The sequence below is a fragment of the Demequina silvatica genome (assembly GCF_000971215.1).
Taxonomy (GTDB): Bacteria; Actinomycetota; Actinomycetes; order Actinomycetales; family Demequinaceae; genus Demequina; species Demequina silvatica.
Genome location: NZ_BBMA01000002.1, coordinates 1 through 113,685, shown reverse-complemented (window position 1 = coordinate 113,685; position 113,685 = coordinate 1). Strand labels below are relative to the sequence as shown.

Below are 113,685 nucleotides of genomic sequence, written 5' to 3'. Positions count from 1 at the left end.
GGATGACCTGGCCCGCGGAGACGCGCACCACGTCGCCCGGGCGCAGCTGGGAGGCGGGGACGATGCGCTCGTCACCCTCGCCGAGGAGCCTCGCGGAGAGGTCCTCCCGCAGGGCGCGCAGCGCGGCGGCCTGGGCGCGGCCGCGGCCCTCGGCGATCGCCTCGGACATCGCGGCGAGGAAGACGGTGCCCCACAGCCACAGGGTGATCGAGACGGCGAACACCGACGGGGTGACGAGGCACGCGACCGTGGTGAGCGCGGCGCCCGCCCACACGACGAGCATCACGGGGGCGTCGATGAGGGCCTTGGGGGACATCTTGCGCACGGCGAGGGGGAGCGCGTCGCGCAGCTGGGCGAGGAAGGAGGTGGTCATGCGAGGGACTCCGCGATGGGGCCCAGCGCGAGCGCCGGGGCGTAGGTGAGGAGGGCGACCACGACGGCGACGCCCACGAGAAGGACGGTGAACAGGGGGCCGTCGGTGCGCATCGTCCCCGCGCCCGCGGGCACGCGCGGCTCGCGGGCGAGCACGCCCGCCAGGGAGATCACCAGCAGCATGGGGAGGAACCGGCCGAGCAGCATGACGGCGCCCATGAGCAGCAGCTGCGGCGTGCCGGAGGAGTCGAAGCTGCCGAACGCGGAGCCGTTGTTGTTGCCGGCGCTGAGGTAGGCGTACAACGCCGAGCTCACGCCGTGCGCGCCGTCCTGGGTCACGGCAGAGTGCAGCGAAGGGATCGCCATCGTGGCCGCGAACCCGGCCAGCACCAGGACGGGCGTCGCGACCGTGTACAGCGCGACGCGGGTCATCGCGGCGGCGCGGATGCGCTTGCCGTAGATCTCGGGCGTGCGTCCCACCATGAGGCCGGCGAGGAACACCGCGAGGATCGCGATCACGAGCATGCCGTACAGGCCCGAGCCCACGCCGCCGGGCGCGATCTCCCCCAGGCCCATCGACGCGGAGGCGATGAGGCCGCCGGGTGCGGTGAGCGAGTCGTGCATCGCGTTGACGGATCCGGTGCTGGTGCCGGTGGTGGAAGCGGCGTAGAGGGCCGAGGCGGTCAGGCCGAAGCGCGTCTCCTTGCCCTCGAGCGCGGCGCCCGCGGCGGTCGGGGCCAGCCCGCCCGCGGCGTGCTCGGCCCAGATGAGCAGGCCGGCCGAGGCCACCCACAGGGTGGTCATCGCGCCGAGCACGGCGTAGCCCTGGCGGCGGTTGCCGAGGATGAGCCCGAGCGCGCGGGGGAGCGAGAACGGGATGGCGAGCATGAGCACCATCGACAGGAGGTTGGTCCACGCCGTCGGGTTCTCGAAGGGGTGGGCGGCGTTGGCGTTGAAGAAGCCGCCGCCGTTGGTGCCGAGCTGCTTGATGGCCTCCTGCGTGGCGACCGGGCCGCCGGGGAGGGTCTGGGCCGCGCCGGTGACGCCGGTGACGGTGGTGGGGTCGGCGAGGGTCTGGATGACTCCGCCCGCGATGAGCAGCACCGCGGACACCGCCGCGATCGGGAGCAGCACGCGCACGGTGATGCGGGTGATGTCCACCCAGAAGTTGCCCAGAGTCGCCGAGCGGTGCGCGGCCAGGGCGCGGACCAGGACGAACGCGACCGCGATTCCGACGGCGGCGGACAGGAAGTTCTGGACCGTGAGGCCGGCCGCTTGCGCGGTGTACCCCAGCGCGACCTCGCCGGAGTACCACTGCCAGTTGGTGTTGGTGACGAAGCTGATGGCGGTGCTGAGCGCGCCCGCGAACCCCATCCCGGCGGTGCCCTCGGAGAAGGGGAGCGCCCTGTTCATCAGCAGGATCGCGGTGAGCAGCACGACGCCCAGGGTCGAGAACGCCACCACGGCGCCCGCGTAGGAGCGGGTGGACTGCTGCGCGTCGGGGGCGACGCCCACCACGCGGTAGACGGCGCGCTCGACGCGGAGGTGGCGGGTCGAGGTGGCGGCACGCGCGAGCAGCGTGCCGAGCGGCCACTGGAGGAGGGCGAGCAGTCCGACGAGGACGGCGACGCCGATCAGGTCGGTCACGTCAGCGCCTCCCGGAGGAGATCAGGGTCCAGCCGACGTAGGCGACGGCGGCGATCGCGGCGACCACCGCGAGCATGGTGAGGAGGGGTTCCATGCCTCCATCGCATCGCGGGGAGGGGGCCGCCGTCGCGGATCCTGACGGGATCCAGACACGTCCTGACACTACCCGGACGGCCCCGGGGGCGGCCGCTCGGACGCCCACCCGACCGCCTGCCCGGGCGACGTCGCCGCGCGCCGGTCCACCGCATCGTCCCGCCGAGAGGCGACCATGGTTGCCATGCCCGCCGACTCCACCAGACCCGCGCGCCTCGACCGCCTCCGGGCGGCGCTGCCGGGCTGGGCGGGCGGCGCGCTGACCGGGCTCCAGGCCGTCGCGCTGTCCTACCTGGTGGTGCTCGCGCCCGCGCTCGCGGCGGTCGCGGGAGCCCCCAGCCTCGACGGCTCCGCCGCGGTGGACTGGGCGGGCGCGGCCACCGTCGCGACGTCCGTGTGGCTGCTGGGCCACGGCGTGCCGATCGTGTTCGGCGGGGCGACGCTGTCGCTGGTGCCGCTCGGCATGCCGCTGGTGAGCGCCGCGATCCTCATGGGCGTCGCGCGCCGCTTCGCGGTGAAGACGTGGACCAGCTGGGCGCTCGGCGTCGCGACCTTCGCGGCGGGGGCGGCGGTGATCGGGTGGCTCGGCAGCCCCGACGGCTCGCGCGAGGCCGGCGCCCTGCGCGCCGCGCTGGTGTGCGCGCTCATCGCCGCGCCCGCGGTCGCGGCGGGCATCTGGCGCGCGTACGGCGCGCGCCTGCACCTGCTCGACGTCATCCCCGACGAGGTCCGCGCCGGACTGCGCCTGGGCCTCGGCACGCTCGCGCTGGTGGTGAGCGTGGCGGCCGCGATCGGCGGCGTGTGGGCGGTGCTCGGCATGGACCGCATCGCGACCCTCGCCTCCGACCTGCGCATGGATCCCCTGGGCGCGGGCGCCCTCGCGATCGCCGAGACGCTCTACGTCCCCACCCTGGTGTGCTGGATGGTCGCGTGGCTGGTGGGCCCCGGGTTCGTGGTCGGCACCGGCTCGCTGTACGCGCCGGACACCCTCACTGTCGACGCCCTCCCGCAGCTGCCGCTCCTGGGCGCGCTGCCGTCCGGCTCGGGAGGCTGGTGGACGTGGGCGCCGGTCGCGGTCGTGGCGCTCGCGGCGCTGGCGCGGGCGTTCCTCGGCCGCCGGATCGGGCTCGACTGGGCCTCGGCGCGCTCCGCCGGGGTCGCCATCGCGGCGGTCGCGCTCGGGTTCGCCGCCTTGACCGCCGCGTCGCGCGGCGCCGCCGGCCCCGGCCGCCTGGAGCAGGTGGGCGCGGAGATCGTGCCCGTCACGCTCATCGGCACCGCGCTGGTGGCGGCGGGCTACGGCGCGGTGTGGGCCACGGTGGCCGCCTGGCGGTGGGCGCGCGGTCGCCTGCGAAGGGACGATGCGCCGGCCGGCTCGGGCGCCCCGGTGACCCCGGTCGCCCCGGCGGCTCCCGTCAGGGAGCCAGCTGGCTCGGGACGGTGAGACCCCACTCGTCGAGCAGGTCGAGGTAGGACTGCTCGTACTCGTCGAGGCACACCTGGCGCGCCGTCTCGGTGATCGCGTTCGCCTGGCAGTCGGTGAGCGCCTGGACCTGGTCGTGCAGGATCACCAGGCCGAGGCCGTAGAGCAGCGCGATCGCGGAGGCCCCGATGCCGATCGCGAGCACCACCTTGAGCCCGGGCAGGCGCACGCCGCGCAGCAGCACCAGCGCGGTGATCATGGCTGCGGCGGTGGCGGGCGCGAGGATCAGCGAGGACAGCCCCCACGTGGGTCCGAACAGCGGCACCAGCAGCATCGCGGTGAGGAGCCCGAGGCTCCACTGCACGGCTCGGCGAGCGCCGGCACCCACCTCGGGCACGGCGTCGGGGGTGGGCGGCATGGGGCTCCCTCGGTCGGTGTGACCCCCAGCATGCCGATAGGCTCGACGCTGTGACAAACGCACCCCGTCCCCGGCGTGTCGTGGTGCTCGCCTCCGGGGCAGGGTCCACGCTTCGCGCCGTGCTCGAGGCCGCGCGCGAGGCCGCCTACGGCGCCCGCGTGGTCGGCGTGGTCACGGACAAGGACGGGATCGGCGCGCTCGACATCGCGCGCGAGTCCGGCGTCCCCACGGCCGTGGTGCGGCTGGCCGACTTCGAGTCCCGCGCGCTGTGGGACCAGGCGATCGCCCGCACCGTCGCGACCTTCGACCCCGAGATCGTGCTGCTCGCGGGCTTCATGCGGCTGCTCGGTGCGCCCTCGCTCGAGCGCTTCGGCGGCCGCATCCTCAACACGCACCCCGCCCTGCTGCCCGCCTATCCCGGCGCGCACGGGGTGAGGGACGCCCTCGCCGGCGGGGCGAAGGTGACGGGCTGCACCGTCATCGTCGTCGACGCCGGCGTGGACACCGGGCCCATCGTCGCGCAGGCGGCGGTCGAGGTCCTCGACGACGACACCGAGTCCACCCTCCACGAGCGCATCAAGGAGGTGGAGCGGGTGCTGGTCACGGCCACGCTCGGCCGCCTCGCGCGCGAGGGCTGGACCGTCACCGGCCGCACCGTGCGCATCGGAGCGGCGAACCCCATCACCGAGGAGTCACCATGACCGAGCGTCAGGCCGTCCGCCGCGCCCTCATCTCCGTGTACGACAAGACCGGCATCGAGGAGCTCGCGACCGCGCTCACCCACGAGGGCGTGCAGATCGTCTCCACCGGCTCGACCGCGCAGCGCATCGCCGCCGCGGGCGTGCCCGTCACCCCGGTCGAGGAGCTCACCGGCTTCCCCGAGTGCCTAGACGGACGCGTCAAGACGCTCCACCCGAACGTGCACGCCGGCATCCTCGCGGACCGTCGCCTCGACTCGCACGTCGCGCAGCTCGCGGAGCTGGGCATCGAGGCGTTCGACCTGGTGGTGGTGAACCTCTACCCGTTCGCCGCGACCGTCGCGTCCGGCGCCTCGGACGACGAGGTGGTCGAGCAGATCGACATCGGCGGCCCCTCGATGGTGCGCGGCGCCGCGAAGAACCACGCCAGCGTCGCCGTCGTGGTGGACCCCGCGGACTACGAGCACGCGGCCAGCGCGGTGGGCCACGGCGGCTTCACCCTCGCCGAGCGCACCCAGCTCGCCGTCAAGGCGTTCCGCCACACCGCGGAGTACGACGTCCAGGTCGCCTCGTGGCTGGGCAGCACCCAGGCGCCCGACGACGAGGGGACGGGCCTGCCCGGCTGGATGGGCGCATCGTTCACCCGCACGGCCGCCCTGCGCTACGGCGAGAACCCGCACCAGAACGCCGCCCTGTACTCCGACGGCTCGGGCGCCGGCATCGCCGGTGCGCGCCAGCTGCACGGCAAGGAGATGTCCTTCAACAACTACGTCGACGCGGACGCCGCCGTGCGCGCCGCGTACGACCACGCCGGCCCGGCCGTCGCGGTGATCAAGCACGCCAACCCGTGCGGCATCGCGGTGGGGGACAGCATCGCGGAGGCGCACGCCAAGGCGCACGCGACGGACCCGGTGAGCGCGTTCGGCGGCGTGATCGCAGCCAACGGCGTGGTGACGGCCGATGCGGCGCGTCAGATCGCGGAGATCTTCACCGAGGTGGTGGTCGCCCCCGGTTACGAGGACGAGGCCGTCGAGATCCTCGCCAAGAAGAAGAACCTGCGCATCCTCGAGATCGACCCGGTGCCGCTGGTGGCCGAATGGCGTCGCGTGAGCGGCGGGCTGCTGGTGCAGCAGGCCGACGCGATCGACGCGCCCGGCGACCCGGCCTCGACGTGGCAGCACGTCGCCGGCCCCGTCGCGGACGAGGCGACGCTCGCGGAGCTCGAGTTCGCGTGGCGCGCATGCCGCGCGGTGAAGTCGAACGCGATCCTGCTCGCGAAGGACGGCGGCGCCGTGGGCATCGGCATGGGCCAGGTCAACCGCGTCGACTCGTGCCGGCTCGCTGTGAGCCGCGCAGGCGAGGAGCGGGCGGTCGGCTCCGTGGCCGCGTCCGACGCGTTCTTCCCGTTCGCGGACGGCCTCCAGGTGCTGATCGACGGCGGCGTGCGCGCCGTGGCGTCGCCCGGCGGCTCGGTGCGCGATGCTGAGGTGATCGCGGCCGCGGAGGCGGCAGGCATCACGCTGTACCACACCGGTACCAGGCACTTCTTCCACTAGGCCACCAGGAGGCGCGCATGGGTGAGAGGACCCGCACCCCGCTCGGGCTCGCGGTCCTGGTGACCGTGGCCGTGGTCGCGATCTCGCTCTCGGGGCTGATCTTCGGCGTCGACGTGGCCGTGCTCGCGCTGGCGGCGTTCGCGGCGGCGGGCGCGGTGGCGCGGATCGTCATGCCGGTCGAGCGCGCGTTCCAGGTGCGCCGCCGTGCGATCGACGTGGGCGTGCTCGTGGTGCTCGCCGCCGCGCTGCTGTTCCTGGGGCTGACCACGCCGCTGGGCTGAGAAACGCGAGACTCCCAATGACAGATGTGACGCGAGCGTTCTCGCGTGGAGGATGTGAACGCCTCAGCAGTTGACTGGCGTCACTTCCTGCACATCCGTCATTGGGAGTCGTCGGCGTACGACGAGGGTTCAGTCCTCGATGACCTCGACCACCTCGACGGTCACCAGGTCCTCCTCGGGGCCGAACGCCCGGAACAGCAGGCCGGAGATGGCCGCGCCGATCAACGGCGCCACCCAGAACAGCCACAGCTGGGCGATGTGCTCGGAGCCGGAGAACAGGATCACGCCGGTGGCGCGGGCCGGGTTGAGCGCGCCGTTGGTGAACGGGATCGCGATCAGCACCAGGAAGCCGACCGTGAGGCCGATCGACAGGGGAGCGAATCCGGGCACCGCCTTGCGGGCGGTCACGGAGAGCACCACGGCCACCAGCAGCGCGGCGATGATGATCTCCACCACGCCGGCCGCGACCCAATCGAACTGCGTGGGGGAGAAGTCCGCGTAGCCGTTCGAGGCGGTCGCCATGAACTCGGTGGGCGTGCCCAGCTGGTCGTAGATCTCGTTGGTGGAGCGCAGCGCGTAGAAGAGGCCGGCGGCGGCGGTCGCGCCCACCACCTGCGCGAGCACGTACGGCGCGACGTCGCGTGCGGGGAAGCGGCCGGCGAGCCACAGGCCCACGGTGACGGCGGGGTTGAGGTGCGCGCCCGAGATGCCGGCGAAGATCAGCGCGGCGATGATGACGCCCAGCGCGAAGCCGAACGCGACGTTGATCGCGTCGAAGCCCATGACGCCGGAGAACAGCGCGGCACCCACGCCCATGAAGACCAGGATGAAGGTGCCGGCGAGCTCCGCCAGCATGCGGGCCACCAGGCCGGGGCCGGAGGTGTCGACCGCCCAGTCCTCGTCGGTGAGCTCCTCGGAGAACTCGACCACGTCGGCCTCCACGGAGTTGGGCTCGTTCTCGAATGACGGCTGGCTCATCGTTCCTCCTGACAGGCGCACCGCGTGAGGCGCGCTCCGTCGTATGCTCGCACGCGCATCGTCCCCTGGCGAGGGGACGCGCGGGCCGTTCATCCCCGCTTATCCAGCCGTGACGAACGGCCCGGGCCGGTGGACTAGCCTGGTGCCACCATCCCCGAAGGTGTGAGGACTGACGCATGGCGAAGATCAAGGTCGAAGGCAAGGTCGTCGAGCTCGACGGCGACGAGATGACGCGGATCATCTGGCAGTTCATCAAGGACCGCCTCATCCACCCGTACCTCGACGTGGACCTCGAGTACTACGACCTCGGCATCGAGTCGCGCGACGCGACCGACGACCAGATCACCATCGACGCGGCGAACGCGATCAAGCAGCACGGCGTGGGCGTCAAGTGCGCCACCATCACGCCGGACGAGGCGCGCGTCGAGGAGTTCGGCCTCAAGCGCATGTACGTCTCGCCCAACGGCACCATCCGCAACATCCTCGGCGGCGTGGTGTTCCGCGAGCCGATCATCATCTCCAACATCCCGCGCCTGGTGCCGGGCTGGACCAAGCCGATCGTCATCGGCCGTCACGCCCACGGCGACCAGTACAAGGCGACCAACTTCAAGGTGCCCGGCGCCGGCAAGCTGACCGTGACCTTCACACCCGAGGACGGCTCCGAGCCCATCGAGCACGTGGTCGCGAACTACGGCCCCGACGGCGGCGTCGCGATGGGCATGTACAACTTCAACAAGTCCATCGAGGACTTCGCGCGCGCGTCCTTCGCGTACGGCCTGCAGCGCGGCTACCCGGTGTACCTGTCCACCAAGAACACGATCCTCAAGGCCTACGACGGCCAGTTCAAGGACATCTTCGCGGACGTGTTCGAGAAGGAGTACAAGGCGGAGTTCGACGCCGCCGGCATCACCTACGAGCACCGCCTGATCGACGACATGGTCGCCGCGGCGATGAAGTGGGAGGGCGGCTACGTCTGGGCCTGCAAGAACTACGACGGCGACGTCCAGTCCGACACCGTCGCGCAGGGCTTCGGGTCGCTGGGCCTCATGACCTCCGTGCTCATGACCCCGGACGGCAAGACCGTCGAGGCCGAGGCCGCGCACGGCACCGTCACCCGCCACTTCCGCCAGCACCAGGCCGGCAAGCCGACGTCGACCAACCCGATCGCGTCGATCTTCGCGTGGACCGGCGGACTCAAGCACCGCGGCAAGCTCGACGGCACCCCCGAGGTCACCGGCTTCGCCGAGACCCTCGAGGACGTCATCATCAAGTCCGTCGAGGGCGGCGCGATGACCAAGGACCTCGCGCTGCTCGTCGGCCCCGACCAGGAGTGGCAGACCACCGAGGAGTTCCTCGCGACCCTCGACGCCAACCTGGCGGCACGCCTGGCCTGAGCGCCACGGGACGATGCGCCGGTGACCGGCGCATCGTCCCTCCCGGGCGGCGCGGGTCGCCCGGGGCCCCGCAGATCCCCACCCCGTCCTCAACCAAGGAGTCACGACGACGTGAGCACCACCCCTGTCACCGTCACCGTCACCGGAGCGGCCGGCCAGATCGGCTACGCCCTCCTGTTCCGCATCGCGTCCGGCGCGATGCTCGGGCCGGACACCCCGGTCAAGCTGAACCTCCTCGAGATCCCCCAGGCCGTGAAGGCGGCCGAGGGCACCGCGATGGAGCTCGACGACTGCGCGTTCCCGCTGCTGGCCGGCGTGGACATCTACGACTCCGCCGAGGCGGCGTTCGACGGCGTCAACGTGGCGCTGCTGGTGGGCGCGCGCCCGCGCGGGCCGGGCATGGAGCGCGGCGACCTGCTCGCCGCGAACGGCGGGATCTTCGGACCCCAGGGCGCGGCGATCAACAAGGGCGCGGCGTCCGACGTGCGCGTCCTGGTGGTGGGCAACCCCGCCAACACGAACGCGCTGATCGCGGCCTCGCACGCGCCCGACGTCCCCGCGTCGCGCTTCACCGCGATGATGCGCCTGGACCACAACCGTGCGCTGGCGCAGCTCGCGTCGCGCGCCGGGGTCGGCGTGTCCGAGGTCTCGAACGTCACCATCTGGGGCAACCACTCCGCGAAGCAGTACCCGGACATCGCGCACGCGACCATCGCGGGGCGTCCGGCGCCTGCCGTGGTGGCGGACGACGCGTGGGTCACCGACACCTTCATCCCGACCGTCGCCAAGCGCGGCGCGGCGATCATCGACGCGCGCGGTGCCTCCTCGGCGGCGTCCGCGGCGAACGCGGCGATCGACCACGTGCGCGACTGGGCGCTGGGGACGCCTGAAGGGGCGTGGACGTCCGTGGGCATGGTCTCCGACGGGTCCTACGGCGTGCCCGAGGGCATCATCTCCGGCTTCCCGGCGACGTCGAAGGGCGGCGAGTGGGAGATCGTGCAGGGGCTGTCCATGTCCGAGGCGGCCGTGGCCGGGCTGGGCGTGTCCGTCGACGAGCTCGTGGAGGAGCGCGACGCGGTGAAGGAGCTCGGGCTGATCTGAGCCGCTTGGCTGGTGATCGGTTGAGCTGTTGAGCTGTTGATCTGTTGATCTGTGCCGGTTCGCCGGCTGCGAGGCCCCCGGGTGCTGCGGCGCCCGGGGGCTCTCGCGTTGTGGCGGGGGTGGGCGCGTTCCGTTGATCGGATCGTGCAGAGAAGTCGACGTGGATCTGCGCTATCCGATCAGGTGGCTCGGGCCGGCGCTGCAGCGCGTGGCGAGGGGATCTCTGTACTCGCTGACGTCTCCGTCGGCGTGCCCTGGTGACACATGACTGTCCGTTGCGCCCCGGTGACACGTTGGAGTCCGCACAGCCCTCGTTTGCGCGCACCAGAGTGTCACTGGAGCGCGCCGGTGCCGGCTCGACGGCGGTCATCACGTCCCGCTGATCGGATCGTGCAGAGATGTCGCCCTGGATCTGCACGATCCGATCAACTCGCTGGTCGGACCGCGGCGGGGGAGCCGGCTCCACCCCCGCGCCGTGTGAACGTCCACATCACGGACGGGTAACGATCTCGAGAAATTCACCCCCACCCCCTTGCCATTTGATTGTTAGTAACCTTTACTAACGAACATGACCCAGCAGGGGACCCGACAGGGAGCCGGACTCGCAGCGGAGCGAGTCGCGCCGCGACAGCGCCGATTCGCCTCGGTGGTGCGCGCCGGCGCACGCGTCACGCCGGAGCGTGCGCGCAGCCACAACCGCGTGCTCGTGCTGCAGGAGCTGTACCGCTCCGAGGGCCTGTCGCGCGCCGACCTCGCCCGCGCCGTGGGCCTCACCCGCGTCACCATCTCGGACCTGGTCGCGGACCTCATCGCCGACGACCTGGTGATCGAGCTCGGCATCCGCGCCGACGCCCGCCCCGGCAAGCCGGCCACGCTGCTCGACATCAACCGCGCGGGCTTCGCCATCGTCGCGCTCGACCTGTCCTACCTCAACCTGTTCCGCGGTGTGGTCACCGACCTCGACGGCACGGTGCTCCACCGCGAGCAGCTCGACGTCACCGGCGTCACGGGGACCGCGGCGGTCGATGCCGTCGCCGAGCTCCTCGCACGCCTCGTCGCCCGTGCGGACGCCCCGATCCTGGGCGTCGGCGTCGGCAGCCCCGGCATCGTGGACGACGCAGGCACGGTGCTCTCCGCTCCCAACCTCGGCTGGGCGGACGTCCCGCTCCAGGACACGCTAGCCGAGCGCACGGGCCTGCCCGTCCTCGTGGCGAATGACGCGAACGCCGCCGCGCTCGCCGAGCGCACCTTCGGCGGCGCGGAGGACGACACGCTGCTGATCCGCATCGGCCGCGGTGTCGGTTCCGGCCTCGTGATCGGCGGCCGCCTGGTGCGCGGCGCGCACTCGGCCGCCGGCGAGATCGGTCACGTGGTGGTCGGCACCGACGGCGGCGAGGTCTGCGCCTGCGGCAAGACCGGCTGCCTCGAGACCTGGCTCGCGATCCCGCGCCTGCAGGCCCGCGCCGAGGCCGCCTCCGACGCCACCGCCCGCGAGGCGGTCCTCGCGGCCGCGGGCGAGCGCCTGGGCATCTCCATCTCGCCCGTGGTGGGCGCCCTCAACCTTGGGGAGGTCGTCCTGTCCGGCCCCCTCGATCTTCTCGACGGCACGCTGCTCGACTCCGCCGCCGAGACGATCCGTTCCCGCACGATGGCCGACTCTCACGGCGGTCCCGCGGTACGGATGACCACGCTCGGGCGCGACATCGTCGTGCTCGGGGCCGCGGTCATGGTCCTCACCGGCCAGCTGGGGGTCTTCTGACCCTCGTCCCCCCGTGGCACCACCCGCCACGGAACCCACCAAGAAAAGGAACTGGAATGAAGAAGACGATGCTGGGGGTGACCGCGTTCGCGGCCGCCGGCGCCATCGCACTGGCGGGCTGCTCGTCACCCGGCGAGACCGAGCCCACCGCCGCCGCCTCCGAGTCCGCCGCCACCGCCGGCGGCGCGGAGGACATCACGCTGTGGCTCATGGGTACCGACACCCCTGAGGCCCTCATCGACTACCTCAAGACCACCTACACCGAGGAGAACGGCGGCGCGCTCACCGTCGAGCAGATCGGCTGGGGCGACGCGATCGCGTCCCTCACCACCGCCCTCCCGGACTCCGCCAACACCCCGGACGTCACCGAGGTCGGCAACACGCAGTCCGCGACGTTCACCACGGTCGGCGCGTTCCTCGACATCTCCGACATGTACGAGGAGCTGGGCGGCGACTCGCTGCTCCAGGGCTTCGTCGAGGCCGGCTCCGTGGGCGACACCAAGTACGCGCTGCCGTACTACTTCGGCTCGCGCCTCACCTGGTTCCGCAAGGACCTGTACGAGCAGGGCGGCGTCGAGGTGCCGACCACGCTCGCCGAGGTGACCGAGGTCAACGCCTCGCTCAAGGACCAGGGCATCGCCGGCATGTACGTGCCCGGCCAGGACTGGCGCGACGGCATCTCCTGGATCTTCGCCAACGGCGGCGAGATCGCCACGTTCGACGGCGAGACCTGGACCTCCGCGCTCGCCACGCCCGAGTCGGTCGAGGGCATGAGGCAGTGGCAGGAGCTCTTCGAGACCGCCTCGGTCGCGAAGGTCACGGACGACGACTCGACCGCCTACCAGGCGATCAACGACGACTTCCTCCAGGGCACCCCCGCCGCCACCACCATGGCCCCGAACTGGGCGTACTGGTCGCTCGGCGACCTCGCCGAGAACGACGAGGGCGAGCAGGTCGCGACCTGGAACGACAAGAAGTTCGGCGCGTACGTCCTGCCGGGCGTCGACGGCGGCACCGCCCCCGTGTTCGCGGGCGGCTCCAACATCGGCATCTCCGCCGCGACCGAGAACGTCGAGGGCTCCAAGACCCTCATGCGCATCATCTTCTCGGAGGAGTACCAGACGATGCTCGCGGAGAACGGCCTCGGCCCCGCGAACCTCGACTACGCCGACACCTACACCGAGGTCGCCGCGATGGGTGACCTCGCCCTCGAGGCCGCCTCGTCGGCCAAGCTCACGCCGGCCGCGCCGGGCTGGGCCGCGATCGAGGAGGCCAAGCTGATGGAGCAGTACTTCGCTGCCGTGGCTCAGGGCGGCGACATCGAGTCGCTCGCCGTCGAGTACGACGCGAAGCTCAACGATCTCATCAACGGCTGATCCACCCCCTGGAGCGGCAGCCCCCTGCCGCTCGCGCATGGGCCCGGGTGTCCCCGTGGCACCCGGGCCCATGCTGTCCCAGGGACTTGTCGAAGCACCACCGAGAGGTACACCCATGACCACCACCGCGCCGGCACCGGGCACGCTCGAGGCCCCAGCTGCGCCCGCCTCGCGCCCCAAGCGCCGCCGGTCCCCGCTGCCCTACATCCTCGCCACCCCGGCGATCATCGCCCTCCTCGCCGGCATGGGCTACCCGCTCATCTGGCAGGTGTGGAACTCGTTCCGCGAGTACGGTCTCGCGCAGCAGTTCGGCCAGGCCCCCGAGTTCGTGGGCCTCGACAACTACATCGAGCTCCTCACCGGCTCCGAGTTCTGGGGCGTCCTCGCGAAGTCCGTGGTCTTCATGGCCGTGACCGCGGGCGCCACCATGGTCCTCGGCATCGGGCTCGCCCTGCTGATGAAGCACATCGCCGGCTGGGCCCGCATCACCCTCCAGGTGGCGATGCTGCTCGCCTGGGCCATGCCAATCGTCGCCCAGATGACCGTGTGGAACTGGCTGATCGACGACCGCAACGGCGTGCTCAACTACCTGCTCAGCCTGCTCCCCGGCGTCGACATGATCGGCCACGACTGGCTCGAGAGCCCCCTCAGCTTCTTCGCTGTCGCCTCGGTGATCATCACGTGGGCATCGGTGCCCTTCGTGGCGCTCTCCGTGTACGCCGGCCTCACCCAGGTCTCGGACGACGTGGTCGAGGCCGCCCAGCTCGACGGCGCCGGCGGCTTCCAGATGCTGCGCCGCATCACCCTGCCGATCCTGCGCCCCATCCTCGTGATCCTGCTCCTGCTCCAGATGATCTGGGACCTGCGCGTGTACGCCCAGATCGAGCTTCTCCAGGGATTCGGCGCGGCCGGCACCCAGTACGACCTGCTCGGCACGTACATCTACGGCCTCGGCATCGGTCAGGGCCACTTCGGCGTCGCCGCCGCGGCCGCGATGCTCGTCATGCTCTTCACCATCGCGCTCAGCTGGTTCTACGTGCGCGAGCTCCTCAAGGAGGACGCACAGTGACCACCACCTCGCTCCCCGCCCGGCGCAAGCCGCGGCGCTCCCCGATGCGCCACATCGGCGCCGGCGTGGCCCTGGTCCTCGCCGTCGCGTGGGCATTCCCCGTGTACTGGATGGTGAACTCCTCGTTCCTGTCCGTCACCACCATCACGGCGCTCACCCCGACCTGGGTGCCGTTCGGCGGCACGCTCGCGAACTACAAGAACGTGCTCCAGGGCTCGACGGGCTTCACCGACGCGCTGCTCATGTCGCTCGGCGTCACCGGCGTCGCGCTCGTGATCTGCATCGTGTTCGCGTTCCTGGGCGCGCTCGCCATCTCCCGCTTCCGCTTCCGCGGCCGCAAGGCCCTGGTGCTCGCGATCATCCTGGTCCAGATGCTCCCGGCCGAGGCCATGTTCATCGCGCAGTACCAGATGATCTCCGGCCTGGGCCTGCTCAACACCCTCGCCGGCGTCTCGATCATCTACGTCGCGATGGTGGTGCCGTTCACCATGTGGATGCTGCGCGGGTTCGTCGCCGGCGTCCCCGCGGACCTCGAGGAGGCGGCCATGATCGACGGCTGCTCGCGGTTCGGCGCCTTCATGCGCGTCACGTTCCCGCTGCTGGCCCCCGGCCTGGTCGCGTCCGGCGTGTTCGCGTTCCTCCAGGTGTGGAACGAGTTCGCCCTCGCCTCGATCATCCTCACCTCCGAGCAGCAGGAGACCCTCCCGCTGTGGCTGCGCAACTTCGCCCAGCCGTCGAGCCTCGGCATGCTCGAGTGGGGTCAGGTCATGGCCGGCTCGACGCTGGTCGCTGTGCCGGTCATCGTCTTCTTCCTCATCGTGCAGCAGCGCATGACGCAGGGTCTCGTGGGCGGCGCGGTCAAGGGATGAGCGCCACCGTCAACCCGCTCGCCGTGCTCATGCCCGGCTTCGTCGGCTACACGCTTCCCGGCTGGCTCGAGGCGCGCCTGCGCGACGGCCTCGGCGGCGTGTGCCTGTTCGCCGCGAACGTCGAGTCGCCCGCCCAGCTGCGCGCCCTCACGGACGCGATCCACGCCGCCAACCCCCACGCGATCGTCTCGATCGACGAGGAGGGCGGCGACGTCTCCCGCCTCTACCAGGCCGTCGGCTCGCCGTTCCCCGGCAACGCGGTCCTGGGTCGCATGGACGATGCGGCGGTCACCGAGGCCGTCGCGGCCCGGGTGGGCGCGGAGCTGGCCGAGGCGGGCGTGGACCTCACGCTCGCGCCGGATGTCGACGTCAACGCCGACCCGCGCAACCCCGTGATCGGGATCCGCAGCTTCGGCACCGACCCTGCGCTCGTGTCCCGCCACTCGGCGGCGTGGGTCGCCGGCGTCCAGTCGCGCGGCGTCTCTGCGTGCGCGAAGCACTTCCCGGGCCACGGCGACACCGCCCAGGACTCGCACCACTCGCTGCCGACCGTCACCGCGGACGCCGCGACGCTGCGCGAGCGCGACCTGCCGCCCTTCGTGGCGGCGATCGAGGCAGGCAGCGCCACCGTGATGACGTCGCACATCATGCTCCCCGCGCTGGACCCCGAGCTGCCCGCGACCTTCTCGCGGCCCATCCTCGAGAACCTGCTGCGCGGCGAGCTCGGCTTCGACGGCGTGATCGTCACCGACGCGCTCGACATGCAGGGCGCGAGCGGCGGCCGCGGCATCCCCGCCGCCGCCGTCCTCGCGCTCGCCGCCGGCGCCGACCTGCTGTGCCTGGGCTCCGTCAACCCCGACGAGGAGATCGGCGAGGTCGCCGCGGCCATCGCGGCCGCCGTCGCCGACGGCAGCCTCGACGCCTCCCGCGTGACCGAGGCCGCCGCCCGGTGCGCCGCGCTCGGGGCGAGCCATGCCGCCCGCCGGACCGCCGCATCGTCCCCCGCCCCTCAGATCGTGGACGCCGCGGCCGTACGCGCCACCTTCGCGGTGGACGATGCGGCGCTCGCCCTGCTCGCCGAGGACCGGCCGCGCGCGTGGCTGCGGCTCGAGCCGGCCGCCAACATGGCCGTCGGGCCCGCGCCGTGGGGACCGTTCGCGTCGGGCGTCGCGCCCGCGGCGACGCTGGGGCCGGACGGCGACCCCGCGAGCCTCGCGGACGCCGTGCCCGCGGGTGCGCTCGCGGTGATCGTGGGCAAGGACAACCACCGCCACCCGTGGGCGCTCGCCGCGATCGACGCGGTGCGCGAGCGCGGCGACGCCGTGGTGGTAGACATGGGCTGGCCGGGGGACACCGCCGCCGACGTCGCGACGTACGGGGCGTCCCGCCTGGTAGGCGCGGCGCTGCTCGAGCTGATCGGACACTGACATGCATCTGGGGATCGACATCGGTGGAACCAAGACCGATGCCGTGGTGGTCGACGCGGCGGGCACCGTGCTCGCGCGGCGGCGGCTGCCGTCCGGCTGGGGCGGCGAGGCCGTGGTCGCCGCGGCGCTCGAGGCGTCGCGGGCCGCGTGCGCGGACGCCGGCGTCACGCCCGCGGACGTGACCGTCGGGATCGGCACGCCCGGCACCGTGGTCGACGGCGTGGTCTCCCACGCGGTCAACCTGGGCGTCGACGTGCTCGACCTCGCGGGGGCGTTCGCCGCCGGCTGGGGCGCGCGGCCCGTGGTGGACAACGACGTGAACGTCGGGGCGCTCGGCGCCTGGGCGCTCGCCGGGGACGGCGCGGACCGGTCCATGGCGTATCTCAACCTCGGGACCGGGCTCGCGGCGGGGCTGGTGCTCGGCGGCACGGTGTGGCGGGGCGCGCGCGGCGCGGCCGGCGAGATCGGCCACATCTCCGTGGACCCGGCCGGGCCGATCGGCGCGGACGGGCTCCCCGGCGGGCTCGAGACCTACGCCTCCGGGTCGGGCCTCACGCTCCAGTGGGGCGCCGACGGCGCGACGGGACGCGACGTGGTCGAGGCAGCGGCGGCCGGGGACGCGCGCGCACGCGAGATCTGCGAGCGCGCGTACTACGGGCTCGCGTCCTGCGTGCGCGTGCTGGTGCTCACGCTCGACGTCGACGAGGTCGTCATCGGCGGCGGCATGACCGCGTGGGGCGATGACCTGATCGCGGGCGCGACCCGCATCCTGGACGCATGGGCCGCGACCAGCCCGTTCCTCGCGTCCCTGGACCTGGCGCAGCGCATGCGCCTGCTCGAGATCGACATCCCCGTGGCCGCCGTGGGCGCCGCGATGCTAGGAGGTGGACGTGGCTGAGGTCATCGTCCTGGAGACGCCCGCCGAGGCGGGCGCGTTCGTCGCGGCGCACATCGCCGCCGCCGTCCGCAAGGACCCCGCGTTCACGCTCGGCGTCGCGACGGGTTCCACGCCGCTGCCGGTCTACGAGGCGCTTCGCGCCGAGGCCGCCGCGGGCACGGACTTCACCCGCATGTCCGCGTTCGCGCTCGACGAGTACGTGGGCCTGCCCGCCGGCCACCCCGAGAGCTACCGGGCCGTGGTGGACCGCGAGGTGACGGAGCCGCTCGGGCTCGACCGCGCGCGGGTGCACGTGCCTGACGGCTCCGCCGACGGCATCGAGACCGCGGGCGAGCGCTACGAGGCCGCGCTCGAGCTGCACGGGGGAGTGGACCTCCAGCTGCTCGGGATCGGGCGCACCGGCCACCTGGGGTTCAACGAGCCGGGGTCGAGCTTCGGGTCGGTCACGCGCGTGAAGACGCTCACCGAGCGCACGCGTCAGGACAACGCCCGGTTCTTCTCCTCTCTCGACGAGGTGCCCATCCACTGCGTGACCCAGGGCCTGGGCACCATCCTGCGCGCCCGGCACCTGGTGCTGCTCGCGTTCGGCGAGTCCAAGGCGGAGGCGCTGGCCGCCGCCGTCGAGGGCCCCGTGTCCGCGTCGATGCCGGGCTCCGCGATCCAGCTCCACCCGCGGGTCACCGTGGTGGTGGACCCGGGCGCGGCGTCGCAGCTGCGGTTCGCCGACTACTACCGGTGGGCCCAGGACCACAAGCCGGAGTGGCAGGGCATCTGATGTCCTACCTGGACCTTCACGGGCACGGCGGCGGCGGGCACGCGTACGGCGCCTCGGTCGAGGGGACGCTCGAGGCGTTCGCCGCGCACCGGGCGCACGGGACGTCGCGGGCGGTGCTGTCGCTCGTGTCCGCGCCGGTGTCCGTGGTGGCCGAGCAGGCCGCCGTGGTGCGCGAGGCGATGGCGCTCGAGCCGGGCATTCTCGGGATCCACCTCGAGGGGCCCTTCCTCGCGCCGGCCAGGAAGGGCGCGCACGACCCGTCGGCGCTCGTCGCCCCCACGCCCGACCTGGTGCGCGCGCTGCTCGAGGCGTGCGACGGGACGCTGCGCCAGATCACCATGGCCCCCGAGATGCCGGGCGCGCTCGACGCGATCGCGCTCCTGGTGGATCACGGGGTCGTGGTCGCGGTGGGCCACACCGAGTGCACCGCGGACCAGGCGCGCGCGGCGTTCGACCGCGGCGCCACCCTCATCACCCATGGCTTCAACGCGATGCGCGGAATCGTGGGTCGCGAGCCGGGACCGCTCGGCGCCGCGCTCGACGATCCGCGCGTCTTCATCGAGGTCATCGCCGACGGCATCCACGTCCACCCGGCGAACCTCGCGATGCTCTTCCGTGCCGCCCCGGGCCGCGTGGTCCTGGTGACGGACGCGATGGCGGCCGCCGCATCGTCCCCCGGCCGCTACGTCCTCGGAGGCCTGGACGTCGACGTGACCGTGGACGGGCGTGCCGTGCTCGCGGGCACGGACACGCTGGCGGGCTCGACGCTCACCCTGGACCGCGCCGTCGAGGTGTGCGTCGAGGCGGGCGTGCCGCGCGAGGACGCCGTCGCGGCGGCGAGCACGGTGCCGGAGCGCGTGCTGGGGCTCTCCTAGGTTCGCTCAGGTTCGCTCAGCACGGTCCGGCGGGCGACACGCGGGGCGCGACCCGCGCATCGGCCCTGATCCTCGGGGTGTCGGTGCTGAAACCGTGCGCAGCGAACCCGCGCGGGCCGGGGCTACTTGAAGACGATGGTGCGGTGGCCATCGAGCAGCACCCGGTGCTCCGCATGCCAGCGGACCGCCCGCGCCAGCGCGCGCCGTTCGACGTCCGCGCCGATCGCCGTGAGCGACTCGGGCGTGAACGTGTGGTCCACGCGCTCGACGTCCTGCTCGATGATCGGGCCCTCGTCGAGGTCGGAGGTCACGTAGTGCGCGGTGGCGCCGATGAGCTTGACGCCGCGGTCGTGCGCCTGGAAGTACGGCCGCGCGCCCTTGAAGGACGGCAGGAACGAGTGATGGATGTTGATGATCCGCCCGCGCAGCGCGTCCGAGAGCTCGGGGGAGAGGATCTGCATGTACCGCGCGAGCACCACCAGCTCCGCGTCCATCTCCTCGACCAGCGCGAGCAGCGCCGCCTCCGCGTCCGCCTTGGTGTCAGGGGTCACCGGCACGTGCACGAAGGGCTTGCCGTAGAACTCGGCCAGCGGCTTCAGGGTCGGGTGGTTGCCCACCACGGCGACGATGTCGACGGGCAGCGTCTTGGCGCGCTCGCGGAACAGCAGGTCGTTCACGCAGTGCGCGGCCTTCGACACCATGACGATGGTGCGCATCCGGCGGCCCGCGACGTCGAGGTTCCACGTCATCGAGAAGCGCCCCGCGAGGGCCTCCACCGCGGCCTCGAGCTCCGCGAGCGGCGCGGCCGAGGAGAACTCGACGCGCATGAAGAACAGCCCCGTGTCCGGGTCGCCGAACTGCTGCGACTCCGTGATGTTGCCGTCGTGGTCCGCGAGCACGCCGGAGACGGCGTGCACGATGCCGGGCCGGTCGGGGCAGGACAGGCTGAGGACCCAGGACGATGCGTCGGTCATGACGCCCAAGATTAGCGGGAACGACGCCGCGTGCCGCCGGGGCCCGCGCTCGCCGTCGCGCGGCGCGACGGCGTGGACAACCGCGCGCCGGGGACATACGGTGGCGGCGGGCGCCGCACCCCTCACCGGGCGTCGCCGCCCCCTATGTTCCGGTCACGGCCGCGGGAGGCCCTCAGCATGCAGTCATCCACGGCCCTCCGGGTCCTCCGTCGCGGTGCCGCGGTGAAGGTCGCGGCGCTCGCCTCGCTGGTGCTCGCCCTCGCGGCGAGCCCCGCCGGCGCCGCGCCCGCCGCCGCGCCCGCCGCCGCGAGCGCCACGCCCGCCGCCGCGAGCGCGTCGCCCGACGTCCCGGCCACCTTCACCGTGAAGGGCGCGGGCTACGGGCACGGCGTGGGCATGCCGCAGTACGGCGCGCAGGCGATGGCTGTCGCCGGCCGCGGCGCCGTCACGATCCTCCGCACGTACTACAAGGGCACCAACGTCGCCTGGGTCGACGCAGGCAAGGATCTCCGGGTCGGGATCTTCGGCTCGGGAACGGACGCCCGCGGATCCGTCGACCTGGTGGCGACCGGCCCCTGGCGCCTGAGGTTCGTCAACGGGTCGGGCGCCACCGCGCACACCACGTGGACGGGCACCGCCGGCGAGGTCCTCCATGTGACCCGCTCGGGCACCACCGTCAAGGTCACGCGCAACGGCGGCAGGAGCGCCGTCGCGACCGGCCGGGTGAGGTTCGACTGGGCGGGCACCCGCTACTACCGATCCGGCTTCGCCGCCGCGACGACCGTCTCCCTCCGCAAGGCGGGCAGGACGGCCTCGGCTACGCACGGCACCTACCGTCACGGCCGCCTCGTGATCTCGGTGCCGGCGGCCGGCTCCCCGCAGCGCCTCACCGTGGTCAACCAGCTGAGGCTCAACTCCGAGTACCTGTACGGCATCGCCGAGATGCCCTCGTCGTGGCACACGTCCGCGCTCCGGGCCCAGGCCATCGTGGCGCGCGGCTACGCGCTGCGCGCCTACGATGCCGGGATCAAGGCGGGCTGCGACTGCCACCTCTACGACGACACCCGCTCCCAGAACTTCACCGGCTGGCGCAAGGAGAGCGAGGGCACGGACGCGTACTACGGCAAGCGCTGGGTGGCCGCGGTCGACGGCACGCGCAGCGGCTCCAGCGGCCGCGTGGTCCGCCATCAGGGCGCGATCGCGCAGACGGTCTACTTCTCGTCGTCCGGAGGCCAGACCGAGAACAGCGAGGACATCTGGTCGGCGGAGGTGCCCTACCTGCGTGCGGTCGACGATCCGTGGTCGCTGAAGACCACCATCTCGAACCCCTGGCGCGCCTGGTCGCAGACCCTGACGCAGGCGCAGGCGAGCGCGGCCTTCGGGCTGCCCGACGTGGTGTCGATCGCGATCACCGCGCGCACCGCCGGCGGGTCGGACGCGGCGGTCACGCGGGTGAGGGCGACCTCGTCCACCGGTGCGACGGCTGTCCTCACCGGCGCCGAGACCATCCGGAGCAGGCTCGCGGCGGGCACGTCGCCCTGGATCCACCGGTTCGTCGCGAACTCCTGACGGATCGGCACCGCCGTGCGTCGCGTCGTGCGCCTCGCGTGGGGACGTCATGCCAGGATGGAGCCATGAGCGAGGGCGACCAGATCAGGATCGACGTGGTGACCACCGCGGACGCGGGCGAGCTGCTGACGCTGCGCCGGGCGGCGTTCGTGTCGGAGGCGCAGATCTTCAACGATCCCAACATCCCGGCGCTCACGCAGACGCTCGAGGAGCTGATCGTGGACCTCCAGTCGGAGGACGTCGTCACGCTCGGCGCCTGGGCGGGTCACCGTCTCATCGGGTCCATCCGCGTGGGCATCGAGGGCGGCAAGGCGACCATCGGCCGCCTCGCGGTCGCGCCCGACCAGCAGGGCCAGGGCATCGGCACGCAGCTCCTGTTCGCGGTCCTGGGCCACCTGCCCGAGGACACCAAGGAGGTCTGGGTCTTCACCGGCCAGAACTCCAAGCACAACATCTCGATGTACAACAAGGCCGGCTACGAGCACCAGTTCGACCAGGTGGCCGGCGACCTGACCTACGCCTACCTGCGCAAGGTCCTCGAGGCCGGCGCGATCGTCGACGACGAGGACGACGAGGACGAGGTGGTCCGCGGGGAGAACTAGCCGGGACGATGCGGGGGTCACCCTTCGCACGAACCCGGGCGGCGCATCGTCCCGCGTTGCTAGACTGACCGCGCCGCAACTGGCGCAGTGGGCTCACCCACGGGGAGCGGCAAGGAGATCTCTCGACTGCTGGTCGCACGCCTGGGCCACTGGTCACCGGAAGCAAGGTGCCGGCGACCCCGCCGGCGGACAGACAAGGACAGTCATGACGACAGACTCCAGCGCCACCGCAGCGGTGATGAACGCCACGCTGCAGGACTTCGACCCCGAGATCGCCCAGGTGCTCGACCGCGAGCTCGGCCGCCAGCGCGACTACCTCGAGATGATCGCGTCCGAGAACTTCGTGCCGCGCTCCGTGCTGCAGGCCCAGGGCTCGGTGCTCACGAACAAGTACGCCGAGGGTTACCCGGGCCGCCGCTACTACGGCGGCTGCGAGGAGGTCGACGTCGCCGAGTCGATCGCGATCGAGCGCGCGAAGGCGCTGTTCGGCGCCGAGTACGCGAACGTCCAGCCCCACTCGGGCGCCACCGCCAACGCCGCGGTGCTGCACGCCCTCATCAACGCCGGCGACAAGATCATGGGCCTCTCGCTCGCCCACGGCGGTCACCTCACGCACGGCATGAAGCTCAACTTCTCGGGCCGCCTGTACAACGTCGCGGCGTACGGCCTCGACGAGCAGACCCACCGCGTCGAGATGGACAAGGTGCGCGAGCAGGCCCTCGCCGAGCGTCCCGACGTCATCATCGCCGGCTGGTCGGCCTACCCCCGCCACCTCGACTTCGCCGCGTTCCGCTCGATCGCGGACGAGGTGGGCGCCAAGCTGTGGACCGACATGGCGCACTTCGCCGGCCTGGTCGCCGCGGGCCTGCACCCGAGCCCCGTGCCGCACTCCGACGTCGTGTCGAGCACCATCCACAAGACCCTCGGCGGCCCCCGCTCGGGCCTCATCGTGTCGCGCGACACCGTGCTCGCGAAGAAGCTCAACTCCGCGGTGTTCCCCGGCCAGCAGGGCGGCCCGCTCATGCACGTGATCGCAGCCAAGGCCGTCGCGCTCAAGGCGGCCGGCGAGGCCGAGTTCAAGGAGCGCATGGAGCGAGTCCTCGAGGGCGCGAAGATCATCGCGGACCGCCTCACCGCCCCCGACGCGATCGCCGCGGGCGTCAACGTGGTCACCGGCGGCACCGACGTGCACCTGGTGCTCGCGGACCTGCGCAACTCTCCGCTCGACGGCCAGCAGGCCGAGGACCTCCTCCACGAGGTCGGCATCACGGTCAACCGCAACGCCGTCCCGTTCGACCCCCGCCCGCCGATGGTCACCTCGGGCGTGCGCATCGGCACCGCGGCGCTCGCCTCGCGCGGTTTCGGCGCCGAGGAGTTCACCGAGGTCGCCGACGTCATCGCCACCGCGCTCAAGGGCGGCGCCGACATCCCCGCCCTTCGCGCCCGCGTCGCGAAGCTCGCGGCGGACTTCCCGCTGTACGAGGGCCTCGCCCAGTAATGGCGCCCCAGAAGCTCGACGGCAAGGCCACCGCGGCCGCCATCAAGTCCGAGCTCGCGTCGCGCGTCGCCTCCCTGGCGGCGCGCGGCGTGACGCCGGGACTCGGCACCCTGCTGGTCGGCTCGGACCCGGGTTCCACCTGGTACGTGGCCGGCAAGCACGCCGACTGCGCCGAGGTGGGCATCGCCTCCATCCGTGAGGACCTGCCCGAGACCGCGACGCAGGAGGACATCGAGGCCGCGGTCGCGCGCCTCAACTCCGACCCCGCGTGCACGGGCTTCATCGTCCAGCTGCCGTTGCCGGCGGGCATCGACACCAACCGCGTGCTCGAGCTCGTCGACCCGGACAAGGACGCGGACGGCCTCCACCCGACCAACCTGGGCCGCCTGGTGCTGCGCATCTCCGAGGACGTCGAGTCCAGCCTGCCGTGCACGCCCAAGGGCATCATCGAGCTGCTGGTGCGGCACGGGATCTCGCTCAAGGGCAAGGAGGTCGTGGTCGTGGGCCGCGGCACCACCGTGGGCCGCTCGATCGGGCTGCTGCTCACCCGCAAGGACGTCAACGCGACCGTGACGCTGTGCCACACCGGCACCGCCGACCTCGCCTTCCACACCCGCAAGGCGGACGTGGTGATCGCCGCGGCCGGCGTGCCCGGGATCGTCACCGGCGACATGGTCAAGGACGGCGCCGTGCTGGTGGATGTGGGCGTCTCGCGCGTCACCGACCCCGAGACCGGCAAGTCCCGGGTGGCCGGAGACATCTCGCCGGAGGCCCGCGAGAAGGCGTCCTGGTACTCGCCCAACCCCGGCGGCGTGGGTCCCATGACCCGCGCGATGCTGCTGGCCAACGTGGTCGAGTCCGCGGAGCGCGCGCTGGGCTGACCGTCGCGTCGAATCCGGGTGACCGCGCCCGCGGCCGATCCTGCATGCAGGACTGCCGGTCGAACTATTCGACATGCGAGCTGCGCCGACCCGTATGCGGGACCCATCGTAGGTTGGTCCTGCATACGGGTCGGCACCCGCGCTGTCGGCGGGACCGGGTAGCGTCGTCGCCATGAGAATCGCTTCCGTCAACGTCAACGGCGTGCGCGCCGCCGCCAAGAAGGGCATGGGCGGCTGGCTCGCCACCGCGACCCCCGACGTGGTCTGCCTCCAGGAGGTTCGCGCGCCCCTCGACATCACCGCCCCGCTGCTGGGCGAGGGCTGGCACGTGGTCGAGCAGCCATGCGAGATCAAGGGCCGCGCCGGCGTCGCGATCGCCTCGCGCACCCCGCTCACGGACGTGGTGGCGGGCGTCGACGCGCTCGGCGGCGTCACCGGCGAGCCGGTGCACACGGGCCGCTGGATCGAGGGCACCGTCGAGTCGCCCTCCGGCCCCGTCCGCGTGGTCTCCGTCTACCACCACTCCGGCACCGCAGGCACGCCCTCGATGGATGACAAGTACGCGCTGCTCGACGCCGCGACCGCCCGCATGGCGGCCCTGCGCGCCGCCTACGAGCACGTGGTGGTGATGGGCGACATCAACATCGCCCACACCGAGAACGACATCAAGAACTGGAAGGGCAACCTCAAGTCCGCCGGCTTCCTCCCAGAGGAGCGCGCCTACCTGGACCGCTGGATCGAGGCGGGGTGGGTGGACGTCCACCGCACGCTCGAGGGTCCCAAGCCCGGTCCGTACACGTGGTGGTCCATGCGCGGCCAGGCCTTCGACAACGACGCGGGCTGGCGCATCGACTACCAGCACGCCTCGCCGGCCCTCGCGGCCAAGGCGACCGCGGTGCGCGTCGACCGCCAGGCGTCCTGGGACTCCCGCTGGACCGACCACGCGCCGCTCGTGGTGGACTACGCGCTGTAGGCGACCCGCGCATCGTCCCTCCTACCGGGGACGATGCGCGGCACGTCAGACCAGCAGGTAGCGCGGGCGGGGGATGGCGTACGTGTCGAACACGGCGTCGACGGCGCGCGCGACCTGGTCGAGCTGCGTCGTGCGGACCAGCGCGACCGCGCAGCCGCCGAACCCCGCGCCCGCCAGTCGCGCGCCCAAGGCGCCCGCCTCCATCGCGGCCTCCACCGCGATGTCGAGCTCGGGCGTCGAGGCCCCGAAGTCCGAGCGCAGCGACCGGTGCGACGTGAGCATGAGGGCGCCGATCTCGGTGAAGCGGTCGTGCGCGGGGCCGAGCCCGGCGAGCTCCGCCACCGTCTCCCGCACGCGCTGGTCCTCGGTGACGATGTGCCGCGCGCGCCGGTGCACCGTCGGGTCCGCGATGTCCCGCACCCGCGCGAGCGCGCCGGGCTCGTCGGCGAGGGCGCGCAGCGACGGCACTCCGAGCGTGGCGGCGGCGAGCGACGCGTCCCTGCTGCGACGCGAGTACGCCTCGCGCCAGCCGGGGTCGCGGGCGCCCGTGTCGACGAGCAGCAGCCGTAGCCCGTAGTCGGGGAAGTACAAGGGGTAATGGGTGAGCGCGGGCGGCACCTCCGCGAAGTCGAGCAGCACGGCCTCCCCGTCCTGGCAGCGGAGCACCGTGTGGGTGTCGAGGCGTCCGCACGGGAAGCCCACGTACGAGTTCTCCGCCTCCCAGCACGCCTCCGCGAGCTCGATCGCGCCCGCCTCCGTGTCGAGCGCGAGCCCCCACGCCGCCTCGCATGCGTGCGCGACGGAGGCGGTGAGCGCGGCAGAGGAGCCCAGGCCGGCGCTCGGCGGGAGGCACGAGTCGATCGCGAGGTCCAGCCCGGTCACCGGGTAGCCGCGCTCCTCGAGCGCCCAGATGACGCCGGCGACGCGCGACGGCCAGCCGTCGTCGCCGGGCGAGAGCGCGTCGAGCGCACCCTCCCATCGCGCGCCCGGGCCGCGGACCGCGTCGCCCTGCGCGGTCACCACCCGCAGCGCCTGATCCTCGCGGCGGCGCACCGCGACGAACGTGCGGGCCGCGGTCACCGTCGCGAGGGTGAGCCCCTCGCTGTAGTCGGTGTGGTCGCCCACGATGGTGAGCCGCCCCGGCGCGGACACGATCGCGTCCGGCTCGCCCCCGAAGTGCTCCCCGAACAGCGCGCGGGCGCGGTCCGCACCCTCGTCCAGGCTCCAGGGCTCGAGCCAGCGAGGCGCCTCGTCGTCCGGGGACGCGGTCACGCCGCCATTGTGCCAGCGCGCGTGCCGGTGTGCCGGGCCATGCGCCGGGGGAGCAGCCGCGCCGCGCGTGCCGCCCGCCGCGCCGCGCGTGCCAGAATGCAAGGGACAGCCGAGGAGGAGCCATGGCCCGCGAGTCCGCACCCGAGCCGACGGGACCGGAGGAGCCCGCCGGCGCATCGTCCCTCCCGCCGGAGGCGCCGCGGCAGGAGCCGCCCTCGGTGCTGGAGCGGGTCCGCCGCAACCGCGTGGGCGCGCTCGCCGCGGGGCTCGGCGTGGCCGTGGTGGTCGCGCTGCTGCTTGCGATCCTGGTCCCCGGCGAGCCCAACCTCTACGCGAGCGCACTGCTGGGCCTGCTGGTGACCGCCGCGGTGGGCTTCACCGTGCGCTACCTGGCCGTCGACCGCGGGTGGGCGGGCCAGGGTGCGGCGTTCCTCGCGACAGTGATCGGCGTCCACCTCATGGGCGTGACCGGGACCCTCAACGGCCTCGGGTCGGGGCGCGGCGCCGGCCGCGGCATGATGGCGCAGCTGGGGTTCAGCGGGATCGGCTTCGACGACGCGCTGCTCGCCGCGCTCGCGACGCCCGCCGTGTCGACCGGCGGGGTGCTCGCGGGGCTGGTGGCCGCGGTGATCGTCGGCTGGGGCCCGCGCGACCGCGACCGCGGCTGAGCCCCTGGGCCCCCTGGGTGGTTCGGGACAACCAGTCCTCGATATTCCGTGCGGAGCCGCGTTTCGGGACACTCAGTCCCCCAGACGCCTGGAGGCACTGGGTCGCTTGGAGGCTTCTGCGCGATGCGAGGACTGAGCGTCCCGAACAAGCGCTCGGACGCGCGAACGGAGGACTGAGCGTCCCGAACCGACGTGTCAGCTAGCGCTTGACGGGCGTCACGCCCAGCGACCGGCCCGCGAGGCCGCGCTGGCGCGACGTGAGCCGGCGCGCGACCGCACGCAGCGCCTCCGCCGCGGGCGAGGTCGGGTCGGAGACCACCACGGGCGTGCCGTTGTCGCCGGCCTCGCGCGCGGTGATGTCGAGCGGGATCTGGCCCAGCAGCGGCACGTCGGTGCCCAGCACGGAGGACAGGCGCCCGGCCACGGTCTGACCGCCGCCGGACCCGAACACCTCGAGCCGCGTGCCGTCGGCCTGCTCGAGCCACGCCATGTTCTCGACCACGCCGACCACGGACTGCGAGGTCTGCGTCGCGATGGCGCCGGCCCGCTCCGCGACGCCCGCCGCGGCGGACTGCGGGGTGGTGACCACCAGGATCTCGGCGTGGGGGAGCAGCTGCGCGACGGAGATCGCGATGTCGCCGGTCCCGGGCGGCAGGTCGAGCAGCAGCACGTCCAGGTCGCCCCAGAACACGTCGGCGAGGAACTGCTCGATCGCGCGGTGCAGCATGGGGCCGCGCCACACCACGGGCTGGCCCTCGGGCACGAACATGCCGATCGAGACGGCCTTGACCTCGTGCGCGATGGGCGGCAGCAGCATGTCGTCGAGGCGGGTCGGCTGGCCCTGCACGCCCAGCATCCCGGGGATCGAGAAGCCGAAGATGTCCGCGTCGAGCACGCCCACCTTCAGCCCGTCCTGCGCCATCGCGGCCGCGAGGTTCGCGGTGACGGTGGACTTGCCCACGCCGCCCTTGCCGGACGCGATCGCGTAGATGCGCGTCATGTTGCCCGGCTGGGTGAACTGGATGACGGGCTCGGGCTTGCCGCCGCGGAGCTTGGAGCGCAGCTCGAGGCGCTGCTCCTCGCTCATCACGCCCAGCTCGATGCGGACGTCGCTCACGCCCTCGACGCCGCGCGCGGCGGCGTCCACGTCCGTGGTGATCCGCTCGCGCATGGGACAGCCCTGCGTGGTGAGGTCGATGCCGACGACGGCGACGTCCCCCTCGAGGTCGACCGAGCGGACCATGCCGATCTCGGTGATGGGGCGGCGGATCTCGGGGTCGATCACCTTCGCCAGGGCGTCGCGGATGAGCTCTGCGGTAGGCATGGGGTCAATCGTAGGCGGTCCCGGGACCGCCGCCTCCCGCGGCCCGGGTGGACGATGCGTGGGTTCAGCGGGCGCGACGGGTGGGCTTGCGGTGGTCGTCGTCCTGATCGTCGGACTCGTCCTCGGCCCGCAGCTCCTCGAGCAGCGCGCGGAGCTCCGAGCGCACGAAGTCGCGCGTCGCGGTCTCGCCGAGCGCCTGACGCAGGGCGGCGACCTCGCGGGCCAGGTACTCGGTGTCCGCGAGGGAGCGTGCGGCCTGCTGACGGTCCTGCTCGGCGGCGACGCGGTCGCGGTCGTCCTGGCGGTTCTGCGCGAGCAGGATGAGCGGCGCGGCGTACGACGCCTGGAGCGAGAGCATGAGGGTGAGCAGGGTGAAGCCCAGCGCCGCGTCGTCGAAGCGGAGGGGCTCGGGACCCCACGAGTTCCAGCCGAGCCACGCGGCGCAGAACAGCGTGAGCCACAGCAGGAAGCGCGGGGTGCCGAGGAAGCGGGCGATGCCCTCGACCACCACGCCGGCGCGGTCGGGGTTCGAGGGACGGCGTCGGAACAGGCCGCGGTCGGCGCCCTTGGGGCGGTCGAGACGGTCAGCCACGGGCGACCCCCTCCACGGCGGGCTCCTCGGTGTCGTCCTCGTCCATGTGCTCGCGCCAGTCGCTGGGCAGCAGGTGGTCGAGGACGTCGTCGATGGAGATCGCGCCCACCAGGCGGTGGTCATCGTTCACCACGGGCAGCGCGAGGATGTCGTAGGCGGCCATGCGGCGCGCCACCACGGAGAGGTGGTCGCCGGGATGCAGGGGCGCGATCGCGGGGTCGACGAAGTTCCCGATCGAGTCATGAGGGGGCTCGCGCAGCAGGCGCTGGATGTGCACGAGGCCGATGTAGCGGCCCGTCGGGGTCTCGAGCGGCGGGCGCACCACGAAGACCATCGAGGCGAGGGCCGGCGGCAGCTCGTTCTTGCGCACCAGCGCGAGGCACGTCGCCACCGAGGTCTCGGGGCCGACGATGACGGGCTCCGTGGTCATGAGGCCGCCCGCGGAGTCGTCCTCGTAGCCGAGCAGCTGCTCGACGTTGCGCGCGTCCTCCGGCTCCATGAGCTCGAGGAGGGCGGCCGCCTGCACCGCGGGCAGGTCGCCCAGGAGGTCGGCGGCGTCGTCGGGGTCCATCGCCTCGAGGACGTCGGCAGCGCGCTCGGACTGAAGCGTCGACAGGAGGACGATCTGGTCCTCCTCGGGCATCTCCTCGAGCACGTCGGCGAGGCGCTCGTCGTCGAGCGCCGCGGCGATCTCCGCGGAGCGCGACGGGCTCATCTCCATCAGGGCGGCCGCGAGGTCCGCGGGCTTGTGGTCCTCGAAGGCCTCGATGATCATCGACGCGCCCTGGTTCTTGTCGCGCGTCGACAGGCCGGTCACCTGGTCGACGTCGACCACCAGGGCCTCGCCGCGACGCGAGAACCCGAGGACGCCCTTGCGCCGCTCGGCGCGCCGGACATACAGCTTGGTGAGCCGCCACGTCTTGGTGCGGTCCTGCTCGATCGCGATGTCCTCCACGTACGCCGTGCTGCGGTCCTCCTTGAGCTTGACCGACCGCTCGAACAGCTCGGCGAGCGCGAGGGACTCGCCCGGACGCGCCTTGAAGCGGCGCAGGTTGATCACGCCGGTGCAGATCACCTGCCCGGGGTTGATCGCGGTGACACGGGTGAGGGGCATGAAGACGCGGCGGCGCCCCGGCACCTCGACCACGAGGCCCACGGCGGTGGGCGGGGTGCCGCCGGTACGGCGCACGACGACGACCACGTCCCGGACGCGGCCGACCTCGTCGCCGATGGGATCGAAGACCGGGGTGCCCGCGAGGCGCGCGATGTAGACGCGGTCGACTGCGGTGCTCATGGGCTCAGCGTAGCCCCGCGAGCGGGCCCGGTCGGGGAGGCGGCGGGGAGGACCTCAGCCCCGCACGCGTTCCCACGCGCCGAGCAGCGCGGCCGCGCTCACCTCGACGTCGTCCCTGGTGGTGGCCTGGTCGGACACGGAGATCCGCATGGCGCGGCGGCCCTTCCAGGTCGACGCACCCGCCCACATGGTGCCCTCGCGCTGGGCGGCGCCGATGACCGCGTCCGTGATCGCGGCGTCGCCGGGCGCTCCCGGCTCGCGACCGAACGCGACCAGCACCTGGTTGAGCGCCACCGGCGCGAACAGCTCGACGCCGGCGCCCGCGAGGATGCCCGCGAACGTCCGCGCGTGGCCGCACGTGCGCTCGATCAGGTCAGCGACCCCGTCGCGCCCGTTGGCCGCGAGCATCGCCCACGTCTCGATCCCGCGCGCCCGCTGCGACATCTGCAGGCCCAGCTGCATGAGCGGACGCGCGTCCTCGCTCGCGACGTAAGCCGCCTGCATCGCGGTCGCCCGCTCGAGGTCGGCACGCTCGCGCACGATCGCCACGCCCGAGTCGTAGGGCACGTTGAGCCACTTGTGGGCGTCCGTGCCCCACGAGTCCGCGAGCTCGACGCCCGCGACCTGGTGGCGCAGCTCGGGGGATGCCGCCGCCCACAGGCCGAACGCGCCGTCCACGTGGACCCAGCCCCCCGCATCGTGCACCCGCGGGATGATCGCCCCGAACGGGTCGGACGCCCCGGTGTTGACGTTGCCCGCCTGGAGGATCACCAGGGTGAGGGCGTCGATGTCGGTGGGGAGGGCGTCGGCGCGCGCGGCGCCGCGCTCGTCGGTGGGGACGGTCTCGATCCGGCCAACCCCGAGGCCGGCGAGGCGCGCGGCCTTGAGGATCGACACGTGCGCCTCCTCGCCGGCGATGACGCGCACCGGGGGCGCGCCGAAGAGCCCGCGCTCGTGGACGTCCCAGCCGGCGCGCGCGAGCAGGGCGTCGCGCGCGACCAGGATCCCGGTGAGGTTCGCGAGGGTGGCACCCGGCGTGAACGTGGCGGTCGCCGTGCGCGGCAGCCCGAGCAGGTCGACCACCCATCCGGCGGCAACCTCGTCCAGCACGGACGCGACAGGCGAGCCGACGGGGAGCGAGGGGTTCTGGTCCCACTGGCCCGCCAGCACCGCGGCGGCCGCGGCTGCGTTGTCGACGCCGCCGTTGACGAACCCGAAGAACCGGCCCTGCGCCTGCGCGACGGTGGCGGGCGAGCCGAAGGCGTCCAGCTCGGCGAGCACCTCGCGCGGGTCGATGCGGCCGTCCTGCAGGGGCCGGCGGAACACGTCGAGGGCGGCGACCGCCTCGGGCCCGGGCGCGACGGGACGATGCGCGGCGCCGGCGAGGTACGAACCCGCCCTTCGCGCGGCCTCGGTGACGAGCGCGATCCGCTCGCGAGTGGCGGCGAGCGCGCGGGGGCTGGTGAGGGCCGGGGTGAGGTCGACGGGGCTCATGACCCCAGCCTCCGACGACTGGCCCCCTGTCGGAAGGGCCGCTCGGGGTGCCACTGGCACTTGCCTGAGGGTGCCACCTCGGGGTGCAATGGCCCCATGCGCACCACGGCCGACCAGCTCAGCGGCGTGCTCGACCACTGGAAGTCGGGCACCGGACCGCTCTACCAGCAGCTCGCGGACGCGATCGTGGCGCTCGCGGAGGCCGGCTCGCTCGAGCACGGGGCGCGCATGCCGTCCGAGCGTGCGCTCGCGACGCAGCTCCACCTGTCGCGCAACACCGTGACCGCGGCCTACCAGCGGCTGCGCGACCAGGGCTGGCTCGAGGCGTCGCCGGGCGCCGCCCCCCGCCTCGGGATGCGCTCGCGCGGTGTCTCCGCGCTCACGGCGCAGGACCGCTTCTCGAGGATCCTGGTGGGCCAGGAGCCGCCGCTGGTGGCGCTCAACACCGCCTCGCCGCCGCCCGCGCCTGCGGTGTCGGAGGCCCTCGCGCGGCCCGAGGAGCTGCTCGACGGGCGGGCGGCGCTGGGCAACGGCTACGCGGCGCTGGGCGACCGCGACCTCACGCTCGCGATCACCGATCATCTGCGCGCGCAGGGCATCCCCGCGCGGCCCGACGAGATCGTGGTGACCGCGGGAGCGCAGCAGGCGCTGTGGCTCGCGGTCACGGCGCTCGCGACCTCGGCGACCCCGGTCGCGCTCGAGGCCGTGACGTACCCCGGCGTGTTCGACGCGATCGCGGCGGCGGGCTCGCGGCCCTTCGCGCTGCCCATGACCGGCGCGGGCCTCGACGTCGACGGCGCCGCCAAGCTGCTGCGCGCGGCCGCTCCCGACCTCGCGTACCTCACCACCTTCAACAACCCCACCGGCACGGCGATCGCGGCCGCGGACTCGGTGCGCCTCCTCGACGCGGCCGCCTCCGCCGGCACCACCGTGATCGACGACCGCACCCTCGCCGACCTCGCGCTGTCCGGCGAGACGCCGCGCCCGCTCGCCGCGCTGGGCACGCGCGCCTCCGTGGTGACCGTGGGCGGCCTGTCCAAGGTGTTCTGGGGCGGCCTGCGCATCGGCTGGCTCCACACCAACGCGACGCTCGCGGCGCACCTGCGCCACCGGCGCGCCGCGATGGACCTCGGCAGCCCCGCGCTGTTCCAGCGGATCGGGGCGCGGCTGCTGCGCGAGCGCTTCGAGGAGACGCGGGCGTGGCGGCTCGACACCCTGCGCGAGTCGTTGGACGCGACGCTCGCCGCGATCGCGGACGCCGGCCTCGACTGGGAGGTGGTGGTGCCCACCGGCGGGCCCTCGCTGTGGGTGCGGATGCCCGGCGTGTCCGCCGAGCGGTTCGCCGAGCGCGCCGACCGCGCCGGCGTGCCCGTGGTCGCCGGCGCCGCGTTCTCCGTGGTGCCCGGCGCGGGCGCGGACCGGTTCCGGCTGCCGTTCTACCTGCCGCCGGAGGAGATGCGGCTGGGCATCAAGACGCTCGCGGAGCGCGCCGCATAGCGGCTACGCACCCGCGCCCGCGAGCTCCACGGAGCGGATCCGCGCCTCGGGGTCGAGCGACGGGTGCACGGTGATGAGCTCGTCCGCGCGCGCCTCGGCGGCGAAGGCCTCGAGGCCCGCGCGCACCTCGTCGGGCGTGCCCACCGCGACCTTCGACATCATCGCCGCGATGCCGGCGCCCTGAGGGGTGGTGAGGAACGCGTCGATCTCCTCGTCGGAGTAGCTCACGGAGGCCGCGCCGCGGCTGATCATGGCTCGCACGCGCTGGCGACGGGCGTCGGTGAACTGGGCCCGCGCATCGTCCCCGTCCTCGGCCGCGACCACGTTGACGCCCGCGATCACGTACGGCTCCGGGTGCGCCGCGGACGGCCGGTAGGTGCCGCGGTACAGCGCGACGGCCTCCTCGAGCGCCTGCGGCGCGAAGTGCGACGCGAACGCGTAGGGAAGGCCCAGCTGCGCGGCGAGCTGCGCGCCGAACAGCGAGGATCCCAGCACGTACAGCGGGACGTGGGTGCCGGCGCCGGGGGTCGCGACCACCCCGTCGGGACGGGCCTCGCCCGCGAGCAGGCCCTGCAGCTCGACCACGTCCTGCGGGAAGCGGTCCGAGGCCTCGGGGGTGCGGCGCAGCGCCGCGAACACGGCGCGGTCTCCGCCCGGTGCGCGGCCCAGCCCCAGGTCGATGCGCCCGGGGTGAAGCTCGGCGAGCGTGCCGAACTGCTCGGCGACCACCAGCGGGGAGTGGTGCGGCAGCATGACGCCGCCGGCGCCCAGCCGGATGGTCGAGGTGTGCGCCGCGACGTGCGCGATCACCACCGCCGGCGCGGAGGACGCGATGGTCGCCATGCCGTGGTGCTCGGCGTACCAGACGCGGCCGTAGCCCGAGCGCTCCGCGGCCCGGGCCAGCTCGACCGAGTGCGCGAGGCTCTCGGCGGCGCTGCCGCCCGGACGGATGAAGGCGAGGTCGAGCACGGACAGGGCGAGGCGCATGGCGGGGTCCTTCTGAGGATGGTGCGGGGGTCCGGGGGTGCAACGCAGCGAAACGGCACCCTATGCCCGAGGTGGGCCGGGGCGGGAACGCAAGCGGCGCATCGTCCCCCCTGCGAGGGACGATGCGCCGGCCGGCTGGGACGCGGAGGGCTCAGCGCGCGAGGCGCGCCATCCAGGCCTCGACCTCGTCGGGGTCGCGGGGGAGGGCCGCGGAGAGGTTCTCGGCGCCGTCGGCGGTCACCAGGATGTCGTCCTCGATGCGGACGCCGATGCCGCGCAGCTCCTCGGGCGCGACCAGGTCGCCCTCCTGGAAGTACAGGCCCGGCTCGATGGTGAAGACCATGCCCGGCTCGAGCACGCCCTCGAGGTAGAGCTCACGCTTGGCCTCCGCGCAGTCGTGGACGTCGAGGCCCAGGTGGTGCGACGTGCCGTGCACCATCCAGCGGCGGTACAGCTTGGACTCGGGGTCCTCCTGCGCGGGCGCGATGCCCCACTCGGTGAGGCGCTGCTCGATGACCTCCATCGCGGCGAGGTGCACGTCGAGGAAGCGGGCGCCGGGCCTGGCGACCTCGAGGGCGGCGTCCGCGGCCTCGAGCACGATCTCGTAGACGCGCCGCTGGGTCGCCGTGTACTGACCGGAGATGGGGAAGGTGCGGGTGATGTCGGCGGTGTAGAGGCTCTCGACCTCGACGCCGGCGTCGAGGAGCAGCAGGTCGCCCTCGTGCACCTGGCCGGTGTTGGTGATCCAGTGCAGCGTGGTCGCGTGCGGGCCGGCGGCGGCGATGGTCTCGTAGCCCACCGCGTTGCCCTCCTCGCGGGCGTGGCCGTCGAACGTCGCCTCGATCACGCGCTCGCCGCGCTTGTGCGCGACCGCGCGAGGCAGCTCCGGGATGACGCGCTCGAAGCCCGCGATGGTCGCGTTGACGGCGTCGCGGAGCTGCTGGATCTCGTACTCGTCCTTGACGAACCGTGCCTCGGCGAGCGCCTCGCGGACGGCCTGCGCGGGCTGGTTCGTGAGCGGCAGGCCCTTGGGCAGGTCCTTGAGCGCCTCGGTGGCGATGCCGGTCATCGCGGCGAACTCCGCGAGGCCCGGGCGGCGGCCGATCCAGAACTCGCCCGCGGCCGGGTCCGAGTAGAAGCCCTCGTCGCCGGGCTGGGCCGGCGGCACCAGGTACAGCGTGACGTCGTGGCCCTCGTCGGAGCCCTCGCGCGGCTCGAACACCAGGATCGCGCCGGGCTCGTGGTCGATCCCGAGGCCCGTGAGGTACGTGAAGTCGCTCGACGGGCGGAAGCGGTAGTCGGTGTCGTTGGCGCGGGTCTTGAGGTCGCCCGCGGGCACCACGATCCGCTCGCCGGGGAAGCGCGCGCTCAGCCGCGCGCGGCGCTCGGCCGCGTACGGGGCGGCGGCGATGCGCGTCACCTCGACGTCCTCGTGCGGCGCCCAGTGCGCGCCCATGAAGTCCTTGAACTCCTGGGTCGACGGGCGGGTGGTGCGGGCCTTGTTGGTCTCGTCCTTCTCAGTCACCCGGCAATGGTCGCACGGCGTCGGCGGGACGATGCGCCGCCCGGGTTCCCGCCGCATCGTCGCCCGGGCGCGGGGCCCGGCGGGCGATACTGGGCGCGTGCGCATCGACCTCCACACCCACTCGAACGTCTCCGACGGGACGGGCACGCCCGCGCAGGTGATGCGCGAGGCCGCCGAGGCGGGTCTCGACGTGGTCGCGCTCACCGACCACGACGCGGTCGACGGCTGGGGCGAGGCCGCCGCGGAGGCGGAGCGCCTGGGACTGAGTTTCGTGCCCGGGATCGAGGTGTCCGCGAAGGACCGGTGGGTGTCGATCCACATGCTCGCGCTGTGGCCGCGCCCGGACGATGCGGCGCTCGCCGAGATCCTCGCCCTCACCCGGGAGGCGCGCGTGGGACGGGCGCGCACCATGGTCGAGCGGATCTCCGTCGACTACGCGCTCGAGTGGGAGGACGTGGTGACGCACGCGGGCGACGCGGCCACCGTCGGGCGGCCGCACATCGCGGACGCGCTGGTCGCGCGCGGCCACTTCGCGCGGCGCGACGACGTGTTCGCCGAGGTCCTCCACAACAGCTCGCCGTACTACGTCCACCACTACGCGCCCGACGTCCACGACGCGGTGCGCGCGATCCGCGCCGCCGGCGGGGTCCCGGTGTTCGCGCACCCCGCCGCGCACGCGCGCGGGCGGGTGGTGCCGGACCGGGTGATCGCGTCGCTCGCCGAGGCGGGGCTGGCGGGGCTCGAGGTGGACCATCGCGACCACGACGCCGAGGCGGTCGCGCGCCTGTCCGCGCTCGCGGAGCGGCACGGGCTCATCCGGACCGGGTCCTCGGACTATCACGGGACCGGCAAGCTCAACCGGCTGGGCGAGAACCTCACGTCGGTGGAGGCGTTCGAGGCGCTCGAGGCCCAGCGGGGGTAGCGGGGGCGCCTCGTCCTATCCTTGGGGCCATGGCTGCACGCGCTCCGCTCCACGACGTCTCGATCGCCGGCGACATGATCCGCCTCGGTCAGTTCCTCCAGCTCGCGGGCCTGGTCGACACGGGCGGCGAGGCCAAGGAGGTCATCGCGGACGGGCTCGTCACCGTGAACGGTGAGGTCGACGTGCGCCGCGGGCGGCAGCTCCATGCGGGCGACGTGGTGGCGCTCGACGGACGCGCGGCGCGCGTCGCCGGCTGACCGCACCCCGCCCGGACACGGCGAAGGCCGGGACCCCCCCCTGGGGATCCCGGCCTCCGTGATGCCTGACTACTCGCCGGCCGGCTGCGCCTGCGGCGCGGCCTCGCCGGCACCGCCGCCCGCGCCGCCGGAGCGGCGACGACGACGGTTGCGGCTGCGACGCGGCTTCGCCTCGCCGCCCTCGGTGGGGGCGGACTCGCCGGCGGGACGCTCGGCGCGCGGCTCGCGCGGGGCCGAACCCTCGCCTGCGCCCTCGCCCGAGCCGGAGCCGGAACGGCGACGGTTGCGACCGCCGCGCGAGCGGCCCTCGCCCGAGCCGGAACGCTCGCCGGAGCCGGAACGCGCGCCGCCGCGGCCGCCGTCGCGCGAGCCACCCGAGCGGCCGGAGCCGCCGGTGTGCTTGCCGGTCTCGCCCAGGTCCTCGAGCGTCTCCGCCTCGAGGCCCTCACGGGTGCGCTTGTCGCGCGGCAGGCGTCCCTTGGTGCCCGCGGGGATGTCGAGGTCCTCGAACAGGTGCGGCGACGTCGAGTACGTCTCCTGCGGCTCGGGGTAGCCCAGGTCCAGCGCCTTGTCGATGAGCGACCAGCGCGGGATGTCGTCCCAGTCCACGAAGGTCACGGCGGTGCCGGTCTTGCCCGCGCGGCCGGTGCGGCCGATGCGGTGGAGGTACGTCTTCTCGTCCTCGGGGCACTGGTAGTTGACCACGTGCGTGACGTCCTCGACGTCGATGCCGCGAGCCGCGACGTCGGTGGCGACCAGGATGTCGATCTTGCCCGAGCGGAACGCACGCAGCGCCTGCTCGCGAGCGCCCTGGCCCAGGTCGCCGTGGATGGCGCCGGCGGCGAAGCCGCGCTCGCGCAGCTCGTCCGACACCTTCGCGGCGGTGCGCTTGGTGCGCGCGAACACCACGGTGAGGCCGCGGCCGTTCGCCTGCATCATCCGGGCGAGGACCTCGACCTTGTCGAGCGCGTGCGCCCGGTAGACCACCTGCTTGATGGCCTTGACGGTGGCGCCGTCGTCGTCGGGGTCCGCGGCGCGGATGTGCGTGGGCTGGGTCATGTAGCGGCGGGCCAGCGCGACCACGGCGCCCGGCATGGTGGCCGAGAACAGCATGGTGTGGCGCGACGCCGGGGTGGCGGCGAGCAGCTTCTCGACGTCGGGCAGGAAGCCCAGGTCGAGCATCTCGTCGGCCTCGTCGAGCACCACGGTCTTGATGAAGCGCAGGTCCAGGTGGCCCTGGTTGAGCAGGTCGATCATGCGGCCGGGGGTGCCGACGATCACGTCGGCGCCCTTCTGCAGCGCCTCGATCTGCGGCTCGTACGCACGGCCGCCGTAGATCTGCACGATCCGCACGGCGCGCTTGCGCGACGCGGCCTCGAGGTCGGTCGCGACCTGGACCGCGAGCTCGCGGGTGGGGGCGACGATGAGCGCCTGGGGCTTGCCCTGCGCGTCGCCGAGGGTCTCGTAGGCGTCCTCGCCGGGGGCGGCGGTGCGCTGCAGCGCGGGGATGCCGAAGCCGAGGGTCTTGCCGGTTCCGGTCTTCGCCTGGCCGATGATGTCGTGGCCGGCGAGCGCGACCGGGAGGGTCATCGCCTGGATGGGGAACGGGGTGGTGATGCCCTTGTCGGCGAGCGCCTCGACGATGCGGTGGTCGACCGCGTAGTCGGCGAACGTCTTGTCGGGCGTCTGCACGCTGGCGTGCGTCTCTGTCATGGTGCTCCGATGATTTTCGGGGACGCGCAAGGCGCCTGTGGCGGGCAGCCGATCGCGAATCATCCTCTTCGGCGGCGCATCGCTGTCTTCAGCGGTACCGCGTGTCACATGACGACCGGTCAGCCCCGGGTCAGGACACAGTGTACCGGGATGCCGTATCCCGGCGGTAGGGAGGGACGATGCGCGGGCGGGGTGACCGGCGCATCGTCCCGTCGCGCGCCGCGCCAGAGGCCCCCGGGACATGCGGAAGGCCCCAGGGAACGCATCGTCCCTGGGGCCTCTCGCGAAGGTCGCTACGCGCCGAAGCCGACGCGGCGCTTGGTCTCCTCGCCGATGTCGACGTAGCCGATCGAGGCGCCCGGGACCACCACGCGGCGCCCCTTGGCGTCCGTGAGGTCGAGAGTGCCGCCGCCCATCGCCGCGGCCACCGCGGCGGCCACCGCGTCCGCCGTCATGTCGGTGTCGATCGCGATCTCTCGCGAGACGTTCTGCACGCCGATCCTGATCTCCACGGTCGCCTCCAATGCGCGTGTTGCCCGATGTCTGCCCTTATCCTAGGGCGATGACTCGGCGGTCCGGAGGCCTGTTCGCGGGCAGGGGAATCGCCCTTCCCGGCATCCTCGTGACCGTCGCCACGTTCGTCGCGTGCTTCGCGCTGGGGCTCGGCGCCGGCTGGGTGACGGGGCAGGTACCCGAGTGGTACCGCGCCTGGAGCGCGGACTCCGACGCGACCGCGTCGCCGTCCGCCAGCGAGTCCGCGACGCCCGAGGTGTCGCTGCCCGCGCTCGAGCCGATCACCCGAGAGCTCGACGACGCGGACGCCCTCGCGGGAGTGGTGACCACCGACGTCCCGGAGAGCGGGGCGGGCACGTTCACCACCGCGTCGGACGCCGCGGGGGCCTCCGCGTCCCCCGATGCCGCCGACGGTCCGACGCGCTCGGTGCGCGTGGACGTCGAGGACGGGGTCACGGTGGATCCCGAGGCGCTGGTGGAATTCGTGATGACCACCCTGAACGACGAGCGCGGGTGGGGATCGGCGGGACGCCTGCAGTTCGTGCTCACCGACGGCGCCGCGGACGTCACCGTGGTGCTCGCGACGCCCACCACCGTCGCCACGCGCTGCCCCGACGTGCACGCCGGGACCGACGCGGAGGCCGCTCGGGGCGCGTCGCCCAGCCCGGACGCGTCGGAGGCGGTGACGTGCGTCGCGCAGGGGGTGGTGCCGGTGTCGCTCTACGACTGGACGGCCGGCCTGGACCGCTACGGCGCCAAGCGCACCGCCGCGCGGGCGTACCTGCTCAACCACGGCGTGGGCCACGTCCTGGGCGAGGAGGCGGCCACCTGCAAGTCCGGCGAGGCGTCCGTGATGGTCGACCAGACGTCGATGCCCAAGGCGTGCACGGTCAACCCGTGGCCGTTCCCCGACGCGTAAGCCCAAGGCGGACGGCCGGGTGTCGGACCCTTCTGGTGGGATGAGCGCATGACCGATCTGCGCCTCCTGCCGGCGGCCGTCCCGGCGCCGCTGCCCGTCCTGGACGCGGCGCAGGCGGCGGTGGTCGAACGCGCGCTGGCGCCACGCGGGAGCGGCGACGCGGGCCACCTCGTGGTGGTGGGCGCCGCGGGTGCGGGCAGGACCACGCTCGCCGCGGCGCTCGCGCTCGAGGCCGCGCGTCGGGGCATGGACCCCGACCGGCTGCTGGTGCTGTCCGCTACGCGCGAGGGCGCGGCGCGGCTGCGCGACCGCGTGTCGCTGGGCCTCGACCGCCCGGTGGGCGCGCCGGTGGTGCGCACCGCCGCCTCGGCGGCGCACGCGATCCTCACCGCGCACGCGACGGCGCTGGGGGACCCTCCGCCCGTGCTGGTGACCGGCGCGGAGCAGGACCAGATCCTGCGCGAGCTGCTCGAGGGCCACCGCGCCGGGCTCGGGTCCGTGCCCGACTGGGGCGGCGCCGTGCCGCTCGAGGCCACGGGGCTCGCCGGCTTCCGCGCGGAGCTGCGCGACCTGCTCATGCGCGCGAGCGAGGCCGGGCTCGCGCCGGGGGACCTCGCCGCGCTCGGCGACGCGACGGACCGCCCCGAGTGGAAGGCCGCCGCGGCGGTGATGGAGGAGTACGACGCGATCCTGGGCTGGCGCTCCGTGACCCCGGACCAGGGCGCGCGCTTCGACCCCGCCGTGGTGGTCGCGCAGGCGGCGGACGTGCTCGCGGACTGGGACGCGCCGGGAGAGCCGCCGGCGTGGTCGCTCGTGGTCGTGGACGACGCTCAGGACCTCACCCAGGCGGGCATCGACCTGCTGCGCGCGCTCGCGGGTGCGGGCGCGCGGGTGGTGCTGCTGGGCAACGCGGACCAGGCGGTCCAGGGCTACCGCGGCGCGGTGCCTGCGGTGCTCGCGAACGCGACGGCCGCGCCGTCCGCGGGAGGCTTCGGCGCGACCGTGATGCGGCTGGGTGGCGGGCATCGGCAGGCGGGGGCGCTCGCCGCGGTGACGGGTGCGGCGGTGAGCCGCATCGGCACCTCGGGGATCGGGTCCGCCCGGGTGCCGGTGCCGGCGGCCGTTCCGGACCAGGGCGTCCGCGGCGTCGCGATCCTGGTCGCGGGCCACCGTCACGCGCACTCGCGCGCGATCGGGCAGGCGCTGCGGCGGGCGCGCCACGGCCTGGACGGCCCGGAGGTGGCGTGGGGGGACATGGTGGTGATCGCGCGCTCGAGCGCGCGCCTGCGAGAGATCCGCGCGGACCTCGCCGCCTCCGACATCCCCTGCGAGACGCTCGGCGACGGCACGGCCCTGCACGCGGAGCCGGCCGTCGCGCCGCTGCTCACGCTCATGCGCCGCGCCGCCGCGCTCGCCCGCGAGGAGGACGCGCCGTGGGAGGAGGCCGAGGTTGTCGAGCTGCTGGGCTCGCGGATCGTCGGCATCGACCCGGTCGCGATGCGCCGGCTGCGCCGGGCGCTCGTGAAGGAGGAGCGGCGCGGCGGGGGAGCACGCGGGTCTGCGGATCTGCTGATCGAGGCGATCGCTTCGCCGGAGCGCTGGGCCACCGTCGGCACGCCCGAGGCGCGGCTCGCCGAGCGCGCCTCTCGCGCCCTGGTCGCCGGCACCGCCGCGGCGCGCGACGGCGGCACGGCAGCGACCGTCGCGTGGGCGGTGTGGGACGCGCTGGGCGTCGCCGACGACTGGCGCGCGGCCGCGCTCGCCGGGTCCGCGCGTGACGACGCGGACCTGGACGCGGTGATCGCGCTCATGCGCGCCGCGGCCATCTACGTCGAGCGCATGCCGTCGGCGTCCGTCGGCTCGTTCGTCGAGCACCTCGAGGGCCAGGACTTCGCGGCGGACACGCTGGGGGCCCGCGCCCGGGTCGAGGACGCGGTCGCGTTCTGCACCCCCGCATCGGCCGCGGGCCGCGAATGGGAGCTCGCGGTGGTCGCCGGCCTCGAGGAGGGCGCGTGGCCCGACACGCGGCTGCGCGACGCGGTGCTCGGCGCGCACCAGCTGGCGGAGATCATCGCGGGACGCGCGGACGCGGTCCCGCTCGAGCCACGCGCGCGTGCCGCCTGGGCGCGTGCGGCGCGCCGCGCGGTGGTGGACGACGAGACCCGTGCGTTCGCGGTCGCGGTCTCCCGCGCCCGCTCCCGGCTGGTGCTCACGTGCGTGGACGGCGAGGACGAGCGCCCGTCGCGGTTCCTCGCGTGGGCGGCCGCGGCGGCCGGCGTCGATGCCGTGCGCGCGGACGCGACGCCGCGGGTGACGGACCTGAGGTCCGCGGTGGCCGCGGTGCGCGCGGGCGCGGTGCAGGCGGAGGGGGAGGCGCGCGGCGCCCACGTCGAGCTGCTCGCCCGGCTCGCCGCGATGGGGGTGGCCGGCGCCGACCCCGAGGACTGGCACGGCGTCCCCGTCCCCTCGTCCGACGTCGCGATGTGGGAGCCCGAGGCTCCGGTGCGGGTGTCGCCGTCGCGCCTCGAGGCGCTCGAGACCTGCCCGCTCCGATGGGCGCTCGAGACGGCGGGCGGCACCGCCGCGGCCTCCGAGAAGCAGAGCCTCGGCACCCTGGTCCACGAGGTCGCGGCGGCGTTCCCCCGCGGCACGCACGCGGAGCTGGCGGCGGCGCTCGACGAGCGCTGGCCGGCCATCGCGGGCACCGAGACCTGGCCCGACCGCGTGCTCAAGGACCGTGCGGACGCCATGATCCGCCGCCTCGCCGGATACGTCGCCTCCGTGCGCGCGGGGGAGGTGCGCGTCGAGCAGCCGTTCTCCGTGCAGATCGGCCGCGCGGTGGTGGCCGGCAGCGCGGACAGGGTCGAGGTGAGCGACGGCACCGCACGGATCGTCGACCTCAAGACGGGCCAGGCGGTGTCCAAGAAGGACGCCGAGGAGCACGCGCAGCTCGCGATGTACCAGCTCGCCGCCGATCGCGGCGGGTTCGACGGCGTCGACCGGGCGGACGGCGCGGCGCTCGTGTTCGTCGGCGGCGCGACGCAGGGCGCGAGCGAGCGCGCCCAGCCGGCCATCGACGTCGAGCGCGAGACCGCGCGGCTGACCGAGGCGGTCGACACCATGGCGCAGGCGACGTTCACGGCCATCACCAACGACCGCTGCCCCTCCTGCCCCGTGCGGCGGTCGTGCCCGGCGTGGCCCAGCGGAAGGCAGGTGACGGACGGATGAGCGAGGCGGAGCTCCCCGACGAGGGCCTGGTGCGCGGACAGGCGCGCGCCACCGAGGACCTGGTGAGGCTGGTCACCGGCCGGGCGCCCACGCCCGAGCAGGGGGACGTGATCGGCGCCGGCCTCGACCCGATGCTGGTGGTCGCCGGCGCGGGCTCGGGCAAGACGGAGACGCTGTCGCTGCGCATCGTCTACCTGCTCGACCACGCGCAGGAGCTGTTCGGCACAGCGATCAGCCCCGACGAGATCCTCTGCCTCACGTTCACGCGCAAGGCGGCGGCGGAGATCGCCGAGCGCGCGGAGTCGCGCATCGCCGCCGCGTTCGGCGAGGACCCGGCGCGCCCGCCCGCGTCCGTCTCGACGTACAACGCGTACTCCGCCCAGCTGGTCGCCGAGCACGGGCTGAGGCTCGGCATCGACCCCGACGCCACCACCCTCACCGCGGCCGCGCTGTGGCAGCTCGCCTCGGACGTGGTGACCTCGTGGACGGCGCCGCTCGACACCGATGCGGCGGTCAGCGCGGTCACCGCATCCATCGCGCGCCTCGCGGGCCAGCTGCGCGACCACGACGTCGCGCCCGAGGCGCTACGCGACTGGGCGCGCGAGGCGCTCACCCGGCTCGAGGAGCTGCCCAAGAACGCCGGCGACCGCGCGCCGGGGCCCCTCACCACCCGCACCGGCACGCCCAACGACCACGCCAAGCGCGTGGCGAAGCTGCGGACCCTCGTCGCGGTGTCCGGTCTCGTCGAGGAGTTCCAGCGGCGCAAGCGCGACGCGTCGCAGCTCGACTTCGCGGACCAGGTCGCGTTCGCCGCCGAGCTGTCGCGCCTCGAGCCCGTGCAGGCGGTCGAGCGCGGCCGCTACCGCGCGATCCTGCTCGACGAGTTCCAGGACACCTCCCCGGGGCAGCTGCGGCTGTTCGCGCGGCTGTTCGGCTCCGACCACCACGTCATGGCGGTCGGCGACCCGAACCAGGCGATCTACGGCTTCCGTGGAGCGTCCGAGAGCGCGCTGCCCTTGTTCGTCGACGAGTTCGCGCACGGCCGCGACGTGGCGCAGCGCAGCCTGTCCGTCTCGTGGCGCAACGAGGGCGCGGTCCTCGACGTCGCGAACGCGGCCGCGGCGCCGCTGCGGGAGGCCTCGCGGGTCGACGTCCGCCCGCTGCGATCGCGCGCCGCCTTCCTCGGGGAGCTCGAGCCGGCGCGGCGCGCGCCGGGCGTCGACGGCCTCGTCACCGAGGACCACGTCCAGGAGTCCGACGCCGTGGTCGCCTACCTCCAGGCGCGGCGGTCCGAGCTGCGCACCGGCCCCGACCTTCCCACCGCCGCGATCCTGTGCCGACGCCGCGCGCAGTTCGCCGCCATGGTCGAGGCGCTCGTGCGCGCGGGGGTCGACTACGAGGTGGTCGGCCTCGGCGGGCTGGTCGACACCCCCGAGGTGTCGGACCTGGTCGCGCTCCTCGAGATCGCGCACGACCCTTCGCGTGGCGACTCCGCCATGCGCCTGCTCACCTCGGAGCGCGTCGCGCTGGGCATCCGGGACCTCGCCGCGCTGCAGGACTGGGCGCGCGAGCTCGCCGGGCCGCGCGACGCCCGCGACTCCGAACCCAGCCTCGTCGACGCCCTCGCGACCCCGCCGCCCGCCGGCTGGGTCTCCCGCGACGGCCGGTCGCTCGGCGCCGTGGCCCACGGGCGCATCGTCCGCCTCCAGCGCGCCGTCGACGCGATCCGCACCCGCACGTACCTCTCGCTGCCCGAGCTGGTCCTCGCCGCGGAGCGCGCGTGGGGGCTCGACATCGAGGCCGCGGTCGCGCGCCCTGACGGCCGCGCCGCCCGCAACGTCGACGCGTTCGTGGACGCCGCACGGCAGTTCGCCGCGGGCGCGGAGCGCGCGACGCTCGGCGCGTTCCTCGCGTGGCTCGAGGCCGCGCGCAGCGAGGAGGGCGGGCTCGAGCTGCCCGTCAAGGAGCCCGAGCCCGGCGCGGTCCAGGTGCTCACCGTCCACGCCGCCAAGGGCCTCGAGTGGGACGTGGTCGCCGTGCCCGGCCTGGTCGACGGCCACTTCCCGTCCGTCGGGGAGCCGTCCTCGCGGCGGCCGTACTACACGGACGCGGGTTGGCGCGGACGCAACCTCGAGCTGCCCTACGAGCTCCGCCTCGACCACGCCGACCTCCCCGGGTGGGACTGGCGCGGCGCCGTCGACCACGGCACGCTTGGGGACTCGCTCGAGGACTTCGAGAAGCGATGCGGTCTCCACCGCGTCGCCGAGGAACGGCGGCTGTTCTACGTGGCCGTGACCCGCGCCCGCTCGCATGTGCTGCTGTCCGCCTCGTGGCGCGTGGGCGGCGCGACCATGCGCACGCCCTCGTGCTACCTGCGCGAGCTCGTGGAGGGCGGCATGCTGTCCGACGCGGGCTGGGCGCCGCGTCCCGAGGACGGCTCCGTGGTCGAGGTCACGCCCGTCACCGCAGCATGGCCGCCCGCCCCGACCTCGGCGCAGCTCGCGCGGCGCGAGCTCGCCGCCCAGGTCCGCGGGGCCATGGCGGCCGGCGCGGAGGCCGGCGAGGACCCGGCCGACGCGGCGTGGGAGCGGCTCCCGCTCGGCCGCGAGATCGCCGCGATGCTCGAGGAGCGCCGGTCACGCGAGCGGGGCGTCGGCGACGTCGCCCTGCCGGCGCACCTGTCGACCTCGGGTCTGGTGTCGCTGCGCCGCGACCGCGAGGCGTTCACCGCGCAGCTGCGCCGGCCTCTGCCCGCCGAGCCCACCCCCGCCGCGCGGCGCGGCAGCCTGCTGCACGCGTGGATCGAGGCGCAGTACGGGCACGTCCCGCTGCTGTCGCTCGACGACCTCGGCCCGGGGGAGGACGAGACTGACCTCGAGGCGCTCAAGGACGCCTTCGCCCGGTCCGAATGGGCCGGCCGCGTGCCCAGCCACATCGAGGTCGACGTCGAGCTGCCCCTCGCGGGCGTGACCATCCGCTCCCGCATCGACGCCGTGTTCCCCGCCGGGGCGGGGCTGGACCGCGTCACGGTGGTCGACTGGAAGTCCGGATCCGCGCCCCGCGCGGCGGAGGAGCGGGCGGCGCGCGAGGTCCAGCTCGCGGTGTACCGCCTCGCGTGGGCCGAGTGGACGGGCGTGCCGCTCGAGGACGTCGACGCCGCGTTCCACTACGTCCGCGACCAGGCGACGGTGCGGCCGGAGCGGCTGCTCACGCGCGCGGAGATCGAGGCGCTGCTCGCGCCACCCGCCGGCTAGGGGGCCTGCTCGTCCTCGTCGAACAGCATGGCCTCGAGGTCGGCGAGCATGCCCTCGCCGTCCGCGACCACGTCGGGGTTGTCGGTGCGTACGCCGTACATGAGCCAGCGCATCAGCGCCATCTCGGACGCGAGCCGCGCGCGGTCCAGCAGGTGCGGGTCGCGGATCTCGCGCCGGCGGCCGTGGTACGCCTCGACCACCGAGTCGAGCACGTCGTCGGGCGCGGCGGCGACCAGCCACGCGAGGTCGTCGGCGGGATCCGCGACGCGCGCATCCATCCAGTCGACTATCCCCGACACGGAGCCGTCGGCCACGTACACCTGGTGCTCGCCCATGTCGCCGTGCACCACGGTCGGGTCGAACCTCCACCAGGACACGTTCTCGAGCTGGTGCTCCCACCGGTCCGCGAGGCGCGGCGGCACCTTGCCGGTCTGGATGCCGGCGTCGAGCTCGGCGAGGCGCCGCTCGCGGTACTCCTCGGCGGAGTAGGCGGGCAGGCCCTGGTCCTCGATCACCGTGACCGGGAGCTCGTGCACCTCGGCCAGCGCACGGCCGACGGTCGCGGCAAGGCCGGGTCCGGGCTGCAGCGCGGCGAGCATGAGCGGGGCGCCGGGGACCTCCGTGTAGACGATCGCGCGGCCCGTGTCGTCGGGCAGCTCCGCGGCGCCCACGGGGTGCGGCACCTCGAAGGACACGATGCCGGCCTCCTTGGCCCGCCCGAGCGCGCCCAGCAGGCCCTTCTCGGCCTCGAGGGCGGCGCCGGCGGCGGCGCGCTTGGGGGCGCGGACCAGCCAGCGCTTGCCCGTCGAGTCCTTGACCACCACCACCTCGAAGTCGGCGTCGGTGTGCGGGCTGCGCAGCACGTCGTACACGTCGAGCCCGGGCACGGCGACGGACGCCAGGGCGGCGAGCGCGAGCGGAGAACGAGGCACAGGCTCACCGTAGGGCCAAGCCGGGGCCCGCGCCACGCTCCACGCCGCGCGGGCCAGGCATGATGCCCGCCGCTCCCGGGTGCGGCGCGGCGGTACGGTGACCGGGTGAGGAATCCCTGGCCGCTCGACCATCCCAGCCGCGTCGACCGGGCCGCCGAGCGCCGCGCGACCACCGACCTGGCCGCATGCGACGCGATCGTGGTGCGCGACGGCCGGGTCCTGGTCGCCGACGGCCGCGTCCTCGAGCTCCGACCCGACGCGCAGCCGCCCGCGGCCCTCCGCATCTACCTGGGCCGCGACGGCGACCGCGACCTGGTCGCGCTCGTGCCCGAGGACCCCTCCTTCGGGATGGACCCCGACGGGATCGGCGGCGACCGCATGCGCGGCCTGCGCGGCCTGCTCGCGGGCTTCTGGGACCGCGGCGCCGAGGGGGAGCGCGAGCACGAGCTCGCCACCACCGCCGTCGCCATCGCGACCTGGCACGCCAATCACCCGCGGTGCGCGCTGTGCGGCGAGGCCACCGTCCCGACCGAGGGCGGCTGGGTGCGCCGCTGCGAGCGCGACGAGCGCGACCACTACCCGCGCACCGATCCCGCGATGATCGTCGCGATCACCGACCCCGAGGACCGCCTGCTGCTCGCCCACGCGACTCCGTGGTCGCCGCGCCGGTTCTCCCACCTCGCGGGCTACGTCGAGCCTGGCGAGACCCTCGAGCAGGCCGTCCACCGCGAGGTCGCCGAGGAGGCCGGACTCACGCTGTCCGGCCTCGAGTACCTCGGCTCGCAGCCGTGGCCGTTCCCCGCCTCCGTCATGGTGGCGTTCCGCGCGCGCACCGAGCGGCCGGACGCCCTTGCGCTCGACATGGACGAGATCTCCGAGGCCCGCTTCGTCGCCCGCGAGGACCTGGCCGAGCTCATCGCCTCGGGCGAGGTGATCCTCGCGCCCAAGGGCTCGGTCGCGCGACGCATGCTCGAGGACTGGTACGGCGGGCCGCTGCCGGAGCGCCGCCCGGACGCGAGCATCGACGTCTGAGCGTTCCGCGGCTACCCTCGCGCCAGGACCGGCGAGAGGAGGGCCATGATCGAGCTCGGCTCCTTCGCGCAGACCGTGGGCCTGGTCACCGGGCCCATGCGGTCGACGCTCGAGGACCGCGGCTACCGCGTCGCCGGCGTCACCAACGGCTCCTCGAGCCACATCCTCCACCTGTTCCTGGAGAACGACGTCCTCGGGTTCTGCGTGACCTGGGACTGGTCGGAGGCACGATGCGCGGCGTACCCCGCGTCCCAGCGGGCCGAGTGGTGGCGCTGGGCGATCGGGCCGGCCTGCCTCGCGCACTGGCGCGGGGAGCCGCTGCCCGCGGACGAGGGCTCCGCGGAGGCGGTCGCCCTCATGCTCGAGCGGGTGCGGGAGCTCGAGGGCCTCGCGCGCGACGAGGGCCGCTGGCTGGACGTGCGCCGCGGCCGCCTGCCGCGCTGAGGACCTACTCCCAGGTGAGGTGGCCCAACGCGATGACATTGACGCCGTCGGGCCGCGTGACGCTCGTGTTGCCCGCGGTGAGGACGTTGAGCGACGCGAGGCTCGCGGCGCGTGCGGCGCTCACCTTGCCCGCGAGCTTGCGGAGCCCCGCGGAGGCCGCGTCGATCGCCGCCGAGCCGCCGAGCTTGATCTCGAACGCGGACCACGTGCCGTCGGGAAGCTCGACTATCGCATCCACCTCGTCGTTCTGCTCGTCGCGATAGTGGGTCACCGTGCCCCCCAACGCGTCCGCGTAGACGCGCAGGTCCCGCACCGCGAGCGATTCGAACAGGAAGCCGAGGGTCCGGGGGTCTTCCAGGAGGGACGCCGGGGTGGCGCCGAGGGCGGCTGCTGCGAGCGAGGGGCACGCGAGGTGCCACTTCGGGCTGACGCGCAGCCGGATGGCGGACCGCAGGTGCGGCGCCCACGCCGGCTGCTCCTCCAGCACGTGGACCCGTGTAAGCGCATCGAGGTACTTGCGCGCCGTCTGCGCCGAGAGTCCCACGGGGCCCGGGCTGAGCTCGGCCTCCTTCGCCAAGCGTGTTGCCGGTGCCTCGGTCGCGGTGTTGCGCGCGAGAGCACGCAGCAGCGCTCGCATGCGGATCGGGTCCACCGCGAGCTGTGAGGCGGGAAGGTCGGTTCGCGCGACGTCGTCCAGGTACGAGCGGAGGAATGTGGTCGGTTCTCGACGCACGTCCTGGACCAGGGCCGGCCACCCGCCCCGCACGATGAGGCGCGCGTAGTCGGGGACGCTCGCCCCCCCGAGCCCTGCAACGCGCTCGCCCGCCAGGACGCGGGGGAACGACACGGCGCCGATCGAGTCGCCGCTCTCCGCGAGCGACATCGGGCGCAGGGCGAGCCGCCGGAACCGGCCCGCGCCGGTGTGACGCGTCACGTCATCGGCGGGCGTCGCCGACCCGGTGAGGATGAACTGGCCCGGGATGCCGCGGGTGTCGACCGCATGGCGTGCCGCGTTCCACAACCCGGGTGCGAGCTGCCACTCGTCCACCAGGCGTGGGACGTCGCCCGTCAGGACCACGTCAGGCGCCGCCTGGGCGAGTCCCAGCATGTCCGGCGACGCATCGAGCCGCACGGAGCTGCGCGCATGCTGGAGCGCCGTCGTGGTCTTGCCTGACGCGCGAGGACCCTCGAGGATCACCGCGCCGAACGTCGCCAACGCGTCGTCGATCATCCGATCTGTGGCTCGATGACGATAGCGAGGCATACGAGGGAGGATATCACTATTGCGTTATTCTTGATATCGCTTCTGCGAGATTTTCGATCATGCGTTTGAGTCGAATCTCGGGGCTCGACGTGCTCCACGGCCGCCTGCCGCGCTGAAGCCGGCCACCGCATCGTCCACAGGCCGTGCCCGGCTGTCGGCGGTCCCTGACACAATGGCCGCGATGTCAGCCGACCAGATCCTCGACGCCCTCGACCCCGAGCAGCGGGAGGTCGCCACCGCCCTCCACGGGCCCGTCGCCGTGCTCGCGGGCGCGGGGACCGGTAAGACGCGCGCGATCACCCACCGCATCGCCTACGGGGTGCGTGTCAACGCGTACAACCCGCAGTCCGTGCTCGCGGTCACGTTCACCGCGCGCGCCGCGGGGGAGATGCGCACCCGCCTGCGCGGCCTGGGTGTGTCCGGCGTGCAGGCGCGCACCTTCCACGCCGCGGCGCTGCGCCAGCTCAGCTACTTCTGGCCCGAGGTGGTGGGCGGCCAGATCCCCGGCCTGGTGGAGCAGAAGGCGCCGCTGGTGGGACGCGCGGCGCGCGAGGCGGCGCTCAGCCCCGACCGGCTCACGGTGCGGGACCTCGCCGCGGAGATCGAGTGGGCGAAGGTGTCGCTGGTAGCCGCGGACGAGTACGCGGCCAAGATCGCCCGCCTGGGGCGCCCGTCGCCCGCGAACCTGCCGGCGAGCCAGGTCGCGGACGTCATGCGCGCCTACGAGGACGCCAAGACCAACGCGGTGGTGCTCGACTTCGAGGACATCCTGCTGCTGCTCGCGGACATGATCGGCCGGCACGTCGAGGTGGGCGACCAGATCCGCCGCCAGTACCGGCACTTCGTGGTCGACGAGTACCAGGACGTCTCCCCGCTCCAGCAGTTCCTGCTCGAGCAGTGGCTGGGCGGACGGCGCGAGCTGTGCGTGGTGGGCGACCCGGCGCAGACCATCTACTCGTTCGCGGGCGCGAGCCCCCAGCACCTGCTCCAGTTCACCCGCACCTATCCCGACGCGACCCAGGTGCGCCTGGTCCGCGACTACCGCTCCACGCCGCAGGTGGTGAGGCTCGCGAACGAGCTCATGCGCAGGCGCGGCTCGGCGGGCACGGGCGTCGAGCTGGTCGCGCAGCGGCCGTCCGGCCCCGCGCCGGACTACCGCGCGTACGACGACGACGAGTCGGAGGCGCAGGGCGTGGCCGCGCAGATCGAGCGGCTCATCGCGACGGGCGTGCCCGCCCGAGAGATCGCGGTGCTGTACCGCGTCAACAGCCAGTCCGAGGCGGTCGAGGAGGCGCTCGCGGAGCGCGGCATCGGCTACCTGGTGCGCGGCGGCCGCCGGTTCTTCGACAGGGACGAGGTGCGCCGGGCGATCGTGCTGCTGCGCGGCGCCGCCGTGGCGTCCGACGAGCGTGCGCTGGGCGAGCGTGTGCGCGACGCGTTGGGCGAGCTCGGCTGGGCCGAGGAGCCGCCGGCGGCTCGCGGTGCGGTGCGCGAGCGGTGGGACGCGCTGCAGGCGCTGGTCAACCTGGGCGACGACCTGGTGGCGGACACCGGCGGCGCGGCGACCATGCGCGACTTCGTCGACCACCTGGCCGAGCGCGCGCAGGCGCAGCACGCCCCCGCGGTCGATGGCGTGACCCTCACGTCGATGCACGCCGCGAAGGGCCTCGAATGGGACGCGGTGTTCGTGGTCGGCTGCTCGGAGGGTCTGCTGCCCATCACGCACGCCGAGACCGACGAGCAGCTCGAGGAGGAGCGGCGCCTGCTGTACGTGTCGATCACCCGGGCGCGCGAGCACCTGGCGCTGAGCTTCGCGCGCTCGCGCAAGGCGGGCGGCAAGGGCACGCGCAAGCGCACCCGCTTCCTCGAGCAGCAGTGGCCCGACGCGCGTCCCGCCCGCGTGCAGCGGCAGTCGACGTCCGCGAAGCTCGCGGACCTGGGCCCGGAGGCGCTGCGGCTGTTCGACTCGCTCAAGCAGTGGCGGCTCGCGGTCGCGCAGGAGACGTCGAAGCCCGCGTTCACGGTGCTCGTGGACGCCTCGCTGGTGGAGATCGCACGCGACCGGCCCGGCACGCTGGGCGAGCTCGCCCGCGTGAGCGGCGTGGGCGCCTCGAAGCTCGACAAGTACGGCGTCCAGATCCTGGAGATCGTCGCCGAGCACTGACTCACGCCGCGTCGCAGCCGCACGCCGGATGCGGGCGCAGGGCGGTGCGGCGCGGCAGCCCGCGCTCGATCCGCCAGGGCCGCGCGGTGCCGCCGGCCAGGAGCGCCGCCAGCGACGCGGCCGCGACGCCGCCCGCCACGGTCGCCGACAGCGGCTCCGCCCGCTCGACGAGCGCCTCGCACTGGCGCGCGAGCACGGGCCAGGCGGCGTCGCGGTCGGTGCGCGCCAGCGTGTGGCAGCGCACGCACGGACCGGCCCCCGCGTGCACCGGGATCACGGTCACGCCCGACTCGTCCACGAGCGCGACCACGTGCGGGCCGTCCAGCAGCAGCCGGTGCAGCAGCGCCGGGTCCACGGACCCGTACGCGGCGACGATCTCCCCGTCGACCCGCCGCGTGGTGTCGAGGTGGACCCGGACGTCGGGCGCCACGCGCGCGACCATCCTCGCGACGGGGGACGCCGGCGCCTCCCGCGAGCCCACCAGGCTCAGCGACTCGGCACCCGCGCGCGCCGCGGCCTCCGCCGCGGCGATCCCGACCGGACCGAGGCCTCGCACCCGCACGTGGCGCCGCGCGAGCGTGCGCCGCCGGGCGCGCGGCGCGATCCCGGCCTGGTCCGTGCCGTCGCCGCGCCACAACCGGGGCGGGGAGGGCGCATCGTCCATCCCTCCACGGTGCCACCGGCGGGCCGGGACGATGCGGTTGTCCACAGGGCGGCCGCCGTCACCCCCCCCGGGACGCGCGAAGGGCCGGCCCCCTGGGGGACCGGCCCTTCGACGAGCTCTGCTGGCTTTACGCCTTGCCGAGGATGCGGTTCAGCTTGGTGCCGCACACGGGGCAGGTGGCCTTCGCCATGCGGCGGCCGTTCTCCGAGACGACGACGTCGCCCTCGGTCTCGCGCTTCTCCTTGCACTTCACGCAGTAGAACTCGCCCGAGTACTTGTCAGCCATGCGGCTCTCCTTCTTCTCTGTGGCGCGGCGGTACGCGCCGCACGTCTACGGGCCTCGATGGGCCCTTGGTCCCCCAGCGTAGACGCGCGGGCCCGATTTCCCTCCATCGGTGGAGGGGGTGTCGCCCCCGCGGTCCGTCTGCACCCTACCCGTCATCCGAGCCGAGCAGGCGCTCCAGCTCGCGATCGACCTCGTCGCCCTCGCCGCGCGTGACGTAGGCGCCGACCCACGCCTGCCACGCGGCGAGCTCCTCGGAGGTCGGCAGCAGGTCGGGGTGCGACCAGACGCCGTCGCGGCCCTCGGCGCCCAGGCGGGAGTGCAGCGCCGCCCACATCGCGGACGCGTCGCGCATGCGCCGCGGCCTCAGCTCGAGCGACAGCAGGTTCGCGAACGTGTCCTCGGCGGGGCCGCCCGCGGCGCGACGGCGGCGCATCATCTCGCGCAGGGCGCCCACGTCGGGCAGGTGCGCCGCGGCGGCGCGCATCGTGACGTCGTCCACCCAGCCCTCGACCAGCGCGAGGAGCGTCTCGATCGACTCGAGCGTCGCCTTCTGCTCGTCGGTGTGCTGCGAGGCGAAGATGCCGCGGTTCAGCGCCTTCTGCAGGCGCGCGGGGTCGCCCATGCCGGCGTCCCGCACCGCCTCCTCGAGAGCCTCGAGGTCGATGGTGATCGCCTGCGAGTAGCGCTCGATGAGCGTATGGAGCTGGCCGGGCAGCCACGGCGCCGCGGCGAACAGGCGCACGTGCGCGGCCTCGCGCAGGGCGAGGAAGGTGCGCACGGCGTCCTCGTCGATGTCGAGGCCGTCCGCGAACTCGGTGATCGCCTTGGGGATGAGCACCACGCGCGGCTCCGCGAGCAGCGGGATGCCCAGGTCGGTGGCGCCGAACGCCTCGCGCGCCATCTCTCCGGCCGCCTGGCCCATGTGCATGCCGCACACCGTGGGCGCGACGGACCGCAGCAGCGCGGACGGGTCGAGCCCGCCCGTCTCGGGGAGGTCGTCGGCGCCCTCGAGCAGGCCGCTCAGCGCGTGCGACACGCTGACGGCGACGGGGCCGGCGAGCGTGCGCCACGTCGGCAGGGTCGCCTCGACCCACTCGGCACGGCTCCACACGCGCGGCTCGAGCCGCGTCGGGTCGAAGTCGGTCACGGCGTCGAGCCACAGCTCCGCGCGCGAGACGGCCTGGCGGTGCAGCGCCGCGGTCGCGCCGGACACGGTCGGGTCGCCTCCCTGGGCGGCCACGCCGCGCGCGACGTCGTGCGCGAGCTTCCAGTTGACGTCCTCGCCCGCGGACTGCGACACCAGGGCGCGGATCTGCCCCAGGACGTGCTCCATCATGGCGGGGTTGTCCGCCAGCCCGGCTTGCGCGGCGAGCGCCTGCGGGTCCATGCCCATCCGTTGCAGCTCCTCGAGAGCGGCCTCCGCATCATCCCCGAACAGCTCTCGCAGCAGCCGCATCCACGGCGTCGACTCGTCGCTCACGCTCACTCCGTCCGCGCACGCCGCATGCGTGCCTCCACCACGGTAACGAAGGAGGGCGCCCCGGCGCGGCGACGTTCGCTACCAGCAATGCCGTCCTGTGGCGCGCGGGGCATCGGCAAGAATGGGGGCGTGACGACCACCGAGGCCAGCACCCCCGTCCCCGCGGAGCGCGCGACGTCCAGCCGCCGCGCCACCGTGATGTCCGTCACCGGCCTCGCGACCAGCGCCCTGATCGCGCTGCTGACCATCGTGCCGTCGCCGTACGCGATCGGCTCGGCGGGCCCCACGTTCGACACGCTCGGCGAGGTCGACGGCACGCCGCTGGTCGCGATCGACGGCGCTCCCACCTACACGTCGTCGGGCGAGCTGCGCCTCACCACGGTCTCCGTGTCCAACGCGGGCTCGCAGCCCTTCACGCTCGGCCGCGTGCTCGCGGCCTGGGCGTCGCCGCGGCAGTACGTGGTCCCCGAGGAGGAGGTGTTCGGCACCGCCGACGAGGAGGAGCAGGCCGAGCAGCAGGCGGCCAGCGACTGGACCACCTCCCAGGAGCGCGCGACGGTGTCCGCGCTCGAGGCGCTCGGGCACCCCGTTCCCGCGGTGCTCGAGGTGGTCGGCACGTCCGAGGGGTCGAACGCCGCGGGCGTGCTCCAGGAGGGCGACATCATCACCGCGATCGACGGCGAGGCCGTCCCGACGTTCGCGAGCCTGGCCGACGCGATCGCGCTGCACGAGCCGGGTGACCAGGTCGACGTGACTGTCATGCGCGACGGCAAGGACCGGACTGAGACGTTCGCGACCGTCGACGACGGCGCGGGAGACGCCGCGATCGGCGTGTGGATCGACCCGACGTTCGACATCCCGATCGACGTCACCGTGCAGATCGACTCGGTCGGCGGACCGTCCGCGGGACTGATGTTCTCGCTCGGGATCATGGACCGCCTCACCGAGGAGGACGAGCTCGACGGCGCGCTAGTCGCCGGCACCGGCACCATCGACGCCACCGGCGACGTGGGTCCCATCGGCGGCATCGCGATGAAGATGTTCGGCGCTCAGGACGCCGGCTCCGACTGGTTCCTCGCGCCCGTCGAGAACTGCGCCGACGTGCGCGGCAACATCCCTGATGGTCTCCGCGTTGTCGCGGTAGACACGCTGGACGATGCGTACGACGCCATCGTGCGCATCGGCCAGGGAGACGCGGCCGACCTTCCTACGTGCTGAGCATGGCAGGCTAGACACATCCCGACCCGAAGGACAACGACGTGACGTTCGACGACCGCCCCGCCCGCCCGGTCAGGCCCGCCCCCGTGCCCCAGCGGCGATCGCCCCTCGCGATCACCGCCGTGGTGCTCGGCGCGCTCGTCCTGGCGGCGATCGCGACCGCCAACATCTGGACCGAGGTGGTCTGGTTCGACCAGCTGGGCTACTCGGAGGTGTGGCGCACGCAGTGGCTCGCGCGCATCGTCCTGTTCGTGATCGCGGGCGGCCTCGGCGCGTTCGTGATCTGGCTCAACCTGTGGATCGCGAAGCGCGTGCGCCCGGCCCGCACGGGCGGCCGCAGCCAGCTGGACCAGGTGCGCGAGCAGATCGAGCCCATCGAGCGGCTCGCGATGATCGTGCTGCCCGCCGTGATCGGCCTCGTGGTGGGTCTCGCGGTGTCCTCGCAGTGGGAGACCGTGGTCGCCTGGCTCAACCACGAGCAGTTCGGCACCACGGACCCGCAGTTCGGGCTCGACGCGTCGTTCTACGTGTTCGCGCTGCCGATGCTCAACCTGGTGGTCACGCTGGTGCTGGCGCTCGCGGTGCTGTCGACGCTGATCGCCGCGTTCGTGCACCTGCTGTACGGCGGCATCGCCGGCACCGGCCGGACGTTCGTGGCGTCCAAGGGCGCGCGCATCCAGCTCGCGGTCCTCGGCGCGCTGGTCATGCTCGCGATCGCGGCCAACTACTGGCTGGACCGCTACGGGCTGCTCACCAAGTCGGGGGAGAAGTTCTACGGCGCGTCCTACACGGACGTCAACGCGATCCTGCCGTCCCGGTCCATCCTGGCGGGCATCGCCGTCCTGGTCGCGGTCGTGTTCCTCGTGGTGATCTGGCGCGGCGACTGGCGCATCCCCGCCATGGGGATCGGCCTCATGCTGCTCTCCGCCGTGGTGATCGGCGGCATCTACCCCGCGATCGTCCAGCGCTTCCAGGTGTCGCCCAACGAGCAGGAGCTCGAGGCGCCGTTCATCCAGAACAACATCGACGCGACGCGGTACGCGTACTCCATCGACGACGTCGAGGTCACGCAGTACGACGCGACCACGGAGGCCGAGGCGGACGCCCTGCGCGCCGACGCGGAGACCACCGCGCAGATCCGCCTGCTCGACCCGAACATCGTGTCGCCCGCGTTCCAGCAGCTGCAGCAGAACAAGCAGTACTACAACTTCGCGGACCTGCTCAGCGTGGACCGCTACAACCTCGACGGGGAGCTCCAGGACACCGTGATCGCGGTGCGCGAGCTCAACCTCGACGGGCTGGGCTCCGAGAGCCGCAACTGGGTCAACGACCACACGGTCTACACCCACGGCTTCGGCGTGGTCGCGGCCTACGGCAACACCACCACCTCCGACGGGCAGCCCTCGTTCTTCGAGCGCGGCATCCCGTCCGTGGGCCTGCTGGGCGACTACGAGCCCCGCATCTACTTCGGCTCGACCGTGCCCGACTACTCGATCGTGGGCGCACCCGAGGGTACCTCGCCCTGGGAGCTCGACTACCCGGACGACAACTCGGAGACCGGCCAGGTCAACACCACCTACACCGGCGACGGCGGCCCCGCCATCGGCAACCTCTTCGAGAAGCTGATGTTCGCGATCCGGATGGGCGAGGAGCAGATCCTGTTCTCCGACCGCGTCACCACCGAGTCGCAGATCCTCTACTACCGCGACCCCCTGGAGCGCGTGGCCCGCGTCGCTCCGTACCTCGAGCTCGACCAGACCGCGTACCCCGCGGTGGTCGACGGGCGCGTGGTGTGGGTGGTCGACGGCTACACCACCACCGACCAGTTCCCGTACTCCGCCCCGGTCGCGTCCGAGTCGCTGTTCGCGTCCCAGTCCTCGGTGCCCGGCACCAGCACGGTGCTCAACTACGTGCGCAACTCGGTCAAGGCCGTGGTGGACGCGTACGACGGCTCGGTGACCCTGTACGCGTGGGACGAGGAGGACCCGATCCTCCAGACCTGGCAGCACGTGTTCCCCAGCTCGCTCAAGCCCATGAGCGAGATCAGCGGCGAGCTCATGAGCCATCTGCGCTACCCCGAGGACCTGTTCGCGATCCAGCGCTACCAGCTCACGCAGTACCACGTGACGGACGCGGCGTCGTTCTACTCGGGCCAGGACTTCTGGCGCAACCCGGCGGACCCGACCGACGACACGCGCCTGCAGCCGCCGTACTACCTCACGCTGCAGATGCCGTCGCAGGACGATCCGACGTTCTCGCTCACCAGCAACTACATCCAGGGCGGCGACAACCCGCGCAACATCCTCACCGGCTATCTCGCGGTCAACTCGGAGACCGGGTCCACCGCGGGCCAGGTCGACGAGGACTACGGCACGCTGCGCCTGCTGGAGCTGCCGCGCGACACCACCATCCCCGGCCCGGGCCAGGTGCAGAACAACTTCAACTCCGACCCGGACGCGCAGGAGACCCTCAACCTGCTTCGTCAGGGCGAGACGGACGTCATCAACGGCAACCTGCTCACGCTGCCGCTCGCCGGCGGCCTGCTGTACGTCCAGCCGGTCTACGTGCAGTCGAGCCAGGGCACGCAGGTGCCGCTGCTGCGCAAGGTGTTCGTGGCTTTCGGCAACGAGGTGGGCTTCGCGGACACGCTGTCCGAGGCGCTCGACCAGGTGTTCGGCGAGGGCGCGGGCGACGGCGCGGCGGGTGACAACGGCACCGGCTCGACGGACGGCAGCACGGACGGCTCGACCGACGGGTCGACGGACGGCTCGACGGGCGGCGAGGGCACGGTCGACCCGACCGCCGAGGCGGCCCTCCAGGACGCGCTCGACCGCGCGAACCAGGCGCTCCAGGACAGCGAGGCCGCGCTCGCGGCCGGCGACTTCGCCGCCTACGGCGAGGCGCAGGACGCGCTGTCCGCGGCCATCGAGGACGCCATCCTCGCCGAGGCCGAGCTCACGGGGGCCGCCTCCGGCGACACCACCGGGACGGAGGCTTCGCCCAGTGCGGAGCCCACCACCGGTACCGAGTCCGGCACGGCCACGGCGGAGCCCGAGCCGGAGATCACCACGCCCTGACGCGGGCATGACATGCGGAAGCGGGCCGGTCCTTCAGGACCGGCCCGCTTCTGCGTCGTCAGGGGAGAGGCGCGGCTCAGGCGTCCGCGTCGAGGTGCCGATCGGTGGCCGAGCGGATGAAGCGGAGCAGGAAGCCCCACGAGATCAGCATCGCGGCCGCCGAGGCCCACGCCCACGTCGGGTAGGAGTCCAGCAGCTCGGGGTCGGTGAGCTCGCCTGTCATGAGGTCGAAGGAGAAGTTCACCGCGATCGAGGCGTAGGCGCCGAAGACCTGCGCGATGGTGAACGTGATCCACCACCCCAGCAGCAGCACCAGCGGCACGGTGCGGCCGGTCACCTTGCGCGCGCCGAGCGGCACCAGCACCACCTGCGCGAACGGCACCCACCAGCCCCACCACTCCACCGCGCCCATGCCCGGCTTGGTGCCCATGGCCTCGCGGTTGCGGCGCATGCGCGTCATCCACATGCCGTACAGCACATAGGCGGCGACGGTGATCGGCAGGGACAGGAGCCCCAGCAGCGACGCCGCGGTGATGGAGAACTCGCCCGTCTCGGCGAGGCGGCGGAGCGAGTCCACCTCTCCCTGCGCGAGCGCGGCGGTCAGCACCGCCAGCGCGGTTGCGGCAGCCGTGACGCCGATCAGGCCCTTCGCGAGGCCCTCGGGCTTCTCGAGCGGTGCGCCCGTGCGGTCGAACTGGAGCTGCTGCGCCTCCCCGTACGCGGGGACGGGCGGCGGGGTGGCGCCCGGGATGAGGCCCGGCGCGCCGGGCGTATCGCCTGGGTTGAGCCCGGATGCGGGGTGGTACTTGGGCTGCTCGGGCGGCTGCTGATCGCCGGGACGCTGGACGAAGGGGTCGTTGTCGGTCATGCCTCCGACCCTAGCGACCGGGAGGCGATTTGGTTCTGCGGCGCGCGTCCGCTAGAGTTATCAGGCCGACGCGGGGTGGAGCAGTTCGGTAGCTCGCCGGGCTCATAACCCGGAGGTCGCAGGTTCAAATCCTGTCCCCGCTACGAGAGTACGAAGGCCCGGACCAGATGGTCCGGGCCTTCGTCGTTCCCGGCCGACCCGCGCATCGTCCCCGCAACCGCGACGGCACGGCCCCCGCATCGTGCGGGAACCGGGCCGTCGGACGGTGCGCGGCGACCGCTAGCGGATCGCTTCGGTGGCGGCGCGCTCGATCGCGAGGCCCGCCTCGTACTGCTCGAGCCACGCGGTGTAGCCCGCGACGTCGGCCGGGTCGGGCTGCGCGACGTCGAGCGCCGCACCCGCGAACACGGCCTCGTCGAGGTACGTGTCGAGGCCGGTCGCGGCACCGGTGCGCACGTACTCGGCAAGGACCGCGATGCCCCACGCGCCACCCTCGGAGGCGGTGTCGCCCACGGTGACGGGCGCGTCGATCGCGGCCGCGAGCAGGCGCTGCGCGACACCCGCGGTGCGGAACATGCCGCCGTGCGCGAACATCGAGTCGAGCCGCACGCCCTCGTCGTGAAGGACGCGCATGCCCAGGCTGAGCGTGCCGAACGCGCCGTACAGCTGGGTCCGCATGAAGTTCGCGAGCGTGAGGCGCGAGCCGGGGGTGCGCACGAACAACGGGCGCCCCTCGGCGAGGCCGGTGATGGGCTCGCCCGACAGGTAGTTGTAGGCCAGCAGGCCGCCGCCGTCCGCCTCGCCCTCGAGCGCGGCGGAGAACAGCGCCTCGAACACGGCGTCGGAGCCGCCCGCGACGCCCATGGCCGCCGCGAACTCGGTGAAGACCCCGGCCCAGGTGCCCAGCTCGGAGGCGCCGTTGTTGCAGTGCACCATCGCGACCAGGTCGCCCGCGGGCGTGGTGACGATGTCGAGCTCCTCGTGGACGCTGGTGAGCGCCTTCTCGAGCACCACCATCGCGAAGATCGAGGTGCCGGCGGAGATGTTGCCGGTGCGCGGCGCGACGGCGTTGGTGGCGATCATGCCGGTGCCCGCGTCGCCTTCCGGCGGCGCGACCACGGCGCCGGGCTGGAGGCCGCCCGTCGGGTCGAGCAGCGCGGCGCCCTCGGCGGTGAGCGTGCCGGCGTCCTGGCCGGCCACGAGCACCTCCGGCAGGAGCGACGCGACGTCGAGGCCTGCCTGGCGCGCGGCCACGAGGCCCTGGAAGCGCGCGAGCATCGCGGCGTCGTAGTCGCGCGTGTCGGGGTCGATCGGGAACATGCCCGAGGCGTCACCCACGCCGAGCACCTTGCGGCCCGTGAGGCGCCAGTGGACGTAGCCGGCGAGCGTGGTGAAGAACGCGACGTCGGGGACGTGGGTCTCCTCGTCGAGGATGGCCTGGTAGAGGTGCGAGGCGGACCAGCGCAGCGGGAAGTTGAAGCCGAGCACCTCGGTGAGCTCGGCCGCGGCGCGCTCCGTGTTGGTGTTGCGCCACGTGCGGAACGGCACCAGCAGCTCGCCGGCGGCGTCGAACGGCAGGTAGCCGTGCATCATCGCGGAGACGCCCAGCGCGCCGAAGCCGGTGGGCCGGACGCCGTGCGCGCGCTCCACGGTCGCGAGGAGGTCGGCGACGGACGCCTGCACGCCCTCCCAGATCGCCTCGACGGAGTACGTCCAGAGGCGGTCGACGAACTGGTTCTCCCATGCGTGGCTGCCGGTCGCGATGACCTGGTGGTCGGGGCCGATCAGGCACGCCTTGATGCGCGTGGACCCGAGCTCGATGCCGAGCGACGTCGCGCCTGCCGCGATCACGGCGGCCACGTCGGTCTGCTGTTCCTGCGCCATCGGCACCCACTCCTTCGTCAAGCACCCGCGTGCGGCGGACATGCAAAATGTGAACGTTCGACAAAACCCTAAGGCCTGCCCGCGCCTTCGATGGAACCATAGGTCCCGCCCCGACGCGCGGCGGGGCCCCCGGACCCCTACGTATCGCGCGTCAACCAGCGGGGTTAGCCTGGCAACCGTGACCGACACCCAGTCAGCGAACGCCGCGTCCCCGCGCCCGCGGATCGCGCTCAGCCTCGGCAGCGGGGGAGCCCGCGGCTACGCCCACATCGGCGTCCTCGACGAGATCGAGGCGCGCGGCTGGGACGTGGTCGGCGTCTCGGGCACCTCGATGGGCGCGCTCGTGGGCGGCCTGCACGCCGCCGGGGGCCTGGCCGCGTACCGCGAGTGGGCGGAGTCGCTCACCCGGCGCGACGTGCTCCGCATGCTCGACCCCGCGTTCAAGGGTGCGGGTGCGATCCGCGCGGACCGCATCATGCGACGCCTCGACGAGATTCTCGACGGGCGCGTCATCGAGGACCTGCCGATCCCGTTCACCGCGGTCGCCACGGATCTCCTCTCGCAGTCGGAGGTCTGGTTCACGGAGGGCCCTCTGGTGGACGCGATCCGCGCCTCGATCGCGATCCCGACCGTCATCACGCCCGTCCGCCACGGCGGGATGCTGCTCGCGGACGGCGGCATCCTCAACCCGGTCCCCGTCATCGCGCTCACCGCCGTCCGCGCGGACGCGACCATCGCGGTCAACCTCTCCGGCACCTCCCGGGGCGGCAACCGCGCCGCGCCGCCGGTCGAGTCCGGCGGCCCGCTCATGCGGCTGCCGCGCCTGCGGCTGCCGTCCTTCCACGTCGCCGAGCCCCGCCTGGTGAGCATGATCACGCACCGCATGCGCGCACGCGGCGAGCATGAGGACGATGCGCTGGAGGACGTGGTCGCGATCGAACCGGCCGAGCACGGGGACGACCTGGACGTCAGCACGCTCGACGTCATCGACCGCTCGCTCCAGACCCTGCAGAACACCGTGCAGCGCTACCGCCTCGCGGGCTACCCGCCGGACGTGATGGTCGACGTGCCCGCCGACGCGTGCGGCGTGCTCGACTTCCACCGCGCGACGGAGATGATCGCGCTCGGCCGCGACCTCGCCCGCGCCGCCTTCGACGCCTGGGAGGACGCCCCGGCGTGACCCGTCGCGCCCGACCGTCCGGCACCGGGACCGCGCGGCGCTACTGTGACCTGCGGTGACCACGCCCGCCCGGGCGCGCGCATCGTTCCGAGAACCCGAGGGACATCGTGACCCAGCCCATCTCCCGCGCCGCGTGGCTCCACAGTCGCACCGCGCTCCTCATCGCCTTCGCGTTCTCCGTGATGGCGGACCCCGTGTCCTCGGTCGCCTACGCGATCGAGGCCGCGCTGCGTGCGCTCGACGGCAACCTCGCGCTGCTGCTGCCCGCGATGGCGGCGGTGGTGCTCGTGGTGGGGCTCGTGGTCGCGAGCTACCACCAGCTGGTGGCGCGCTTCCCCGAGGGCGGCGGCTCCGCCGCCGCGGCCGGTGGCGCGTTCGGCGAGGGCTTCTCCTTCATCCCGATGGGCGCGCTGGTGGTCGACTTCGTGCTCACCATCGCCATCTCGGTGTCCGCCGGTTCCTCCGCGATCATCAGCTATGTCCCGGGCCTCGCGCCCTACCGCCTGGTGCTCGCGCTGGTGCTGCTGGTGCTGGTCGCGGGGCTCATGTGGTTCGGCCATCTGGGGCGCGCGGTGTTCGCGCTCCTCACCCTCGTCTTCATCGCCACGGCGGTGCTGGTGCTGCTGCCCGTGCCCGGCCTGCCGGCGGTGGACCCGCAGCCGGTCGAGGGGCTGACGCACGGCGCGCCGCTCGCCGTCGCGCTCGCGTTCCCGGTGGCCATGGCGCTCGCGACCGGCATCGAGGCGCCCTCCTCGGCCATCGCGCAGCTCGCCCAGCTCGACGACGCGGGCCGCCGCAGCTTCGGCCGCTGGGCGCTGTGGCTCACGCTCGGCATCGTCGGCACCCTCACCCTCGCGATCACCGCGGCCGTGGTGCGGCTGGGCATCCAGGTGCCTCACGAGGACACCACGCTCGTGGCCGAGCTCGCCCGCGCCGCCGACGGCGCCGGCCTGTTCGCGGCCTTCCAGGCCGCCACCGCGCTGCTCCTGCTGTCCGCCGCCTCGTCCTCCTTCCAGGCGGGTCCGGGTCTGCTCAAGGCCCTCGCCCGCTCCGAGCACGGCGACTCCCGCCACGGCGTCCTGCCCGCGATCCTGGGCCGCACCAACGCCCACCACGTGCCCATGGTCGGCGTCGCGGTGTTCCTGGTCGGCTCCGCGCTCGTGGTGATCGCCGCCGGCGCCTACGACCAGCGGCTGGTGCTCTTCTACGCCGTCGCCGTGTTCGTGAGCTTCCTCATGGGCCTCATCGCCATGGCCCGGTTCTCCCACCGCGACGGCCGCCACGGCTGGGTGGTGCTCAACGTGGTCGCGGCCGTCGCCGTCGGCTTCACCCTGGTCGCGAACCTCATGCGCCCCGCCGCGGTCGGCTCGCTCGCCGCGACCGGCCTGGTGGCCGGCGGCCTGTACTGGGCGTGGGTGCGCGCGGGCCGGCCACGCGGCGCCGCGAACGCCGTCGCCGAGGCGGAGGCGGGGGACGATGCGCCGGTCGCCTCCGAGGGCCCGTCACCCCTGCCGGCGGGCGGCCGGGAGGACTGAGCGTGGAGCGCCGCGTGGGGACCGTCGGTGCGACGGCCATCGGTCTGGGGTCGATGCTCGGCGCCGGCGTGTTCGTGGTGTGGGGCCCCGCGGCGGAGTCCGCGGGTGAAGCGCTCGTGTGGGCGGTGCTGATCGCGGGAGTGGTCGCCGCGCTCAACGCCGGCTCCACGGCGCAGCTCGCGGCCGTGCATCCCGTCGCCGGCGGAGCGTACGCCTACGGCAGGGCCGAGCTCGGCCCGTGGCCGGGCTTCGTCGCCGGGATCGGGTTCGTGCTGGGCAAGACGGCGTCCGTCGCCGCGATCGGCCTCGCGATCGGGGCGTACGTGTGGCCCGATCGGCCCGCCGTGGTCGCCACCGTCGCGATCGCGCTCAGCTGGGCGCTCAACTCGCGCGGAGTGACGCGCACCAGCGGCGCCTCGATCGTCATCGCGTCGACCGTGGTCGCCGTGGTGGTGGCCGCGGTCCTCGCGATCGCGGGGACGGACGGCCCGGCCAGCGCTGGCTTCGGCTGGAGCACCCCGTGGGGCACGGCCGCGGGGGTCGCGCAGGCGGCCGCCCTCGTGTTCTTCGCCTTCGCCGGCTACGCGCGCATCGCGACGCTCGGCGAGGAGGTCCGCGACCCCGCTCGCGTGATCCCGCGGGCGATCGCGGTGGCGCTCGGCACGGTGCTGGTGCTCTACGTCGCGCTCGCCGCGGTGCTGCCGCGCGCGATGGGAGTCGACGCGCTGGCCGCCTCGGAAGCGCCCGTCGCGGACGCGGTGGCGGGGACGTGGCTGCCACCGGTTGCGGTGACGGTCGCGGCGGTCGCCGGCGCGTTCGGCTCGCTGCTCGCCCTCACCGCGGGCCTGGGGCGCACCGCGATGGCGATGGCCCGCGAGGCGGACCTGCCCCGCCCGCTCGCGCGCACCAACGGCCGCGCGGTTCCCGCGCTCGCGGAGGGGACCGCCGCGCTGGTCGCGATCGTGCTCGCCTGGGTGGGCGACCTCACGCTCGCGATCGCGATGTCCTCTTTCGCGGTCCTCCTCTACTACGCGGTGGCGGGCGCGTCCGCGTTCCGCGCCGCGGGCGCCGGCCGGGTCGCGGGGTGGCGCATGCCGCGACCCCTCAGCGCGGCCGGGGTGGTGCTGTGCGTCGCGCTCATGGCGTCGCTGCCGCCGCTCGCGGTCGGGGCCGCGCTCGGCGTGCTCGTCCTGGGGGCTCTCGCTCGCGCGGCCGCCGTGCGGCGCTGAGCCCCGGTCAGGCGAGCGCGGCGACCGCGGCGTAGCCGGCCCAGGCCGCGCCGAGGCCGAGGACGCACGTCGCGGCCACGTACAGCGCGGTCGCGCGCACGCGGCGGTCCTTCGCCATCACCACGATGTCGACGGCGAGCGAGGAGAACGTCGACAGGCCGCCCGCCACCCCCGTGCCCAGGACGAACGCCCACGCCGGGGTGACCAGCGCATCGTCCCCCGCGGCGACCACGGCGCCCAGGAGCGCGGAGCCCAGCACGTTCGCCGCGATGGTGGGCCACGGGAACGTCCGGGCGTGGTCGAGCCAGCCGAGCGCGAACCGGACGCACGCGCCCAGGCCGCACCCGAGGATCGCGGCGGCGTAGACCCAGCCGGTCACTCGTTCTCCTCCGCGAACACGGCCGCCTCATCGAGGGGCGTGGGCGGGCGGTCGCCGAGCCGCCACCCCAGGAGCGCGCCCGCGACCGCGGCCGCCATGGTGCCCACGAGCACGATGACCGCGAGCCCGGTCGAGGTGCCCGCCGACCATTCGAGCGCCGCGATCGACGAGAACGTGGTGAAGCCGCCGAAGAAGCCGGGGCCGACCATGGGGAAGACCGCCCAGGGTCCGCGCGCCTGCGTGAACGCGACGGCCCAGGCGAGGCCGAGCGAGCCGACCACGTTGATGACGACGAGGTCCCACGGGACGGGCCCCGCGCCGTGGGGGAGGGTCTCCGACAGGACGATGCGGAGCGCGCCTCCCAGCGCGCCGCCGACCAGGACGAGGGCGAGCTGGCGCGCCCGGGTCACCGGGCGAGCCACGCGTCAGCGGCCTCCAGCTGCGCGGTGAGGGCGCGCTGTACGGCGCCCGCGACCGCCTTCTCGATCATCGCGCCCACGAACGGGACGTTCGCGACCACGTCGCCGGTGGCGAGGAACTCGGTGGTCCCGCCGTCGGGAGTGAGGCCGATCGCGCCGGAGACGTGGCCGGGCGCGCCGGCGATCTCGACGGCGAAGGTGCCCACCCGGTCCTCGGGTGTGGGCGGCTCCCACACCTCCGTGTAGGAGACCGCGAGGTCGCGGCCCAGGAACGAGCGGAACTCGGCGGGGATCGACGAGGCGGGCACGTCCGCCCGCAGCGCCACCAGGCGCGAGCCGTCCTCCCGGGTGTCCACGTCGACGTCCTGCGCCTCCGTGCCCATCGCGGCGGCGCGCACGTGGCCGAACTCCGCGTCGGTCATCATCTCCCAGACCCGCTCGAGCGGGGCATCGAAGCGATGCGCGTGCGTGATCTTCACCGGTCCACCCCCTATGCGCCCAGGCTAGCGCGCCCTCGCGGCGGCTTTAGGCTGGTACCCGTGGCAACCCTGCGCGACACCATCGAGGAACACGGCCCCATCACGGATGCGGAGGCCGAGTGGCTCGGCCTGCTGGTGTCCGACTGGCAGATCATCGCGGACCTGTCGTTCGCGGACCTGGTGCTGTGGCGCCAGGACGCCGACGGGTTCGTCGCCGTCGCGCAGTGCCGGCCGTCGACCGGCCCGACCGTGCACTTGGACGACGTGGTGGGCACCAAGGCGGCCGACGGCCGCGTCGCCCACCTGACGCGCGCGCTCGACGAGGGCGCGATCGTCGGCTCGCGCGAGCCGCGCTGGGACGAGACGTACGCGGTGCGCGAGGACGCGCTGCCCGTGGTGATGAACGGCCGCGCCATCGCGGTGATGACGCGCGAGGTGTCGCAGGCGGTGTCGCGCTCCTCGAGCCGGCTGGAGCTCAACTACAAGGGCGCGGCCGACGACCTGCTGCGGATGGTGACGCGCGGCGAGTTCCCAGTCCACACCTCCATCACGGGTCCGCGCCGCGGCGCGCCGCGCGTGGGCGACGGGGTGCTCCGCCTCGACGCCGTGGGCCACGTGACGTACGCGTCGCCGAACGCGCTGTCCTGCTTCCACCGGCTGGGCGTGCACGGCTCGCTCATGAACAAGTCGCTGCCGCGCGTGACGAGCGAGCTGCTCGAGGACCAGGGCCTGGTGGACGAGACGCTCGCCATGGTGGTCGCGGGCCGCGCCGCGTGGCGCACCGACCTCGAGGCGAACGGCGCCGCGCTGTCGCTGCGCGCCATCCCGGTGTCCGAGCACGGCGCCCGCGTGGGGGCGGTGCTGCTGTGCCGCGACGTGTCCGACCTGCGGCGCCGCGAGCGCGAGCTGGTCACCAAGGACGCGACCATCCGCGAGATCCACCACCGCGTGAAGAACAACCTGCAGACGGTGGCGGCGCTGCTGCGGCTGCAGTCGCGCCGCGTGCAGGCGCCGGAGGCCAAGGAGGCGCTCGCCGAGGCGATGCGCCGCGTCGCGACCATCGCGCTGGTCCACGAGACGCTCTCGGGCACGCTCGACGAGCTGGTGAACTTCGACGAGCTGGTGTCCCGGTCCATCCGCATGGCCGCGGAGGTGGCCTCGCCCGACACGCAGGTACGCATCATCAACACCGGCGAGTTCGGGCTGATCCCGGCGCAGTACGCGTCCTCGCTCGCGCTGGTCATCACCGAGCTCATCACCAACGCCGTCGAGCACGGCTTCGCGGGCAGGGCGCAGGGCACCATCACCGTGCACGCCGACCGCGCCGACCGCCGGCTGCACGTGCGGATCTCCGACGACGGCGTGGGCATCGCGGTGGAGCCGTCGGGGCTCGGCTCGCAGATCGTGCGGACGCTGGTCCAGAACGAGCTGTCCGGCTCGATCGAGTGGACCAAGGTCGACAACGGCTCCGTCGTGGACCTGCGCGTCAGCGTCGAGGAGCGGGTGTCCGATCCGCGGCTCTAGACGGGCCGGCACGGCCGCGGGGCCGGCCGCCCCGGACAGCACGAGGCCCCGTCCGGCTGGACGGGGCCTCGATGCGGGGGTGCTACTTGGCTGCGCGGCGCGCGCGGGCGGCGCGGCGCTTGAGCGAGCGGCGCTCGTCCTCGGACAGCCCGCCCCAGACGCCGGAGTCCTGGTTGTGCTCCATCGCCCACTGCAGGCACGTGTCCCGCACGTCGCAACGCTGGCACACGGTCTTGGCCTTCTCGATCTGCACGAGGGCCGGGCCGGTGTTGCCGACGGGGAAGAAGAGCTCCGGGTCATCGACTTCGAGGCATGCTGCGCTGGTGCGCCAATCCATGGGGTCTCCTTGGGGGGATAGCTGGGGGGTGCTACGACGCGACGGAGCCCATGGATCACAGGGGGTTCGTCGCTCCGTCGCGTTCAGACTTCCTTAAGATTCGCACAAGTAACGAACATGTTTCAAGAGGTGTTTCCTGTGGGTTCGCTCACAAGGGCGGAAGGAGGCGTCATGACGGACGCGCACAAGGGGCCCAGGTCCCGGCGCGAGGGGGATCCGGAGAGGACCCGCGCACGGATCGCGGCCGCCGGCGTCGCGCTCGAGGCGGTCGCTCTGGCCGTTGCTGCGACAGCCTACGGCATCCACGCGTTCTCCCTGCCGGAGCCCGCGTTCGCGGCCGGGCTCGCGGCGTTCTGCGGGCTCATCGCGGCGGGCCTGCTGCTGGTCGCCAGGGCGCTCGACAAGGGCGCACGGTGGGCGGTGAGCGCCGCCCTCACCTGGCAGGCGCTGCAGACGCTCGCGGGCATCAACCTCATGGGCGTGAGCCCGGCGCTCGGCGTGCCGCTCGCGGTGCTCGGGATCGCGGTGGGCATCGCGGTGCTCGTGGGCGGCCGGCCCGCGCTGCGCGCCTCACGCGACGGCTGACGCCTCCGTCCGCGGCTCGGGCGGCATCCGCAGCTGGGCCGCCTCCCACGTGGAACCGCGCCGCACCATCACGCGGCCCGGCGGAGGCGCCGGCTCCGCCAGGCCCGGCGGGGCCAGGATGCCGAGCTCGCGCAGGCGCGCGGGGGTGGGGTCCGCGAGGAGCTCGATCGGCGCCCCGCTGGGCGTGACCGTCGCCGCCTCCGCACGGACGCCCGCCGCGGCGAGCGACGCCACGAGCGCGTCGCGCGCCGCTCCCGGCGCGCCGATCACGGCGACGCCGTCGCGGGGGAGCCGCAGCGGCCGGGCGTCGTCGCCCACCACGCCCACGGCGCCCGCGGGCAGGTCGGCACCGCAGATGAGCGGCGCGACCAGGGTCCGTGGGGGTGGGCACGGCGCGGGGACGATGCGGCACTCGCCGCTCGCGCGCGGCGTCACCGCGACGCCGCGGCCGGGTGCGGCGTCGAGCCCCGCGAGCGCTGGCGGGACGCCCCAGAGCTGCTGCTCGATGCGATCCAGCCCGCTCAGCACCACCCGCGCGCCCGCGCGCGCCGCCCACCGGGCGCCCCAGCCGGGCCCGCACGCGATCACGAGCGGCACCACGCGCGCGAGGTCCTCGAGCGCCTGAGGGGAGCCGCGCAGGAGCGGCTCGAGCCTGGCGGTCGCGACGTCCGCGTCATCCACCACCAGCGCCGCGGGCCGCGCCGCCGCCGCGAGGGCGAGCGTGCGGACCGCCTCGCGCGGGTCGGCGGGTAGGCACACCGTTCCCGGCAGCGCCGCGGCGACCGCGTCCAGCGTGGTGGTGCGGCCGGAACCGCGGGGTCCGACCACCAGCAGCGGACCGTCGGCGGGATCCCACACGAGCGGCGCCCTGGTGCGCGTCTCGGGCAGGTCGATCCACCCGAAGGCTCCGGGCGGCGCGGACGCCTCCTCCGCGAGCGCGGGCAGCCACAGCGGCTCCGGGCGCGGCCGCGCGTCCCAGCGCTCTCGAGCCGTGTCCGCGAGCGCGCGCCCGGGTGGCGGCGCGTGGCCCACGGGCCGCACGGGCGGCGTCGGGTCAGCGACCGGCAGCGCGGCCTGCAGCGTGGTGCGGCCGCGAGGCGACGCGAGGATCGCCCGGCCGGGAGCGGAGCCGGGGAGCTCCGCGGCGGAGGCGTCGCCCAGCAGGTCGTGAGACTCCGCGGCCGTCGCGGTCCGGAGCGCGATCACGGTGCCCACGTTGGCGCGGATCGCGGGCGAGACCGCGCCAGCCGGGCGCTGCGTGGCCAGCAGGAGGTGCACGCCGAGCGAGCGACCCTGCGCGGCGAGCCTCGCGAGCTCGGACAGCAGCCCGGGGTCGAGCGCGCCGAGCTCCTGGAACTCGTCGACCACCACCAGCAGCCGCGCGGACGCGGCCCCGCGCTGCTCCCACGCCACCCACGACGGCAGCGCCTCGCGCGCGAGGGCGCGCTTGCGCTCGCGCAGCTCGTGCGCGAGCCCCAGCAGCATCCGCCTGGCCGAGCCCGGCTCGAGGTCCGTGAGCAGCCCGCGCGCGTGCGGCAGCGCGGCGCAGGCGCCGAGGCCCGCGCCGCCCTTGAGGTCGACCAGCGCGACGCCGAGCCGCTCGGGCGGATGCGCGTGAGCCAGGCCCGCCACCACGGTCTCGAGGAGCGCGGACTTGCCCGAGCCCGTGGTCCCCGCGACCAGCACGTGAGGGCCGTCGGCGTCGAGGTCGAGCATCACGGGACCGCGCCGGTCGACGCCCAGCGCCGCCGTCATGGGCCGCTCGGGCGGCGGCAGGTCGCCCCAGCGCAGCAGGTCCGGCAGGCCGGGCTCGCGGCCGCCGACGGCGGCGCGCGCCAGGGCATCGGCGGTCGTCGCGGAGACGGCCGCGACGTGCCACGCGCGGGTGCGCCCCTCGACGGTCAGGGTGGCGGCGTCCGCGTCGATCACGGTGCGGGCCTCGGAGGACGGGGAACCGTCGCGCGCCACGACGCGCACCGCCTCGGCGGGCAGCCGCCGCTCGTGCCACCGCGTCCACGGCTCGTGCGTCAGACCCTCCAGCCCGACCTCGCGGGCGACGGCGATCGCACGCGCGACGCCGAGCGCGACGTCCGCCTCGCCGACGACCGCCACGGGCAGCGGCACCGCGGCGAGCTCCTCGAGTCCCAGCTCGGGCGTGCGTTCCGAACGGCGCCGCCGAGCGAGCGCGACGAGCGCCCATGCGAGCGGCGCGGCCAGCATCGCGGCCGCGATCGCCCAGCGGCCCGTCGCGGCGCCGATCGCCGCGGCGCCCGCGGCGGCACCCCCGACCCCGGCGAGCAGCGGCGCGATCCGGGTGGACCCGCCCGCGCCGGGCCCGGAGGCGACGGGGGAGGACTCGCCCGCCCGCGCATCGTCCCCCACCCACCGCACCGCGGAGCCGCCCGCGAACAGGACGTCGCCGTCGCGCAGGCGGCGGCGCAGCCGGCCGAGCCTGCGCCGCCGCCCGCCGCGCACCAGCACCGTGCCGTTGCGGGACCCCAGGTCGCGGGCGCGTCCCCGCGCGTCGATCGCGAGGTGGCGGCGGCTCAGCGCCGGGTCCTCGAGGGCGGACGCGCCGTCGCGTCCCACCACGGCGTCGCGGTCCATCGGTGCCAGCGCGCCGCCCGCGTCCGGACCCGCGATGACGCGCGCGTGGGGTCCTGCCCGCGGCGCGGCGGCACGCCCCGGCGAGACGGTGAGCCGCGCGGCCGCGAGCAGGGGCGGCGCGCCGACGCGATGGTCCGCGTCCAGCCGCACGCTCCCGCACCACACGGCCGCGGGCGCGCCGGCGGCCGCCAGGACGGCGCCGAGCGGGGTGCCGGGCGCCGCCTCGACGTCGCCGGCGCCCTCGATGGTGAGGATCACCGCCCCAGCCCACCGCGGCTCGACCGCGCGGTCCAGCGCCCGCCGGCGAACGGTGGACAGACCCAGGCGGGTCAGGGGCTGGTGACCACGGTCCGATCCTCGGGCTCGACGGGCACGAGCACGCCGTCCTCGCCCACGATCCCCGCGTACCAGGAGTAGGCGCGGTCGAAGTAGGTGCGGGGGATGCCCTGGAGCTCGTAGCTGGCCTGCCGCACGGTCGAGCTCACCACCACCGCGGGCTCCGTGGACCACTCGAACCACTCGGGATTGCGGGTGAGCACCACGGGCGCGGCGTCCCAGGTGTCCGCCATCCGCGCCATCTGGTCCGGCTCGAGGGCGGCGAGGGCGAGGACGGTGGGCTCGTCGCACATCACGCGCAGCGACCCGAAGTGGGAGGACGTGCCCGCGAGGATGATGGGGCGGTCGGGGGCCACCGCGCAGAGGTCCTCGAGCTGGGAGTACGCGCCGCCCATCTCGCGCACGAACACCGGGGTCGCCGCGGACACCGGCAGGTCGGAGCCCGGCGCGATCGACACCCACGTGGTGAGCGGGAGAAACACGAACGCGCCCGCCGCGATGCGGCGCGAGCGCGCGCGCCACGCGGGCCTGACCCGGTCGCAGAGCCCCCACGCCGCCACGGCCGCCGCGATCGCGAAGCCGGGCAGCGTCGCGGGCTCGAAGCGACGGAAGGCCCACAGCTGGTCGGGCACCACCTCGGGGTTCCAGAAGTAGAGGAGCGACGTGGGCAGCACCGCGCCGAGCAGCAGCGCCCAGCCGGGACGGCGGCGGATCATCCACGTGGTCGCGAGCCCGAAGCCCAGGATGCCGAGCAGCACCAGCGGCCACGTGAGGTAGTAGCTCACCCACGCCACGGTGTGCTCGGCGTACGTGCGCGTCGGGTCGATCGGCAGCCCCTGCGAGGCCTGGAAGGACCCGACCACGGAGTTGGTGAACTGGTCGACGCTGTTGTCCGTGCCGCGGTGCGCGGTCATCCACAGCGGCCGCGACGCGAGCACCGCCAGCAGCCCCGAGACCGCCGCGCCGGCCGCGATCGCGCCGCGGCGTCCCAGCAGGTCCCGCGCGCCGGTCGCGACGCGGTCGCCGCCGCCGATCCACGTGAGGGCCCACAGCCCGAGCGCGAGGGCGAGCAGGCCGTAGCCGATCATCAGGGTGACGGCCTGGTCCGCGAGGCGGTCCGCGTAGCCCTCGCTCCACCGCCACAGCGCCGCGTAGCCGGCGAACAGCAGCGCGGCCTGCACGCCGATCGCGGCCAGGGCGGCGCCGCCGCGCCGTGCCCGCGACCCCGGTGCCAGGGCGAGCGCCAGCACCGTCGCGGCGAGCAGGCCCGCGGCGTAGGCGGCGCCGTCGATGCGCACGAACGACAGCGCGCCGGACGCCGCGGCGCCGAGCGCGAGGGCGCCGCCGTGACGGTCCTCGACGCCGCGCCAGAGCCACAGCGCGGCGGCGATCACCAGCACGAGCGTGAGCGGCTCGGTGTACGCGGCGCGCGACAGCCCGATGTGGGACACCGACAGCGCCACCGCCGCGGCGGGGGCGAGGGACGCGAGCGGCCCGAGCATCCGGCGGGACAGCGCGTAGACCGCGAGGATCCCGACGGCGCCCACGATCACGTTGAACACCAGCACGCCGAGGTCCCCGGCCACCCACCCGCCCGTCGCGATGAGCGCGGAGAGCATGCGCGCGCCCTGGGGCTGGACCGCGTCGCCGCGCAGGTTCCACGCCTGCGACGCGTCGGCGAGCACGCTGCCGTCGACGCTCGCCGCGTCGATCGCGCCCAGCGACGGGATGTCGGAGTCGGGGTGGTCGACCAGCCACAGCCCCGCGAGGGTGAGGAAGCCGGGGTCGCGCACCACGATGAGGTACTCGGCGTACATGACGGCGTTGACCACCGCCCACGCGCCCGCGCCCGCGAGGGCGATCGCCGCGCCGCGCCGCTCGGCGACGGTCACGCGCGCCGGTGCGGGCACCACGCGCCACGCGAGCGCGATCCCGACCGCCGCGGTGGGCAGCACCGTCCACGGCGTGTGGAGGCCCACGGAGGCCCACAGGCCGGCCGCCAGCGCGAGGACCACGAGCCCGAGGACGATGCGCTCGGGAGCGGTCACGAGCGTCGCCCGAGGGCGGGGGAGGGCCGGGCGATCGGCCGCGCGGAGGGTGGGTCGCGTCACGGCCACCCAGCGTATCCGCGCGCGTGGCGCCGACCGGCGGGCGCGGCCGGGGGGTTCGTTGCAAAGTGCGTGGTCCCGGGTACTGTGTTCGCATGACGCGAATTGTTTTGGTCGAAGATGACCCGACCATTTCAGAACCCTTGACCCGTGCTTTGGGCAGGGAGGGGTACGACGTCGAGTGGCATGGCACCGGCGTGGGCGGGGTCGGGGCATCCGATGACGCGGATCTGGTGATCCTTGACCTCGGGCTGCCCGACATCGACGGCGTCGACGTCGCGCGTCGCATCCGCGACAAGGGCCTGCAGGTGCCGATCCTCATGCTCACCGCGCGCGCGGACGAGGTCGACCTGGTGGTGGGCCTCGACGCGGGCGCCGACGACTACGTCACCAAGCCGTTCCGCCTCGCGGAGCTGCTCGCCCGCGTGCGTGCGCTGCTGCGCCGCCGCACCGGCAGCGACAGCGGCGCCGACATCGAGGCGGGCGCCGTCCGCATCGACGTCGCCGGCCACCGCGCGTACCTGGAGGGCACCGAGCTGCAGCTGAGCGGCAAGGAGTTCGACCTGCTCCAGGTGCTGGTGTCCAACGCGGGCTCCGTGGTCTCGCGCGACACGCTCATGCGCGAGGTGTGGGCCGCGGACCCGGGAGCACCGTCGAAGACCCTCGACATGCACGTGTCGTGGCTGCGCCGGAAGCTCGGCGACGACGCGTCGCAGCCGCACTTCATCACGACGGTGCGGGGCATGGGCTTCCGCTTCGAGAACGGCGACTAGCGAGCCGTGCGCCGTCGCGTCCTCACCGCGACCTTCTCCGCGCTCGCGGTCGCGGTGGTCATGCTGGGCATCCCGCTCGCCGTGGCGGCCGCGCAGATCATGCGCGACGACGCGCTGACCAACCTCGACCTGCGCGCCAGCACCGCGGCGCGCGCGCTCGAGGTGCGCTACCAGTCGGGCGAGGCGATCACCGAGGACAACCTCGAGTCCTTCATCTCCACCAGCCCCGGCGCGCCCGAGTACATCACCGTCGCCCTGCCCGACGGCACCATCCTCACCGCGGGCGAGCAGCCCTCGTCCGCGTACGTGGGCACCTACCAGACGGACTCGGGGCTGCGCGTGTACGCGTACATCTCGAAGTGGGACGTGTTCTGGCAGGCCGCCCGGATCGTGGGCCTGGTGCTCGCGAGCGGCACCGTCGCGATCGTCGCCGGCGCCGCCATGGCGATCTGGCAGGCGAACCGCCTCTCCGCCCCCCTGGTCTACCTCGCCGCCTCCGCGGAGCAGCTGGGCTCGGGCCAGGTGCGGCCGCGGCTGGAGAAGACCGGCATCGAGGAGATCGACCTGGTGGCGGACGAGCTCGCGCGGTCCTCGGACCGCATGGCCGCCCGCCTGGCGACCGAGCGGCAGTTCGCCGCCGACGCGTCGCATCAGCTCCGCACGCCCCTCACCGCGCTGTCGATGCGCCTCGAGGAGATCTCCGTGCTCACGGACCAGGACGAGGTCCGCGAGGAGGCCGAGCGCTCGCTCGAGCAGGTCGAGCGCCTGGTGGGCGTGGTCGACGAGCTGCTGGGCCGCTCGCGGCGCGCCCTGGGCTCGGGCACGGAGCTCGTGATGCTCGACGAGGTGTTCGACCAGCAGCGCGAGGAGTGGGTGGCCGCGTTCGAGCAGGCGGGCCGCCGCATCGCGATCGCGCCCACCGACGCGACCGTGTTCGCGACGCCGGGCGGCCTCGCGCAGGTGCTCGCGACCCTGATCGAGAACTCGCTCAAGCACGGCGGCGGCACCACGCGCGTGTCCGCGCGCGACTCCGGCCAGAACCACGCCGTGGTGATCGAGGTCACGGACGAGGGCGCGGGCGTGCCCGACGACCTCGCCCCGCGGATCTTCGAGCGCGAGGTCACCTCGGGTCGCGGCACCGGACTGGGGCTCGCGCTCGCGCGCGACCTGGTCACCGCCGACGGCGGGCGCCTCGAGCTGGCGCAGCGCGTGCCCGCGACCTTCGCGGTGTTCCTCCAGGGCGTGCCGCGCATGGTGGGCATCGACGAGATCGTGCCGCATGCCCGCCAGACCGACCGGCGCCGCAGGCGCCGCGGCTGACTACCGGGCCCCTCCCGCGTCCCCCGGCTCGTCCGCCCGGGCGACCGGCGCATCGTCCCCCGGCGCGTCGAACACCAGCAGCGAGTACCCGATGTAGCGCGTGACCGTGCCCAGCCCGATCCCGACCAGGGAGAACACGTTGTCCGCGAGCACGCTGGTGAGCCCCCACCAGTGGTGCGAGACGTAGAGCGTGCCGGCCTCGACCACCAGGGCCGCGCCGTTGACCAGGCCGAACATCACCAGCTCGCGTGCGGGGCGGTGGCGGCGCCTGCCGCGGTACGTCCACTCGCGGTGGGCGACCCAGGCGAACAGGATCGACACCAGCGTCGCGATGATCTTGGCGGTCACCACGCGGTCGTCGTCGCCCGCGACCTCGGCGTCGGGCGCGAGCGGGCCGAGCCGCAGCAGGTTGAACACGCCGAGGTTCACGACCACGCCCGCGAGGCCCACGATCCCGAAGCGGGTGAGCTCGCCGGCACGCTCGCGGACCCAGCGCAGGAGGACGGTCACGAGGGACGAGCCTAGCCCCCGGTAGTTTGGTGCCATGACCCCGATCGTCGCCGTCGTCGGCGGTGGCCAGCTCGCGCGCATGATGGCCGGGCCCGCCACCGCTCTGGGCATCACGCTGCGCGTGCTCGTCGAGTCGCACGAGGCCGCCGCCGCCCTGCCCGCCCACCAGACCGTGGTGGGCCTGCCCACCGATCCCGACGCGGTCGCGCGCCTGCTCGCGCACCCGCGTCCCGACGCCCTCACCTGGGAGCACGAGCACATCCCCGCGGACGTGTTCGATGCCGCCGCTGCCGCCGGGGTGCCCGCCCGCCCGGGCCTCCACGCGCTGCTGTTCGCGCAGGACAAGATCGAGATGCGCACCCGCATGGACGCGCTCGGGCTGCCCAACCCCGCGTGGCGCCACGTCGAGACCGAGGCGGACGTCGAGGACTTCCTCGCGGTCCACGGCGGCACGGGCGTGCTCAAGACCGCGCGCGGCGGCTACGACGGCAAGGGCGTGCGTGTCATCACGTCGCCCGCGGACGCCACCGACTGGCTGCGCGCCGCCGCCGACGGCGGCCCGCGCGTCCTGCTCGAGGAGAAGGTGCCGTTCGACCGCGAGCTCGCGGTGCTCATCGCGCGGCGCCCGTCCGGCGAGATGCGCGCGTGGCCCACCGTCGAGTCGATCCAGCGCGCCGGCGTGTGCTCCGAGGTGATCGCCCCGGCGCCCGACCTGTCCGACGCGCTCGCCGCCGAGGCGTCGCGGATCGCGGAGACCGTCGCGTCCGGTCTCGACGTCACCGGCGTGCTCGCCGTGGAGCTGTTCCTCGCGGGCGACCGCATCCTGGTCAACGAGCTCGCGATGCGGCCCCACAACTCCGGCCACTGGACCATCGACGGCGCCGTCACCAGCCAGTTCGAGCAGCACCTGCGGGCCGTGCTCGACGTGCCGCTGGGCGGCACCGCGGCCACCGCGCCGTGGACCGTGATGGCGAACGTGCTGGGCGGGGCGCGCGGCACCCTCACCGACGCGCTCGCCGAGGTGGACGATGCGGGGGCCAAGATCCAGCTGTACGGCAAGGGCGTGCGCGCCGGCCGGAAGGTGGGTCACGTGAACGTGTCCGCGGCCACGCGGGACGAGGCATACACGAGGGCCGTGGCCGCCGCGGCGATCGTTCGAGACGGAGGTGCCGCATGAGCGTGCGGGTGGGGATCGTGATGGGGTCGGACTCCGACTGGCCGACCATGAAGGCCGCGGGGGAGGCGCTCGACGAGTTCGGCATCTCCTACGAGAAGGACGTGGTGTCCGCGCACCGCATGCCGGAGCAGATGATCTCGTACGGCCGCGAGGCCGAGTCGCGCGGGTTGTCCGTCATCATCGCCGGGGCCGGCGGCGCCGCGCACCTGCCGGGCATGCTGGCGTCCGTCACGACGCTGCCCGTGATCGGGGTGCCCGTGCCGCTCAAGCACCTCGACGGGATGGACTCGCTGCTGTCGATCGTGCAGATGCCTGCGGGCGTGCCCGTCGCCACCGTGTCGATCGGCGGGGCGCGCAACGCCGGCCTGCTGGCCGCCCGGATCCTGGGCGCCGGTGCGGGCGAGGAGGCGGCCGCCCTCCGCGAGCGCATGCGTGCGTTCCAGGAGGAGCTGCGCGACCTGGCCTACGCCAAGGGCGAGGCGCTGCGGAAGGCGTAGCCGGCCGCCGCATCGTCCCCGTCAGGGGATGATGCAGTCCGCGAGGATCTGCTGCTGGGTCTCTCGCTCGGGCGTGACGGATGCGCTCGGCGAGGGGCTCGCCGACGAGTTCTTCTTGCCGCCGTTCTTCTTGCCGCCCGTGCCGGTGCCCTCGTCCGTGGATTCGACGGTCTCGGGCTCGAGGAGCGCCTGCAGCGACTCGTCGTTCTCGAGCGCGTCGAAGGCCGCGGTCGCGTCCGGCTCGGTCCACAGGACGTCGCCGCTCGAGTCGCCCGCGTACTGCCACGGCACGGTCGCCATGTACAGGTTGTCGGTGTCGAAGTTGCGCAGGCTCCACGCGAGGCCGAGCAGGTAGCGGGAGTCCGCGAGGTCGGGGTCCATGGTCATGGACTTCGCGAGGGCGTTGATGAACGCGGTGCCCTTCTTGGCGTCCGTCAGCAGGTTGAGGCCCAGCGCCTTGCGCGCCATGTTGGTGAGCAGCTCCTGCTGGCGCTCGATGCGCATGAGGTCGGTGCCGTCGCCCAGGCCGTAGCCGGTGCGGGCGCGAGCCCACGCGAGCGCCGTGGTGCCGTCGAGCACCTGCGCGCCCGCCTCGAGCTCGAGGTGGGCCTTGGGGGAGTAGACGTCCTCGGTGATGCACATCGGCACGCCGTCGAGGGCATCGACCATGTCGACGAAGCCCGAGAAGTCGATCACGGCGTAGTGGTCGATCATGAGGCCCGTGAGGTCGTAGATGGTGGTCGCGACGCACGCCGCCGCCTCGGCGATGTTGCCGTTCTGGCCGCCGTTGGAGAACGCGATGTTGAACTTGCCGGTCCAGCCGTACACGGTGGAGCCGTCGAGCATCTTGCAGTCGGAGATCGCGACCCGGGAGTCACGGGGGATGGACAGCGTCTCGATGCGCTGCCGGTCCGCGGAGATGTGCAGGATCATCGTGGTGTCGTTGCGCATGCCGCTGACGTCACCCTTGCCGAGCTCCTGGTTGTCCTCGCCGGTGCGCGAGTCGGAGCCCATGAGCAGGATGTTGAGCGCCTTGCCCGCGGACAGGTCCTCCGGGTCGGTCGAGGTGGGCGACGGCTCCGCGGAGGGCGTCACCTCGGGCAGCAGCGCGGAGATGTCCTGCTTGTCGAACTGGTCGTCGGCCAGGTTGAGGCTGGTCTCCACGAACACCAGACCGAAGCCGGCGACAGCCGCGATGGTGCCGAGCACGGCGGCGAGCACACGGTGCGTGGGGACGCGGGTCGCGTGGCGGAGGCGTCCGCGACGGCGGTGGTCCGAGACCTCGACGGTCATTCATGCTCCTGGGCTCGGCGTGGGGGCACGCATGGGCGGGATGGCTGGCGACTCAACGTGCACCCGCGCCCGAGAGTTCCGGCACGCCCCGTCACCTGCATTCCTGCAGGAGGTCATCGACGGTGGTGTCGGCGGACTCGCTGGACGTCGCCGACGACGACGGCTTGGCGGAGGAGGTGTCCTTCTTGCCGTCATCCCAGGCGGAGCTCGCGTCGTCCGATTCGTTCACGGAGATCGGTTGGTCGTCGCGGATATCGTCCCACATGTCCTCCGCCTCGGGCAGGAGCTCCACGTTGAGGAAGTCCTCGGTGTACTCCCACGGGACCGTCGCGAAGGTGATGTCGTCGGTGCGCAGGCCGCGCAGGCTGTAGCCCAGCCCGATCAGGTAGGACGTGTCCGCGAGCTCCTCGTCCATGGTGAGCGACTCGGCCATCGCGCGCAGGAACCGTGTGAGTTGGCCCACGTTGGTGAGGATGTTCTTCGACAGCACGGTCTCTGCGACCTGCTCGAGCAGCTGCTGCTGGCGCGTGATGCGCTGCAGGTCGGAGCCGGACACGTCCCCCTCCTCCGCAGTGCGCAGTCGCGCGTACGCGAGGGCGGTCTCGCCGTCGAGCACCTGGGGCCCGGCCTCGAGCTCGAGGTGGGCCTTGTCGGAGACGATCCGCTCGGTGATGCACATGGGCACCCCGCCGAGCGCGTCCACCATGTCGATGAAGCCGGTGAAGTCGACCACCGCGTAGTGGTCGATCCGGACGTCCGACATCTGCTCGACGGTCCTGATGGTGCACGCCGCGGCCTCGGCGGCCTTGCCGTTCGCGCCGCCGTTCGAGAACGCGATGTTGAAGTCGCCGTAGCCGCCCGCGATGGTGCTGCCGTCGAGGTACGTGCACTCGGGGATCTCGACCTGCGCGTCGCGCGGGATCGAGATCACCTCGATGCGGCTCCGGTCGCCGGAGATGTGCGCGAGCATCGTGGTGTCGTTGCGCATGCCGCCGATGTCCGCGCCGCCGCCCACGGTGCCGTTGTCGCCGTCGCGCACGTCCGAGCCCATCAGCAGGATGTTGAGCGGCTCGCCGGCGTTCGGGTCCGAGGGCTTGGGCTTCTCCGGCCGCGCGGACTCCTCGCCCACCAGGCTGTCGACGTTCTGCGCGTTCTCCTGCAGGGTCGCGGTGACCTCGCCTGCCACGGCGGTGGAGTAGACGAGCGCGTAGCCGGCGACCGCCGCCACGGTGCTGGCCACCACGGTCCCGATCCGGCGCGCGAGCGCGGGGCGGGCGTGGCGCGGCGCCACCGCGGTGGTCTCGGCCATGCTGCCCCCTCCGGTATGCCTCGCAGTGTAGGCGGGCGTGCAGGGGGACGATGCGCGGCGCACCTAGCGCGACGCGTCCCCGGGCGTGTCGCGAGGGTGAGGAATTCCATACGCCGAATATCACGATTCGACTTGACTGGAAGGGATTACACGACTGTAATTCCATGTGACGGAGGGCGCGACAGCTCCCCGTCGCGATCGGAGGAGGGGCCCGTGTGGAATATCTACGACGGCACAGTGCCTTCTGACGCAGGAAAGCCCGCCTCGACATTGGCGTCGGTGGTGGACATCTTCAGCGAGGTCGAGGATGACGGCCCGCTGGCATGGCAGGAGCGCGCGCTGTGCGCCCAGACCGACCCCGAGGCGTTCTTCCCTGAGAAGGGCGGTTCCACGCGTGAGGCCAAGAAGGTGTGCTCGTCGTGCGACGTGCGCTCCGAGTGCCTCGACTACGCGCTGGCGAACGACGAGCGTTTCGGGATCTGGGGTGGGCTGTCGGAGCGTGAGCGCCGCAAGCTCAAGCGGCGAGCGGTCTAGCCGGACAACCTGCGTGGGAGCACGATGAGTCCTGCGCGCCCGTGGGTGCGCGCGATCGTGGTGTCGGACGGTCGCTCGGAGCGCCTGTCCGAGGTCCTGACCGCGATCGGCGATCAGACCGTGCGCCCCGACGCCGTCCACGTGGTGCTCCCCGATGGCGCGGAGCTCCCCGACGCGCCGGAGCAGCTCGCGATCCTGCGCCACGAGGGCGGACGCTCCTACGCCGAGGGCGTGGACCGGGTCCTCGCGGAGCATCCCGCCGAGGACGGAGAGCTCCTGTGGCTCCTCCACGACGACACCGCGCCGCTGCCCACCGTGCTCGCGCAGCTCGTGGCGACCGCGAAGAAGCGCACGGCCGCGGGCGTGATCGCCCCCGCGCACGTCCGATGGGACGACGTGACGCGGCTCGTGAGCCTGGGCGTCACCACCACCCGCGTGGGCGCGCGCCGCATCGACCTGGTCGACGAGGACGACATCAACCAGGGCCAGTACGACGAGCGCGAGGACGTCCTCGCCGCGTCCCTCGCCGGCGCCCTGGTGCGCCGTCAGGTGTGGGAGGAGCTCGACGGGCTCGAGCCCGCCTACCGCGGCTACGGCGACAGCCTGCACTTCTGCCGCCGCGCCTGGCGCGCGGGCCACGACGTGGTGATCGTGCCCGTCGCCCGCGTGCGCCACGCCCAGGACGGGCTGCGCGGCGTGCGCGCGGGATCCTCGCGCGGCGCCGACTCGACCTACGGCCAGCGCCGCACCGGCGAGTGGGTCCACGCCGTCGCCTGGGCGCCCGCGCCCGTCCTCGCCATCCCGCTGCTGGTGCTGTGGTCCTTCCTCTCGGCCGCCACCCGCGCGGTGCTCCGGATCGCGCAGAACGAGTCGCGGATGGTCGGCGCCGACCTCGCCGTGCCGTGGCGCCTGCTCGCGCGGCTGCCCCGCGTCCCCGCGATCCGGGCGCGGATCCGGCGCGGCTCGACCCGCCCGCGCTCAGCCGTGGCCCCGTTCCTGGTGGGCACCCGCACGGTGCTGTCGACCATCCGCTCGCGCGAGCTGCGCGCATACGACCGGTGGCGCGCGCAGTCGGCGCCCTCGGACGTGGTGCGCGCCGAGCTCGCCGACGCGGCCGTCCGGCGTCGCGCCGGGGCGGCCGTGGTGACCGTCCTGGCGGTCGCGGCGTCGATCGCGCTGCACGGCACGTGGCTCACCGCGCTCGCGTCCGGGCGCATGCTCACCGGCGAGGCGCTCGGCGTGACGGACACCCCGCTCGCCGAGCTGTGGGAGCGGACCTGGTCGGGCTGGAGCGCCGTCGGGTTCGGATCGGCCTCGCTCGACGGGGCGTTCAGCGCGCTGCTGCTGCCTGCCGCCGCGCTGCCGGGCGGCACCCGCGTCTGGATCGGGCTGCTGCTGGGCCTCGGCGTCGCGCTCGCGGCGGTGTCCGCGTGGTTCGCCCTCGGCGCCGCCACGCGGTCCGTGTGGGCGCGCGGGCTCGGGGCGCTCGCCTACGGGCTGTGGCCGCTGCACCTCCAGGCGATCTCCGACGGTCGCGTTGGTCCCGTGATCGCGCACCTCATGCTGCCGTGGTTCGCGATGGGGCTGGCGCGCGCGGCCGGCTGGCATCGCGGCGAGGCCGTGGGCGGGGGCGAGGAGTTCCCCGCGCGCCGCCTGCCCTCGCCGAGCGCCGCGATGGGCGCCGCGTTCTCGCTGGCGATCATCGTCGCCGCCGCACCCGTCCTGCTGCTGCCCCTGGTCGCGGCCGTGGCCGTGGCGGGCGCCTTCGCCGGAGGCGCGCGGTGGCGCGTGTGGACCGCCGCGATCCCCGCGCTCGTGGTCTCCGGCCCGGGGCTGGTCGCCGCGTGGCAGGCAGGTCCCGTCAGCCGCGAGGCCTGGGCGATCCTCGCCCGCGAGAACGGCCCCGCCCTCGCCTCGGGCGTGGTGGAGCCGTGGCGCCTGGTGCTCGGCCTCACCGACCACTCGCGCGGCGCGCCCGGCCTGCCCGGGCTGCCCGGCACCGTGGTGGTGGGCGCGATCGGGCTCGGCCTGGTCGCCGCCGTGGTGGTCGCCGTCGCCTCGGGCCGCGCCCCGTGGGCCGTCGCGGGGGGCCTGCTGGTCGCGGCGCTCGGCGTGGGCACCGCCGCCGCGGCCCAGGCCGCCGTGGTGGTCCCCTCGAGCGGGTACGCGGAGGCCTCCGCGAACGGCTTCGCGGGGCCCGGCACGTCCCTGGTCGCCGCCGGCCTGATCGGCGCCGCCGCCGCCGCATCGTCCGGCCTGTGGCTCGCCGGCGAGGGCCGCACCCGCTCGGCCATCCGCCTGCTCGCCCCCATCGCCGTCACCCTCATGGCCGGCGTGATCGTCGCGACCGTGGTGGTCGAGGCGTGGCCCGGGCGCGCCGAGCGCGGCGACGTGCACCCCGCGTCCACCGAGGCGCTGCCGCTGGTCGCGAACCTCGAGCAGCGGCTCGAGACCCGGCAGCGCGTGCTGGTGCTGACGGACACGGAGGACGGCGTGGACTACACGGTGCTCGAGGGCGACGGGACCACGGTCCTCGCGGGCCGCGCGCAGACGGATGCCGCCGGGGTCCCCCTGGTCCGCGCCGGCACCTCGCCCGTCACCACCGACGCCCTCGCGGAGACGGTCGCGGCGCTCGCGGGCGCGGGTGCCGATGCCGACCAGCAGCTCGCCGACTGGGGCATCGGCGTGGTGGTCGCCGCCCCCGGCTCCGACATGATCGCCAGCTCGCTGTCCCAGCTGCCCGTGCTCCGGCTGATCGGCGCGAGCGACGTGGGCACCAGCTACCGCGTCTCGCGCCCCGGCTCCGACGTGCCCGTCTCGCGCGCGTGGGTCGAGGACGGCGACGCCGTGACCGCGCTCGACTCGGACTCGTGGTCGGGAACCGGACCCGTCGACGGCGGCGGCACGCTCGTGATCGCCGCCGACGCGGACCCCGGCTGGGTCGCGACGGCGGACGGCGCCACGCTCGCAGCCGTGGACGATGCGCACGGCAGGGCCGCCTTCGAGGTCCCGGAGGGCGCGGAGAGGGTCGCGTACCGGTACGAGGACCGCTCGTACCGCGTGTGGTGGTGGGCGTCCGCGATCCTGGTGGCCTGGGCCATGATCGGGATGGTGCCCCTCCACGACCGCCGCTACCTGGCGGTGCGCCGATGATCCGGCGGCTGACGGTGCTGGGCGCCGCGACGGTCGCGGTGCTCGCCGTGGTCGCGTCGGGCCGCCTCGCGGTCGAGGAGCCGGCGGTCGCGCCCGCCTTCGACGGCCAGGTCACCCCCGCCGTGCAGCCCGTCGCGTGCCCGGGACCGGTCGACATCCCGGTGGGCGACATCGACTCGGGCGACCCGGACCTCGGTTCCGGCTCCGACGACCGGACCTACCAGGAGCTCGGCGACGGCGGCAGCCCCGCCGGGGCGGGTTTCCTCGCGACCGGTGACGCGGGTGCGTCCGTCGAGCGCATCGGCACCGGCGACGTCGCGGGCCTGTCCGCCGCCACGTGCCTCGACCCCGCGCGCGACCAGTGGCTCGTGGGCGGCTCGACCGCCCTGGGCGCGAGCGCGCGCCTGGTGCTCACCAACCCCTCGGACGCCTCCACCGAGGCGACCGTCACGCTCTACAGCGGGCTCGGCGAGCTCGAGGAGCACGCCGTGGTGTCCATCGCTCCCGGCGGCCAGCAGGACCTGCTGCTCGAGGCCGTGGTCGCGGAGGTCCCCGCGCTCGCGGTGCGCGTGGTCGCGACCGGCGCGGGCGTGGTCGCCCACCTTCAGGACTCCCGGCTCGACGGCTTCCAGCCCGCCGGCACCGACTGGGTGGGCCGCGGCGCCCAGCCGGCGACGCGGCTGGTGATCCCCGGCATCGGGGCACCGGAGGGCGCCACCACCACGCTGCGCCTGCTCGCGCCCGAGGGCGCCTCCGTGGACCTCGCGCTCGCGGGCGACGGGGGCCTGGTGGCCTGGGGCGGCGTGTCCGGCCTCGAGCTCGACCCGGGCGTGGTGACGGAGGTCGAGGTACCCGCGATCGCGTCCGGCGCGGTCGAGATCCGCGCGGACGCGCCCGTGGTGGCCGCCGCGATGCGCACCGTGCCGCGCGAGGTGGTCGACGGCCCCGCGGACGCGGTCGCGAGCGACCTGGTCTGGCTGCCCGCGCAGGACGTCTCGGACGGCATGCCGCGCAGCGTCATGGCGACGGACCACGTCACGGCCCTGACGGTCCATGCGGACTCCGCCGGGGAGTTCTCGCTCACCGACGCCGCAGGCGAGGTGGTCGCGTCCGCGACGCTCGCCGCGCGATCGACCGCCACCCTCGAGCTGGCCGTGCCCGCGGGCGAGGTCCTCACCGGCGGCGCGGGGTTCACGTGGAGCCTCGCGCTCGCCGACGACCCGGGCTTCGTGGCCGCGCTCGTGCCGCGCCGCACGGACGTGGTGTCCACGCCGGTGACCGTGGGCCAGCGGCCCTACGTCGGTCCCGGCTCCTGACCCGTTCCTGAGCGGCTCAGCCGGAGCCGTACTCGGGGTCGACCTCGTCGGGGGACCGCCCGACCACGTGGGCGACGTGCTCCGCCACCACGTCGCGCACCAGGCCCGGCAGGTCGGCCGGATCGGCCCGCTGCTCGAGCGTGCGCCGGTACAGCACCACCCGCGTGGGCTGGCCGAGGTCCGCGGGGAAGAGCCGACCGAGCGGGACGCCCTCCTCCCACGGCGTCGGGTCCGACGGCGGCACGTCCTCCGTGCCGAACTCGATGCGCCCCCACTCGCCGCCCCAGCGCGGCTCGAGACGGTCGACCGCGTCCGCCACCAGGTCGTCGAAGCGCTCCGCCCGCGTGCGGTGGCCGGGTGCGCCGAAGGGCAGGAGCGGCCTGCGGAGACCGCGGCCGTGACGATCGCGCCGGGACATACGGCGAGGCTACCGCGCGCGGACGGCGTGGCAGCGTCGCCGCCCGCCCGCCCGGGGGTACCGTCGCTGACGTGATCTCCACCCGCCAGTGCTCGCGATCGTCGTGCGCGCGCCCCGCCGCCGCGACGCTGACCTACGTGTACGCGGACTCCACCGTGGTGGTAGGCGGGCTGTCCGCGACCGCGGAGCCGCACAGCTACGACCTGTGCGCGCACCACGCGGACCGCTTCACCGCCCCCCGCGGCTGGAACGTGGTCCACATCCAGACCGAGTTCGTCGAGCCCGAGCCGTCCACAGACGACCTGGAGGCGCTCGCGCGCGCCGTCCGCGAGGCGGGCCGCCCGCGTCCCGCCGCGACCTTCGTGCCGCCCGCTCCCGTCGCCTCGGAGCCGCGCCGCGGCCACCTGCGCGTCATCTCCAACGACGCCTGAGACGGGCGCCACGCGGTGCCGCTAGTCTGACCGCGTGACTGACGCACCGGACCTGTCCCAGCTCATCAAGTCGTACGACGTCCGCGGGATCGTGGGCGAGACGCTGACCGCGGAGGTCGCCACCGCGATCGGCGCGGCGTTCGCGGACGCGATCGTGCTGCCCGAGGGCGAGAGCACCGTCGCGATCGGCCACGACATGCGCGACTCCGGCCCGTGGCTCGCGGACGCCGTGACCGCTGGCCTGACCTCGCTCGGCGTCGACGTGGTCCGCATCGGGCTGTGCTCGACCGACGGCCTCTATCACGCGTCCGGCGCGCTCGACATCCCCGGCGTGATGATCACCGCGAGCCACAACCCCGCGGCCTACAACGGCATGAAGCTGTGCCGCAGCCGCGCCCGCGCGGTGGGCGACAACTCCGGCCTCGCCGACGTCCGCGAGCTGGCCGCCCGCTACCTGGTCGAGCCGCCCGCCGTCGCCGCGACGCGCGGCACGGAGAGCACACGCGACATGGTGGGCGAGTACGGCGCGTTCCTGCGGTCCCTGGTGCCGCTCGACGGCATCCGGCCGCTCAAGGTCGTGGTGGACGCGGCCAACGCCATGGGCGGCTACACGGTGCCAGCGGTGCTCGGCACGGCCGCGGGGCTGAGCGAGCTGCCGCTCGAGATCATCCCGCTGTACTTCGAGCTCGACGGCACGTTCCCGAACCACGAGGCCAACCCGCTCGAGACGGAGAACCTGCGCGACCTGCAGGCCGCCGTCAAGGCGCACGGCGCGGACATCGGACTCGCCTTCGACGGCGACGCGGACCGCTGCTTCGTGATCGACGAGCGCGGCGAGGTGGTCACCCCGTCCGCGATCACCTGCCTGGTGGGCCTGCGCGAGACGGCACGCGAGCTCGCGGCGGACCCCGAGGCGTCGCCGACCGTCATCCACAACCTCATCTCCTCTCGCGCGGTGCGCGAGCAGCTCGCCGCCGCGGGTGCCACGCCGGTCCGCTCCCGCGTGGGCCACAGCTTCATCAAGGCGGAGATGGCGCGCCTCAACGCCGTGTTCGGCGGCGAGCACAGCGCGCACTTCTACTTCCGTGACTTCTTCTACGCGGACTCGGGCATGCTCGCCGCCATGCACGTCCTCGCCGCGCTCGGCCAGCAGGACGGCCCGCTGTCCTCGCTCATCGAGGCGCACGAGCCGTACGTGGCGTCGGGCGAGATCAACTCGCGCGTCGATTCCGTGCCGGACGCGCTCGCGCGTGTGAAGGCGGCGTTCGTCACCGAGGACGTCTACTCCGACGAGTTCGACGGCCTCACGGTGGAGCACTGGCCCGCGCCGGGCGAGGGCGAGCGCTGGTGGTTCAACGTGCGCCCGTCCAACACCGAGCCGCTGCTGCGGCTCAACTCCGAGGCCGACGGCCAGGAGCTCATGGAGCGGATGCGTGACAGCGTGCTCGCTGTGATCCGAGAGGGCTGACATGTCGACCGAGGGCGGAACCAAGGCGGTGGTGGCGGCGCTGAGCGCCAACCTCGCGATCGGCCTGACCAAGTTCGGGGCCTACGCCCTCACGGGCTCGTCGTCGATGCTCGCGGAGGCGATCCACTCCGTGGCCGACTCGGGCAACCAGGTGCTGCTGCTGGTGGGCGCGAAGAAGTCGCGCCAGGAGGCGACCCCCGAGCACCCGTTCGGCTACGCCCGCTACCGCTACTACTACGCGTTCCTCGTCGCGGTCGTGCTGTTCACGCTCGGCGGATGCTTCGCGCTGTACGAGGCGTGGCACAAGTGGCAGCACCCCGAGGGCATCACCTCATGGCACTGGGTCCCGCCCACGGTGCTCATCGTCGCGATCGTCATCGAGTCGATGTCGCTGCGCGTCGCGGTCCGCGAGTCGAACCACGTGCGCGGCGGCATGTCGTGGCCCAAGTTCGTCCGGCGTCACCGCTCGCCCGAGCTGCCCGTCATCCTCATGGAGGACCTGGGCGCGCTCATCGGCCTCGCGTTCGCGCTCTTCGGCGTCTCGATGACCCTGATCACCGGTGACGGGCGCTGGGACGCGTTCGGCACCGCGATGATCGGCGTCCTGCTGGTCACCATCGCGATCGTCGTCGCGCGCGAGACGCGCGAGATGCTGCTGGGCGAGTCGGCCGTGCCGGAGGACATCGAGAAGATCACCACGGCGCTCCACGACGCCGGCTACCCCGACATCATCCACCTGCGCACGGTGCACATCGGTCCCGAGGACATCCTCGTGACCGCGAAGGTGGGTGCGCAGCCGGGCGAGTCGCTCGCGACCATCGGTGCACGCACCGACGATGCCGAGGCGCGCATCCGCGCCGCGGTGCCGAACGTGCACCTCATCTTCATCGAGCCCGACGTCCGCCACGCGGAACCCGCCGCGGAGCCCGCGCCCGGCGCCTGACCCGGCCCGCGCATCGTCCCGCCATCCGCGACGATGGTAGAAATGACGACCGTGCCCCGTCGGGGCGAACCTTGGAGGACCTCATGATCGAGCACGTCGTCGCGGACCTGGCGCTGGCGGAGGCCGGCCGGAACCAGATCCGGCTGGCCGAGCAGGAGATGCCGGGCCTCATGGCGCTGCGCGAGGAGTTCGGCGCCGCGCAGCCGCTCAAGGGCGCGCGCATCGCGGGCTCGCTCCACATGACCGTGCAGACCGCGGTCCTCATCGAGACCCTGACGGCGCTGGGTGCGGACGTGCGCTGGGCCTCGTGCAACATCTTCTCCACGCAGGACGAGGCGGCCGCCGCGATCGTGATCGGCGGCGGCACGTACTCCGCGCCCGCCGGTGTGCCCGTGTTCGCGATCAAGGGCGAGACCATCCCCGAGTACTGGCAGTACACGGACCGCATCCTCACGTGGGAGGGCCACGACGGCCCCACGATCATCCTCGACGACGGCGGCGACGCCACGCTGCTGGTGCACGAGGGCGCCCGCCTCGAGAAGCTGGGCGCCGTGCCCGCCCCGCTCGAGGAGGAGGACCCCGAGTACAACGCCGAGGTCGAGGGCATGCGCGCCGTGATCCGCCGCTCGATGTCGACGGACCCCACGCGCTTCACGCGCATGGCCGCCGGGATCGTCGGCGTGTCGGAGGAGACCACCACCGGCGTGCACCGCCTCGAGCTCATGCACCGCCGCGGCGAGCTGCTGTTCCCGGCGATCAACGTCAACGACTCGGTGACCAAGTCGAAGTTCGACAACAAGTACGGCATCCGCCACTCGCTGCCCGACGGCATCAACCGCGCCACCGACGTCCTCATGGGCGGCAAGGTCGCGTTCATCGCGGGCTACGGCGACGTGGGCAAGGGCGCCGCGGAGGCGCTGCGCGGCCAGGGCGCCCGCGTGGTCGTGTCCGAGGTGGACCCGATCTGCGCGCTGCAGGCCGCGATGGACGGCTACGAGGTCGCGCGCGTCGAGGACTACGTGGACCGCGCGGACTTCTTCATCACCACCACGGGCAACAAGGACATCATCCGCGTCGAGCACATGGCCGCGATGAAGGACAAGGCCATCGTGGGCAACGTGGGCCACTTCGACAACGAGATCGACATGGCGGGCCTCTCACGCTCGGGCGCGAAGCTCACCCCCATCAAGCCGCAGGTCGACGAGTGGGTGTTCCCCGACGGCCACAGCATCATCGTGCTGAGCGAGGGGCGCCTGCTCAACCTGGGCAACGCGACCGGTCACCCCAGCTTCGTGATGAGCGCGTCCTTCACCAACCAGGTGATCGCGCAGATCGAGCTGTGGATCAACCTTGCCGCGTACCCGCTGGGCGTCCACCGGCTGCCCAAGGAGCTCGACGAGAAGGTCGCGCGCCTCCACCTGGACGCGCTCGGCGTGCGTCTCACGGAGCTCAGCGAGTCGCAGGCCGACTACATCGGCGTGTCCGTCGAGGGCCCGTTCAAGCCCGAGCACTACCGGTACTGACGCCAGGCCCTCGGGGCGGTGCGCGCGGCCCCTGGCCCGCGCATCGTCCCCTCGCGGGTCATTCCGCGTCGGGGATGCCGAACGGCAGGCGGCGCAGCGCGTCGCCGTCGTGGACGGCGCGCACCATCCTGGCCTCCTCCACCACCTGCTCCCGGTCGCGGCGCGCGACCAGCACGGCGGCAAGGAACGCCTCGGGGTGCGTGCCGGCCGGCGGCAGCGGGGAGACGTGAGTCGCGAACTGCTCGGACAGGCGCGACCCCACCCGCACGCGCGACGGGGCGTGCATCTGCGGCGCGCGCGCGAGGAACATGCGCGCGGTGAGCGCGAGGCCGTCGGGCAGCCGCGTGATGTCGGCGGTGCTCGCCCAGCCGGCCAGCCCCACCGGCATCGCGATCCGGGGCAGCGCGCGCTTCGCGCCGCGGGTGCGCATCGCGTAGGTGCCCGCGACGTAGTCGCCGATGCGCTTGCCGCGCGCGCCGAACGCCGAGACGGTGACGGCGAGCATCCCCGCGGTCGCGTAGATCTCGAGGACGCCGAGCAGCGCGCGAGCCGCGGAGTGGCGGACGCTCACCGGGCCGCCGTCGTCGCGGACGATGCGCAGGCCGGCCGCCCAGCGGCCGGGGGACCGGCCGCGGGAGAGGGTCTCCACGGTCATCGGGACCAGCACCAGGCAGACCACCGTCCACACGATCAGCACGGAGCGGATCCAGGCGTCGTTGAGTCCGCCCGTGACGCGCTCGAGAGCGCCGAGCCCCACGAGCAGCAGGGCGTAGACCGCCAGCAGGTCGATCAGCCCCGACAGCATGCGCAGGGGCAGCGGGGCGGAGCCGGAGTCGAGCACCACGCCTTCGCCGATGAGGATCTCGTCCTCGTCCGTCATGCGTCCTCCCTGGCTGCGGCCTCCTGTGGCATCGTAGCGGCGTGGACATCGACTCCTTCGGCGCCGTGCGCGAGGCGCGTTGGGCGCGGCTCAAGGAGCTGTCGCGCTCGCGACGGCTCACCGGCGCCGAGGCGGACGAGCTCACGCGCCTCTACCAGGCCACCGCCGGCGACCTCGCGGCCGTGCGGTCCGCGGCGCCCGAGCCGTCCGTGGTGTCGCGGCTGTCCGTGCTGCTCGCGTCCGCACGCGTGTGGCTCACGGGTGCGCACACCGTGTCGACCCGCGACACGCGCCGCTACCTCGCCGTGACGCTGCCCGCGGCGCTCTACCGCGTGCGCTGGTGGGCGGTGGGCATGACCGCGGCGGTGGTGGGGCTGGCGTTCCTGTCGGGCTGGTGGACGCTCACGCACCCGGAGGCGCTCGAGCTGATCGGGCCGCCCGAGGTGCGCGCCGCGATCGCCGAGGAGGAGTTCGCGAGCTACTACACCGAGTACGACTCGACCTCTTTCGGGGCGATGGTGTGGACCAACAACGCGTGGCTCGCGGCGCAGTGCATCGCGCTGGGCATCACGGGCGTGTTCCCGCTGTACCTCATGTACAACACGGTTCTCCAGCTCGGGGTGTCGGGCGCGGTGATGGCGGAGGCCGGCGCGCTCGACGTGTTCTTCCAGCTCATCTCCCCGCACGGGCTGCTCGAGCTGTCGGCCGTGTTCGTGGCCGCGGGCACCGGGCTGCGGCTGTTCTGGACCATGCTGGTCCCGGGTCCGCGCCCGCGCGGGCGGGCGCTCGCCGAGGAGGGGCGCGGGGCGATCGCGGTCGCGCTCGGGCTGGTGGTCGCGCTCTTCGTGTCCGGCCTCATCGAGGGCTACGTCACCGGGTCCGGGATGCCGTGGTGGCTCAAGGTTGCGATCGGCGTGGTCGCCGTCGCGGCCTTCTGGGCGTACATCTTCATCGCCGGGCGCGCCGCCGTGCGGGCGGGCGCCACGGGGGACTCCACCGGGGACTTCGCGACCGATCAGGTCGCGCTCGCGGGGTGACGCGCGGGCGCCCCTAGAGCCGCCCCGCCGCCTTGAGCGCGAGGTAGCGGTCGCACACCGCGGGCGCGAGGTCGTCGGGCAGGGCCAGCACCACCTCGGCGCCCAGCTGCCGCAGCCGCGTCGCGACCGCCTCGCGCTCGAGCATCGCGCGCGACGCGGCGCCCGCGTCGTAGATCGCGTCCGCGTCGGTACGGCCGGCCATCATCTCGCCCAGCTCCGGGTCCTCCACGGATCCCACCAGCACCTGGTGCTTGCGCTGCAGCGCCACGACGGCCTCGATGAGGCCCGAGTCCATCGCGGACGTGTCGACAGTGGTGAGCAGCACCACCAGGGACCGCTGCGACACGCGCGACTCGACCAGGCGCACCAGCGCGGGCCAGTCCGGCTCGAGCAGCGACGGCTCGACCGTCGCGAGGGCGTCGGCGAGCGCCGCGACCATCTGCGAGCCGCTGGACGCCGCGCGCGCCTGCTCGGTCCGGTCGAACGCGGTGGCCTGCACGCGGTCGCCCGCGTGCGACGCGAGCGCCGCGAGCAGCAGCGCCGCCTCGATGGAGGCGTCGAGCCGGGGAGCCTCGCCCACGCGTGCCGCGGACAGGCGGGCGCTGTCGAGCGCGATCACCACGCGCCGGTCCCGCTCGGGACGGTAGGTGCGGACCACCACCTCGCCGCGGCGGGCGGTGCCGCGCCAGTCGATCGCGCGGACGTCGTCGCCCACCACGTACTCCCGCAGCGAGTCGAACTCCGAGCCCGCGCCCTTGAGGCGCACCGCGGTGCGGCCGTCGATCTCCCTGAGCCGCACCAGGCGTGACGGGAGGTGGCGGCGGGACGCGAACTCCGGCAGCACCCGCAGGCGCGCGGGCGCCTCGAAGGACCGCTGGCGCCCCGCGAGCCGCAGCGGGCCCACCGTGCGCACGGTGACGGGCCCCGCGAGCCGGTCGCCGCGGCGCGTCGGGAGCAGGGACGTGCGGAAGGTCTCGGACTCGCCCGGCCGGAGCGCGAAGGCGTGCCGCTCGCCGGTGGCGCCGGCGGACGGCTGCCACGCGTCGCGCACCACGCCGCGCACCCGGCGCCTGCCCACGTTGGCGACCAGCAGCGTGGCGTGCGTCGACTGCGTGAGCCGCACCGAGCCGGGCGTGCCGCGGCGCACCCCGACCCACGAGGTCGGCGCCGCGAGCCACACGTCCAGCAGCGCGAGGACCCCCACGCCGATGATCCAGGCCCACGCCGTGGTGCGCGACTCCGTCAGCGCCGCCGGGATCACCCCGAGCGCCGCCAGCGCGACCGTCCAGCCGGTGATGTGCATGTCAGCGGGGGACGGGCACCGTCGCGAGCACGGACGTGAGCACCGAGGTCGCGGTGACGCCCTCGAGCTCCGCCTCCGCGCGCACGCGCATGCGGTGGGCGAGGGTCCATCCGGCGAGCGCCTTGACGTCGTCCGGGGACACGTAGGTGCGGCCGCGCATCCAGGCCCACGCGCGCGAGGTCTGCATGAGCGCGGTCGCGCCGCGCGGGGACACGCCCAGCGACACGGAGGGCGCCTCGCGGGTCGCGCGGCACAGGTCCACGATGTACCCGAGCACGTCCTCGGCGATCTCGACCGCGGCGACCTCCTCGCGCGCCCGCTCGAGGTCGGCGATGGTCGCGACCGGCCGGACGCCCGCGGCGGCGAGGTCGCGGGGATCGAAGCCCGCGGCGTGACGGCGCAGCACGTCCGCCTCCGCGTCGCGCGACGGCATGGGCACGGTGAGCTTGACCATGAAGCGGTCCAGCTGCGCCTCGGGCAGGGGGTAGGTGCCCTCGTACTCGACGGGGTTCTGGGTCGCGATCACCAGGAACGGGTCCGGCAGGCGGCGCCCCTCGCCGTCGACGGTGACCTGCCGCTCCTCCATCGCCTCGAGGAGCGCGGACTGCGTCTTCGGGGGCGTGCGGTTGATCTCGTCCGCGAGCATGAGGTTGGTGAACAGCGGCCCCTCGCGGAAGGAGAACGCCGCGGTGCGCGCGTCGTACACCAGGGAGCCCGTGACGTCGCCCGGCATGAGGTCCGGCGTGAACTGGACGCGCTTGGTGTCGACGTCGAGCGAGGCGGCGAGCGCCCGCACCAGCAGGGTCTTCGCGACGCCGGGGACGCCCTCGAGCAGCACGTGGCCGCGGCACACCAGCGCGATCACCAGCCCGGTGACGATCTGGTCCTGGCCCACCACGGCCTTGCCCACCTCGGTGCGCAGCCGCCCGAGGGCGTCGCGGGCGGTGGACGATGCGGGGGCGGGCGCGGTCGCGGCCGCCGGGTCGGCGGCGGTCGCCTGGGTGGCGGTGCCCTGAGCGGCGGTCGCCTCGGCGGGGGAGGTCGGGGGGGTCTCGGTCACGGTCGGTGAACCTCGCTTTCCAGTGCGTCGAGCTCGGAGATCAGGGTGAGAAGGGCCGCATCGTCGTGCGGCGGGGGTCCGTACAGCAGGCGGTCGACGTCGGCCTCGGGGCGGTCCGCAGCGCGCGAGACGGCGCGGATCAGCGCGTCGCGGCCGTCGGTGCGGCTCACGCCGAGGCGGCGGCCCATGCGCAGCGCGGCCGCGGCGCGCAGCGACGCGGCGGAGCGGCCGGTCGCGCGGGCCCGCCGGTACAGGCGTGCGCGGCCGCGGGTCGCCTCGGAGGCGCGGACCACCACGGGCAGCGGCTCGCTCACGAGCGCGCCGAACCGGCGCGCGCGCCACAGCGCGGCGACCGCCACCGCCAGAGCGATCGCGTAGAACGCCGAGCCGGTGCCGGGAGGGAGGAAGTCGGGCGTCGCCTCGACCTCGGTGGGCACCTCGCCGGAGCCGGAGCCGGCCCAGGTGAGCAGGCTGGGGTCGAAGCCGTCGGCGACGTACCAGACCACGTCGGCGTGGCGGCCGAGGCTGCGCACCGCGAGGGCGGCGTGACCGGCCGAGTCGAGCTGAGCGTTGGTGACCAGCGACGACGACGCGATGGCGGTCACGGTGCGTCCGCCCTGCTCGACGCGCGCGAACGCGGAGACGCCGTCGCCCTGGGGGAAGCACAGCGTCGCGGCCGTGCCGTCCGCGACGAGCCCGATGAGATCCACGCGCGCGGTGCCCGCGGCGACGGCGTCCGGGTCCTCGCAGGCCGCCGTGACCGTCCGCGGGACCAGGATGGCCTCCTCGGTCGCGTCGATCCCCAGCGGGACGAGCGCCGCGCCGGACTCGCCGAGCAGGACCACGTCGCCCGGGTACTCGACCAGGGAGCGCACCTGGCCGCCGGTGAGGAGGGCGGCGTTCGCGACCACCACGGTGGTCGCGTCGGGCTCCCGCACGGCGGCGCGGGCGAGCGCGTCCACCTGGCGCACCTCGACGCCGTGGCCGCGCAGGATCTGCGCGACCGCCCGCGCCCCGCTCGGGGTCGAGTTCTCCGTGGACAGCGGCACGTAGTCGCCGGGCCGGGACCCGATCACCAGGATCGCGACCAGCCCGCACAGCAGCGCCAGGGCGACGATCCCGAGGCGTCCGCGACGCGCGCGTGCGCGCAGCCCGGTACCGGGGGCGGCGGTGTGGAGCGGGGCCGGCGCGGTCACGGCGCCTCCGCCGCGGCCAGGCGCGGGCGCGCGTCCTCGCACGCCCGCATCGTCTCGAGGACGTGGGCGTAGGTCGCCTCCGTCGCCGGCACGTGCCCGTACCGGATGCCGTCGAACGCATCGGCGTCGGCATGGAGGCGGGGCGCGAGCGGGGGAAGCGCCGCGGCGGCCTGCCCCGCCGCCTCGGCCGCGGTGAGGCCCGGGCCGAGCGCGATGACGTCGCGCTCGGCGAGGCGGCGCACCAGGGCGCGGTAGAGGTCGAGGGTCGCGGTGGTCCAGTCGCCCGCGCGCGCCGCGGCCCTCGCGGCCGCCGCGATCGCGTCCGCGTCGCGGTCGTCGTCGAAGAGCGTGGCCTCCGCGTCGGCGCGGCGGCTGCGGCGCATCGGCCCGACCACCAGCCACAGGATCAGCGCCACGAGGGCGGCACCCACGAGCACGGCGATGAGGATGCCGACGGGTCCGGCGGCGCCGCCTATCCCCCCGCCGATCCCGTCGAGCAGGTTCTGGAACCAGGTGGTGATCCGCTCGAGCCACGAGGCGCCGCCCTCGCGGTACTCGTCCTTCGCGAGCTCCTCGACGGCCCACCGGCGCGCGGTGTCCGCGTCGGGGGCGAGGGGAGGGGCGTCGAGGCTCACCGGCGCCGCGCCTCGGCGGCCTCGGCGAGCGTGAGGTCGAAGCCCTCGTGGCGGATGCGCAGGTCGATGAGCACGAGCGCGAACAGCGAGCCGAGGTACGAGTAGGCGAGCACGTAGGAGATCACCAGCGACAGCGCGGTCACGAACGCGAACGCGATGCCGAGCACCAGCAGGTTGTCGGGCGCGATGAGCGTGACGGCCAGCGCGGCGAAGCCGCCCACCTGGCTCACCACGTTCGACACGATGCCGATGAGGGTGGCGGCGACGAACACCACCAGCACCGACCACCAGAAGCGGCCCTTGAGGAGGCGTACGGCGCGCCCGATCGCGGAGATCGCGCCGCGGCGCTCGAGCACGATGATCGGCCGCGAGATGCCGCCGATGAGCGTGACCATGAAGCCCGCCGGCAGCGCCACCGCCAGCACCACGAGCACGCCGACCACGATCCACCCGACGCTCTCCGCCGCGATCGCGATGATCAGGGGCATCGCGCCCACGGCGATCGCGACCAGCAGCGCGAGCGTCGCCAGCAGGTACAGCAGCAGCAGCGAGCCGATCCGGGGCCGCACCGCGCGCCACGCCTCCTTGAGCCGGATCCGCTCGCCGAGCGCGCCGCGCGCGACCCCGGGCGCGACCACGGCGCTGGAGAACACGTCCGCGAGCAGGGCCGCGACGATCGCGAGGACGAACACGGCCACCGTGCCGACGCCGATCGAGTCGCCCTGCGACAGCGGATCCGTGAGCGCGAGCGACGGGTCGGTGAACAGCAGCCACATCGCGGCCGTGGTGAGCACCGTCGTGGCGAGCGTGAGCAGCAGCGGCCCGCCGACGATCACGCCGCGGTTGTAGCGCATCGCCCGGAACGGCAGGCCCAGCAGGTCCGCGAAGCCGAGCGGGCGCAGCGGCATGAAGCCGGGCTGCCAGGACGCGGAGGTGGGGGCCGCGGCACGGGGTGCGGGGGCCGGCTGCCAGGCCGGCGCCGCACCCGGCGGCACGGGCGGAGCCGGCCACGCGGACGTGGGAGGGACGGGCGCGGGGGACGATGCGGGGGCCGGGCCGGTATCAGGGGTGACGGGTGTCGGGGCGGCCCAGTCGTGGTCCGGTGCGGGGTCCTCCATGGCGTCCTCTCCGTGCGGTCCCGCCCATCCTGCCACGCGCTGCGAGGCCTCCGGCGAACCCCTCTGCATAATGGGGGCATGACGGCGAAGATCCTGGTGGTCGACGATGACCCTGCCGTGGCCGAGATGCTGGGCATCGTGCTGCGCGGCGACGGCTTCGAGACGGTGTTCTGCGACCACGGCGACGAGGCGGTGGCGGCGTTCCGCGCGACCAACCCTGACGTGATCCTGCTCGACCTGATGCTGCCCGGCAGGTCGGGCATCGACATCTGTCGGGAGATCCGCGCGGAGTCGGGTGTGCCGATCATCATGCTGACGGCGAAGTCGGAGACGGTCGACGTGGTGCTGGGACTCGAGTCGGGCGCGGACGACTACGTGCCCAAGCCGTTCAAGCCGCGCGAGCTGATCGCGCGGGTGCGGGCGCGCCTGCGCCGCAACGACAACGCGACGCCCGCCGTGGTGCGGGTCGCGGACCTCGAGATCGACGTGACCGGCCACCGGGTGACGCGCGACGGCGAGATGATCCCGCTGACGCCGCTCGAGTTCGACGTGCTGGTGACGCTCGCGCGCAGCCCGGGACAGGTGTTCACCCGCGAGGTCCTCCTCGAGGACGTGTGGGGCTACCGCCACGCGGCGGACACCCGCCTGGTCAACGTCCACATCCAGCGGCTGCGCGCGAAGGTGGAGCGCGATCCGGAGAACCCCGAGATCATCCTCACGGTGCGCGGCGTCGGCTACAAGGCGGGTGGCGTCTTGCCGTGAGGTTCACCCCCCGCTCCCTGTGGGCGAACCTGGCGAGGGGCCCGCGACGGGTCTGGCGCCGATTCCGAGGGTCGCTCCTGCTGCGGGTGGTTGCGACCACCACGGTCCTGGGTCTGGGCGCGGTCATCGTCATCGGCGCGCTCATCAGCACCCAGATCCGCGACGGGCTGGTGCAGACGCGCGTGGACCGGATCCTCGCGGAGTCCGCGCGGGACGCGGCCAGCGCGCAGGAGAACGTCGACGCGTCGACCGCCGAGAGCTCGGGCGACCTGCAGCAGCTGGCCTACGACCTGTTCGACACGCTCGGCACCATCGGCGGCAACTCCCGCGGGCTCGTGCTGCTGCGCGACCCGGCCAACACCTCGGGCGTGATCCTGTCGACGCCCGTCACCGACACGAGCCTCGTGGAGGTCATCACCCCGGAGATGCGCGCCGCGGTGCAGGCCGGGGACCCGCAGTCGTGGCAGTTCGTCGCGCTCCCCGACACCGGCGACCCGGGCGTGGTGGTCGGCGTCCCGTTCACCATCCGGGTCGCGGGGGAGTACGAGCTGTACTTCGTGTACTCGCTCGCGGACGAGCAGGCGACCCTGCTGCTGATCCAGCGCGTCCTCATCGTGGGCGCGATCGCGCTCATGGCGCTGCTGGGCGTGCTCACGTACCAGGTCACGCGGCAGACGGTGCGGCCGGTGCGCCACGCCGCACGGGTCGCGTCGCGGCTCGCGGAGGGGATCCTGTCGGAGCGCATGACCGTGCGCGGCCAGGACGAGATGGCGACGCTCGCGCGCACCTTCAACGAGATGGCGGAGTCGCTGCAGCGCCAGATCACCCGCATGGAGGAGCTGTCGCGGCTCCAGCGGCGGTTCGTGTCCGACGTGTCGCACGAGCTCCGCACGCCGCTCACCACCATCCGCATGGCCTCCGACCTGCTCTACGACTCGCGGGAGGGGTTCCCGCCCGAGGTCGCGCGCTCCGCGGAGCTGCTCAACACGCAGATCGACCGCTTCGAGTCGCTGCTGTCCGACCTGCTGGAGATCTCCCGCATCGACGCCGGTGCGGCTCAGCTCGAGTTCGACGACATGTCCCTCGCGGACGTGGTGCGCGACCAGGTCGAGGCGATGGTGCCGCCCGCCCGCAGCCAGGGCGTCGAGCTGAGGCTGTGGGTCGCCAAGGGCGACCACGTCGCGTCTATGGACCGCCCGCGGGTCGCGCGGATCGTCCGCAACCTCCTGTCGAACGCGATCGAGCATGCGCAGCGCCACCCGGTCGACGTGGTGGTGTCCTCGAGCAAGCGCGCCGTCGCGGTGGTGGTGCGCGACTACGGCATCGGCCTCACGCCCCAGCAGGCGCAGCGGGTGTTCGACCGCTTCTGGCGCGCGGACGCGGCCCGCGCGCGCACCATGGGCGGCACCGGTCTGGGCCTGTCGATCGCGCGCGAGGACGCGCAGCTCCACGGCGGCAAGCTCGAGGCGTGGGGCCTGCCGGGCAAGGGCGCGAGCTTCCGCCTCCAGCTGCCGCGCACGTCGCGCGGCCTAGGCCAGCACCCGCCGCTGCCGCTCGTCATCGCCGAGCTCGACTACGGCACCATCGCTCAGCGCATCCCGCTCGAGTCCGACCGCAGGGAGGTGGCCCCGTGAGGATGAGGCTGGCCGCGCTGGGCGCGGCATGCGCGCTGGCGCTCGGCGCGTGCGCGTCGATCCCGACGTCCGGCCCGGTGTCCGAGGGCACGGGCGAGGTCGAGGGCGCCGAGCCCATCGTGCCGTTCGCCGAGGGGCCGCAGATCGGCGACAGCGTCAACGCCACCGTGTCCGGCTTCATCCAGGCCACCGCGGCGGGCTTCGCCTCCGACTTCTCGGTGGCGCGCGAGTACCTGACGGTGCCGGCGCGCAACCAGTGGGACCCGCTCGCGCAGGTCACGGTCTACGACTCCGGCGCGCTCACCCCCGACTACGACGAAGGCGCGGGCCGGGTGGTCTACTCGGTGCCGGTGGCCGCGTGGCTCGACGAGGCGGGCCGCATGGTCGAGGCCGAGGCCGGCACCCAGTCCCAGCTCGAGTTCGAGGTGTCGCAGGACGTGGGGGCGCAGTGGCGCATCTCGGGTCTCGACGACGGCTCGCTGCTCGCGGAGGCCACCTTCAACCGCGTGTTCCTGCCCGTGTCGCTGGTGTTCGCCTCCGCGGACGGCACCACCGTGGTGCCCGAGCTGCGGTGGCTGCCGCAGACCAACGTGGCCACGTGGGCGGCGCGCGAGCTGGTCGAGGGACCGTCGCCGTGGCTCGCGAACGCCGTCACCACCGGCTTCCCCACCGGCTCCGCGCTCGCGGTGGACTCGGTGGTGGTGACCGACGGCGTCGCCGCGGTGCAGCTCGCGTCCCAGTCCGCCGGCACCCCCGCCCAGCGCGCGCTCGCGGAGCAGCAGCTGCGCCTCACCCTCACCGCGCTGCCCGGCATCCGCGACGTCGACGTGACCGTGGCGGGCGTCCCGCTGGTCACGGAGGAGGCGGACACCCTGTCCCGCGAGCCCGTGCCCGAGAGCGTCGCGGCCGTGTTCATCGACGACCGCCTGGGCCTGTGGGACGGCGACCAGCTCCGCGTGGTGCCGGACGGCGTCGGCGCCCTTCCCGCCGGCTCCGACGAGCTCGCCACCTCCTACGACGGCACTCGTGTCGCGTTCCGCGTGGGCGGCACGGCGATCGTCGCATCCGACGCCCTGGCCGGCGGCGCCCCCGACCTCATCCCGGTCGACGACGCCGGCCGCGCCCAGGGCACCATGGAGGTGACCACGCTCGCGCAGGGGTCCGCGCTGGTCGCCCCCAGCTTCGACCGCTACGGCTGGGTGTGGACCTCCGAGGCCGTGGACCCGGACGGCGTCATCGCGGTCGCCGAGGACGGCACCGTCATGGACCTCGAGGCGCGCTGGCTCGCGGGACGCACGGTCGAGGAGCTGGTGCCGTCCCGCGATGGCGCCCGCGTCCTGGTGGTGTCCCGCGCCGGCAACCAGACGGTCGCCGAGGTCGCCGAGGTGGTGCGCTCCGAGACGGGCGAGCCGCTCAGCATCGGCGAGCCGCTGCAGGTGGGCGCCAACCTGGGCCGCGCGATCGACGCCATCTGGGTCGACGACCTCACGGTGGCGCTGCTGGGCACGTCCTCGGGCGACGAGAGCGCGCCGCTGTGGCTGGTCTCCGTGGGCGGCCGCACCACGGAGGAGGCCGCGGTGCCCGACGCCGTGTCGATCTCCGCGCGCCACGGCGACCGGTCCATCACGCTCGTGTCGAGGGACGGCACCGTGCGCGAGCGGGCGGGCACCGGGTGGTCGCAGATCGCCACCGGCGTCGACGAGCTCGCGTACGCCGGCTGATGTCCCCAGCCCCCTGACGGGGGCCGTCCCTCCACCGCGGGGGGACGATGCGCGGGCCGGGACGGCCTGCCGTGCCACCGTGGGTGCATGGCCGGGCCCGTCGCACGTCTCGCGCGGCTCGTGGTGCCGGTCGCGTGCCCGGGCTGCGGGGAGCAGGACGTGCGGTGGTGCGAGGCGTGCGAGGCGCCGTGGTGGGAGCCGCCGCTGCGGTGCGAGAGCGGCGCGCCGCGCCTCGACGCGGTCGAGCCGGCCCTGCCCGCGTGGTCGATCGCGGAGCTGGACGGGCCCACGCACGGCGTCATCGCGGCGTGGAAGGACCAGGGCAGGCGTGACCTGGGCGCGCTGCTGGCCCCCGCGATGAGGCGGGCCGCGCGGGAGGTGGCGGCGGCGCTCGACCCGGCCGCCGCATCGTCCCCCGTCGCCGTGGTGCCGTGCCCTGCCCGCGCCGCGCACACGCGCAGGCGCGGCGAGGACCTCCCGTTGCTGCTCGCCCGCGCGGCCGCCGCCGGCCTTGCGGACGCAGGCGTGCCCGCCGCGACGGTCGCCGCGCTGGCGCCGGCGAGCGGGGCCTCGCGCGGCTCCGGCGACCGCGGCAGGTGGCGCGCGGGCCCGGCGCGCACCCGCGGGGCAGCGTGGCGGCAGCCGGCGCTCCGGCCCGTGCTGCTGGTCGACGACGTCCTCACCACCGGGGCCACCCTGGCGCGCGCTGCGGCGGCGCTCGCGGGCTCGCGGCTGGTGCCGATCGGGGCGCTCGTGCTCGCGTCCGCGCCGGCCCCTGGGAAAGTGCTGGGAGTGGGCGAAGGGCCCTGACGCACCCTCGGAACGCGCGCTAGGGTAGGAGGTCCAGGACGACGACGGACGTCGGACACCTTCATGGCGAGGAGGTGATGCAGCAGGCGTGACAAGCGCCGCCACCTTGCCCCTGGCCCCTGCGGGGCCCCAGCGACAGTGAAGGAGTTTTCGTCATGGACATCGCCATCGTGGGACGTCACACCAAGGTCTCCGAGGACATGCGGCAGAAGATCTTCGAGAAGATGGAGAAGGTCGAAGCCCTCGCCCCTCGGGCGACCCGAGCGGACGTTCATGTGGTCCATGAGAGGAATCCCAAGCACGCCAACGACCGCGAGCGCGTCGAGATCACGGTGCGCGGACGCGGAGTGGTGCGTGCGGAGGCCGCGGCGGAGGACCGCTTCGTGGCCCTCGACGGAGCCATGCAGAAGCTGGTGGAGCAGCTGCGCAAGCTGCACGAGCGCAAGGCGCACCGCCACCAGGGCAAGGCCGGGCTGCACACGGTGCCCGCGCCGGCGCCCGACGCGGCCGACGCCGACGAGCGCGCCGCCAGCGTCGAGGCGTGGGAGGGCGCGCCGGAGGGCTCGCACCGCGAGATCCCGATCGACGGCACCCCCATCGTCATCCGTTCCAAGACCCACGCGGCCGCGCCCATGAGCGTCGCCGACGCGCTCGACCAGATGGAGCTGGTGGGTCACGACTTCTTCCTCTTCCATGACGCGGACACCGGCCTGGCCTCGGCGGTGTACCGCCGGCGCGGCTGGACCTACGGGGTGATCCACCTCGAGCAGGGCGAGACCGAGGAGTCTCGCGAGACCGCCTGATCGCTGTCGCGGCGGGGCTGCTTCCGGCTAGATTCGCCGGGTGCAGCCCCGCCATTTCCTTTCCGTCGTCCTGGCCGCGACCCTGTGGGGCACCGGCGGGCTGCTGGGGACGCTCCTCGCGGAGGAGAGCGACGTCCCGCCCGCCTCGGTCGCGATGTGGCGCATGCTCATCGCGGGCGTCGCGCTCACGGCTTGGCTGCTGGCGCGTCGTGCCCTGGCGCTCCGGTCCCTCGATCGGGCGATGGTGGTGCGCATCCTCGCGACAGGTTCGCTCACCGCGGTGTTCGAGGTGCTGTACTTCACCGCCGTCACCCTCGCGGGCGTGGGCCTCGCGACGCTCGTCGCGATCGGCTCGGCCCCCGTGTGGGTGGCGTTGTGGGACTGGCTGCGGCGCGGCGACCGCCCGGCGGGGAGGCGCGTGCTCGCGCTGGCCCTCGCGGTCGCCGGCCTCGGGGCGCTGCTCGGATCCTCGCTGAGCGTGGGCGATCGCGCGCTGCTGGGCGTGCTGGTCGCGGTGGTGACCGGCGCCGCCTTCGCGGGGGTGACGGTGGTCAACCGCGAGCCCGTGCCCGGGCTGGGCGCCGCGCGGCTCACCGCGCTGTCCTTCGCGGCGGGCGGGGTGCTGCTGATCCCCGTCGCGCTGGTGCTCGGCTGGGGCGCACCCGCCGGGGCCACCGCGTGGGGATACGCGCTCGCGCTCGGCATCGTGTCGACCGCGCTCGCGTACGTCGCCTACCTGGGCGGCCTCGCCACCGTGCCGCCGTTCGTGGCGACCATCGTGTCGCTGCTCGAGCCCCTGGTGGCGGCGGTGCTCGGCGCGATCGTCCTGCAGGAGAGCCTGGGCTGGGGCGGGGCCGCCGGCGGTGCGCTCCTGGCGACCGCGGTGGTGCTGTTGCGCCCACAGCGAGACGAGCCGGAGAGCATCCACTGACCGCCTACGATGGTCGGGGACTGTACAGGCTTGCGAGGAGCGCGACGTGGCATTGATGGACCGCATCATCCGTATGGGCGAGGGGCGCGAGCTCCGCCGGCTCGAGAAGGTGGTGACCCTCACCAACGCCCTCGAGGAGGCGTACGAGGCGATGTCGGACGAGGAGCTGCGCGCGCTCACCGACGAGTTCAAGGAGCGCGTCGCCGACGGCGAGTCGCTCGACACGCTCATGCCCGAGGCCTTCGCGGCGGTGCGCGAGGCCTCGCGCCGCACGCTCGGCATGCGCCACTTCGACGTCCAGATCATGGGCGGCGGCGCGCTGCACCACGGCAACATCGCCGAGATGAAGACCGGTGAGGGCAAGACGCTCGTGGCGACGCTGCCCGCGTACCTCAACGCGCTCGCCGGCAAGGGCGTCCACGTGGTCACCGTGAACGACTACCTCGCGTCGTACCAGTCCGACCTCATGGGACGCGTGTTCCGCTTCCTCGGGATGACCACCGGCTGCATCGTCGCCAACCAGTCGCCCGACGTGCGCCGCCAACAGTACGAGGCCGACATCACGTACGGCACCAACAACGAGTTCGGCTTCGACCACCTGCGCGACAACATGGCGCTCCAGCCCTCGCAGCTGGTGCAGCGCGGCTACCACTACGCGATCATCGACGAGGTCGACTCGATCCTCATCGACGAGGCGCGCACCCCGCTGATCGTGTCCGGCCCCGCCTCCGGCGACAACAACCGCTGGTACGTCGAGTTCGCCCGCCTCGTGAAGGACATGGAGGTCGACGTCGACTACGAGGTCGAGGAGAAGAAGCGCGCGGTCGGCATCCTCGAGCCCGGCATCGACAAGGTGGAGCAGGCGCTCGGCGTCGAGAACCTGTACGACCCCGCCAACACGCCGCTGATCGGCTTCCTCAACAACGCGATCAAGGCCAAGGAGCTGTTCCGCAAGGACCGCGACTACGTGGTCCAGGGCGGCGAGGTCGACATCGTCGACGAGCACACGGGCCGCCTGCTCAAGGGCCGCCGCTACTCCGAGGGCCTGCACCAGGCGATCGAGGCCAAGGAGCGCGTCCCGATCAAGGCGGAGAACCAGACCTACGCGTCGATCACGCTGCAGAACTACTTCCGTCAGTACGAGAAGATCGGCGGCATGACGGGCACCGCCCAGACCGAGGCGGCCGAGCTGCACTCGACGTACGGCATGGGCGTCATCCCGATCCCGACCAACCGCCCGATGATCCGCCAGGACCAGTCGGACCTCCTGTACAAGTCGGAGCAGGCCAAGTTCGACGCCGTGATCGAGGACATCCTCGGCCGGAACGCGAAGGGCCAGCCGGTGCTCGTGGGCACCGTGTCCGTCGAGAAGTCGGAGAAGCTGTCGCAGGAGCTGCGCAAGCGCGGGATCGTGCACACGGTCCTCAACGCGAAGCAGCACGAGCGCGAGGCGTCGATCGTCGCGGAGGCGGGCCGCAAGGGCGCCGTCACGGTCGCGACGAACATGGCCGGGCGCGGCACCGACATCATGCTGGGCGGCAACCCCGAGTTCCGCGCGGTGGCCGAGATGCAGGAGCGCGGCCTCGACCCGAACGAGAACCCCGAGGAGTATGAGGCCGCCTGGAAGGACGTCTTCGCGAAGGCCAAGGAGGACGTCGAGTCCGAGCGCCTCGAGGTGCTCGAGGCCGGCGGCCTGTACGTGCTGGGCACCGAGCGTCACGAGTCGCGCCGCATCGACAACCAGCTGCGCGGCCGCTCCGGCCGTCAGGGCGACCCGGGCGAGAGCCGGTTCTACCTGTCGCTCGAGGACGACCTCATGCGGATGTTCCAGTCGGGTCTCGCCGCCTCGGTGATGAACTCGGCGGCGCTGCCGGACGACATGCCGATCGAGTCGAAGGTCCTCACGCGCGGCGTGCAGAGCGCGCAGGCGCAGATCGAGGGCCGCAACCATGAGATCCGCAAGAACATCCTCAAGTACGACGACGTCCTCAACTCGCAGCGCAAGATCATCTTCACCGAGCGCCGCCGTGTGCTCGACGGCGAGGACATGCACGAGCAGATCCAGGGCTTCATCGACGACGTCGTGAAGGCGTACGTGCGGTCCGCGACGCTGGTCGGCTCGCCCGACGACTGGGACCTCGAGGCGCTGTGGAAGGACCTCCGCTCGGTCTACCCGGTGTCGATCGACATCGAGGAGGTCATCGCCGAGGCGGGCGACCTCTCCGGCCTGTCGACGGCGTTCCTCGAGCGCGAGCTCGTCGCGGACGCCCGCCTGCAGTACCAGTTCGTCGAGCACAAGCTGGGCGAGGACGTGCTGCGCCAGGTCGAGCGCCAGGTGCTCCTCCAGGTGCTCGACTTCAAGTGGCGCGAGCACCTCTACGAGATGGACTACCTCAAGGAAGGCATCGGCCTGCGCGCGATGGGCCAGCGTGACCCGCTCATCGAGTACCAGCGCGAGGGCTACCAGCTGTTCGAGGCGATGTCCGACGCCATCAAGGAGCAGGCCGTCTCGATCCTGTACCGGGTGGAGAAGAAGGAGCAGCCCGCCCCCGGTGCCGCGGTGACCCCCGAGTCCGCCGCCGCCGTCGCGAAGGCCGCGCCCGCCGCCGGCGGCCCCGCGCCGCAGCGTCTGGCCGCGATGCCCGCGAGCGGCTCGGCCGGCTCGCCCGTCCAGGCCCGCATGGGCGCGCTCACCTTCTCCGGTCCGTCGCAGGACGGCTCGGGCACCGCGAAGGTGGCGGCCCCGGCGCAGCCCTCCGGCCCCAAGCCGTGGGACGACGGCCGCGTGTTCGAGGGTGCGGGCAAGAACTCGCCGTGCCCGTGCGGCTCGGGCCGCAAGTACAAGATGTGCCACGGCAAGAACGAGGAGGACGCGGAGCTGTAAGGCCCCGTCCCCGACGCCACGAGGGCGGCATCCCGACAGGGGTGCCGCCCTCGCCGCGTCCGAGCTCACCCGATGTCGAGCACCGTGATGACCCACCGTCCGGCCAGGTCCTCGAGCCGGATCGCGACGGCGTGCGCGCGGCTGCCGATCATCGCGACGGCAGCGATCTCGGCGGCGCCCCGCGAGACCCGGCACGCGCGGGCGCGCAGGATGCTCGCCTCGGTGCCGCCCCGGCTGCCCGTGCGCCTGGCGATCGAGTGCTGACGCGCGAGGCTCTCCCGCACCTCCGGCGTGACCCACCGCAGCAGCGTGTCGATCCCGTCCCCGCCGTGCGCCACCTCGATCGCGGTGAGGGCCACGGTGCACGCCAACGGCGTCGGGTCGCCGAGCGTGGGCCGCCGGCGGCCGTACACGTCGCGGCGGGCCGGGCGCGGCGCCCAGGCCGGCTCGGCGCTCACCGTGCGCCGCCCGTGAGGGGCGCGGGCAACGCGAGCCGCTGCCCGGGGTGGATGAGGCCCGGATCCTCGCCGATCGCCTCGCGGTTCGCGCGGTAGAGCGCGGGCCAGGCCTCCGCGACCGCCGCCGCCTCCGCGGTGTCGAGCGCGTCCGCGGTGATGGACCAGAGCGACTCGCCGGGGGCGACCACGTGGACCGCGCCCCCTGGCTCCCGCGACCGGTCCGGACGGGCGGGCGTAGGGACGATGCGCGCGGGGCCGGGCGTCTCCGTCGCCGGGGTCCAGGGGACGGACGCGGCGGCGCCCTGGGCGGGGAGCCAGCCCGCGGAGGGGGGAGGGTCCGCGGCCTGCGCGGCGCCGGCCCCGAGCAGGGTGGCGGCGAGCGCCGCCGCGGTGGCCCGCGCGAGGCGGCCGGTCCAGCGCGGGGCCGCGACGCCGCGCGCGATCGCGCCGAGCGCGGCGGCGACCTCGATCAGGAACCGCGTCGCAGCGAGCGCGGCCACCGCGCCCGCGCCCACCAGCACAGCGTCGGCGGCGGACCACATCCGCCAGTCGACGCGCTGCGCCGTCTGCCACGCCAGCGCGGACGCCGCGGTGGCAGCCCCGAGGGCCGCCGCCGTCCCGGCGAGGGACGCCCAGGCCGCGCCCGTGCCGGCCCGCGACCGCCGCGGCGTGCCCGTGGTCCCCGGCCCCCGCATCGTCCCCTCCGTCTGCATGATTTGCTCCCGTTAGATGTTGTTTGATGGTGTTTGCTATCACCTGGTGTATCTCAGTGCTGTCCGATTTGTCCACCGGAACGGGCGGCCTGTGGACGCGGGCGCTAGCGTGGCGCCATGCGTTGGGAGCTGCTGTTCGCGGACCTCGAGTCGAGGCTCGAGGCGGCCGAGCGCGCCGACGTCGACGTCGAGATCGAGGAGCGCACGCGCGACGAGCGCGCGTCGGTCACGCTCGCCGGGCGCCTCGCGGCGCACCACGGCGGTCCCGTGCGCCTGGTCCTGCGCGGCGGCACGGAGGTGCGCGGCACGGTCGCCGACGTCGCGGGCGCGTGGGTGCTGATCGACGCCGGCGACGGTCAGGTGCTGGTGCCGCTCGCCGCGGTGGCGGCGGCGGACGGCCTGGGGCATGCCGCGGCGGTGCTCGGCGAGGTGCGGCGCCGGCTCACGGTGGCCGCGGCGCTGCGCGAGCTGGCCGAGCCGGGTCTCGCCGTCACGGTCGAGACGGACGGCGGGCGCTGGCGCGGGTACATCGGGGCGGTGGGCGCCGACCACCTCGACCTGATGACGGACGCGGGGCCGGTCGCGATCGCGTCAGCCGCGCTGCTCTCGGTGCGCGCCCGCTAGGGCCGGGTCAGCGGGTCTCGCGCTCCTTGAGGTGCTCCTTGGCGAGCGCGTACTGGCGCGCGATGTACGCCTCGAGCTGCTCCTCCTCGACGCGCCACTGCCCGCGTCCGCCCACCTGGATCGCGGGGAGGTCGCCCGACCGCACCAGGGCGTAGGCCTGGGGCGAGGAGATGTTGAGGATCTCCTGAACGTCGCTGAGCTTGAGGAACCGCGGAGGCACCCGGCCATTGTGACACGGCGCCGTCGCGCATGCCCGCTGTCCACAGGACTTCACGCGAAGGCTTTCACCAGGCATGATGGCGGTATCCGGCGGCAATGGGGGGGTGCCGATGGGCGAGCAGGTGCAGGCGGTCGCCGCGAGGCTGAGGCCGCCGGGGTGGCGCGACCCCCGACTCATCGTCGGGGTGCTGCTGATCGTGGTGGCGGTGATCGGCGTGGCCGCGCTGCTGCGCGGCGCGGACCGCACGGCGCCCGTGTACGCCGCCGCGACGGACCTTGCTCCTGGCACGGTGCTGGACGAGTCCAACCTCGCGGTCGCGCACGTGCGCGTGGGCGACGGCTACCTCGAGGCGCCGGAACAGGCGCCGTTCGGGGCGGTGGTGACGCGCGCCGTGGGCGCGGGCGAGCTGGTGCCCGCCGGCGCGGTGGCCGCGCGCGAGGACGTCGACGGGCGCCCCGTCGCGGTGGTCACCACGGCGCCGGTCGCGGAGGGCGTGGACGCGGGCTCGGTGGTCGACGTCTGGGTGACGCCCGAGGCCGGCTCCTCCGAGCGCGTCGGGGAGTCGCTGCCCGTCTCCGCGGTCGACCGCGAGGAGGGATCCTTCGGGCTCGGCGGCGAGACCGTCTACGTGGTGGTGCCTGCGGACCAGGTGGGCCTGCTGCTCGACGCCCTGTCCGGCGCCGCCGAGGTCGCGGTGGTGGGGACCGCGTGAGCGCGCCGCTCGGCGTGGTGGTGGCGGTGCGCGGCGACGCGGAGGTGCGCGTGGTCGCGGAGGTGGACGCGCACCCCCGCCTCACGGTGGTGCGGCGCTGCGCGGACCTCGCCGAGGCCGTCGCGGTGGTGCGCGCCGGGCTGGGCACCGTGGTGGTGCTGTCCGAGCAGCCCCATCTCGACGCGGACGCGGTGGCCGCGATGCGGCAGGCGGGCGCCGGGATCGTCGGCGTCGGTGCCGCGCCCCGGCTCGAGGCGCTGGGCATCGCCGTCGCGGACGGTGAGCTGGCCGAGGCGGTGCTCGCCGCCGTCGACACGCCCGCGCCCGAGTTCCTGCCGCCGCCCACGCCGGGCGACGGCGTGGTGGTCGCCGTATGGGGCACGGGCGGGGCGCCGGGCCGTACCACGGTCGCGGTCAACCTCGCGGCCGAGGCGGCGCTCGCCGGGGAGCGCGTGCTGCTGGTCGACCTGGACACGTACGGCGCGTCGATCTCCTCGATGCTGGGCCTCGCCGACGAGGCGCCGGGCATCGCCTCGGTCGCCCGCGCAGCCGCGCGCGGCGAGGACCCTGGCTCGCTGCTGGAGCGCCATGCGCTCGAGGTGGAGCCGCGGCTGCGCGTGGTCACGGGCCTCACGCGCGCGGCGCGTTGGCCCGAGGTCACGGCGCCCGCGCTCGAGCGGCTGTGGCCGGCGCTGCGGGCGGTCGCGGACGTGGTGGTGCTCGACGTCGCGGCCGCCGCGGAGGCGGGCGCGGGCCCCGCGACCATGGGCCCGCGCAGGGACGATGCCACGCTCGCGGGCCTCGCCGAGGCGGACGCGGTGATCGCGGTCGGGGGAGCCGAGCCGCACCAGCTGGTGCGTCTGGTCCACCTGCTGCTCGACCGCGAGGGACCCACGCCGGTGGTGGCGGTCAACCGCATCCGCGCCTCCGTCGCCGGGGCCCGGCCCGAGGACGCGATCGCGGCGGCGCTCGGTCGGCACGCGGGCGTCAGCGAGGTGTGGCCGCTGCCGTGGGATCCGCGCGCGTGCGACGCCGCCGCGCGGGACGGCCGCACGCTCGCGGAGGCGGCCCCGCGGTCGCCGCTCCGGCGCGCGATCGCGTCCATGGGCGCGGCCGTGGTGACCGACGCGCGCGCCTCGCGTGGCGCGCCCGCGACGGTGACAGACTGACGGCATGCGCGTGTACATCCCCGCCACCGTCGATGACCTTCCTCGCTGTGCCGACGGGCTGTGGGAGCCGCCGATCGCCTACGCGGTGACGGAGCGCCTGCTCGAGATCGTGGACTCCGACGACGCGGACGAGCTCGCGGAGATCGCCCGGGACGTCGCCGCCCGCGCGTCCGTCATCGAGGTCGGGTCGCCGCTGCGCGTGGTGGTGGTCGCGGAGCTCACGCGCGCCGAATGCGAGGCGGACCCCGACCTGCATCCCGCCGCGGTGCGCGTGCAGGGGCGCATCCCCGCCTCCGCGATCGCGTGCGCCTTCGTCGACGAGGCGGATGCCGCCGGGGATGTGCGCGCCGCGGTCGGCGGGGACGAGGACGCGCTCGACTCCCTCGAGGAGCGCGACCTGCTCTGGTACGACTCCTCGGAGCTGCGTCACCTCAAGCCGGCCTGACTCGCGCGGCGCGGTCAGGCGAGGCGGCGCAGCACCTCGTCGTGGAGCAGGCCGTTGGTGACCAGCGCGTTGCCGCCGTGCGGGCCAGGCGTGCCGTCGACGCCGGTGAAGCGGCCGCCCGCCTCCTCGACGATCGGCACCAGCGCGGCCATGTCGTACAGCTCGAGCTCGGGCTCGACGGCGATGTCGACGGCGCCCTCCGCGACCATCATGTAGCTCCAGAAGTCCCCGTACCCGCGGGTGCGCCACACGGCGTCCATGAGGCCCATGAAGGCGTCCAACCGGCCGAACTCCCGCCACTCCGACAGGTCCGAGTAGGACAGCGAGGCCTCGCCCAGCGCGTCGACGCCCGACACGGTGATCCGCCGCGCGGTCGCCTCCGAGGCCCCCAGCCACGCCCCTTGGCCGCGCGCCGCGAACCAGCGCCGGTGCAGCGCGGGCGCGCTCACCACGCCCACCACCACGTCGTCCCCGTCGAGCAGCGCGATGAGCGTCGCCCACACGGGTACGTCGCGGATGAAGTTCTTGGTCCCATCGATCGGGTCCACCACCCACCGGCGCGCGGCCGTGCCGGTGGTGCCGTACTCCTCGCCCACGAACGCGTCCTCCGGGCGGTGCTGCGCGATGGCGTCGCGCGCGATCCGCTCGGCGGCCCGGTCCACCGCGGTCACCGGCGTGTCGTCGGGCTTGGTCTCGACCGTGAGCTCCCCGGTCGCGAAGTTCGCGAGGGTGAGGCGGTCCACCTCGTCCGCGATCGCAAGGGCGAGCAGCAGGTCGTCGGCGTAGGGGGCGTCCGTCATGGCTTCAACCTACCGGGGACGATGCCCCCGGTACCGGTCGCCATTCGTCTCGGGATCAATACGCTCCGCACGGATTCACGCGCGCCACGCCGTGCGAACAGCCCGGATC

100 protein-coding genes, 1 tRNA gene and 1 riboswitch (1 of these 102 only partly in view) are annotated in these 113,685 nt (G+C 74.0%); of the genes, 60 read left to right on the top strand and 41 right to left on the bottom strand.

All coding sequences use genetic code 11. The features are described 5' to 3' along the window. Positions 1-373, bottom strand: the start of a protein-coding gene (gene kdpB / locus AOM05_RS00505) for a potassium-transporting ATPase subunit KdpB (protein WP_062518676.1). It extends 1,646 nt beyond the left edge of the window; the window shows 373 of its 2,019 coding nt (coding positions 1-373); it begins with the start codon at positions 371-373; its stop codon lies beyond the left edge, outside the window. After that, positions 370-2,019 (bottom strand): potassium-transporting ATPase subunit KdpA, encoded by a 1,650-nt coding sequence (gene kdpA / locus AOM05_RS00500; RefSeq protein WP_062518675.1) that lies wholly within the window; start codon positions 2,017-2,019, stop codon positions 370-372. The genes kdpB and kdpA overlap by 4 nt, the downstream gene beginning before the upstream one ends. A 277-nt stretch (positions 2,020-2,296) precedes the next feature. Here kdpA and AOM05_RS00495 point away from each other — a divergent pair, with 277 nt between their 5' ends. After that, entirely contained in the window at positions 2,297-3,556 is a 1,260-nt protein-coding gene (locus AOM05_RS00495; RefSeq protein WP_062518674.1) for a cell division protein PerM, read from the top strand. Here the strand turns inward: AOM05_RS00495 and AOM05_RS00490 are convergent. Beyond that, positions 3,528-3,953, bottom strand: a complete 426-nt coding sequence (locus tag AOM05_RS00490; RefSeq protein WP_062518673.1) for a hypothetical protein — start codon at positions 3,951-3,953, stop codon at positions 3,528-3,530. The genes AOM05_RS00495 and AOM05_RS00490 overlap by 29 nt on opposite strands. Positions 3,954-4,003: 50 nt before the next feature. Between AOM05_RS00490 and purN the strand changes: the two genes are divergently transcribed. From purN to AOM05_RS00475, 3 genes are read left to right on the top strand one after another with little or no spacing between them, the layout of a single operon-like run. Further along, entirely contained in the window at positions 4,004-4,654 is a 651-nt protein-coding gene (purN, locus tag AOM05_RS00485; protein ID WP_062518672.1) for a phosphoribosylglycinamide formyltransferase, read from the top strand. Then, on the top strand, positions 4,651-6,207 hold the full coding sequence (gene purH, locus AOM05_RS00480; protein ID WP_062518671.1) for a bifunctional phosphoribosylaminoimidazolecarboxamide formyltransferase/IMP cyclohydrolase: 1,557 nt from the start codon (positions 4,651-4,653) through the stop codon (positions 6,205-6,207). The genes purN and purH overlap by 4 nt, the downstream gene beginning before the upstream one ends. Before the next feature lie 17 nt (positions 6,208-6,224). Next, positions 6,225-6,488, top strand: coding sequence for a hypothetical protein (locus AOM05_RS00475; RefSeq protein WP_062518670.1), 264 nt, complete (start codon positions 6,225-6,227; stop codon positions 6,486-6,488). Positions 6,489-6,617: 129 nt separating this feature from the next. Here the strand turns inward: AOM05_RS00475 and AOM05_RS00470 are convergent, their stop codons facing one another. Further along, entirely contained in the window at positions 6,618-7,466 is an 849-nt protein-coding gene (locus AOM05_RS00470) for an aquaporin (RefSeq protein WP_062518669.1), read from the bottom strand. A gap of 176 nt (positions 7,467-7,642) precedes the next feature. Between AOM05_RS00470 and AOM05_RS00465 the strand changes: the two genes are divergently transcribed. The 10 genes from AOM05_RS00465 (at position 7,643) to AOM05_RS00420 (ending at position 19,009) form a co-directional block, all read left to right on the top strand. Continuing rightward, positions 7,643-8,860, top strand: coding sequence for an NADP-dependent isocitrate dehydrogenase (locus AOM05_RS00465; protein WP_062518668.1), 1,218 nt, complete (start codon positions 7,643-7,645; stop codon positions 8,858-8,860). Between the two features lie 111 nt (positions 8,861-8,971). Beyond that, complete coding sequence (locus AOM05_RS00460) at positions 8,972-9,961, top strand: malate dehydrogenase (protein ID WP_062518667.1); 990 nt, start codon at positions 8,972-8,974, stop codon at positions 9,959-9,961. 568 nt (positions 9,962-10,529) lie between these two features. Next, on the top strand, positions 10,530-11,720 hold the full coding sequence (locus AOM05_RS00455) for an ROK family transcriptional regulator (protein WP_082097147.1): 1,191 nt from the start codon (positions 10,530-10,532) through the stop codon (positions 11,718-11,720). Between the two features lie 56 nt (positions 11,721-11,776). Beyond that, positions 11,777-13,096: an extracellular solute-binding protein gene (locus AOM05_RS00450; RefSeq protein ID WP_062518665.1), complete on the top strand. Its 1,320-nt coding sequence runs from the start codon at positions 11,777-11,779 to the stop codon at positions 13,094-13,096. Positions 13,097-13,211: 115 nt separating this feature from the next. Beyond that, positions 13,212-14,165, top strand: a complete 954-nt coding sequence (locus AOM05_RS00445; protein ID WP_062518664.1) for a carbohydrate ABC transporter permease — start codon at positions 13,212-13,214, stop codon at positions 14,163-14,165. 44 nt (positions 14,166-14,209) lie between these two features. Next, positions 14,210-15,034: a carbohydrate ABC transporter permease gene (locus AOM05_RS00440; protein ID WP_062519579.1), complete on the top strand. Its 825-nt coding sequence runs from the start codon at positions 14,210-14,212 to the stop codon at positions 15,032-15,034. Further along, positions 15,031-16,461 (top strand): glycoside hydrolase family 3 protein, encoded by a 1,431-nt coding sequence (locus AOM05_RS00435; protein WP_062518663.1) that lies wholly within the window; start codon positions 15,031-15,033, stop codon positions 16,459-16,461. The genes AOM05_RS00440 and AOM05_RS00435 overlap by 4 nt, the downstream gene beginning before the upstream one ends. A 1-nt stretch (position 16,462) precedes the next feature. Then, complete coding sequence (locus tag AOM05_RS00430; protein ID WP_062518662.1) at positions 16,463-17,359, top strand: ROK family protein; 897 nt, start codon at positions 16,463-16,465, stop codon at positions 17,357-17,359. Further along, a complete protein-coding gene (locus tag AOM05_RS00425; RefSeq protein ID WP_062518661.1) occupies positions 17,352-18,134 on the top strand; it encodes a glucosamine-6-phosphate deaminase in 783 nt (260 codons plus the stop codon). Before AOM05_RS00430 ends, AOM05_RS00425 begins: the two co-directional genes overlap by 8 nt. Further along, positions 18,134-19,009 (top strand): N-acetylglucosamine-6-phosphate deacetylase, encoded by an 876-nt coding sequence (locus AOM05_RS00420; RefSeq protein ID WP_062518660.1) that lies wholly within the window; start codon positions 18,134-18,136, stop codon positions 19,007-19,009. Before AOM05_RS00425 ends, AOM05_RS00420 begins: the two co-directional genes overlap by 1 nt. A 122-nt stretch (positions 19,010-19,131) precedes the next feature. Here the strand turns inward: AOM05_RS00420 and purU are convergent, their stop codons facing one another. Next, positions 19,132-19,983: a formyltetrahydrofolate deformylase gene (gene purU, locus AOM05_RS00415; protein WP_062518659.1), complete on the bottom strand. Its 852-nt coding sequence runs from the start codon at positions 19,981-19,983 to the stop codon at positions 19,132-19,134. Between the two features lie 177 nt (positions 19,984-20,160). On the opposite strand from purU, the gene AOM05_RS00410 reads away from it, so the two are divergent. From AOM05_RS00410 to AOM05_RS00390, 5 genes are all read left to right on the top strand, one after another. Continuing rightward, positions 20,161-21,552 (top strand): SpoIID/LytB domain-containing protein, encoded by a 1,392-nt coding sequence (locus AOM05_RS00410; protein WP_062518658.1) that lies wholly within the window; start codon positions 20,161-20,163, stop codon positions 21,550-21,552. A gap of 65 nt (positions 21,553-21,617) precedes the next feature. Continuing rightward, positions 21,618-22,154, top strand: a complete 537-nt coding sequence (locus tag AOM05_RS00405) for a GNAT family N-acetyltransferase (protein WP_062518657.1) — start codon at positions 21,618-21,620, stop codon at positions 22,152-22,154. A gap of 65 nt (positions 22,155-22,219) precedes the next feature. Next, a riboswitch (ZMP/ZTP riboswitch) is annotated at positions 22,220-22,308 on the top strand. A 51-nt stretch (positions 22,309-22,359) separates the two neighbouring features. Continuing rightward, positions 22,360-23,652 (top strand): serine hydroxymethyltransferase, encoded by a 1,293-nt coding sequence (glyA, locus tag AOM05_RS00400; RefSeq protein WP_062518656.1) that lies wholly within the window; start codon positions 22,360-22,362, stop codon positions 23,650-23,652. Beyond that, a complete protein-coding gene (locus AOM05_RS00395; protein ID WP_062518655.1) occupies positions 23,652-24,533 on the top strand; it encodes a bifunctional methylenetetrahydrofolate dehydrogenase/methenyltetrahydrofolate cyclohydrolase in 882 nt (293 codons plus the stop codon). Before glyA ends, AOM05_RS00395 begins: the two co-directional genes overlap by 1 nt. Positions 24,534-24,705: 172 nt before the next feature. Further along, entirely contained in the window at positions 24,706-25,506 is an 801-nt protein-coding gene (locus AOM05_RS00390; RefSeq protein ID WP_062518654.1) for an exodeoxyribonuclease III, read from the top strand. Between the two features lie 45 nt (positions 25,507-25,551). On the opposite strand, the gene AOM05_RS00385 is transcribed toward AOM05_RS00390, so the two are convergent. Further along, the gene (locus AOM05_RS00385; RefSeq protein WP_062518653.1) at positions 25,552-26,778 is read right to left on the bottom strand and encodes a galactokinase; all 1,227 of its coding nucleotides are present in this window, start codon (positions 26,776-26,778) and stop codon (positions 25,552-25,554) included. 122 nt (positions 26,779-26,900) lie between these two features. On the opposite strand from AOM05_RS00385, the gene AOM05_RS00380 reads away from it, so the two are divergent. Continuing rightward, positions 26,901-27,446 (top strand): hypothetical protein, encoded by a 546-nt coding sequence (locus tag AOM05_RS00380; protein WP_062518652.1) that lies wholly within the window; start codon positions 26,901-26,903, stop codon positions 27,444-27,446. 199 nt (positions 27,447-27,645) lie between these two features. Here AOM05_RS00380 and AOM05_RS00375 read toward each other — a convergent pair whose 3' ends face one another. The 4 genes from AOM05_RS00375 to AOM05_RS00360 all read right to left on the bottom strand — a co-directional run bounded on the left by AOM05_RS00375 (position 27,646) and on the right by AOM05_RS00360 (position 32,150). Then, positions 27,646-28,770 carry an Mrp/NBP35 family ATP-binding protein gene (locus AOM05_RS00375; RefSeq protein ID WP_062518651.1) on the bottom strand — a complete coding sequence of 375 codons (1,125 nt, stop codon included), beginning with the start codon at positions 28,768-28,770 and terminating at the stop codon, positions 27,646-27,648. Between the two features lie 64 nt (positions 28,771-28,834). Further along, positions 28,835-29,362 (bottom strand): DUF1003 domain-containing protein, encoded by a 528-nt coding sequence (locus AOM05_RS00370; protein ID WP_062518650.1) that lies wholly within the window; start codon positions 29,360-29,362, stop codon positions 28,835-28,837. Continuing rightward, positions 29,355-30,656, bottom strand: coding sequence for a magnesium transporter MgtE N-terminal domain-containing protein (locus AOM05_RS00365; protein ID WP_062518649.1), 1,302 nt, complete (start codon positions 30,654-30,656; stop codon positions 29,355-29,357). Before AOM05_RS00365 ends, AOM05_RS00370 begins: the two co-directional genes overlap by 8 nt. A gap of 54 nt (positions 30,657-30,710) precedes the next feature. Then, entirely contained in the window at positions 30,711-32,150 is a 1,440-nt protein-coding gene (locus tag AOM05_RS00360; RefSeq protein ID WP_062518648.1) for a pyridoxal phosphate-dependent decarboxylase family protein, read from the bottom strand. A 96-nt stretch (positions 32,151-32,246) separates the two neighbouring features. Here AOM05_RS00360 and AOM05_RS14060 point away from each other — a divergent pair, with 96 nt between their 5' ends. Then, positions 32,247-33,647, top strand: a complete 1,401-nt coding sequence (locus AOM05_RS14060; RefSeq protein ID WP_062518647.1) for an aminotransferase-like domain-containing protein — start codon at positions 32,247-32,249, stop codon at positions 33,645-33,647. 3 nt (positions 33,648-33,650) lie between these two features. Here AOM05_RS14060 and AOM05_RS00350 read toward each other — a convergent pair whose 3' ends face one another. Both AOM05_RS00350 and AOM05_RS00345 read right to left on the bottom strand, forming a co-directional pair. Next, complete coding sequence (locus AOM05_RS00350) at positions 33,651-34,634, bottom strand: LLM class flavin-dependent oxidoreductase (protein WP_062518646.1); 984 nt, start codon at positions 34,632-34,634, stop codon at positions 33,651-33,653. Between the two features lie 151 nt (positions 34,635-34,785). Beyond that, positions 34,786-36,216 (bottom strand): aminopeptidase P family protein, encoded by a 1,431-nt coding sequence (locus AOM05_RS00345; RefSeq protein ID WP_062518645.1) that lies wholly within the window; start codon positions 36,214-36,216, stop codon positions 34,786-34,788. A gap of 40 nt (positions 36,217-36,256) precedes the next feature. Between AOM05_RS00345 and AOM05_RS00340 the strand changes: the two genes are divergently transcribed. Together AOM05_RS00340 and AOM05_RS00335 are read left to right on the top strand one after the other, a co-directional pair. Then, positions 36,257-37,081, top strand: a complete 825-nt coding sequence (locus AOM05_RS00340; RefSeq protein ID WP_062518644.1) for a PHP domain-containing protein — start codon at positions 36,257-36,259, stop codon at positions 37,079-37,081. Between the two features lie 29 nt (positions 37,082-37,110). Beyond that, positions 37,111-37,338 (top strand): RNA-binding S4 domain-containing protein, encoded by a 228-nt coding sequence (locus AOM05_RS00335; RefSeq protein ID WP_062518643.1) that lies wholly within the window; start codon positions 37,111-37,113, stop codon positions 37,336-37,338. A gap of 69 nt (positions 37,339-37,407) precedes the next feature. Here AOM05_RS00335 and AOM05_RS00330 read toward each other — a convergent pair whose 3' ends face one another. Both AOM05_RS00330 and AOM05_RS00325 read right to left on the bottom strand, forming a co-directional pair. After that, a complete protein-coding gene (locus tag AOM05_RS00330; RefSeq protein WP_082097142.1) occupies positions 37,408-39,114 on the bottom strand; it encodes a DEAD/DEAH box helicase in 1,707 nt (568 codons plus the stop codon). Between the two features lie 230 nt (positions 39,115-39,344). Continuing rightward, on the bottom strand, positions 39,345-39,563 hold the full coding sequence (locus tag AOM05_RS00325) for a DUF3107 domain-containing protein (protein WP_062519575.1): 219 nt from the start codon (positions 39,561-39,563) through the stop codon (positions 39,345-39,347). 50 nt (positions 39,564-39,613) lie between these two features. On the opposite strand from AOM05_RS00325, the gene AOM05_RS00320 reads away from it, so the two are divergent. Genes AOM05_RS00320 through AOM05_RS00310 form a run of 3 tightly spaced genes read left to right on the top strand, consistent with a single transcriptional unit; the run spans position 39,614 to position 46,965 of the window. Continuing rightward, the gene (locus AOM05_RS00320) at positions 39,614-40,483 is read left to right on the top strand and encodes a DUF3152 domain-containing protein (RefSeq protein ID WP_062518642.1); all 870 of its coding nucleotides are present in this window, start codon (positions 39,614-39,616) and stop codon (positions 40,481-40,483) included. A gap of 48 nt (positions 40,484-40,531) precedes the next feature. Then, a complete protein-coding gene (locus AOM05_RS00315; protein WP_062518641.1) occupies positions 40,532-43,711 on the top strand; it encodes a UrvD/REP family ATP-dependent DNA helicase in 3,180 nt (1,059 codons plus the stop codon). Beyond that, positions 43,708-46,965 carry an ATP-dependent helicase gene (locus tag AOM05_RS00310; protein WP_062518640.1) on the top strand — a complete coding sequence of 1,086 codons (3,258 nt, stop codon included), beginning with the start codon at positions 43,708-43,710 and terminating at the stop codon, positions 46,963-46,965. Before AOM05_RS00315 ends, AOM05_RS00310 begins: the two co-directional genes overlap by 4 nt. Here AOM05_RS00310 and AOM05_RS00305 read toward each other — a convergent pair. Beyond that, positions 46,962-47,897: a phosphotransferase gene (locus tag AOM05_RS00305; protein WP_062518639.1), complete on the bottom strand. Its 936-nt coding sequence runs from the start codon at positions 47,895-47,897 to the stop codon at positions 46,962-46,964. The genes AOM05_RS00310 and AOM05_RS00305 overlap by 4 nt on opposite strands. Positions 47,898-48,002: 105 nt before the next feature. On the opposite strand from AOM05_RS00305, the gene nudC reads away from it, so the two are divergent. Both nudC and AOM05_RS00295 read left to right on the top strand, forming a co-directional pair. Then, entirely contained in the window at positions 48,003-48,929 is a 927-nt protein-coding gene (gene nudC / locus AOM05_RS00300; RefSeq protein ID WP_062518638.1) for an NAD(+) diphosphatase, read from the top strand. A 45-nt stretch (positions 48,930-48,974) separates the two neighbouring features. After that, positions 48,975-49,373 carry a hypothetical protein gene (locus AOM05_RS00295; RefSeq protein WP_062518637.1) on the top strand — a complete coding sequence of 133 codons (399 nt, stop codon included), beginning with the start codon at positions 48,975-48,977 and terminating at the stop codon, positions 49,371-49,373. Positions 49,374-49,377: 4 nt separating this feature from the next. Here the strand turns inward: AOM05_RS00295 and AOM05_RS00290 are convergent, their stop codons facing one another. Next, positions 49,378-50,604 carry an ATP-binding protein gene (locus tag AOM05_RS00290; RefSeq protein ID WP_156164971.1) on the bottom strand — a complete coding sequence of 409 codons (1,227 nt, stop codon included), beginning with the start codon at positions 50,602-50,604 and terminating at the stop codon, positions 49,378-49,380. 214 nt (positions 50,605-50,818) lie between these two features. Here AOM05_RS00290 and AOM05_RS00285 point away from each other — a divergent pair, with 214 nt between their 5' ends. Then, positions 50,819-52,801: an ATP-dependent helicase gene (locus tag AOM05_RS00285; RefSeq protein ID WP_062518635.1), complete on the top strand. Its 1,983-nt coding sequence runs from the start codon at positions 50,819-50,821 to the stop codon at positions 52,799-52,801. A gap of 1 nt (position 52,802) precedes the next feature. Here AOM05_RS00285 and AOM05_RS00280 read toward each other — a convergent pair whose 3' ends face one another. From AOM05_RS00280 to AOM05_RS00275, 3 genes are all read right to left on the bottom strand, one after another. After that, positions 52,803-53,465: a hypothetical protein gene (locus tag AOM05_RS00280; protein WP_156164970.1), complete on the bottom strand. Its 663-nt coding sequence runs from the start codon at positions 53,463-53,465 to the stop codon at positions 52,803-52,805. A 127-nt stretch (positions 53,466-53,592) separates the two neighbouring features. Beyond that, on the bottom strand, positions 53,593-53,751 hold the full coding sequence (locus AOM05_RS14355) for a DUF5679 domain-containing protein (RefSeq protein WP_169746536.1): 159 nt from the start codon (positions 53,749-53,751) through the stop codon (positions 53,593-53,595). Positions 53,752-53,896: 145 nt separating this feature from the next. After that, positions 53,897-55,231, bottom strand: a complete 1,335-nt coding sequence (locus AOM05_RS00275; protein ID WP_156164969.1) for a zinc-dependent metalloprotease — start codon at positions 55,229-55,231, stop codon at positions 53,897-53,899. Between the two features lie 129 nt (positions 55,232-55,360). On the opposite strand from AOM05_RS00275, the gene AOM05_RS00270 reads away from it, so the two are divergent. Further along, positions 55,361-56,449, top strand: a complete 1,089-nt coding sequence (locus tag AOM05_RS00270) for a YlbL family protein (protein WP_062518633.1) — start codon at positions 55,361-55,363, stop codon at positions 56,447-56,449. Positions 56,450-56,490: 41 nt separating this feature from the next. After that, positions 56,491-59,526: a UPF0182 family membrane protein gene (locus AOM05_RS00265; RefSeq protein WP_082097141.1), complete on the top strand. Its 3,036-nt coding sequence runs from the start codon at positions 56,491-56,493 to the stop codon at positions 59,524-59,526. Between the two features lie 76 nt (positions 59,527-59,602). Here the strand turns inward: AOM05_RS00265 and AOM05_RS00260 are convergent, their stop codons facing one another. After that, positions 59,603-60,394 (bottom strand): hypothetical protein, encoded by a 792-nt coding sequence (locus AOM05_RS00260; protein WP_062518632.1) that lies wholly within the window; start codon positions 60,392-60,394, stop codon positions 59,603-59,605. 69 nt (positions 60,395-60,463) lie between these two features. Between AOM05_RS00260 and AOM05_RS00255 the strand changes: the two genes are divergently transcribed. Beyond that, positions 60,464-60,537: transfer RNA gene (locus AOM05_RS00255), tRNA-Met, on the top strand. A 136-nt stretch (positions 60,538-60,673) separates the two neighbouring features. Here AOM05_RS00255 and AOM05_RS00250 read toward each other — a convergent pair. Continuing rightward, positions 60,674-62,278 (bottom strand): xylulokinase, encoded by a 1,605-nt coding sequence (locus AOM05_RS00250; protein ID WP_062518631.1) that lies wholly within the window; start codon positions 62,276-62,278, stop codon positions 60,674-60,676. Positions 62,279-62,456: 178 nt separating this feature from the next. Between AOM05_RS00250 and AOM05_RS00245 the strand changes: the two genes are divergently transcribed. From AOM05_RS00245 to AOM05_RS00235, 3 genes are all read left to right on the top strand, one after another. Then, complete coding sequence (locus AOM05_RS00245; protein WP_228373160.1) at positions 62,457-63,458, top strand: patatin-like phospholipase family protein; 1,002 nt, start codon at positions 62,457-62,459, stop codon at positions 63,456-63,458. A 107-nt stretch (positions 63,459-63,565) separates the two neighbouring features. Beyond that, positions 63,566-64,993 carry an amino acid permease gene (locus AOM05_RS00240; RefSeq protein ID WP_228373159.1) on the top strand — a complete coding sequence of 476 codons (1,428 nt, stop codon included), beginning with the start codon at positions 63,566-63,568 and terminating at the stop codon, positions 64,991-64,993. Positions 64,994-65,007: 14 nt separating this feature from the next. After that, a complete protein-coding gene (locus AOM05_RS00235) occupies positions 65,008-66,222 on the top strand; it encodes an APC family permease (RefSeq protein WP_228373158.1) in 1,215 nt (404 codons plus the stop codon). Between the two features lie 7 nt (positions 66,223-66,229). Here AOM05_RS00235 and AOM05_RS00230 read toward each other — a convergent pair whose 3' ends face one another. From AOM05_RS00230 to AOM05_RS00220, 3 genes are read right to left on the bottom strand one after another with little or no spacing between them, the layout of a single operon-like run. Beyond that, complete coding sequence (locus AOM05_RS00230) at positions 66,230-66,601, bottom strand: FluC/FEX family fluoride channel (protein ID WP_062518630.1); 372 nt, start codon at positions 66,599-66,601, stop codon at positions 66,230-66,232. Further along, entirely contained in the window at positions 66,598-67,011 is a 414-nt protein-coding gene (locus AOM05_RS00225) for a FluC/FEX family fluoride channel (RefSeq protein ID WP_062518629.1), read from the bottom strand. The genes AOM05_RS00230 and AOM05_RS00225 overlap by 4 nt, the downstream gene beginning before the upstream one ends. Continuing rightward, the gene (locus AOM05_RS00220) at positions 67,008-67,499 is read right to left on the bottom strand and encodes a DUF2505 domain-containing protein (protein ID WP_062518628.1); all 492 of its coding nucleotides are present in this window, start codon (positions 67,497-67,499) and stop codon (positions 67,008-67,010) included. The genes AOM05_RS00225 and AOM05_RS00220 overlap by 4 nt, the downstream gene beginning before the upstream one ends. Positions 67,500-67,559: 60 nt before the next feature. Here AOM05_RS00220 and AOM05_RS00215 point away from each other — a divergent pair, with 60 nt between their 5' ends. After that, positions 67,560-69,023, top strand: coding sequence for a sensor histidine kinase (locus AOM05_RS00215; RefSeq protein ID WP_062518627.1), 1,464 nt, complete (start codon positions 67,560-67,562; stop codon positions 69,021-69,023). Between the two features lie 82 nt (positions 69,024-69,105). On the opposite strand, the gene AOM05_RS00210 is transcribed toward AOM05_RS00215, so the two are convergent. Next, on the bottom strand, positions 69,106-69,360 hold the full coding sequence (locus tag AOM05_RS00210; RefSeq protein WP_062518626.1) for a WhiB family transcriptional regulator: 255 nt from the start codon (positions 69,358-69,360) through the stop codon (positions 69,106-69,108). A gap of 171 nt (positions 69,361-69,531) precedes the next feature. On the opposite strand from AOM05_RS00210, the gene AOM05_RS00205 reads away from it, so the two are divergent. Further along, positions 69,532-69,945, top strand: a complete 414-nt coding sequence (locus tag AOM05_RS00205; RefSeq protein ID WP_062518625.1) for a hypothetical protein — start codon at positions 69,532-69,534, stop codon at positions 69,943-69,945. Here the strand turns inward: AOM05_RS00205 and AOM05_RS00200 are convergent. Next, positions 69,931-72,810, bottom strand: a complete 2,880-nt coding sequence (locus tag AOM05_RS00200) for a type VII secretion EssC family protein (RefSeq protein ID WP_062518624.1) — start codon at positions 72,808-72,810, stop codon at positions 69,931-69,933. The genes AOM05_RS00205 and AOM05_RS00200 overlap by 15 nt on opposite strands. A gap of 71 nt (positions 72,811-72,881) precedes the next feature. Beyond that, positions 72,882-74,936, bottom strand: coding sequence for a hypothetical protein (locus tag AOM05_RS00195; protein ID WP_062518623.1), 2,055 nt, complete (start codon positions 74,934-74,936; stop codon positions 72,882-72,884). A gap of 155 nt (positions 74,937-75,091) precedes the next feature. Between AOM05_RS00195 and AOM05_RS00190 the strand changes: the two genes are divergently transcribed. Both AOM05_RS00190 and AOM05_RS00185 read left to right on the top strand, forming a co-directional pair. Then, a complete protein-coding gene (locus AOM05_RS00190) occupies positions 75,092-75,769 on the top strand; it encodes a response regulator transcription factor (protein WP_062518622.1) in 678 nt (225 codons plus the stop codon). Between the two features lie 6 nt (positions 75,770-75,775). After that, positions 75,776-77,089, top strand: coding sequence for a HAMP domain-containing sensor histidine kinase (locus AOM05_RS00185; RefSeq protein WP_062518621.1), 1,314 nt, complete (start codon positions 75,776-75,778; stop codon positions 77,087-77,089). On the opposite strand, the gene AOM05_RS00180 is transcribed toward AOM05_RS00185, so the two are convergent. Continuing rightward, positions 77,090-77,599 carry a GtrA family protein gene (locus AOM05_RS00180; RefSeq protein ID WP_062518620.1) on the bottom strand — a complete coding sequence of 170 codons (510 nt, stop codon included), beginning with the start codon at positions 77,597-77,599 and terminating at the stop codon, positions 77,090-77,092. It abuts the gene before it with no gap. Between the two features lie 34 nt (positions 77,600-77,633). Here AOM05_RS00180 and AOM05_RS00175 point away from each other — a divergent pair, with 34 nt between their 5' ends. Further along, positions 77,634-78,776 (top strand): 5-(carboxyamino)imidazole ribonucleotide synthase, encoded by a 1,143-nt coding sequence (locus AOM05_RS00175; RefSeq protein WP_062518619.1) that lies wholly within the window; start codon positions 77,634-77,636, stop codon positions 78,774-78,776. Further along, complete coding sequence (gene purE / locus AOM05_RS00170) at positions 78,773-79,273, top strand: 5-(carboxyamino)imidazole ribonucleotide mutase (RefSeq protein WP_062518618.1); 501 nt, start codon at positions 78,773-78,775, stop codon at positions 79,271-79,273. Before AOM05_RS00175 ends, purE begins: the two co-directional genes overlap by 4 nt. Before the next feature lie 21 nt (positions 79,274-79,294). On the opposite strand, the gene AOM05_RS00165 is transcribed toward purE, so the two are convergent. Both AOM05_RS00165 and AOM05_RS00160 read right to left on the bottom strand, forming a co-directional pair. After that, positions 79,295-80,566: an LCP family protein gene (locus tag AOM05_RS00165; protein WP_062518617.1), complete on the bottom strand. Its 1,272-nt coding sequence runs from the start codon at positions 80,564-80,566 to the stop codon at positions 79,295-79,297. A 91-nt stretch (positions 80,567-80,657) separates the two neighbouring features. Next, on the bottom strand, positions 80,658-81,875 hold the full coding sequence (locus AOM05_RS00160; protein ID WP_062518616.1) for an LCP family protein: 1,218 nt from the start codon (positions 81,873-81,875) through the stop codon (positions 80,658-80,660). 270 nt (positions 81,876-82,145) lie between these two features. Here AOM05_RS00160 and AOM05_RS00155 point away from each other — a divergent pair, with 270 nt between their 5' ends. From AOM05_RS00155 to AOM05_RS00145, 3 genes are read left to right on the top strand one after another with little or no spacing between them, the layout of a single operon-like run. Continuing rightward, complete coding sequence (locus AOM05_RS00155) at positions 82,146-82,409, top strand: WhiB family transcriptional regulator (RefSeq protein ID WP_062518615.1); 264 nt, start codon at positions 82,146-82,148, stop codon at positions 82,407-82,409. A gap of 24 nt (positions 82,410-82,433) precedes the next feature. After that, positions 82,434-85,562, top strand: coding sequence for a glycosyltransferase (locus AOM05_RS00150; protein ID WP_082097136.1), 3,129 nt, complete (start codon positions 82,434-82,436; stop codon positions 85,560-85,562). Next, positions 85,559-86,878, top strand: a complete 1,320-nt coding sequence (locus AOM05_RS00145; protein WP_156164965.1) for a DUF5719 family protein — start codon at positions 85,559-85,561, stop codon at positions 86,876-86,878. Before AOM05_RS00150 ends, AOM05_RS00145 begins: the two co-directional genes overlap by 4 nt. A gap of 16 nt (positions 86,879-86,894) precedes the next feature. Here AOM05_RS00145 and AOM05_RS00140 read toward each other — a convergent pair whose 3' ends face one another. Then, a complete protein-coding gene (locus tag AOM05_RS00140) occupies positions 86,895-87,296 on the bottom strand; it encodes a metallopeptidase family protein (protein ID WP_062291618.1) in 402 nt (133 codons plus the stop codon). 71 nt (positions 87,297-87,367) lie between these two features. Between AOM05_RS00140 and AOM05_RS00135 the strand changes: the two genes are divergently transcribed. From AOM05_RS00135 to ahcY, 4 genes are all read left to right on the top strand, one after another. Then, positions 87,368-87,727: a DUF3499 domain-containing protein gene (locus AOM05_RS00135; RefSeq protein WP_062518612.1), complete on the top strand. Its 360-nt coding sequence runs from the start codon at positions 87,368-87,370 to the stop codon at positions 87,725-87,727. A gap of 34 nt (positions 87,728-87,761) precedes the next feature. After that, entirely contained in the window at positions 87,762-89,195 is a 1,434-nt protein-coding gene (locus AOM05_RS00130) for a phosphomannomutase/phosphoglucomutase (protein WP_062518611.1), read from the top strand. A 1-nt stretch (position 89,196) separates the two neighbouring features. Continuing rightward, the gene (locus AOM05_RS00125) at positions 89,197-90,138 is read left to right on the top strand and encodes a cation diffusion facilitator family transporter (RefSeq protein ID WP_062518610.1); all 942 of its coding nucleotides are present in this window, start codon (positions 89,197-89,199) and stop codon (positions 90,136-90,138) included. A gap of 83 nt (positions 90,139-90,221) precedes the next feature. Continuing rightward, positions 90,222-91,661: an adenosylhomocysteinase gene (gene ahcY / locus AOM05_RS00120; RefSeq protein WP_062519569.1), complete on the top strand. Its 1,440-nt coding sequence runs from the start codon at positions 90,222-90,224 to the stop codon at positions 91,659-91,661. Between the two features lie 58 nt (positions 91,662-91,719). Here the strand turns inward: ahcY and AOM05_RS00115 are convergent, their stop codons facing one another. After that, the gene (locus tag AOM05_RS00115; RefSeq protein WP_062518609.1) at positions 91,720-92,541 is read right to left on the bottom strand and encodes an RDD family protein; all 822 of its coding nucleotides are present in this window, start codon (positions 92,539-92,541) and stop codon (positions 91,720-91,722) included. A gap of 41 nt (positions 92,542-92,582) precedes the next feature. Between AOM05_RS00115 and AOM05_RS00110 the strand changes: the two genes are divergently transcribed. Then, a complete protein-coding gene (locus AOM05_RS00110) occupies positions 92,583-93,578 on the top strand; it encodes a stage II sporulation protein M (RefSeq protein WP_062518608.1) in 996 nt (331 codons plus the stop codon). A 13-nt stretch (positions 93,579-93,591) separates the two neighbouring features. Here AOM05_RS00110 and AOM05_RS00105 read toward each other — a convergent pair whose 3' ends face one another. The 5 genes from AOM05_RS00105 to AOM05_RS00085 are packed head-to-tail and all read right to left on the bottom strand — an operon-like array spanning position 93,592 to position 98,890. Then, the gene (locus AOM05_RS00105) at positions 93,592-94,881 is read right to left on the bottom strand and encodes a DUF58 domain-containing protein (protein ID WP_062518607.1); all 1,290 of its coding nucleotides are present in this window, start codon (positions 94,879-94,881) and stop codon (positions 93,592-93,594) included. A 1-nt stretch (position 94,882) separates the two neighbouring features. Then, positions 94,883-95,941, bottom strand: a complete 1,059-nt coding sequence (locus AOM05_RS00100; RefSeq protein ID WP_062518606.1) for an AAA family ATPase — start codon at positions 95,939-95,941, stop codon at positions 94,883-94,885. Then, a complete protein-coding gene (locus tag AOM05_RS14500; RefSeq protein WP_169746702.1) occupies positions 95,938-97,137 on the bottom strand; it encodes a DUF4350 domain-containing protein in 1,200 nt (399 codons plus the stop codon). Before AOM05_RS14500 ends, AOM05_RS00100 begins: the two co-directional genes overlap by 4 nt. Continuing rightward, the gene (locus tag AOM05_RS14350) at positions 97,134-97,772 is read right to left on the bottom strand and encodes a DUF4129 domain-containing protein (RefSeq protein ID WP_062518604.1); all 639 of its coding nucleotides are present in this window, start codon (positions 97,770-97,772) and stop codon (positions 97,134-97,136) included. Before AOM05_RS14350 ends, AOM05_RS14500 begins: the two co-directional genes overlap by 4 nt. Beyond that, the gene (locus AOM05_RS00085) at positions 97,769-98,890 is read right to left on the bottom strand and encodes a hypothetical protein (RefSeq protein ID WP_156164963.1); all 1,122 of its coding nucleotides are present in this window, start codon (positions 98,888-98,890) and stop codon (positions 97,769-97,771) included. The genes AOM05_RS14350 and AOM05_RS00085 overlap by 4 nt, the downstream gene beginning before the upstream one ends. Positions 98,891-98,968: 78 nt before the next feature. Here AOM05_RS00085 and mtrA point away from each other — a divergent pair, with 78 nt between their 5' ends. The 7 genes from mtrA (at position 98,969) to secA (ending at position 108,435) form a co-directional block, all read left to right on the top strand. Then, entirely contained in the window at positions 98,969-99,652 is a 684-nt protein-coding gene (gene mtrA, locus AOM05_RS00080; protein ID WP_062518602.1) for an MtrAB system response regulator MtrA, read from the top strand. Further along, the gene (gene mtrB, locus AOM05_RS00075) at positions 99,649-101,286 is read left to right on the top strand and encodes an MtrAB system histidine kinase MtrB (protein ID WP_169746701.1); all 1,638 of its coding nucleotides are present in this window, start codon (positions 99,649-99,651) and stop codon (positions 101,284-101,286) included. The genes mtrA and mtrB overlap by 4 nt, the downstream gene beginning before the upstream one ends. Positions 101,287-101,288: 2 nt before the next feature. Next, positions 101,289-103,007: an LpqB family beta-propeller domain-containing protein gene (locus AOM05_RS00070; protein WP_062518600.1), complete on the top strand. Its 1,719-nt coding sequence runs from the start codon at positions 101,289-101,291 to the stop codon at positions 103,005-103,007. Between the two features lie 87 nt (positions 103,008-103,094). Beyond that, positions 103,095-103,817: a hypothetical protein gene (locus tag AOM05_RS14050; protein WP_062518599.1), complete on the top strand. Its 723-nt coding sequence runs from the start codon at positions 103,095-103,097 to the stop codon at positions 103,815-103,817. A 155-nt stretch (positions 103,818-103,972) separates the two neighbouring features. Next, positions 103,973-104,620, top strand: coding sequence for a ribosome hibernation-promoting factor, HPF/YfiA family (hpf, locus tag AOM05_RS00060; RefSeq protein WP_062518598.1), 648 nt, complete (start codon positions 103,973-103,975; stop codon positions 104,618-104,620). A gap of 40 nt (positions 104,621-104,660) precedes the next feature. Then, positions 104,661-105,551, top strand: coding sequence for a DMT family transporter (locus tag AOM05_RS00055; protein WP_062518597.1), 891 nt, complete (start codon positions 104,661-104,663; stop codon positions 105,549-105,551). Between the two features lie 55 nt (positions 105,552-105,606). Continuing rightward, positions 105,607-108,435 carry a preprotein translocase subunit SecA gene (secA, locus tag AOM05_RS00050; RefSeq protein WP_062518596.1) on the top strand — a complete coding sequence of 943 codons (2,829 nt, stop codon included), beginning with the start codon at positions 105,607-105,609 and terminating at the stop codon, positions 108,433-108,435. A gap of 65 nt (positions 108,436-108,500) precedes the next feature. Here the strand turns inward: secA and AOM05_RS00045 are convergent, their stop codons facing one another. Both AOM05_RS00045 and AOM05_RS00040 read right to left on the bottom strand, forming a co-directional pair. After that, positions 108,501-108,893, bottom strand: coding sequence for an Rv3235 family protein (locus AOM05_RS00045; RefSeq protein WP_062518595.1), 393 nt, complete (start codon positions 108,891-108,893; stop codon positions 108,501-108,503). Further along, complete coding sequence (locus AOM05_RS00040) at positions 108,890-109,606, bottom strand: LysM peptidoglycan-binding domain-containing protein (protein ID WP_062518594.1); 717 nt, start codon at positions 109,604-109,606, stop codon at positions 108,890-108,892. The genes AOM05_RS00045 and AOM05_RS00040 overlap by 4 nt, the downstream gene beginning before the upstream one ends. Positions 109,607-109,723: 117 nt before the next feature. On the opposite strand from AOM05_RS00040, the gene AOM05_RS00035 reads away from it, so the two are divergent. Continuing rightward, a complete protein-coding gene (locus tag AOM05_RS00035) occupies positions 109,724-110,230 on the top strand; it encodes a hypothetical protein (RefSeq protein WP_062518593.1) in 507 nt (168 codons plus the stop codon). A gap of 7 nt (positions 110,231-110,237) precedes the next feature. Here the strand turns inward: AOM05_RS00035 and AOM05_RS00030 are convergent, their stop codons facing one another. Then, positions 110,238-110,450 (bottom strand): helix-turn-helix domain-containing protein, encoded by a 213-nt coding sequence (locus AOM05_RS00030; RefSeq protein ID WP_062291560.1) that lies wholly within the window; start codon positions 110,448-110,450, stop codon positions 110,238-110,240. A 109-nt stretch (positions 110,451-110,559) separates the two neighbouring features. On the opposite strand from AOM05_RS00030, the gene AOM05_RS00025 reads away from it, so the two are divergent. From AOM05_RS00025 to AOM05_RS00015, 3 genes are read left to right on the top strand one after another with little or no spacing between them, the layout of a single operon-like run. Then, positions 110,560-111,162, top strand: a complete 603-nt coding sequence (locus AOM05_RS00025) for an SAF domain-containing protein (protein ID WP_062518592.1) — start codon at positions 110,560-110,562, stop codon at positions 111,160-111,162. Beyond that, on the top strand, positions 111,159-112,331 hold the full coding sequence (locus AOM05_RS00020; protein WP_062518591.1) for a CpaE/TadZ family protein: 1,173 nt from the start codon (positions 111,159-111,161) through the stop codon (positions 112,329-112,331). Before AOM05_RS00025 ends, AOM05_RS00020 begins: the two co-directional genes overlap by 4 nt. A gap of 4 nt (positions 112,332-112,335) precedes the next feature. Continuing rightward, positions 112,336-112,776: a DUF6912 family protein gene (locus AOM05_RS00015; RefSeq protein WP_062518590.1), complete on the top strand. Its 441-nt coding sequence runs from the start codon at positions 112,336-112,338 to the stop codon at positions 112,774-112,776. 14 nt (positions 112,777-112,790) lie between these two features. Here the strand turns inward: AOM05_RS00015 and hisN are convergent, their stop codons facing one another. Next, positions 112,791-113,576 carry a histidinol-phosphatase gene (hisN, locus tag AOM05_RS00010; RefSeq protein WP_062518589.1) on the bottom strand — a complete coding sequence of 262 codons (786 nt, stop codon included), beginning with the start codon at positions 113,574-113,576 and terminating at the stop codon, positions 112,791-112,793. Positions 113,577-113,685: the final 109 nt, after the last annotated feature.

Bases quoted from the DNA above. Each gene is read 5' to 3' on its own strand.
- AOM05_RS00495 (WP_062518674.1), top strand. From the start codon at position 2,297: ATGCCCGCCGACTCCACCAGACCCGCGCGCCTCGACCGCCTCCGGGCG.
- AOM05_RS00490 (WP_062518673.1), bottom strand. From the start codon at position 3,953: ATGCCGCCCACCCCCGACGCCGTGCCCGAGGTGGGTGCCGGCGCTCGC.
- purH (WP_062518671.1), top strand. From the start codon at position 4,651: ATGACCGAGCGTCAGGCCGTCCGCCGCGCCCTCATCTCCGTGTACGAC.
- AOM05_RS00475 (WP_062518670.1), top strand. From the start codon at position 6,225: ATGGGTGAGAGGACCCGCACCCCGCTCGGGCTCGCGGTCCTGGTGACC.
- AOM05_RS00470 (WP_062518669.1), bottom strand. From the start codon at position 7,466: ATGAGCCAGCCGTCATTCGAGAACGAGCCCAACTCCGTGGAGGCCGAC.
- AOM05_RS00465 (WP_062518668.1), top strand. From the start codon at position 7,643: ATGGCGAAGATCAAGGTCGAAGGCAAGGTCGTCGAGCTCGACGGCGAC.
- AOM05_RS00455 (WP_082097147.1), top strand. From the start codon at position 10,530: ATGACCCAGCAGGGGACCCGACAGGGAGCCGGACTCGCAGCGGAGCGA.
- AOM05_RS00450 (WP_062518665.1), top strand. From the start codon at position 11,777: ATGAAGAAGACGATGCTGGGGGTGACCGCGTTCGCGGCCGCCGGCGCC.
- AOM05_RS00445 (WP_062518664.1), top strand. From the start codon at position 13,212: ATGACCACCACCGCGCCGGCACCGGGCACGCTCGAGGCCCCAGCTGCG.
- AOM05_RS00440 (WP_062519579.1), top strand. From the start codon at position 14,210: ATGCGCCACATCGGCGCCGGCGTGGCCCTGGTCCTCGCCGTCGCGTGG.
- AOM05_RS00435 (WP_062518663.1), top strand. From the start codon at position 15,031: ATGAGCGCCACCGTCAACCCGCTCGCCGTGCTCATGCCCGGCTTCGTC.
- AOM05_RS00430 (WP_062518662.1), top strand. From the start codon at position 16,463: ATGCATCTGGGGATCGACATCGGTGGAACCAAGACCGATGCCGTGGTG.
- AOM05_RS00420 (WP_062518660.1), top strand. From the start codon at position 18,134: ATGTCCTACCTGGACCTTCACGGGCACGGCGGCGGCGGGCACGCGTAC.
- purU (WP_062518659.1), bottom strand. From the start codon at position 19,983: ATGACCGACGCATCGTCCTGGGTCCTCAGCCTGTCCTGCCCCGACCGG.
- AOM05_RS00410 (WP_062518658.1), top strand. From the start codon at position 20,161: ATGCAGTCATCCACGGCCCTCCGGGTCCTCCGTCGCGGTGCCGCGGTG.
- AOM05_RS00405 (WP_062518657.1), top strand. From the start codon at position 21,618: ATGAGCGAGGGCGACCAGATCAGGATCGACGTGGTGACCACCGCGGAC.
- glyA (WP_062518656.1), top strand. From the start codon at position 22,360: ATGACGACAGACTCCAGCGCCACCGCAGCGGTGATGAACGCCACGCTG.
- AOM05_RS00395 (WP_062518655.1), top strand. From the start codon at position 23,652: ATGGCGCCCCAGAAGCTCGACGGCAAGGCCACCGCGGCCGCCATCAAG.
- AOM05_RS00390 (WP_062518654.1), top strand. From the start codon at position 24,706: ATGAGAATCGCTTCCGTCAACGTCAACGGCGTGCGCGCCGCCGCCAAG.
- AOM05_RS00380 (WP_062518652.1), top strand. From the start codon at position 26,901: ATGGCCCGCGAGTCCGCACCCGAGCCGACGGGACCGGAGGAGCCCGCC.
- AOM05_RS00375 (WP_062518651.1), bottom strand. From the start codon at position 28,770: ATGCCTACCGCAGAGCTCATCCGCGACGCCCTGGCGAAGGTGATCGAC.
- AOM05_RS00365 (WP_062518649.1), bottom strand. From the start codon at position 30,656: ATGAGCACCGCAGTCGACCGCGTCTACATCGCGCGCCTCGCGGGCACC.
- AOM05_RS00360 (WP_062518648.1), bottom strand. From the start codon at position 32,150: ATGAGCCCCGTCGACCTCACCCCGGCCCTCACCAGCCCCCGCGCGCTC.
- AOM05_RS14060 (WP_062518647.1), top strand. From the start codon at position 32,247: ATGCGCACCACGGCCGACCAGCTCAGCGGCGTGCTCGACCACTGGAAG.
- AOM05_RS00350 (WP_062518646.1), bottom strand. From the start codon at position 34,634: ATGCGCCTCGCCCTGTCCGTGCTCGACCTCGCCTTCATCCGTCCGGGC.
- AOM05_RS00345 (WP_062518645.1), bottom strand. From the start codon at position 36,216: ATGCGGCGGGAACCCGGGCGGCGCATCGTCCCGCCGACGCCGTGCGAC.
- AOM05_RS00335 (WP_062518643.1), top strand. From the start codon at position 37,111: ATGGCTGCACGCGCTCCGCTCCACGACGTCTCGATCGCCGGCGACATG.
- AOM05_RS00330 (WP_082097142.1), bottom strand. From the start codon at position 39,114: ATGATTCGCGATCGGCTGCCCGCCACAGGCGCCTTGCGCGTCCCCGAA.
- AOM05_RS00320 (WP_062518642.1), top strand. From the start codon at position 39,614: ATGACTCGGCGGTCCGGAGGCCTGTTCGCGGGCAGGGGAATCGCCCTT.
- AOM05_RS00315 (WP_062518641.1), top strand. From the start codon at position 40,532: ATGACCGATCTGCGCCTCCTGCCGGCGGCCGTCCCGGCGCCGCTGCCC.
- AOM05_RS00310 (WP_062518640.1), top strand. From the start codon at position 43,708: ATGAGCGAGGCGGAGCTCCCCGACGAGGGCCTGGTGCGCGGACAGGCG.
- AOM05_RS00295 (WP_062518637.1), top strand. From the start codon at position 48,975: ATGATCGAGCTCGGCTCCTTCGCGCAGACCGTGGGCCTGGTCACCGGG.
- AOM05_RS00290 (WP_156164971.1), bottom strand. From the start codon at position 50,604: ATGATCGACGACGCGTTGGCGACGTTCGGCGCGGTGATCCTCGAGGGT.
- AOM05_RS00285 (WP_062518635.1), top strand. From the start codon at position 50,819: ATGTCAGCCGACCAGATCCTCGACGCCCTCGACCCCGAGCAGCGGGAG.
- AOM05_RS00280 (WP_156164970.1), bottom strand. From the start codon at position 53,465: ATGGACGATGCGCCCTCCCCGCCCCGGTTGTGGCGCGGCGACGGCACG.
- AOM05_RS14355 (WP_169746536.1), bottom strand. From the start codon at position 53,751: ATGGCTGACAAGTACTCGGGCGAGTTCTACTGCGTGAAGTGCAAGGAG.
- AOM05_RS00260 (WP_062518632.1), bottom strand. From the start codon at position 60,394: ATGACCGACAACGACCCCTTCGTCCAGCGTCCCGGCGATCAGCAGCCG.
- AOM05_RS00250 (WP_062518631.1), bottom strand. From the start codon at position 62,278: ATGGCGCAGGAACAGCAGACCGACGTGGCCGCCGTGATCGCGGCAGGC.
- AOM05_RS00210 (WP_062518626.1), bottom strand. From the start codon at position 69,360: ATGGATTGGCGCACCAGCGCAGCATGCCTCGAAGTCGATGACCCGGAG.
- AOM05_RS00205 (WP_062518625.1), top strand. From the start codon at position 69,532: ATGACGGACGCGCACAAGGGGCCCAGGTCCCGGCGCGAGGGGGATCCG.
- AOM05_RS00190 (WP_062518622.1), top strand. From the start codon at position 75,092: ATGACGCGAATTGTTTTGGTCGAAGATGACCCGACCATTTCAGAACCC.
- AOM05_RS00175 (WP_062518619.1), top strand. From the start codon at position 77,634: ATGACCCCGATCGTCGCCGTCGTCGGCGGTGGCCAGCTCGCGCGCATG.
- purE (WP_062518618.1), top strand. From the start codon at position 78,773: ATGAGCGTGCGGGTGGGGATCGTGATGGGGTCGGACTCCGACTGGCCG.
- AOM05_RS00165 (WP_062518617.1), bottom strand. From the start codon at position 80,566: ATGACCGTCGAGGTCTCGGACCACCGCCGTCGCGGACGCCTCCGCCAC.
- AOM05_RS00160 (WP_062518616.1), bottom strand. From the start codon at position 81,875: ATGGCCGAGACCACCGCGGTGGCGCCGCGCCACGCCCGCCCCGCGCTC.
- AOM05_RS00150 (WP_082097136.1), top strand. From the start codon at position 82,434: ATGAGTCCTGCGCGCCCGTGGGTGCGCGCGATCGTGGTGTCGGACGGT.
- AOM05_RS00145 (WP_156164965.1), top strand. From the start codon at position 85,559: ATGATCCGGCGGCTGACGGTGCTGGGCGCCGCGACGGTCGCGGTGCTC.
- AOM05_RS00140 (WP_062291618.1), bottom strand. From the start codon at position 87,296: ATGTCCCGGCGCGATCGTCACGGCCGCGGTCTCCGCAGGCCGCTCCTG.
- AOM05_RS00125 (WP_062518610.1), top strand. From the start codon at position 89,197: ATGTCGACCGAGGGCGGAACCAAGGCGGTGGTGGCGGCGCTGAGCGCC.
- ahcY (WP_062519569.1), top strand. From the start codon at position 90,222: ATGATCGAGCACGTCGTCGCGGACCTGGCGCTGGCGGAGGCCGGCCGG.
- AOM05_RS00115 (WP_062518609.1), bottom strand. From the start codon at position 92,541: ATGACGGACGAGGACGAGATCCTCATCGGCGAAGGCGTGGTGCTCGAC.
- AOM05_RS00105 (WP_062518607.1), bottom strand. From the start codon at position 94,881: ATGCACATCACCGGCTGGACGGTCGCGCTGGCGGCGCTCGGGGTGATC.
- AOM05_RS00085 (WP_156164963.1), bottom strand. From the start codon at position 98,890: ATGGAGGACCCCGCACCGGACCACGACTGGGCCGCCCCGACACCCGTC.
- mtrA (WP_062518602.1), top strand. From the start codon at position 98,969: ATGACGGCGAAGATCCTGGTGGTCGACGATGACCCTGCCGTGGCCGAG.
- AOM05_RS00070 (WP_062518600.1), top strand. From the start codon at position 101,289: ATGAGGCTGGCCGCGCTGGGCGCGGCATGCGCGCTGGCGCTCGGCGCG.
- AOM05_RS14050 (WP_062518599.1), top strand. From the start codon at position 103,095: ATGGCCGGGCCCGTCGCACGTCTCGCGCGGCTCGTGGTGCCGGTCGCG.
- hpf (WP_062518598.1), top strand. From the start codon at position 103,973: ATGGACATCGCCATCGTGGGACGTCACACCAAGGTCTCCGAGGACATG.
- secA (WP_062518596.1), top strand. From the start codon at position 105,607: ATGGACCGCATCATCCGTATGGGCGAGGGGCGCGAGCTCCGCCGGCTC.
- AOM05_RS00040 (WP_062518594.1), bottom strand. From the start codon at position 109,606: ATGCAGACGGAGGGGACGATGCGGGGGCCGGGGACCACGGGCACGCCG.
- AOM05_RS00035 (WP_062518593.1), top strand. From the start codon at position 109,724: ATGCGTTGGGAGCTGCTGTTCGCGGACCTCGAGTCGAGGCTCGAGGCG.
- AOM05_RS00025 (WP_062518592.1), top strand. From the start codon at position 110,560: ATGGGCGAGCAGGTGCAGGCGGTCGCCGCGAGGCTGAGGCCGCCGGGG.
- AOM05_RS00015 (WP_062518590.1), top strand. From the start codon at position 112,336: ATGCGCGTGTACATCCCCGCCACCGTCGATGACCTTCCTCGCTGTGCC.
- hisN (WP_062518589.1), bottom strand. From the start codon at position 113,576: ATGACGGACGCCCCCTACGCCGACGACCTGCTGCTCGCCCTTGCGATC.